The 86,232-nt window shown below is 67.9% G+C and carries 82 protein-coding genes, 2 tRNA genes, 1 other RNA gene and 1 pseudogene (1 of these 86 cut by a window edge); 40 read left to right on the forward strand and 46 right to left on the reverse strand.

What is annotated here, in order from left to right; all coding sequences use genetic code 11:
* Positions 1-452, reverse strand: partial view of a DUF305 domain-containing protein gene (locus tag ACIQ0W_RS06585; RefSeq protein ID WP_100813338.1) — the 5' portion only. 211 nt of this gene lie to the left of the window's left edge; only the first 452 of its 663 coding nucleotides appear in the window; it begins with the start codon at positions 450-452; the stop codon falls past the left edge of the window.
* 3 nt (positions 453-455) lie between these two features.
* The gene (locus ACIQ0W_RS06590; RefSeq protein WP_396641984.1) at positions 456-1,151 is read right to left on the reverse strand and encodes a DUF3105 domain-containing protein; all 696 of its coding nucleotides are present in this window, start codon (positions 1,149-1,151) and stop codon (positions 456-458) included.
* Positions 1,152-1,409: 258 nt separating this feature from the next.
* Here ACIQ0W_RS06590 and ACIQ0W_RS06595 point away from each other — a divergent pair, with 258 nt between their 5' ends.
* The 7 genes from ACIQ0W_RS06595 (at position 1,410) to ACIQ0W_RS06625 (ending at position 10,274) form a co-directional block, all read left to right on the forward strand.
* Positions 1,410-2,639, forward strand: coding sequence for a multidrug effflux MFS transporter (locus tag ACIQ0W_RS06595; RefSeq protein ID WP_100813388.1), 1,230 nt, complete (start codon positions 1,410-1,412; stop codon positions 2,637-2,639).
* Positions 2,640-2,651: 12 nt separating this feature from the next.
* Positions 2,652-3,341, forward strand: coding sequence for a phosphatase PAP2 family protein (locus ACIQ0W_RS06600; RefSeq protein ID WP_304687032.1), 690 nt, complete (start codon positions 2,652-2,654; stop codon positions 3,339-3,341).
* Positions 3,338-5,167 carry a helicase HerA-like domain-containing protein gene (locus ACIQ0W_RS06605; RefSeq protein ID WP_304687031.1) on the forward strand — a complete coding sequence of 610 codons (1,830 nt, stop codon included), beginning with the start codon at positions 3,338-3,340 and terminating at the stop codon, positions 5,165-5,167. Before ACIQ0W_RS06600 ends, ACIQ0W_RS06605 begins: the two co-directional genes overlap by 4 nt.
* 61 nt (positions 5,168-5,228) lie before the next feature.
* On the forward strand, positions 5,229-7,676 hold the full coding sequence (locus tag ACIQ0W_RS06610; RefSeq protein ID WP_396641985.1) for an FdhF/YdeP family oxidoreductase: 2,448 nt from the start codon (positions 5,229-5,231) through the stop codon (positions 7,674-7,676).
* A gap of 40 nt (positions 7,677-7,716) precedes the next feature.
* Positions 7,717-9,324, forward strand: a complete 1,608-nt coding sequence (locus ACIQ0W_RS06615; RefSeq protein WP_396641986.1) for an SDR family oxidoreductase — start codon at positions 7,717-7,719, stop codon at positions 9,322-9,324.
* A 9-nt stretch (positions 9,325-9,333) separates the two neighbouring features.
* Complete coding sequence (locus ACIQ0W_RS06620) at positions 9,334-9,834, forward strand: molybdenum cofactor biosynthesis protein B (RefSeq protein ID WP_396641987.1); 501 nt, start codon at positions 9,334-9,336, stop codon at positions 9,832-9,834.
* A gap of 11 nt (positions 9,835-9,845) precedes the next feature.
* Positions 9,846-10,274, forward strand: coding sequence for a molybdenum cofactor biosynthesis protein MoaE (locus ACIQ0W_RS06625; RefSeq protein ID WP_396642041.1), 429 nt, complete (start codon positions 9,846-9,848; stop codon positions 10,272-10,274).
* Between the two features lie 212 nt (positions 10,275-10,486).
* Here the strand turns inward: ACIQ0W_RS06625 and ACIQ0W_RS06630 are convergent, their stop codons facing one another.
* The 6 genes from ACIQ0W_RS06630 to ACIQ0W_RS06655 all read right to left on the reverse strand — a co-directional run bounded on the left by ACIQ0W_RS06630 (position 10,487) and on the right by ACIQ0W_RS06655 (position 15,956).
* Positions 10,487-11,755 (reverse strand): DUF222 domain-containing protein, encoded by a 1,269-nt coding sequence (locus ACIQ0W_RS06630; RefSeq protein WP_396641988.1) that lies wholly within the window; start codon positions 11,753-11,755, stop codon positions 10,487-10,489.
* A 215-nt stretch (positions 11,756-11,970) separates the two neighbouring features.
* The gene (locus tag ACIQ0W_RS06635; protein ID WP_396641990.1) at positions 11,971-12,204 is read right to left on the reverse strand and encodes a MoaD/ThiS family protein; all 234 of its coding nucleotides are present in this window, start codon (positions 12,202-12,204) and stop codon (positions 11,971-11,973) included.
* On the reverse strand, positions 12,204-13,115 hold the full coding sequence (locus ACIQ0W_RS06640) for an NTP transferase domain-containing protein (RefSeq protein WP_396641991.1): 912 nt from the start codon (positions 13,113-13,115) through the stop codon (positions 12,204-12,206). The genes ACIQ0W_RS06635 and ACIQ0W_RS06640 overlap by 1 nt, the downstream gene beginning before the upstream one ends.
* Positions 13,091-13,567, reverse strand: coding sequence for a cyclic pyranopterin monophosphate synthase MoaC (gene moaC, locus ACIQ0W_RS06645; RefSeq protein ID WP_396641992.1), 477 nt, complete (start codon positions 13,565-13,567; stop codon positions 13,091-13,093). Before moaC ends, ACIQ0W_RS06640 begins: the two co-directional genes overlap by 25 nt.
* Positions 13,564-14,799, reverse strand: coding sequence for a gephyrin-like molybdotransferase Glp (gene glp, locus ACIQ0W_RS06650; RefSeq protein ID WP_396641993.1), 1,236 nt, complete (start codon positions 14,797-14,799; stop codon positions 13,564-13,566). Before glp ends, moaC begins: the two co-directional genes overlap by 4 nt.
* A complete protein-coding gene (locus ACIQ0W_RS06655; protein WP_396641995.1) occupies positions 14,796-15,956 on the reverse strand; it encodes a ThiF family adenylyltransferase in 1,161 nt (386 codons plus the stop codon). The genes glp and ACIQ0W_RS06655 overlap by 4 nt, the downstream gene beginning before the upstream one ends.
* Before the next feature lie 234 nt (positions 15,957-16,190).
* Here ACIQ0W_RS06655 and ACIQ0W_RS06660 point away from each other — a divergent pair, with 234 nt between their 5' ends.
* Genes ACIQ0W_RS06660 through ACIQ0W_RS06680 form a run of 5 tightly spaced genes read left to right on the forward strand, consistent with a single transcriptional unit; the run spans position 16,191 to position 19,948 of the window.
* A complete protein-coding gene (locus ACIQ0W_RS06660; protein ID WP_396641996.1) occupies positions 16,191-16,583 on the forward strand; it encodes a molybdopterin-binding protein in 393 nt (130 codons plus the stop codon).
* On the forward strand, positions 16,580-17,383 hold the full coding sequence (gene modA, locus ACIQ0W_RS06665) for a molybdate ABC transporter substrate-binding protein (RefSeq protein WP_396641997.1): 804 nt from the start codon (positions 16,580-16,582) through the stop codon (positions 17,381-17,383). Before ACIQ0W_RS06660 ends, modA begins: the two co-directional genes overlap by 4 nt.
* A complete protein-coding gene (locus tag ACIQ0W_RS06670) occupies positions 17,380-18,204 on the forward strand; it encodes an ABC transporter permease (RefSeq protein ID WP_396641998.1) in 825 nt (274 codons plus the stop codon). Before modA ends, ACIQ0W_RS06670 begins: the two co-directional genes overlap by 4 nt.
* Entirely contained in the window at positions 18,201-19,343 is a 1,143-nt protein-coding gene (locus ACIQ0W_RS06675; RefSeq protein ID WP_396641999.1) for a sulfate/molybdate ABC transporter ATP-binding protein, read from the forward strand. The genes ACIQ0W_RS06670 and ACIQ0W_RS06675 overlap by 4 nt, the downstream gene beginning before the upstream one ends.
* Positions 19,340-19,948, forward strand: a complete 609-nt coding sequence (locus ACIQ0W_RS06680) for a GNAT family N-acetyltransferase (RefSeq protein ID WP_396642000.1) — start codon at positions 19,340-19,342, stop codon at positions 19,946-19,948. Before ACIQ0W_RS06675 ends, ACIQ0W_RS06680 begins: the two co-directional genes overlap by 4 nt.
* A gap of 3 nt (positions 19,949-19,951) precedes the next feature.
* On the opposite strand, the gene cydC is transcribed toward ACIQ0W_RS06680, so the two are convergent.
* The 4 genes from cydC to ACIQ0W_RS06700 are packed head-to-tail and all read right to left on the reverse strand — an operon-like array spanning position 19,952 to position 25,855.
* Positions 19,952-21,631, reverse strand: coding sequence for a thiol reductant ABC exporter subunit CydC (cydC, locus tag ACIQ0W_RS06685; RefSeq protein ID WP_396642001.1), 1,680 nt, complete (start codon positions 21,629-21,631; stop codon positions 19,952-19,954).
* Complete coding sequence (gene cydD / locus ACIQ0W_RS06690; RefSeq protein ID WP_396642003.1) at positions 21,628-23,397, reverse strand: thiol reductant ABC exporter subunit CydD; 1,770 nt, start codon at positions 23,395-23,397, stop codon at positions 21,628-21,630. The genes cydC and cydD overlap by 4 nt, the downstream gene beginning before the upstream one ends.
* Positions 23,398-23,400: 3 nt before the next feature.
* Positions 23,401-24,417, reverse strand: coding sequence for a cytochrome d ubiquinol oxidase subunit II (cydB, locus tag ACIQ0W_RS06695; protein WP_036298263.1), 1,017 nt, complete (start codon positions 24,415-24,417; stop codon positions 23,401-23,403).
* Between the two features lie 10 nt (positions 24,418-24,427).
* Entirely contained in the window at positions 24,428-25,855 is a 1,428-nt protein-coding gene (locus ACIQ0W_RS06700; protein WP_396642004.1) for a cytochrome ubiquinol oxidase subunit I, read from the reverse strand.
* A gap of 224 nt (positions 25,856-26,079) precedes the next feature.
* Between ACIQ0W_RS06700 and moaA the strand changes: the two genes are divergently transcribed.
* A complete protein-coding gene (gene moaA, locus ACIQ0W_RS06705) occupies positions 26,080-27,162 on the forward strand; it encodes a GTP 3',8-cyclase MoaA (RefSeq protein ID WP_036298267.1) in 1,083 nt (360 codons plus the stop codon).
* A 4-nt stretch (positions 27,163-27,166) separates the two neighbouring features.
* Positions 27,167-28,042, forward strand: a complete 876-nt coding sequence (gene fdhD, locus ACIQ0W_RS06710; RefSeq protein WP_100813357.1) for a formate dehydrogenase accessory sulfurtransferase FdhD — start codon at positions 27,167-27,169, stop codon at positions 28,040-28,042.
* 16 nt (positions 28,043-28,058) lie between these two features.
* Here the strand turns inward: fdhD and ACIQ0W_RS06715 are convergent, their stop codons facing one another.
* The 4 genes from ACIQ0W_RS06715 to ACIQ0W_RS06730 all read right to left on the reverse strand — a co-directional run bounded on the left by ACIQ0W_RS06715 (position 28,059) and on the right by ACIQ0W_RS06730 (position 31,063).
* Entirely contained in the window at positions 28,059-28,679 is a 621-nt protein-coding gene (locus ACIQ0W_RS06715) for a winged helix-turn-helix transcriptional regulator (protein ID WP_396642005.1), read from the reverse strand.
* A 61-nt stretch (positions 28,680-28,740) separates the two neighbouring features.
* Positions 28,741-29,157, reverse strand: a complete 417-nt coding sequence (locus tag ACIQ0W_RS06720; protein WP_304689894.1) for an arsenate reductase ArsC — start codon at positions 29,155-29,157, stop codon at positions 28,741-28,743.
* A 62-nt stretch (positions 29,158-29,219) separates the two neighbouring features.
* Positions 29,220-29,729: a GNAT family N-acetyltransferase gene (locus ACIQ0W_RS06725; protein WP_100813359.1), complete on the reverse strand. Its 510-nt coding sequence runs from the start codon at positions 29,727-29,729 to the stop codon at positions 29,220-29,222.
* Positions 29,726-31,063 carry an FAD-dependent oxidoreductase gene (locus tag ACIQ0W_RS06730; protein WP_100813360.1) on the reverse strand — a complete coding sequence of 446 codons (1,338 nt, stop codon included), beginning with the start codon at positions 31,061-31,063 and terminating at the stop codon, positions 29,726-29,728. The genes ACIQ0W_RS06725 and ACIQ0W_RS06730 overlap by 4 nt, the downstream gene beginning before the upstream one ends.
* Before the next feature lie 83 nt (positions 31,064-31,146).
* Between ACIQ0W_RS06730 and ACIQ0W_RS06735 the strand changes: the two genes are divergently transcribed.
* Both ACIQ0W_RS06735 and ACIQ0W_RS06740 read left to right on the forward strand, forming a co-directional pair.
* Positions 31,147-31,524, forward strand: a complete 378-nt coding sequence (locus tag ACIQ0W_RS06735) for a metalloregulator ArsR/SmtB family transcription factor (RefSeq protein ID WP_036298277.1) — start codon at positions 31,147-31,149, stop codon at positions 31,522-31,524.
* The gene (locus tag ACIQ0W_RS06740) at positions 31,521-32,243 is read left to right on the forward strand and encodes an aquaporin (RefSeq protein ID WP_100813361.1); all 723 of its coding nucleotides are present in this window, start codon (positions 31,521-31,523) and stop codon (positions 32,241-32,243) included. The genes ACIQ0W_RS06735 and ACIQ0W_RS06740 overlap by 4 nt, the downstream gene beginning before the upstream one ends.
* Before the next feature lie 15 nt (positions 32,244-32,258).
* On the opposite strand, the gene ACIQ0W_RS06745 is transcribed toward ACIQ0W_RS06740, so the two are convergent.
* Genes ACIQ0W_RS06745 through ACIQ0W_RS06755 form a run of 3 tightly spaced genes read right to left on the reverse strand, consistent with a single transcriptional unit; the run spans position 32,259 to position 34,540 of the window.
* On the reverse strand, positions 32,259-33,212 hold the full coding sequence (locus ACIQ0W_RS06745; protein WP_396642006.1) for an arsenic resistance protein: 954 nt from the start codon (positions 33,210-33,212) through the stop codon (positions 32,259-32,261).
* A gap of 12 nt (positions 33,213-33,224) precedes the next feature.
* Entirely contained in the window at positions 33,225-33,842 is a 618-nt protein-coding gene (locus ACIQ0W_RS06750) for a class F sortase (protein ID WP_036298279.1), read from the reverse strand.
* On the reverse strand, positions 33,839-34,540 hold the full coding sequence (locus tag ACIQ0W_RS06755) for a CHRD domain-containing protein (protein ID WP_100813363.1): 702 nt from the start codon (positions 34,538-34,540) through the stop codon (positions 33,839-33,841). Before ACIQ0W_RS06755 ends, ACIQ0W_RS06750 begins: the two co-directional genes overlap by 4 nt.
* Positions 34,541-34,739: 199 nt before the next feature.
* Here ACIQ0W_RS06755 and ACIQ0W_RS06760 point away from each other — a divergent pair, with 199 nt between their 5' ends.
* Genes ACIQ0W_RS06760 through ACIQ0W_RS06770 form a run of 3 tightly spaced genes read left to right on the forward strand, consistent with a single transcriptional unit; the run spans position 34,740 to position 36,101 of the window.
* Entirely contained in the window at positions 34,740-35,165 is a 426-nt protein-coding gene (locus ACIQ0W_RS06760; protein ID WP_396642007.1) for an RNA polymerase sigma factor, read from the forward strand.
* Positions 35,166-35,215: 50 nt separating this feature from the next.
* Positions 35,216-35,362 (forward strand): hypothetical protein, encoded by a 147-nt coding sequence (locus ACIQ0W_RS06765; RefSeq protein WP_369122047.1) that lies wholly within the window; start codon positions 35,216-35,218, stop codon positions 35,360-35,362.
* Positions 35,346-36,101 (forward strand): hypothetical protein, encoded by a 756-nt coding sequence (locus tag ACIQ0W_RS06770; protein ID WP_396642008.1) that lies wholly within the window; start codon positions 35,346-35,348, stop codon positions 36,099-36,101. Before ACIQ0W_RS06765 ends, ACIQ0W_RS06770 begins: the two co-directional genes overlap by 17 nt.
* Positions 36,102-36,121: 20 nt before the next feature.
* Here the strand turns inward: ACIQ0W_RS06770 and ACIQ0W_RS06775 are convergent, their stop codons facing one another.
* The gene (locus ACIQ0W_RS06775) at positions 36,122-37,645 is read right to left on the reverse strand and encodes a SulP family inorganic anion transporter (RefSeq protein WP_036298285.1); all 1,524 of its coding nucleotides are present in this window, start codon (positions 37,643-37,645) and stop codon (positions 36,122-36,124) included.
* A 172-nt stretch (positions 37,646-37,817) separates the two neighbouring features.
* Here ACIQ0W_RS06775 and ACIQ0W_RS06780 point away from each other — a divergent pair, with 172 nt between their 5' ends.
* The 5 genes from ACIQ0W_RS06780 (at position 37,818) to ACIQ0W_RS06800 (ending at position 41,990) form a co-directional block, all read left to right on the forward strand.
* Positions 37,818-38,204, forward strand: coding sequence for a MerR family transcriptional regulator (locus ACIQ0W_RS06780; protein WP_100813364.1), 387 nt, complete (start codon positions 37,818-37,820; stop codon positions 38,202-38,204).
* Between the two features lie 23 nt (positions 38,205-38,227).
* On the forward strand, positions 38,228-39,115 hold the full coding sequence (locus tag ACIQ0W_RS06785) for a metalloregulator ArsR/SmtB family transcription factor (RefSeq protein ID WP_157811221.1): 888 nt from the start codon (positions 38,228-38,230) through the stop codon (positions 39,113-39,115).
* 70 nt (positions 39,116-39,185) lie between these two features.
* On the forward strand, positions 39,186-40,157 hold the full coding sequence (locus ACIQ0W_RS06790) for a PstS family phosphate ABC transporter substrate-binding protein (RefSeq protein WP_100813366.1): 972 nt from the start codon (positions 39,186-39,188) through the stop codon (positions 40,155-40,157).
* Between the two features lie 31 nt (positions 40,158-40,188).
* Entirely contained in the window at positions 40,189-41,571 is a 1,383-nt protein-coding gene (locus tag ACIQ0W_RS06795; RefSeq protein WP_396642042.1) for an FAD-dependent oxidoreductase, read from the forward strand.
* The gene (locus ACIQ0W_RS06800) at positions 41,568-41,990 is read left to right on the forward strand and encodes a low molecular weight phosphatase family protein (RefSeq protein ID WP_396642009.1); all 423 of its coding nucleotides are present in this window, start codon (positions 41,568-41,570) and stop codon (positions 41,988-41,990) included. The genes ACIQ0W_RS06795 and ACIQ0W_RS06800 overlap by 4 nt, the downstream gene beginning before the upstream one ends.
* Before the next feature lie 106 nt (positions 41,991-42,096).
* Here the strand turns inward: ACIQ0W_RS06800 and ACIQ0W_RS06805 are convergent.
* The 4 genes from ACIQ0W_RS06805 to ACIQ0W_RS06820 all read right to left on the reverse strand — a co-directional run bounded on the left by ACIQ0W_RS06805 (position 42,097) and on the right by ACIQ0W_RS06820 (position 46,708).
* Positions 42,097-42,181, reverse strand: a tRNA-Ser gene (locus ACIQ0W_RS06805).
* Between the two features lie 27 nt (positions 42,182-42,208).
* Positions 42,209-44,506, reverse strand: coding sequence for a transglutaminaseTgpA domain-containing protein (locus ACIQ0W_RS06810; RefSeq protein WP_396642010.1), 2,298 nt, complete (start codon positions 44,504-44,506; stop codon positions 42,209-42,211).
* Positions 44,493-45,743 (reverse strand): DUF58 domain-containing protein, encoded by a 1,251-nt coding sequence (locus ACIQ0W_RS06815; RefSeq protein WP_396642011.1) that lies wholly within the window; start codon positions 45,741-45,743, stop codon positions 44,493-44,495. The genes ACIQ0W_RS06810 and ACIQ0W_RS06815 overlap by 14 nt, the downstream gene beginning before the upstream one ends.
* A complete protein-coding gene (locus ACIQ0W_RS06820; protein WP_036298315.1) occupies positions 45,740-46,708 on the reverse strand; it encodes a MoxR family ATPase in 969 nt (322 codons plus the stop codon). The genes ACIQ0W_RS06815 and ACIQ0W_RS06820 overlap by 4 nt, the downstream gene beginning before the upstream one ends.
* Before the next feature lie 251 nt (positions 46,709-46,959).
* Between ACIQ0W_RS06820 and ffs the strand changes: the two genes are divergently transcribed.
* The 7 genes from ffs to recR all read left to right on the forward strand — a co-directional run bounded on the left by ffs (position 46,960) and on the right by recR (position 56,779).
* Positions 46,960-47,056, forward strand: an RNA gene (gene ffs / locus ACIQ0W_RS06825) — signal recognition particle sRNA small type.
* A 63-nt stretch (positions 47,057-47,119) separates the two neighbouring features.
* Positions 47,120-49,249 carry a phosphate acetyltransferase gene (gene pta, locus ACIQ0W_RS06830; RefSeq protein WP_396642012.1) on the forward strand — a complete coding sequence of 710 codons (2,130 nt, stop codon included), beginning with the start codon at positions 47,120-47,122 and terminating at the stop codon, positions 49,247-49,249.
* The gene (locus ACIQ0W_RS06835) at positions 49,246-50,487 is read left to right on the forward strand and encodes an acetate/propionate family kinase (protein ID WP_396642013.1); all 1,242 of its coding nucleotides are present in this window, start codon (positions 49,246-49,248) and stop codon (positions 50,485-50,487) included. Before pta ends, ACIQ0W_RS06835 begins: the two co-directional genes overlap by 4 nt.
* Positions 50,488-50,536: 49 nt before the next feature.
* Positions 50,537-51,316, forward strand: a complete 780-nt coding sequence (locus ACIQ0W_RS06840) for an HAD family hydrolase (RefSeq protein WP_396642014.1) — start codon at positions 50,537-50,539, stop codon at positions 51,314-51,316.
* A gap of 55 nt (positions 51,317-51,371) precedes the next feature.
* Positions 51,372-53,927: a glycoside hydrolase family 65 protein gene (locus tag ACIQ0W_RS06845; protein WP_396642015.1), complete on the forward strand. Its 2,556-nt coding sequence runs from the start codon at positions 51,372-51,374 to the stop codon at positions 53,925-53,927.
* A gap of 39 nt (positions 53,928-53,966) precedes the next feature.
* Entirely contained in the window at positions 53,967-56,186 is a 2,220-nt protein-coding gene (locus tag ACIQ0W_RS06850) for a DNA polymerase III subunit gamma and tau (protein WP_396642016.1), read from the forward strand.
* Positions 56,186-56,779, forward strand: a complete 594-nt coding sequence (gene recR, locus ACIQ0W_RS06855; RefSeq protein ID WP_036297771.1) for a recombination mediator RecR — start codon at positions 56,186-56,188, stop codon at positions 56,777-56,779. The genes ACIQ0W_RS06850 and recR overlap by 1 nt, the downstream gene beginning before the upstream one ends.
* Before the next feature lie 39 nt (positions 56,780-56,818).
* Here the strand turns inward: recR and ACIQ0W_RS06860 are convergent, their stop codons facing one another.
* Entirely contained in the window at positions 56,819-57,310 is a 492-nt protein-coding gene (locus ACIQ0W_RS06860; RefSeq protein ID WP_396642017.1) for a hypothetical protein, read from the reverse strand.
* 22 nt (positions 57,311-57,332) lie between these two features.
* Positions 57,333-58,730 (reverse strand): threonine/serine exporter ThrE family protein, encoded by a 1,398-nt coding sequence (locus tag ACIQ0W_RS06865; protein WP_396642018.1) that lies wholly within the window; start codon positions 58,728-58,730, stop codon positions 57,333-57,335.
* A gap of 91 nt (positions 58,731-58,821) precedes the next feature.
* Here ACIQ0W_RS06865 and ACIQ0W_RS06870 point away from each other — a divergent pair, with 91 nt between their 5' ends.
* The 5 genes from ACIQ0W_RS06870 (at position 58,822) to galE (ending at position 64,617) form a co-directional block, all read left to right on the forward strand.
* A complete protein-coding gene (locus ACIQ0W_RS06870; protein WP_396642019.1) occupies positions 58,822-60,108 on the forward strand; it encodes an aspartate kinase in 1,287 nt (428 codons plus the stop codon).
* A 149-nt stretch (positions 60,109-60,257) separates the two neighbouring features.
* Positions 60,258-61,328 carry an aspartate-semialdehyde dehydrogenase gene (locus ACIQ0W_RS06875; protein WP_396642020.1) on the forward strand — a complete coding sequence of 357 codons (1,071 nt, stop codon included), beginning with the start codon at positions 60,258-60,260 and terminating at the stop codon, positions 61,326-61,328.
* 91 nt (positions 61,329-61,419) lie between these two features.
* Positions 61,420-62,898 carry a malate:quinone oxidoreductase gene (locus ACIQ0W_RS06880; RefSeq protein ID WP_396642021.1) on the forward strand — a complete coding sequence of 493 codons (1,479 nt, stop codon included), beginning with the start codon at positions 61,420-61,422 and terminating at the stop codon, positions 62,896-62,898.
* A 36-nt stretch (positions 62,899-62,934) separates the two neighbouring features.
* A complete protein-coding gene (locus ACIQ0W_RS06885) occupies positions 62,935-63,561 on the forward strand; it encodes a thymidine kinase (RefSeq protein WP_396642022.1) in 627 nt (208 codons plus the stop codon).
* A 39-nt stretch (positions 63,562-63,600) separates the two neighbouring features.
* Complete coding sequence (gene galE / locus ACIQ0W_RS06890; RefSeq protein WP_396642023.1) at positions 63,601-64,617, forward strand: UDP-glucose 4-epimerase GalE; 1,017 nt, start codon at positions 63,601-63,603, stop codon at positions 64,615-64,617.
* Between the two features lie 26 nt (positions 64,618-64,643).
* Here galE and ACIQ0W_RS06895 read toward each other — a convergent pair whose 3' ends face one another.
* From ACIQ0W_RS06895 to ACIQ0W_RS06915, 5 genes are all read right to left on the reverse strand, one after another.
* Complete coding sequence (locus tag ACIQ0W_RS06895; protein ID WP_396642024.1) at positions 64,644-65,489, reverse strand: DUF1295 domain-containing protein; 846 nt, start codon at positions 65,487-65,489, stop codon at positions 64,644-64,646.
* A gap of 55 nt (positions 65,490-65,544) precedes the next feature.
* Positions 65,545-66,327 carry an HAD-IIB family hydrolase gene (locus ACIQ0W_RS06900; protein ID WP_396642025.1) on the reverse strand — a complete coding sequence of 261 codons (783 nt, stop codon included), beginning with the start codon at positions 66,325-66,327 and terminating at the stop codon, positions 65,545-65,547.
* Between the two features lie 68 nt (positions 66,328-66,395).
* Positions 66,396-66,469, reverse strand: a tRNA-Pro gene (locus tag ACIQ0W_RS06905).
* Positions 66,470-66,517: 48 nt separating this feature from the next.
* Entirely contained in the window at positions 66,518-67,453 is a 936-nt protein-coding gene (locus ACIQ0W_RS06910; RefSeq protein ID WP_396642026.1) for a metallophosphoesterase, read from the reverse strand.
* Complete coding sequence (locus tag ACIQ0W_RS06915) at positions 67,450-70,023, reverse strand: transglycosylase domain-containing protein (protein WP_396642027.1); 2,574 nt, start codon at positions 70,021-70,023, stop codon at positions 67,450-67,452. Before ACIQ0W_RS06915 ends, ACIQ0W_RS06910 begins: the two co-directional genes overlap by 4 nt.
* 95 nt (positions 70,024-70,118) lie before the next feature.
* Between ACIQ0W_RS06915 and ACIQ0W_RS06920 the strand changes: the two genes are divergently transcribed.
* Together ACIQ0W_RS06920 and ACIQ0W_RS06925 are read left to right on the forward strand one after the other, a co-directional pair.
* Entirely contained in the window at positions 70,119-70,340 is a 222-nt protein-coding gene (locus ACIQ0W_RS06920) for a DUF4177 domain-containing protein (RefSeq protein WP_396642028.1), read from the forward strand.
* A 4-nt stretch (positions 70,341-70,344) separates the two neighbouring features.
* Positions 70,345-70,812, forward strand: a complete 468-nt coding sequence (locus ACIQ0W_RS06925; protein ID WP_396642029.1) for a RidA family protein — start codon at positions 70,345-70,347, stop codon at positions 70,810-70,812.
* A gap of 79 nt (positions 70,813-70,891) precedes the next feature.
* On the opposite strand, the gene ACIQ0W_RS06930 is transcribed toward ACIQ0W_RS06925, so the two are convergent.
* Genes ACIQ0W_RS06930 through ACIQ0W_RS06940 form a run of 3 tightly spaced genes read right to left on the reverse strand, consistent with a single transcriptional unit; the run spans position 70,892 to position 73,354 of the window.
* A complete protein-coding gene (locus ACIQ0W_RS06930) occupies positions 70,892-71,626 on the reverse strand; it encodes an amino acid ABC transporter ATP-binding protein (RefSeq protein ID WP_396642030.1) in 735 nt (244 codons plus the stop codon).
* Positions 71,623-72,468 carry an amino acid ABC transporter permease gene (locus ACIQ0W_RS06935; protein ID WP_396642031.1) on the reverse strand — a complete coding sequence of 282 codons (846 nt, stop codon included), beginning with the start codon at positions 72,466-72,468 and terminating at the stop codon, positions 71,623-71,625. The genes ACIQ0W_RS06930 and ACIQ0W_RS06935 overlap by 4 nt, the downstream gene beginning before the upstream one ends.
* A 43-nt stretch (positions 72,469-72,511) precedes the next feature.
* Entirely contained in the window at positions 72,512-73,354 is an 843-nt protein-coding gene (locus tag ACIQ0W_RS06940; RefSeq protein WP_396642032.1) for an ABC transporter substrate-binding protein, read from the reverse strand.
* A gap of 365 nt (positions 73,355-73,719) precedes the next feature.
* Between ACIQ0W_RS06940 and ACIQ0W_RS06945 the strand changes: the two genes are divergently transcribed.
* Positions 73,720-74,046 (forward strand): hypothetical protein, encoded by a 327-nt coding sequence (locus ACIQ0W_RS06945; RefSeq protein WP_245702830.1) that lies wholly within the window; start codon positions 73,720-73,722, stop codon positions 74,044-74,046.
* Positions 74,047-74,055: 9 nt separating this feature from the next.
* Here ACIQ0W_RS06945 and ACIQ0W_RS06950 read toward each other — a convergent pair whose 3' ends face one another.
* From ACIQ0W_RS06950 to ACIQ0W_RS07005, 12 genes and pseudogenes are all read right to left on the reverse strand, one after another.
* A complete protein-coding gene (locus ACIQ0W_RS06950) occupies positions 74,056-76,065 on the reverse strand; it encodes an AAA family ATPase (RefSeq protein ID WP_090586865.1) in 2,010 nt (669 codons plus the stop codon).
* A 145-nt stretch (positions 76,066-76,210) separates the two neighbouring features.
* A complete protein-coding gene (locus ACIQ0W_RS06955; protein WP_090586863.1) occupies positions 76,211-76,582 on the reverse strand; it encodes a sulfate permease in 372 nt (123 codons plus the stop codon).
* Between the two features lie 153 nt (positions 76,583-76,735).
* Positions 76,736-78,490: a ThiF family adenylyltransferase gene (locus ACIQ0W_RS06960; protein WP_090586862.1), complete on the reverse strand. Its 1,755-nt coding sequence runs from the start codon at positions 78,488-78,490 to the stop codon at positions 76,736-76,738.
* Positions 78,487-79,482 carry a cyclic GMP-AMP synthase DncV-like nucleotidyltransferase gene (locus ACIQ0W_RS06965; RefSeq protein ID WP_090586860.1) on the reverse strand — a complete coding sequence of 332 codons (996 nt, stop codon included), beginning with the start codon at positions 79,480-79,482 and terminating at the stop codon, positions 78,487-78,489. Before ACIQ0W_RS06965 ends, ACIQ0W_RS06960 begins: the two co-directional genes overlap by 4 nt.
* Positions 79,479-80,585 (reverse strand): CBASS cGAMP-activated phospholipase, encoded by a 1,107-nt coding sequence (locus ACIQ0W_RS06970; protein WP_090586858.1) that lies wholly within the window; start codon positions 80,583-80,585, stop codon positions 79,479-79,481. Before ACIQ0W_RS06970 ends, ACIQ0W_RS06965 begins: the two co-directional genes overlap by 4 nt.
* Positions 80,586-80,718: 133 nt before the next feature.
* Positions 80,719-80,991: a hypothetical protein gene (locus tag ACIQ0W_RS06975; protein ID WP_090586856.1), complete on the reverse strand. Its 273-nt coding sequence runs from the start codon at positions 80,989-80,991 to the stop codon at positions 80,719-80,721.
* A gap of 93 nt (positions 80,992-81,084) precedes the next feature.
* On the reverse strand, positions 81,085-81,240 hold the full coding sequence (locus ACIQ0W_RS06980; RefSeq protein ID WP_162841963.1) for a hypothetical protein: 156 nt from the start codon (positions 81,238-81,240) through the stop codon (positions 81,085-81,087).
* An 86-nt stretch (positions 81,241-81,326) separates the two neighbouring features.
* Positions 81,327-82,343, reverse strand: coding sequence for an FYVE zinc finger domain-containing protein (locus tag ACIQ0W_RS06985; protein ID WP_076700531.1), 1,017 nt, complete (start codon positions 82,341-82,343; stop codon positions 81,327-81,329).
* A 7-nt stretch (positions 82,344-82,350) separates the two neighbouring features.
* Entirely contained in the window at positions 82,351-83,016 is a 666-nt protein-coding gene (locus tag ACIQ0W_RS06990; RefSeq protein WP_090586855.1) for a helix-turn-helix domain-containing protein, read from the reverse strand.
* A complete protein-coding gene (locus ACIQ0W_RS06995; RefSeq protein WP_396642035.1) occupies positions 83,009-83,587 on the reverse strand; it encodes a sigma-70 family RNA polymerase sigma factor in 579 nt (192 codons plus the stop codon). Before ACIQ0W_RS06995 ends, ACIQ0W_RS06990 begins: the two co-directional genes overlap by 8 nt.
* Positions 83,588-83,764: 177 nt before the next feature.
* Positions 83,765-84,775 (reverse strand): annotated as a pseudogene (locus tag ACIQ0W_RS07000) (C-terminal helicase domain-containing protein); the annotation flags it as partial.
* A 47-nt stretch (positions 84,776-84,822) separates the two neighbouring features.
* Positions 84,823-85,830, reverse strand: a complete 1,008-nt coding sequence (locus ACIQ0W_RS07005) for a zinc-binding alcohol dehydrogenase family protein (protein WP_024476678.1) — start codon at positions 85,828-85,830, stop codon at positions 84,823-84,825.
* Between the two features lie 71 nt (positions 85,831-85,901).
* Between ACIQ0W_RS07005 and ACIQ0W_RS07010 the strand changes: the two genes are divergently transcribed.
* The coding region (locus tag ACIQ0W_RS07010) for a winged helix-turn-helix transcriptional regulator (RefSeq protein ID WP_396642036.1) at positions 85,902-86,232 on the forward strand (331 nt) is incomplete at its 3' end.

The following is an 86,232-nucleotide window of genomic DNA, read 5'->3' on the forward strand; positions in this document are numbered from 1 at the left end:
TCGAGTTCTTCCTCGGTCGCCATGCCCATATCGCGCAGCAGCTCGGCCTCGGTCGCGGGCGCGGCGGACGAACCGTGGTCCAAGTGGCCGGGATCGTCGGCCATCCATGCCATCAGCGTTCCACCGCGCTGAGGCAGACCCCACGAGACCAGCCACGAGTACATCTCGCCCGCTTGCGCCGACTGCGCCGTGGCGATGTCGTACGCGAGCGCCCGCAGGTCGGCATCGTCGGTCTCGCGGTAGAGCGTCATGGCCATGTCGACCGCCTGAGCGTGGTGCACCTGCATGTCACGCGCGAATCCAGCCTCTGCGGAGTCGGTCGTGGGCGCGGATGCCTCGGCCGCCACGCCGAACGTCGAGAAGCGGCCGATCGCAAACGCGAGTGCGGCGACGGCGACGGCCGCCAGGGTGATGAGCAGCCAGCGCGGGGGACCCGTCCGCTCCGCCGTCATCCGCTACTGCCTACCGGGGCCGTCGATCGCGCCCGTACACGCCGCGTTCGGCTCGGGAGCGTTCTGGTTGCGCCAGTACTCCTCGAAGAATTCGCTGACCCGCTCGTCGTCGGCCGAGTCGAGCTTCAGCTGCGCGTTCCAGGCGCTCAGAACGATCGGGCTGTCAAGACCCTCGTAGGGCGAGAGGATGACGTAGCTCGAGGGCAGCTGGCTTTCGAGCGCCGCGAGCTCGTCGCCCTGGACGAGCGCGGGGTCGTAGGTGACCCACACGGCGCCGTGCTCGAGGGAGTGCACCGCGTACTCGTTCTGCTGCGGCTCGGTGTAGATGCCGCAGTTGAGCCAGACCTGGTTGTGCGGGCCGCCGGCGGGCGGGGACTGCTCGTAATCGACGACGCCTTCGACGTGCGTGGTTTCGTTCGTGAACGTCTCGACACCCTCGATCTGAGCGCCCGTTCCCCCGGCCTCGAAGGTGGGTGCGGGCTCGGGTGCGAAGACGATGGATGCGACGACCACGCCGGCAATCGTGAGAGCGGCGACCCCGCCGACAATCCACCACATGAGACCGCGTCGGCGCCGCTTGGCGACCTGGCGCTGATACTCGGCGAGCTTCTCTTGCCGCCGCTTCTCACGCTGCTGCTTGATCGTGAGGTCGGCCTGGGCCTTGTTCGCGGGGTTACCGCTCGTGCTCTTCGGGGACATGCGGGGGCTCTCGGCTCGGGTTGCGTCGGGAGTCGCGCTCGCGCGCGGGTGTGCTGCAAGTGTATTCGCCCGCATCCGTGAGCGGGCTGGGCGTCGTCGCTGCAGCTGTAGGATAGGGTCACCGAATCGATTCGATGCCGCGACGTCGTTCTTCGGGTTCCGCGACCGCTCCGTCTCTTCCGAGGTTTCTTCGTGCCCGATCACTCCGCCACCGGCGCCATCCGTACCCTCGGGCCGAACCCCGCGACAGCGCCGATCATGCTGCACCCCGGCGATCGCATCTCGACCGGCCGTCGCATCGTCTACGTCATCCTGTTGGGGGCGTTGACGGCCCTCGGTCCGTTCACGATCGACCTCTATCTGCCCGCATTCCCGGTGCTCGAGGCCGACTTCGACACGACCGCCGCCGCGATCCAGCTGACCCTCACGGGCACGATGATCGGGTTCGGCGTCGGTCAACTCCTCGTCGGCCCGCTCAGCGACAAGGTCGGGCGACGCCTGCCCCTGATCGGCGTGACGGCGCTGCACGTGCTCGCGAGCGCGGCCGCCGCGATCGCCCCGACGCTGATGCTGCTCGGCGTCTCACGTGTCGTGATGGGTGCGGGTGCCGCCGCGGGAGGCGTCGTCGCGATGGCGATCGTCCGCGACCTCTTCGGCGGTCGACGTCTTGTCGTCATGCTCTCGCGCCTTGCGCTCGTCAGCGGTGCGGCGCCCGTTATCGCGCCCCTCATCGGCTCGGCGCTCCTGCTGGTGATGTCGTGGCGCGGCCTCTTCGTCGTGCTCGCGATCTACGGTGCGGTCATGCTCGTGGCGGCGATCGCGCTGGTGCCCGAGACGCTGCCGCGCGCGCGGCGCCACGAGTTGGGGTCCACCACCGTGGGCCAGCGGTATCGCAGCGTCCTGACCGACCGCGTGTTCCTCGGCGTGCTGATCATCGGAGGCATGACGTTCAGCGGCCTGTTCTCGTACCTCTCCGCATCGTCCTTCCTCTTCCAGCAGTCATTCGGGTTCGATGCGCAGCAGTACGGACTCCTCTTCGCCGCGAACTCGCTGGGACTCGTGGCCGGCGTGCAGATCGCCTCGCGCCTCGCCGCCCGGTATGGACCGCAGTGGGTGCTGGCCTGGTCCACGTCGACGCTGGTCGTCGCCGGCGTCGCGATCATCCTCGCCGATCAGATCGGCCTGGGCCTCTGGGGCATCCTCGTGCCCCTCTTCGTCTTCATGACGGCGTGCGGATTCACGTTCCCGTGTGTGCAGGTCCTGGCGCTCGACCGGCACGGCAAAGCCGCCGGTACCGCGGCATCCATCCTCGGGGCCGTCAACTTCGGAGTCGCCGGTTTTGTGTCGCCGCTTGTGGGCTGGATTGCCGGAGACACGGGTATCACGGCGACCACGATGGCCGTCGTGATGGTCGGATGCTCGGTGATCGGCGTACTCGGGTTGTGGCTGGTCGTGCGCCCACGCTCGGTGCAATCGCTCACTCCCTGACAGAATCGACGGATGCCGTCATCCGCCCCGTCGCCAACTGCACCGTCGTCATCCGCACCGTCCAGACGCACCACGACAACCCTGCTCATCACGGGTGTCGTGCTTCTCGCCCTGGCGGCCGGACTCGGCGCGTGGATCGCGGTCGGCCGGGGCAACGCCCCGTTCACGGTCGACGCCCTGTGGGCGAGTTGGCTGGCCGACGGTCGCACCCCTTTCCTTCTGTGGGTGTCGTTCGCGATGAACTGGCTGGGCGGCGGCTGGTTCGGCGTCCTGGTCGTCCCGCTCGTGGTTGTCGGCCTGTTCGCGCTCCGCAGGCGATGGTGGGCGGCCGCGTATTTCCTTGCGGCGTCGGCGGCGTCGGCGCTCGTCGTGCAAATCCTGAAACGCTTGTTCGGGCGCGCGCGTCCCGAAGAGATCATCGTGTTCTCGGACTTCGGATCGTTCCCCTCGGGGCATGTCGCGAACGCGGCGACGATCGCCGTGGCGTTTGCCGTGATCTTCCCGCGCCTGTGGGTCATCCTCACGGGAGTTGCGTGGGTCCTGCTGATGGCCTTCTCGCGCACCTACCTGGGCGCGCACTGGCTGAGCGACACGCTCGGTGGGGCGCTCGCCGGTGCGGGTGCCGCGCTCATCCTGGCGGCCGTATTCGCGCGAGTCATCCCTCTCACCGGACGGGAGCGCGTCGGTAAGCTCACCCCATGAGTGAGCCCTCGCCGGACGTTTCCCCCGTCGAACTCGCGAGACTCCGCGCCGAGGCCGAGTTGGCAGAGGCGCAGCTTGCGGCGGCACAGGCACGGGCGGCGCTCGCTAACGCCGAGGCAACGGCCGCTCGGCTGGGCGTGACGACGACGGGGACGGGATCGACTGCTGCGTCCGCTGCGCCCGCTGCGAGCGCCGGGCCGCTGAGTGCCGAGCAGGTCGAAACCATCACGCGGGGATACTCCTTCGCCGAGGCTGCGCTCGATCTCGGCGCACTGGTCAACGGTGAGGCGGTACCGGGCGCGCAGGTGCGCATCCCCCTCGCGATGACAAACCGGCATGGCCTCGTGGCCGGGGCGACGGGCACGGGCAAGACCCGAACGCTGCAAGGTCTCGCGGAGCAGCTGGCCGCGCACGGTGTGCCGGTCTTCGCGGCCGACATCAAGGGCGACCTGAGCGGGGTCGCCGTGGCGGGCGAGTCGAGCGAGAAGCTCTTGGCTCGCACGGCGGCGATCGGGCAGGACTGGAGGCCCGAGGCATCCGTGGCGGAGTTCTTTGCACTGGGCGGCGTCGGTTCGGGCGTACCCGTGCGAGCGACGGTCTCGGGGTTCGGTCCCCTCCTCCTGTCGAAGGTGCTCGGCCTCAATCAGACCCAGGAATCGAGCCTCGGACTGGTGTTCCATTACGCCGACCGGAACGGCCTGGCCCTGGTCGACCTGTCCGACCTGCGCTCGGTGCTCAGCTATCTGACGAGCGACGAGGGCAAGGCCGAGCTCGAGGGGCTGGGCGGTCTGTCCAAGGCCACGGCCGGTGTCATCCTGCGCGAGCTGATCACGTTCGCGGATGGCGGGGCCGACGTCTTCTTCGGTGAGCCCGAGTTCGATGTGACGGACTTCCTGCGAACGGCGCCCGACGGGCGCGGGGTGATCAGCCTGCTCGAGGTTCCGGGCGTGATCGAGCGCCCCGCGCTCTTCTCGACGTTCCTGATGTATCTGCTCGCGGAGCTGTTCGAGCTGCTGCCCGAGGTGGGCGATCTCGACAAGCCCAAGCTCGTCTTCTTCTTCGACGAGGCTCACTTGCTCTTCCGTGACGCGTCGAAGGACTTCTTGGCCGCGATCACCCAGACGGTGCGCCTCATCCGGTCGAAGGGGGTGGGGGTGTTCTTCGTCACCCAGACCCCGAAGGACGTGCCGAGCGACGTGCTCGCGCAGCTCGGCTCGCGGGTGCAGCACGCGCTGCGTGCCTTCACTCCGGACGATGCCAAGGCGCTGCGCGCCACGGTCGGCACGTATCCCACCTCGGGCTACGACCTCGAGCGCGTGCTGCAAGAGCTCGGCACCGGCGAGGCGATCGTGACCGTCATGAACGAGAAGGGTGCCCCGTCGCCGGTCGCCTGGACGCGGTTGCGCGCGCCACTGGGGTTGATGTCGCCCGCCCCTGGAGCCGTGATCGAGTCGACCATCGCGGCATCGGCGCTCCTGCCCCGATACCGGGATGCGATCGACCGCGAGTCCGCTCGCGAAATCCTGGCGACCCGGATGAACGCGGCGCACGCCGCACAGATGGCAGAAGACGCCGCCGAAGCCCAGGCGAAGATCGACGCCGAACTCGCCAAGCAGCGGGCCGCGATCGAGCGAGCGGATGCCGCGGCAACGAAGAAGGCGCGCGCGGAGGAGGAGCGACTGCTGAAGAGCATGCGGACGACTCCTTCGCGATCCTCGACCTCGCGATCGCAGAAGTCGACCATCGAGCAGGTGCTCGGATCGAAGGCGACGCAGACCATCCTGGGCGGAGTCATCCGGGGGATCTTTGGAACCGGTCGGCGTTAGTTCCCGACGCTAATACCTATCGACAGAGGTACACCGCCCTGAGTCGGCGTACGATGGCGCTATGGCGACGAAGCCCCCCGCATCAGATATCGACGAGTCCCGCGTGCATGTCACCCGCCCCAAGAAGGTCGCGGTCGGCATCCCGGCGGTGCTGCACGCCCTCCAGATCTCGGTCGATCAGATGGGTGTCGCGCGTACGGCGCAGACGCTTCTGAAGGTCAACCAGAAGGACGGTTTCGACTGTCCCGGATGCGCGTGGCCCGAAGAGGACAAGCGGCACATTGCGGAGTTCTGCGAGAACGGAGCGAAGGCCGTCGCCGAAGAGGCGACGATCCGCCGTGTTCCGCCGGCCTTCTTCGCCGAGCACTCGATCGCCGACCTGTACGGGCACGACGACTACTGGCTCGGGCAGCAGGGGCGGCTGACGCATCCGATGATCCTCGACGACGGCGCCACGCACTACCGACCGATCTCGTGGGACGACGCGCTCCGCACCATCGCCGATGAGCTCTCGAGCCTGGACGATCCCGACCAGGCCGTTTTCTACACCTCGGGGCGCACGTCGAACGAGGCGGCGTTCCTCTACCAGTTGCTCGTGCGCGGGCTGGGTACGAACAACCTGCCGGACTGCTCGAACATGTGCCACGAGTCGAGTGGCTCGGCGCTCACGCAGACGCTCGGAATCGGCAAGGGCACGGTGTCGATCACCGACATGCACGAGGCGGACCTGCTGATCGTGGCCGGGCAGAACCCGGGCACCAACCACCCGCGCATGCTGAGCGCGCTCGAGAAGGCCAAGGAGCGCGGCGCGAAGATCATCGCCGTCAACCCGTTGCCCGAGGCCGGGCTGATGCGTTTCGAGAATCCGCAGACGCCGAAGGGCATGGTTCTCGGCGGGACGAAGCTCGCCGATCAGTTCGTGCAGATCCGCCTGGGCGGCGACCAGGCGCTGTTCCAGGCCATCGCCAAGCACCTCATCGAGGCGGACGACGCATCCGATGAGGCCGAGGGCGTCATCGACCGAGCGTTCATCGCGGCGCACACGAGCGGCTTCGCCGAGTTCGACGCCTTCATCCGCCAGGTGCCGTGGAGCGAGCTGGTCACGGCGACCGGCGTCTCCGAAAAGGAACTCCGCGAAGTGGGCGAGAGCGTTCGCCTGTCGAAGGCGACGATCGTCTGCTGGGCGATGGGCCTGACCCAGCACAAGCACTCGGTCGCGACGCTGCGAGATGTCGTCAACGTTCTGCTGCTGCAGGGCAACATCGGGCGTCCCGGCGCCGGGGTCTGCCCCGTGCGCGGCCACTCGAACGTCCAGGGCGACCGCACGATGGGCATCTACGAGAAGCCGTCCACAGCGTTCCTCGACGCCCTCGACGCCGAGTTCGGCTTCAGCGCGCCGCGCGAGCACGGCTACGACACGGTCGAGGCGATCCGGGCCATGCGCGACGGCAGGGTTCGCGTGTTCATGGGCATGGGGGGCAACTTCGTCAGCGCGACGCCCGACACCGCAGTCACCGAGGCGGCTCTCCGCCGCACCGAGCTGACCGTGCAGGTCTCGACCAAGCTCAACCGCTCGCACCTCGTGACGGGACGCCGGGCGATCATTCTGCCGACGCTCGGACGCACGGACCGCGACGTCCGCGGCGGAGTCGAGCAGCGCGTGACCGTCGAGGACTCTATGGGAGCCGTGCACGGCTCGCGCGGACGCCTGGTTCCGCCGTCCGAGGACATGCTGAGCGAGGTCGCGATCCTCGCTCGCCTCTCCGCGCTGCTGTTCCCGACGGATGCCTCGGCGAGGCCGTTCGGGCAACCCCCCGTTCACAACGGGAACCACGATCGGGGTTATCCGGAGCGCTCGCCGAGGGAAGAGCGCGAGCCGAAGGTCGATCCGCCCGAGGCGGGGACACCGGCGAACTATCCGCGGGCCGATTGGGAGGCGCTCGAGCGGGACTACTCGCAGATCCGCCTGCACATCGAGCACGTCATCCCCGGGTTCGAGGAGTACGACCGCCGCATCGCGAAGGGTCGCACGTTCTACCTGCCCAACGGCCCGCGCGACGAGCTGTCGTTCGCGACCGAGACGGGCAAGGCGATGTTCACGGTCAACGAACTCGAGTACCCGGTGATCCCCGAGGGTCGCCTGCTGCTGCAGACCCTCCGCTCGCACGATCAGTACAACACCACGATCTACGGCAAGGACGACCGGTACCGCGGCATCCACGGCGGACGACGCGTGGTGATGGTCAACGCCGACGACATCGCCGAACTCGGTTTCCAGGCGGATGAGATCGTCGACATCGTGTCGGAGTGGCGCCGAGCCGACGGCACGATCGAGGAGCGCCGGGCCGAGGAGTTCCGCATCATCGCGTACAGCACCCCGCGTGCCAACGCGGCGGCGTACTATCCAGAGACCAACGTGCTTGTGCCCCTGGATTCGACGGCGGATGTCTCGGGCACCCCGACATCCAAGTCCGTCATCATCCGCCTCGAGCACCGGGATGTGCCGTGAACGATCTCTTCCTGAACAACGTGCTTCTGAACGACACCGCATGAGCGGGCTGGCGGCACCGACCGGGCGCGAGGAGGCACTGCAGGCTCAGCCACGCCCGGACGGGGAGCCGCCCCGCGCGCTCGTGATCGGATCGACGGGCTACATCGGCGCGCGCCTCGTGCCACGCCTGATCTCGGCGGGGTACCGCGTCCGGGTGCTGGCGCGGCAGGCCTCGCGCGTCGCTGCTTACGAGTGGGGTGCCGAGGTCGAGGTCGTCGTGGGTGACGCGGCGGATCCGGACGCGGTGGTCGAGGCCGTGCGGGATGTCGACGTGCTCTACTACCTCGTGCATTCGATGGCCGCGGGGAAGGACTTCGCGGACGTCGATCTGGCCGCCGCGCGGGCGGTGGCCGAGGCATCCGCTGGCGCCGGTGTCCGCCGGATCGTCTACCTCGGCGGTCTGCACCCGCAAGACGTCGAGCTGTCGCGTCACCTCCGCTCGCGCGTCGAGGTCGGCGAGGCGCTCCTGGGCAGCGGCGTCCCGACGCTCGTGCTGCAGGCGGGGGTCGTCATCGGCTCGGGTTCGGCGTCGTTCGAGATGGTGCGTCACCTGACCGAGGTGCTGCCGTATATGCCGGCCCCGAAATGGGTGCGCAACCACATTCAGCCGATCGCCGTGCGCGACGTCCTGCACTATCTTCTGGGCGCGGCACGAGTCGACCCCGACGTTTCGCGCACCGTCGACATCGGCGGACCCGACGTGCTGCGGTACGGCCAGATGATGAACGGATACGCCGTCGAGGCGGGTCTGCCGCAGCGCCCGATCGCGCCGCTGCCCGTGCTGACACCCCGCCTGGCCTCGCACTGGGTCGGTGTCGTCACGCCCATACCGGCGGCGCTCGCGCGGCCGCTCGTCGAGTCGCTGCAGAACGACTGCGTCATGGCCAACCACGACGTCGACGACCTGATTGCTCGGCCGGAGGGCGGGCTCACCCCGTATCGCCGCGCGGTGGCGCTGGCGCTCGGTCGCGTGCGGGAGGGCGTCATCGAGACGAGCTGGCAGGACGCCGCCGTGCACAACGCGCCGAGCGATCCGCTTCCCGCTGACCCGGACTGGTCGGGGCGCACGGTGTTCACCGACGCGCGCGTCACCCAGACCTCTGCCTCGGCCGAGTCGCTCTGGCGGGTCATCGAGGGGATCGGAGGCAGTCGCGGGTGGTACTCGTGGCCTCTCGCGTGGGCGGTCCGCGGCTGGATGGACCGCTTCGTCGGGGGAGTCGGCCTTCGCCGCGGACGTCGCAATGCCGACCGTCTCGCCGTGGGGGATGCGCTGGACTTCTGGCGGGTCGAGGATCTCGAGCGCGGCGGTGCGGACGAGCCATCCGTTCTGCGGCTCCGGGCCGAGATGAAGGTTCCTGGCCTTGCGTGGCTCGAGATGAAGGCCGTGCCCGTAGCATCCGGTTCACGCTATGAGCAGCGCGCCGTGTTCTTCCCCCGCGGGCTCTCGGGCCGGTTGTACTGGTTTGCCGTGCTGCCCTTCCACGGGTTCATCTTCGCGGGTATGGCCTCCCGTATCGTGGCGGCCGCCGAGCAGGCGACGGCCGGCGCCGCCCCCGCGAACGCCGAGCAGGCGACGGCCGGCGCCGCCCCCGCGAACGCCGAATAGGCTGGGCGGGTGAACGCCAACCCGTATCGTGCAGTCGTGATCACGGTCTCAGACCGTTCGGCTGCGGGCTTGCGCGAGGACCGGAGCGGCCCCGCGGCCGTCGCGGGTCTACGGGTGGGCGGTTTCGACTGTGCCGATCCTGTCGTCGTGCCGGATGGCGCGGACAGTGTCGAGGCCGCGTTGCGGGCGGCGCTCGCCGAGGGCGCGCGGCTGATCGTCACGACGGGGGGCACCGGTGTCAGCCCCCGCGACGTGACGCCCGAGGGAACCGTTCGCGTCCTCACCCGTGAGATTCCGGGAATCGCGGAGGAACTTCGGCGGATCGGCGCATCCGAGAAACCGGGCGGCATGCTCTCGCGCGGACGGGCCGGAGTGGTCGATGCGCCCGGCGGCGGCGCGCTCGTGGTGAACCTGCCCGGCTCGACCGCGGCGGTCGGCTCGGGCATCCCGGTCATCCTGTCGGTCGCGCGCCACGTCATCGACCAGCTCGCCGGAGGGGACCACACATGACGGAAACGACTCTGCCTGCCGTTCGCCTCGCTCTGATCAGCGCCGAGGCGCTCGATCTCGACGTGCATCTGCGAGCGGTCGACGACGCATCGGCCGGCGCGGTCACGACGTTCGTCGGTCGTGTTCGCGATCATGATCCGGATGCCTCGGGTGCCGTCGTCGCGCTGGAGTACACCGCGCATCCCGACGCCGAGACGACGCTGCACCGGATTGCCTCCGAGGCGATCGGATCGTCCGAGGCGATCGTCGCCGTCAGCCACCGCATCGGCCGACTCGGGGTGGGGGATGCCGCCGTCGTCATCGCCGTCGCGTCACCCCACCGCGCGGAGGCCTATGAGGTCAGCCGCACGGTGATCGAGGCCATCAAGTCGGAGTTGCCCGTCTGGAAGCGTCAGGTCGAGGCCGACGGCACCACCGCGTGGAAGGGCCTCGGCGGCTGAGTCGCTGATGAGCCGGGACCTGGTCACTTCGGCAGGATCAGTGACCGGGCGCGCGGGCAGCGCTCCCTGAGCTTGTCGAAGGGAGTACCGAGTCCCCGCGGGCAGGGCACAGCGGGTCACTTCGACAGGCTCAGTGACCGAGATGCCCCGCGGGCAGGGCACAGCGGGTCACTTCGACAGGCTCAGTGACCGAGATGAGGCAGCGGAGTGCTTCAGAACGGGGGTGGATCCGTGTTCGGGACGAAGTGGATCGCCGGGGGTGGTTTGTCGATATAGACGTGACCGCCGGGTGAGGTCCACTCCAGGACTCCGCCGCCGAGTTGTCGGACCGTCCAGGCTGTTTCGCCTTTCAGGGTGTGGTGTCGTGTGCAGAGGCACGCCAGGTTGCAGACATCCGTGGCGCCGCCGAGGGCGTAGTCGAGGGTGTGATCCCGGTCACACCGGTGTGCGGGTTGTCGGCATCCGGGGAATCGGCAGTGCTGATCCCGCGCGCGGAGGAACCTCTTCATATCCGCCGAGGGCGTGTACCGGTCGACCGCGAGCACGCACCCGGTGATGGGATCTGCGAGAACTCGGTCCCAACCGGTCGCGTGTCCCGCGAGCTGCCGGGCGGTGGCCGGGTCCATCGGGCACCGCCCGACTAGCTCGGCCGGCTCGTCGGTCACCCCAGCTAGTGCCAGCGCGGGAACGGTGACGTTCACGATCCCGCGAATCGCGCCCAATCCGCCGAAACCATCCGAGAACCCGGCACCCGTTTCCACGGAAGGCGTCGTGGTGAGCAGCATGTCCGCCACCAGGTCTGCGCGGATCTGATCCAGGGTGCGGGTGTCGGTCGGGTCGGCATTCCTGATCGCCCGAGCCTGTTGGGTGATGCGGTCGTGCATCGCGTGCGCGAGCACCGCGGGTTGGATGGTGCTGAACTCCGCCATCCCGTCGCCGACGTCCCGAACACACGCACCCCGCGACGCGCGTGCCTCCTTGTGGCGCTCCGCGAGCGGACGCGGTTGCAACGACTCCGCGAGACGCGCCAACGACGCCCCGAGCCGTCCGGGCGTTGTCCCCTCAGCCCGAATCAGAGCTTCAGCCTCGAACTCCGCCCGCGCGTCAGGATCGGTGAGGGGGAGCCCGTGTTCCATGATCACCGCGACATGGCCGCGAGCGATCCGTCCCTCTTCCCACGCGTTGAACGTCGCGGGGAAAGACTCCTCCAACACGGCGGCGTCGTTCATGCGGCGTTGGACGGTGCGGTCGGACATGTTCATCGCCGCACCGAGCTCCGCCGCCAGAGCACGGAACGGCAACTCTGCTTCGCGGGAGGAGGGGGAGGCGAGCTCCGCAACCCTGTGCATCCCTTCCGCGGCTGCTTCCGCGAAGATGCGGGCGAGCGCCGCCTGCCCCTGCTCGGCTACACGTGCCGCCTCAGCGCCCCGGTCTGCGAGGTCCCGATGTTTGGCATCAACACCGCGAGTCATCGAATACATGTTCGAAACTCTACGGGCGACCACCGACATCCGGAGTGCGAAAAGCGCCCATTTGAGCCCAAATTACGCCGAAAAAGATGAGAGTTCCCGCATCTTCGGGAAGGCGATGCTGCGGGTCACTTCGACAGGCTCAGTGACCGTGAGGCACAGGCTCAGTGACCGTGAGGCACAGGCTCAGTGACCGTGAGGCACAGGCTCAGTGACCTGTTCGAGACTCAGCCCCCGGCGAAGGGGGGCAGAACGTCGACGAGCACGTCGCTCGCGAGCGCGGCGTCGTCGCCCGCGCGGGACCCGCCGACCAGCACGGCGCAGCGCGGCAGGATGCGTCCCAGTTCCGGGTAGTCGTTCGTGAGCGCGGCACGGAGATCACCGAGCGTCGGCTCGGAACGTACCTCCTCTTCGCGGCCGGCGGCTTCTTCTGCCGCGGCGAAATAGCGGACCCGCGCCATCAGCGCTTCTCCGCCCATTTCTCCGCGAGTTCCGTGATCGCGCGGACGGCCTCGCGCACCGACTCGGGGGAACCACCCGCGCGGCCAGCGACGAGTCCGGCAACGAACGCGCTGACGGGGGCAGCGGGACGAGCCACACCGTTCGCGACATCACGCGCCAGATCGAGGATGAGCGAGACATGGACATCGTCGTTCGACATCTCGAAGCGCTCGCCGAGCGCGTTGGCCCACTCATCCAGCGCCTCAGGCGGAAGGGTGCGGTCCGACGCTTCAGACGGGGTCTGTGATTCAGACACGGTGGCGTCCTCTCCGGGCGCGTCCGAAAGACTGCGAGCCCACTCAAGATCCTCCCACGTGTCCACGTCGCGGCTCGCGGTCGGGGGTGCCTCGACCGATGTCAGACGCAGCCCAGCGACCAAGGCCCGGACGGGGGCGTCGCGGCCGCTATCGGGCACGGATGCGGCGGCCTCGCGCAGCGCGGCGGTCCGATACAGGGCGGTCAGCCACTGTGCCCGGCCCGAAGCATCCGTCACATGCGCTCCGTCCTGATCCGGTGCATCGAGCGGCAGCAGCGCGAGTGCCTGATCGACGCCGGGCAGATCGCAGGCGAGGATGAGTGCCCATTCCGCCTCGACGCGGGGAAGGGCGGTGATGATCGCCGCGACCGGGCCGCCGAAGGGCGGGTCCTCCCGGACCCACTCCACCAGGGGATCATCGAGCATCCGCTCTCCCGCGACGATGATCCGTTCCGCGCCCGCGGAACGCGCCGCGGCGATCGTTCGGGTCAGGAGAGCGGTGCCGCCGACCTCGAGCAGCGGTTTCTGCGCGCCGCCCAATCGGGACGCCCGTCCGCCCGCGAGGACGATCGCGTCGAACCCGCCGGGCGTCACGCCTCGCCGGGGCGCTTCCACGATCCCGATCGTCCGCCTTCTTTGGCCGTGATCCGGACGTTCTCGATCGAGCTCGACTTGTCGAGTCCCTTCACCATGTCGACGATCGCGAGCGCGGCGACCGAAACGGCCGTGAGGGCCTCCATCTCGACGCCCGTGCGGTCGGCGGTGCGGACGGTCGCTTCGATGGCGACGCCCCCGTCTTCGACGACGAGGTCGACGGATGCGCCGTGCACGCCGATGATGTGCGCGAGGGGGAGCAGCTCGGCGCAGCGCTTGGCGCCCTGGATGCCCGCGATGCGGGCGACGGCGAGCACATCGCCCTTTGGCACACTGCCGTCGCGGAGCGACGCGACGACCTCGGGGGCGCAGCGCACGAATCCGCGGGCTGTCGCTGATCGCACGGTGGGCTGCTTGTCGGTGACGTCGACCATGCGCGCATTACCGGAGGAATCCAGATGGGTGAAGCTCATGACACCAGCATGACATCGACCGCGTCGCCGGGTTCTACTCGCGAGAGCTCAGCCGCCACGATCGCGTAGGCCTCGGCGCGGGCAAGACCACCGGCCAGGTGCGAGCCCGAGCCACCCGCCGTTGCCGGACGGACGGTCCAGCGTGCGGGATCGGTGCGATCGATCGCCGCCGGCAGATACTGACGGCGGCCGGGCGGGGTCGACCAGCCTTCGGATGCGGGCAGTCGCAGGAGCGGACGATGCAGGTCCGTGCGGCCCTGCATCGCGAGGAGGGCGGGACGAACGAAGGTCTCGAACGACACCGCCGAGCTGACCGGGTTGCCGGGCAATCCGAAGAACAGTGCGCCCCCGGGCAGCACCCCGAAGCCCTGCGGCTTGCCGGGCTGCATCGCGACCTTCACGAACGAGATCGCAGCATCCGAACCGAGGGCGTTCTTGACGACCTCGTAAGCGCCGGCGCTCACTCCACCCGAGGTGATCACGACATCCGCGTCGACGGCGGAAGCCAGGACAGCGCGGAAGTCGTTTTCGTCATCCCCGACGCTTCCGACATGGATGACTTCGGCTCTGGCCTCACGCGCGAGTTCCGACAGCAGCACCGAGTTGGACTCGGGGATCTGACCTCGACGAAGGGTCGTGCCGGGCTCGGCGAGCTCGGTGCCCGTGGAGAGGACGACCACGCGCGGTGCGCGGCAGACCGATACGCGCGGCACGCCCGCCGCCGCGGCGGCAGCCAGCTGCAGGGCTCTGAGCGGAACGTTTGCGGGGATGATCTCGTCACCGGTGTGGGCGTCGCCGCCGCGCCGCCGCACGTGGGCGCCGTCCGCACGTGGCGCGACGAGCACGACCGCCTGATCCAGGGAATCGTCGAGGCCGCCGACCGTGTCCTCGAACGGCACGACCGTATCGGCGGCTGTAGGCAGGGGTGACCCCGTCATGATGCGGGCCGCTTCGCCGGGACCGAGCGGGGGATCAAGGTCCGTGCCCGCGGGCAGGTCGGCGACGACGCGGAGGGCCACGGGCGCCTCGGCCGAGGCGGACCGAACGTCGGCGAATCGCACGGCGAAGCCATCCATCGCCGAATTGTCGAAGACGGGAATGTCGACGCGCGCGAGGACGGGCGCGGCGAGGGTGCGACCGGATGCCGCGGCCAGCGGGAGGTCGACGGTGTCGGTCACGCTGACGGCGGCGAGGATCTCGGCGAGGTGCTCTTCGACCGTGCGGAGGCTCATGCGTCAGCCGTCGTGAGGGGGGTCGCGAGGTGGCGCGCGAGGTCCGACGCCGCCCAGGCATCCATCCCGCCCGTCAGAACGATCGCCTCGACCCCGACGGCGGCCAACGCTCGCGCCGCCCGGGTGGCCCGGATACCGGCCTGGCAGATCACGACGACGGGACCGCCGATCGTCTCCGCGAACGCGTTCGGGTCGGCGAGTACGGCGCCCAGGGGAAGATGATGCGAGCCCGGGACCGTGCCGCTCGCGAGTTCGTGATGTTCCCGTACGTCGATCATCGTCGGGGCTGTGCCTGCGGCGAGGGCTGCGCTCAGTTCGTGCGCCGAGATCTCGGGGATCGGAGATGTCGCGACGGGAGAGGACGGTGCCGGCGGCACGGATGCCTCGGCACCGGCGGGACGCAGCGGAACCTCGCGCTGCCGGGCGCGCAGGCTGTCGATCACGAGCACGCGGCCGAGCAGGGGTTCGCCGATACCGGCGATGAGCTTGATCGCCTCGATCGCCATCAGGCCACCCACCTGCAGGCAGAGCGCCCCCAGCACACCGACGTCTGCGCAGGTGGGCACGAAGCCGACGCTTCCCGAGGGGTAGAGGTCGCCGAGCCGAATGGGGTCCGTTCCCTCGGGAGGCGCGCTCCAGAAAACGGTCACCTGGGCGGCGAACTCCTGCACCGTGCCCCACACGAGCGGCGTGCCCAGCGCCTCGCAGGCTGCCGCGACGGCCTCGCGCGTGTCGAAGGTGTCGCTGCCGTCGATCACGAGGTCGGCCCCCTCGAGCAGGTCCTTCGCGTTGGCGGGGTCGATGCGGGTCTTCCGGCCGTCCACCTGGGTCTCGGGCGAGAGTCCCGCGATCCGGCGGGCGGCGCTGTCGACCTTCGGTTCGCCGACATCCGCGAGGGAGTGAATCACCTGACGTTGCAGATTGGATGCCTCGACCACATCGTCATCGATGACCGTGAGCGTGCCGACCCCGCCGGCCGCGAGGGCGAGCAGGACCGGCGAGCCGAGCCCCCCGGCGCCCACGACGGCGACGTGCGCGGCTCGCAGGCGACGCTGTCCGAGTTCACCGAGCCCGGCGAGGCTGGCGTGCCGGACGGTACGCGCTCGCTCGCTCTCGCTCAGGGCGGCGACGGGCTCGACGAGGGGTGGAAGGGGCATGAGCCCAGGGTAATCCGGTGGCTGAGCGGTCGGGGCGGCCGGGATCGCCGTGCCGTCCGCACGACCGGTCGCCGACACGCCGGTGCATCCGGGCCCGTCGCGGGGTGTCGCTGGATGGATCGTGCGGACGGCACCGGGTGCGCCGAGGGCGTCGCGCGGGCAGAGGGATGCTGCATCCGCACGAGCGGAGATAATGCCGAGACGCACACGCAAATGCGGAGATAGGATCGGGAGATGCGCAGTTACAAGATCGCCGAGGCGGCACGGCTGCTCGGGGTGAGCGATGACACCCTGCGCCGCTGGGTCGAGCAGGACCTGCTCCCCACCACGGGAGCCACGCCCGCCGAGATCCCCGGCCCGGAACTCGCCGCCCGCGCGGTCGAGCTCGCCCGCGCCGCCGCAGACCCGACCGACATCCTCTCCAGCGCCCGCAACCGTTTCGTGGGGCTCGTGACGCACGTGCAGATCGACGGCGTCATGGCCCAGCTCGACATTCAGGCGGGACCCCACCGCGTCGTGTCCCTGCTCTCGGCGGAGGCCGTTCGCGAGATGAACCTCGAGGTCGGATCCCTCGCCGTGGCCGTCGTCAAGGCGACCAACGTCATCGTCGAAGCGCCGCGCGAATGAGTGTACGCGGCGCTGTGCGGGGGCCGGCGCGGTTTGCCGCGCTGGCCGCAGCCGCCGCGATCGCGCTCGCCGGATGCGCGGCGACGCCCGGGTCGGAGCCCGAGGCATCCGATTCCGGGGAACTCTCGGGCACTCTGTCCGTTTTCGCGGCGGCCTCGCTCGCGACGGCATTCGATCGGATCGCCGAGGAGTTCGAGGCGGAGAACTCCGGCGTCGATATTCTTCCCCTCGTGTACGACGGATCGAGCACACTCGCGCGGCAAATCGTCGAGGGAGCGCCGGCGGACGTCTTCGCGGCGGCCGACGAGATGAACATGACGACCGTTCAAGACGCCGGGCTGGTCGCCGGTTCCGCCGAGTTGTTCGCCAGCAACACGCTCGTGATCGTCGTTCCCGCCGACAACCCGGGGGGAGTGACATCGCTCGGTGACCTGGCGGACCCCGATCTATCGATCGTCCTGTGCGCTCCCGAAGTGCCGTGCGGCGCCGCGTCCACGGCGCTGCTTGCCGGTGCCGGCGTCGAGGTCCAGCCCGTCAGCGTCGAACAGAACGTCACGGCGGTCCTGACCAAGGTCGCGACGGGCGAGGCGGACGCGGGGCTCGTCTACCGGACGGATGTCGTCGACCGCGACGACGTCGAGTCGATCGTGCCAGACGGGGCGGCGGAGGTCGTCAACAGGTATCCGATCGCCGCGCTCGCGGACGCCGCCAACCCCGAGGCAGCCGCAGCGTTCGCCGGCTTTGTGCTCGGTGCCCGGGGGCAGAAGATCCTCGCCGACGCAGGGTTCGGGACGCCGTGAGGCTCGCCCGCGGCACGGGAGGATTCGTCCCTCCGATCCTCGCTCTCCCTGCGGTTCTCGGCCTCGCGCTGCTGATCGTGCCCCTGGGGGCGCTCGTCGCCCGGGTCGAATGGTCGACGCTGTGGGCCGACATCACATCGCCCGTGGCGCTCGACGCGCTCTGGCTGTCGCTCCGCACCGGAATCATCGCCACCGGGATCTGCGTCATCCTCGGCGTTCCGCTCGCGCTCGTGATCGCCCGTTCGGGTCCGCGCATCTCGGCGCTGCTGCGCGTCATCGTGACGGTGCCCCTCGTGCTGCCGCCGATGGTGGGCGGGGTCGCGCTGCTCTTCCTGTTCGGACGCACCGGCCCTCTCGGACAGACGCTGGAGACCTGGGGCATTCAGATCCCCTTCTCGACGACCGCCGTCGTGCTCGCCCAGACGTTCGTCGCGCTGCCCTTCCTCGTGCTCGCCCTCGAGGGATCGATGCGCACAGCGGGTGTCGAATTCGAGCGCACCGCCTCGACGCTCGGGGCGGGTCGATGGCGGATCCTCTGGCGGGTCACGTTGCCCCTCGCCGCGCCCGGCCTGGTTGCCGGCGTGATCCTGGCGTTCGCTCGCGCGATCGGGGAGTTCGGGGCGACAGCGCTGTTCGCCGGCAATGCACCGGGCGTGACCCAGACGATGCCCCTCGCGATCTACACGGCCTTCAACGGTTCAGGGGTGGGGCAGGGGACCGCCGTCGCGCTCTCCCTCCTCTTGCTCGTGACCGCGATCCTGGTGCTGCTGCTCGTGCGCGCTTGGCGTCCGAGTCGCGGAACGACGGGGGTCGCGGGATGACCGGCGCAGCGCTCGCCGCCGACATCGTCGTGGCGCGCAAAGATTTCCGGCTCGAGGCGAAGATCGCGTGCGCGCCCGGTGAGGTCGTGGCCGTGATGGGCCCGAGCGGGGCGGGCAAGTCGACCCTGCTCGCGGCGATCGCGGGGTTGACCCGGTTGAGCGAGGGGAACATCCGGATCGGCGAACGGGATGTCGCATCCGTCGCGAGACCGCGTCGGCACATCCCGGCAGCGCAGCGCGGCGCGGTACTTCTGGGTCAAGACGCCCGTCTGTTCCCGCACCTGACGGCGCGTGAGAACATCGCGTTCGGTCCCCGTGCCCGCGGCATTGATCGCAAGGTGGCGCTCGGCGATGCGGACGACTGGCTGTGGCGCGTCGGCCTGCCGGGAATGGGCGACCGTCGGCCCGCTCAACTGTCGGGTGGTCAACAGCAGCGGGTCGCGATCGCACGTGCGCTCGCGACCTCGCCTCAGGTGCTGCTGCTCGACGAACCGCTCACCTCGCTCGATCCCGAGACGGCTGCCGATGTCCGCGCCATGCTGCACGATCAGCTCGCGGCGACACACGCGACCGCGGTCGTCGTGACGCACGACGCCGTTGATGCGGCGGCCCTCGCGACGCGCCTGATGGTTGTCGAGGGCGGGCGTGTCACCCAGCACGGGGCGGTCCGTGACGTGCTTCGGGCCCCGGCCACGCGCTTCGTGGCGACGGTGGCGGGAGTGAATCTGATCCACGGCGTCGCCCACGATGGGCGTTGGCGCGCGCGGTCCGCTTCCCCCGAGGTGCTCATCGGGGCCGCGGACGACGTGTCACTGGCAGCGTCCGCCGCGGAGGGCGCGCCCCTGGCCGCGGTGTTCCGGCCATCGGATGTGCGCCTGGAACGCGCCGTCGAGTCCACGTGGACGGGCGCGCTGCGGCTCGCGGCGGAGGAGCAATCGACGCCGGGAACGTGGCTCGCGCGGGTCGTCCGCGTCGAGCAGACTCCGGCGGGCGCACGCGTGCACACCGCCGAACCGGCCGTCGCTGCGGATGTCTCGGCCGACGACATCGTCGACGCGGGTTTCGCGCCCGGAGCCCCCGTCCGGGTCCGAGTCGATCCGTCCGCCGTGCGGTTGTTCGCGCCCCCGGTGGGCGTATGAACGAGACGACATATGCCATCCGCCCGTTTCTCGTCGGCGATGAGGGGCGGCTCGCGGAGATCTGCGTCCGGACCGGAGACGCGGGAGCGGACGCGTCCGGGCAGTACTCGTCGGACTCGCTCCTGCCGGATCTGTTCGTCCTGCCGTATGTGACGAGGCACCCGGATTTCGCCTTCGTGGTCGATGGCCCGAATGGCGTCGCGGGGTACATCGTCGCTGCACCCGACACGGATGCCTTCTACGAATGGTTCCGGCAGGAGTGGTGGCCTTCCCGGCGCACCCGCTACGCCGACGCCACGGGTGCGCTCGACCCGCGAGATGCGCACTTCGTGGCCCACGCCGATGGCCTCCGGGCGGGCGCCGAAGAGCACGCGGCTCGCTACCCGGCGCACCTGCACATCGACCTCCTTCCCGAAGCCCAGGGCAGCGGACTGGGGCGCTCGCTGATCCGGATCCTCGCCGAGAAGTCGCGGGCGTCAGGAGTGACGGGGCTGTACCTCATCGCGAGCTCCGCAAACACCGGGGCCGTCGCGTTCTACCCGCGCGTGGGGTTCGAAGCCCTGCCCTCGGACGAGGGCGTGCGGGCGTTCGGGATGATCCTGTAGCCCTCAGGCGCTTGTGCGGCCATGCTCCAGCCGCACGACCCGGTCGACGAGTCCGTCGGGCACCGTGACGTGCGATATCAACACGACCGCCCTGTCGGCGGGCACAGCCGTAAGCAGGTCCTCCAAGAGGGCATCGGATGCCTCGGCGTCGACCCCGGCGGTCGGCTCGTCCAGCACCAGCACCGGGAACTCGCGCAGCAGCGCGCGGGCGAGCGCGATCCGCTGCGCCTGACCGCCCGACACCAGGGCACCCCGTTCGCCGACGCGGGCATCCAGCCCGCCGCGCTCGCGCAGCCAGGTGCCGAGGCCGACACGATCGAGGGATGCTTCGAGCTCGGCATCCGTCGCCGTCTCGCGTGCGAACAAGAGGTTCTGTCGGATGCTCTCATCGAAGAGCATGGGCCGCTGCTCGCAGAGCCCGACCGTCAGGCGCAGGTCGTCGCCCGCGATCTGGCCGACGGGTGTGCCGCCGATCTCGTACTTTCCGCCGCAGTCGAGAAAGCGCACGAGCACGTGCGCGAGCGTGGTCTTGCCTGCACCGCTCGACCCCACCACCAGCAGGCGCTCGCCGGGGGCGACATCGAGGTCGACTCCGCGGAGTGCGGGGCCGTCGGCGTGTGGCCAGCGCGCCGAGACATCGCGCAGGATGAGGCCGGAGCCGAGCGGCGGAGCGCTGCCGGTAGGCGCGACGGATTCGGCGACCAGGCCCGAGGGGAGCGCCTCGGGCAGGGCCCCCGCGATCCGCGTGGCGCTGGCCCGCACCTGGCGCCAGGCCGCGGCGGCGAGCGGCACCGACGAGAAGACCTCGAAAACGGCCATCGGCACCAGCACGATGACCGCCAGCCAGGGGCCATCGAGCCCCGCCGGTGCTGCCACCGCGACCGCTGCAAGAGATGCCGCCCCCGCCAGAAGTGTGACGAGCGCCGTGGCTCCTGCCTGGGCGACCGAGCGACGGACGACCGCACGACGCACCGCGGCGTCCGCGGACCGGATCCGCTCACGGCTGGCCGACTCGGCGCCGTACGCCACCAGCACGTCGAGCGAACCGAAATGATCGAGCAGGGCATCGGTGAGCCGCGCGCGCAGGGGAGCGATGGATCGCTCGGCCCGGCCCCCGACCCCCCAGCCCCAGAGCGTGGCGACGAGCCCCGCGGCGACGAGGCAGGTCGCCAGTGTGAGCCCGGCGGGTGGATAGACGATCGTCACGAGCACGACGGAGCCGATGACGACGAGAGCGGACCCCGCGAGGGGTTCGACGACGCGCAGGGGCAGGTTCTGCAGGTCATCGACATCGTCGACGAGGGCGCCGAGAACCGAGCCGCGGCGTGTTCGTGCCAAGCCGTCGGGGGCGAGCGGGATCAACCGGCGGACCAGGCCGCTGCGGGTCGCCGCGAGCTGCCGGAGCGCCGCGTCGTGTCCCGTCAGTCGTTCCAGGTAGCGGAAACTCGCCCGGGTGAGCGCGAAGAGACGCACGCCCACGACGGCGACCGAGAGGTAGAGGACGGGCGGCTGTTCGCTGGCTCGGACAATCAGCCACGCGCTCACCGCGAGGAGCGCGACGGCGGAGGCCTCGGTGAGAAAGCCGGATGCGAGGGCGGGCCAGAAGCGGCGTGCGGGCGGCATGGCGCCACGCAGCACCTCGGCCGACGTGGTGCCCATGGTCGGGGCGGGCGGTGCCGTCATCGGGTCACCCCCGCGGGCTGCAGGGCGACGATGACATCGGCGATCTCGCGTGCGCTCCGGCGGTGCGAGACGAGCAGAATGGTGGCCCCGGCATCCGCCATGCCACGCAGGCTCCGCCAGAGGGCGGCCTCGGTCGCGGCATCGAGAGCCGAACTCGGTTCGTCGAGCGCGATCACCGGCGCACGTCCCGCGAGGTGCCGGTAGAGAGCGCGAGCCACCGCGACACGCTGTGCCTGACCCCCCGAGAGCCCTGCACCCCGCACACCGAGGGCGAGGGATGCGTCGATGCCGTCCGCCTGCGCGAGCGCGAGCGCTCGGTCGACACGGGCGGGGTCGGGCGTCGGGTCGCCGAGGGTGACGTTGTCGGCAACGGTCCCCGCGATGAGGCCGGGTTGTTGTCCGGCCCACGCGAGCCAGGTCGAAGGAGAAATGTCCCGCAGATCCGTGTCTCCGAGCGTCGCGCTGCCCTCCCACTCGGCCGCGCCGCGCAGGGCCGCGACCAGGCTTGTCTTGCCGGCTCCGCTCGGCCCCTCGATCAGCGCGATCTGCCCGGGCGCTGCGGTAAACGTCACCGCGGGGAGCATCCGATCCCCGCGTCGTACCCGCACGCCCTGCAGCGCGAGAGTGCCCGTTTCGCGGCCGAGGGTGCCCGTTTCGGCGTCGAGAGTGCCGGGAACGGGCACCCTCGCGGGCAAAACGGGCACTCTCGCGGGCAGAACGGGCACCTTCGCGCTGTCGAGGACCGCGAAGACGTCGTCGGTCGCCGCCACCCCCTCCGCGGCGGCGTGGAATTGCACGCCGACCTGACGCAGCGGCAGGTACGCCTCGGGTGCGAGAAGCAGCACGAACAGGCCGATCGAGAGCGGCAACGCCCCATCGACCAGGCGGAACCCGATCGACACGGCGATGATCGCGACCGAGATGCTCGCGAGGAACTCGAGGGCGAAGCCGGACAGGAACGACACCCGCAGCACGCGCATGGTCTCGACGCGGTACGTCTCTGTCACAGATGCGATGGATGCTGCGGCCCGGTGTTGACGTCCGAAAACCTTCAGCGTGCCGAGCCCCTCGACGGTGTCGGCGAAGCGCGCGGCGAGCTGTTGCAGCGTGGCCCACTGCCGCTTCTGCACGGCCCGCGTCGCGAGGCCGATGAGGATCATGAAGATCGGGATCAACGGGATCGTCAGCAGAACGGTCAGGCCGCTGATCCAGTCCTGCCACCACATCACGAGGATGATCACCGGGGTCGCGATCGCCGTCTGGACGAGCTGCGGCAGGTATCGTCCGAAGTAGGCCTCGAGTGCGTCGAGTCCATGACCCGCGGTCAGGGCGAGCTTCGCCGAATTACGACCGTCGAGCCATCCGGGTCCGAGCGCCCCGATCGCATCAAGCAACCCCGCGCGTAGCTGGGACTGCACACGTGCCGCGGCGCCCGCCGCACTCAGCTCCCGCACCCACGCGAGCAGGGCACGTAGCGCGACGACCCCCGCGAGCGCCCCGAGCGTCGCCGCGAGATCCGACGCGGGCATTCCCTCGATGACGCCGACGATCGCTCGCGTGAGAAGCCATGCGAAGGCGACGATCACGGCCGTCTGCAGCAGGGCGATCGCCGCGATGATCGCGAAGAATGCCCGGGACGCCGTCGCGTACTTCAGCAGTCGGGGGTCGACGGGTGGCGTCCGCGCCGACGGCGCATCCGAGACATCCTGATCCTGAGTCACAGCGCTGTCGAAGATACCGGGGTTTCCGATGATTCCGGTGTCCATGCGTCAGTGCGCTGCTGCCTCCGCGGCGCTCTCGATGTGTGAGCGCGAAACACGGCGGCGGAACACCCAGTACGTCCAGCCCTGGTACGCCAGCACCAGGGGGAGGAAGACCAGCGCGGCCCACGACATGATCGTCAGGGTGTAGTCCGTGCTCGAGGCGTTCTCGATCGTCAGGCTGAACGCGGGATCCGTCGTCGAGGGCATGACGTAGGGATAGAGGGCGAACCACAGCGTGCCGACGGCCGAAACGACTGTCGCGGCGGCGAAGCCAAAGGCCCACCCCTCGCGATCACGCAGATTCGCGCCGACCGAGAGGATGAGGAACACGGCCGCGGCGATCGCCAACACCATGACCGGAACCTCGGGGTGCGCGATGACCGTCCAGAGCAGGAACGCGGCCGCGACGATGATGGTGAGGAATCCCGAGCGGGCGGCGAGCTTGCGAGCATCGTCGTGTACCTGGCCGTCGGTCTTCAGCGCCACGAAGCTCACGCCGTATGTGAAGAACAGCAGCAGGGTCGTCACGCCACCGAGAAGCGCGTACGGGTTGAGCAGCGTCAGCAGCGTGCCGGTGAACTCGAAGTCCTGATCGATGGGCACACCCTGCACGATGTTCGCGAACGCGACGCCCCAGAGCAGGGCGGGCACGGCGGATCCGACGACGATCATCGTGTCGAATCCCTTCTTCCAGCGCAGGCTGTCGCGCTGGTGGCGGTACTCGAACGAGACGCCGCGCAGGATCAGCGCCAGCAGGATCAGCAGCAGCGCGAGATAAAACCCGCTGAAGAGCGTGGCGTACCACTCGGGGAACGCGGCGAACAGAGCCGCGCCCGCGACGATCAGCCATGTCTCGTTGAGGTCCCAGACAGGCCCGATCGTGTTGATGATCTGGCGGCGTCCGATGTCGTCCTTGCCGAGGAAGGGAAGGGACATCCCGACACCGAAGTCGAATCCGTCGAGCAGGAAGTACCCGATGAAGAAGAATCCGATGATCCAGAACCAGAGGTAGGCGAGGTCCATGTCGATGCTCCTAGTAGACCGTCGTCGTGAGTTGGGGGGATCGGTCGCCGTCGGCGTCCGGATCATTCGGGTCGGGCAGCGGATCCGGACCCTTCTGCGCCGCCTTGAGGATCAGCCCGAACTCGACGACAGCGAGAGAGGCGTATATCGCGGTGAAGGCGATGAGCGATATGAGGACCGTCCAGCCCGGAACGTTCGGCGAGACTCCGTCCTCGGTGAGCATCAGGCTGAAGACGATCCAGGGTTGACGTCCCATCTCAGTGAAGACCCAGCCGACCAGGCTGCCGAGCAGCGGCAGGGGGGCGGCCCAGATCGCGACCTTCCACATCCACTTCGCGACGGGGCGCTTGGCGTTCTTTCGTGTCACCCAGAGGCCCGCGACGGCGATCAGGGTGGCCGCACCGCCCAGACCGATCATCCAGCGGAACGACCAGTAGGTCACCCAGATGATCGGCATGTAGCTGACGCCCTCGCCGAATTGCGTCTCGTACTGGGCCTGCAGGTCGTTGAGGCCCTCGACGCATCCGTCGAGCGTGTGTGTCGACAGGAATGACAGCAGGTATGGCACTCGAAGCGACCAGATCTCTTCCGAGCCGTCCGGTGTGCCGAGCGAGAAGATCGAGAACGATGCATCCGCGCCGCACGCGCTATTCCACAGCGCCTCGGCCGCCGCCATCTTCATCGGCTGCGTCGAGACCATCACGAGGCCCAGCTGGTCGCCCGACAAAGCCGTGCCCGCGAACGAGATGATCATGAACCAGAGGCCGAACCGGAGCGACGAGCGCATCGTGACGAGGTGCTGACCGCGCGAGAGGTGCCAGGCAGAGACCGCGATCACAACGGCTGCCGCGAACATCCATGCGGCGAAGATCGTATGGGGGAAGGCCGCGAGCACGACGGGGTTGGTCAGGACGGCACCGAAGTCGATCAGCTCGGCGCGTCCGCCATCCGCCGCCATCTGGTACCCGACGGGGTTCTGCATGAAGGCGTTCGCGGCGAGGATGAAGTACGCCGAGAGGGTCGACCCGAGCACGACCATCCAGATGGACGCGAGATGCAGGGCGCGGGGGAGTCGGTCCCATCCGAAGATCCACAACCCGATGAATGTCGCCTCGAAGAAGAACGCCATGAGACCCTCGAAGGCGAGGGGCGCGCCGAAGACATCACCGACGAAGCGTGAATACGCCGACCAGTTCATGCCGAACTGGAACTCCTGCACGATGCCCGTGACGACGCCCATCGCGAAGTTGATCAGGAAGATCTTGCCGAACAGTCGCGTGAGGTGCAGCCACTTCACGTCGCCGTTCCGGTGCCAGGCCGTCTGGAAGATCGCCACGACGAGCGCCAGTCCCAGAGTGAGGGGGACGAATAGGTAGTGATAGAGAGTCGTCAGGCCGAACTGCCAACGGGCGAGCAGCAGCGGGTCGAGAAAATCCATGGGCGACGCTCCTTCGGTGCGCGTCGGGCCACGTTGCACCGGTCACACGAGCTCGGGCTCCGTCCGACGCGGTAGTTCAAGGATCTCAGACGGAGGGATGCCGGGGGTGCTTCGCGGGCCGTGTAAAAAGAACGTGGCTCCGGCATCTTTCCCGGCCCTCTTCCGGGGACCCGCGGATAGGCTCGACCCATGCGTGTGTGCGGAAGACGAGGGGGCGGCGGCCGATGACCGCCGTGCCCGTCACGATCGCCCGCCGCGTCGAGCGCCCGGCTGGGGCCGCCGGTGATCCGGTGTCGGTGGCCGGCGCATCCGGTCCGCTGGTCGACACCCACGGTCGGGTGCACCGCGACATGCGTATCTCGCTGACCGACCGCTGTTCCCTGCGCTGCACGTACTGCATGCCCGAGCAGGGCAATGAGTGGCTGGCGCGCACGAGCATCTTGACCCTGGACGAGATCGAACGGATCGCGCGGGTCGGCGCCGCGGCGGGCATCACGACCTTCCGCCTGACCGGGGGCGAACCCCTTCTTCGTGCCGACATCGTCGATGTCGTGCGGCGCCTCGCCGCGATTGACAGCCCGGACGGACCCGTGCAGATCGCGATGACGACCAACGGTATCCGCTTGCCCGAGTTCCTCCCTGACCTCATCGACGCGGGGCTGCAGCGGCTGAACATCAGCATCGACACCATCCGGCGCGATCGTTTCCACGAGCTGACCCGCCGCGATCGCCTCGACGACGTGCTCGAGGGCATCGCCGCGGCCCAGGCATCCGGCCTCCGTCCCCTCAAGCTCAACGCCGTCGCCATGCGCGGCGTGAACGACGATGAGATCGTCGAGCTGACCGAGTTCGCGATCGCGCACGATGCGCAGTTGCGTTTCATCGAGCAGATGCCTCTCGACGCCGGGCACACGTGGGATCGCACATCCATGGTGACGCGGGAAGAGATCCTCGACGCGCTCGCGACCCGCTGGACGCTCGTGCCGATCCCGGGCCGAGGTGGCGCGCCGGCGGAGCGCTGGGCGCTGGACGGCGGCCCGCACACGGTCGGGGTCATCGCCTCGGTGACCGCGCCGTTCTGCGGTGACTGCGACCGACTGCGGCTGACGGCGGACGGGCAGATCCGCAACTGCCTCTTCTCGACCACCGAGTACGACCTGCTGCCCATCCTGCGCGCCGAGGGATCGAGTGATGCCGCCCTCGACGAGATGCTGCGATCAAGCGTGCGCGGCAAGCTGCCGGGGCACGCGATCAATGACCCTTCTTTCCTCCAGCCGCTGCGCGGCATGAACGCGATCGGCGGTTGACAGCATGGGACGCATCACGACCCGTCGTCCGGTGACGAAGATCACCCTCGGGGGTGAGCCGGTGCGCCGCTCCGACACCCTCGCGGTCGAAGAGCCGCTCGAGATCCGCGTCGGCGGCACGTCCCTCGCCATCACGATGCGTACGCCCGGCCACGATGTCGAGCTCGCGGCAGGCTTTCTCGTCTCGGAGGGCGTGATCTCGGCGGGGGAGCACTTCCGCGGGGCGATCCACTGCGGAGGTCCCGGTACGGGCGGACCCCTGGCGGGCAACACCGAGAACACCTACAACGTTCTCGACGTCACCCTCGCCCCGGGCGTCGCGCCGCCCGACCCCGACCTGGCCCGCAACTTCTACACGACGAGCTCGTGCGGGCTCTGCGGCAAAGCCTCGATCGAGGCCGTCGAGACCGTCTCGGTCTACGACGTCGCTGCGGACGCTGCGGTTCTTTCGGCCGAGATGCTGGCGACCTTCCCCGACAAGCTGCGGGAACAGCAGGCGGTCTTCGACAAGACCGGCGGGCTGCACGCTGCGGCGCTGTTCGACGCGAAGACGGGCGAGCTGGTCGTGCTGCGCGAGGATGTCGGACGCCACAACGCCGTCGATAAGGTCGTCGGCTGGGCGATCCTGAACGACAGGTTGCCGCTGTCGGGTCACGTGCTCATGGTGTCCGGACGCGCCAGCTTCGAGCTCGTGCAGAAGGCGATCATGGCGGGGCTTCCGATCCTGTCGGCCGTGTCCGCTCCCTCATCGCTGGCGGTCGAGCTCGCCGACGCATCCGGTCTGACCCTCGTCGGCTTCCTCCGCGGGTCGTCGATGAACGTCTACGCACGAGCGGACCGCATCCGGGTCCCGGCGATGCAGGAACTCACCACCGCCTGATCCCGTGGGTGTGGGCCTACGCCGTCGCGAGTTGAACGACGCAGTGCGTCGGGTCGCACGACGGCCGCATGCCTTCGACCACGAGCGGACCGCGCGCCTCGGCGAGCACGCCCCGCATGATGCCGAGGTGCACCGAGCAGAGCGTCTCGCGGTGGGCGGATTGGGCGGTTGCGTGGGGGCACGGAGTGAGATCGATCGTGAGGTCACGTTCGTTGATCAGCGGGTCGAAGCCGGACTCGCTGAGGTGATCGGCGATGGCGTCGAGCTGGTGCGTGCTCTCGGTGCCGAGTTCGCGAACGGATGTCCCGGTCCACGGCATGACGCGCCGCATGATGTCGCCGCGCTCGGCGGCCGCGCGCGCCTTGCGTCGGGCAATGGGGCTGGATGCCTCGGCCTCGCCGGTCGCCGCGCTGTAGAGCACCCGCGGCCGACCGCGCGTCGTGCGGTGCTCGGTCTCGCGCACGATGTGTCCGGCCTCGAGCAGACGCTCGAGGTGCTCACGGACGGTGTTGGGATGTAGCGCCGTCGCGGCCGCGAGGCCCGCGACGGTCTGCCGTGCTTCCACCTGAATGAGGTGCAGGATCTCGACCCGACTGTAGCTGGAGATCGCGCTATATCCGACGCTCGGGGTGCCCATGGCCCTATTATCCACGGCCCCGCTCGGGGGGTTCTGTGACTAAAGTCCTACGAGCTGTGGGTCAGGCAGACGTGCCCGTCGGCAGCAACTCCGCGATCAGGGCTTCGACGCGCGCGCGGATGTCATCGCGGATCGGTCGCACGGATTCGATCCCCTGGCCGGCCGGATCGTCGAGCTCCCAGTCCTCGTAGCGCTTGCCGGGGAAGATCGGGCAGGCGTCGCCGCAGCCCATCGTGATGACGACATCCGATTCGCGCACGGCCTCGACCGTCAGCACCTTCGGGGTGTTGTTCGCGATATCGATGCCCTCTTCGGCCATGGCGTCGACGGCGACCGGGTTGATGCTGTCTTTCGGAGCGGACCCGGCAGAGAGGACCTCGATCGAGTCGCCCGCGAGTGCGCGCAGGTACCCGGCGGCCATCTGTGAGCGGCCCGCGTTGTGGACGCAGACGAACAGGACAGTGGGCTTGTCGGTCATCGGGACTCGCTTTCTCTCGTCAGTAGAAGCATAGGCGAATATCTATGGATTGCGAACCGGTGTCAGTCCCGGCCGTTGATCTGGCTGCGGCGCTCGATCAGCACCGTGTCGCGCCAGTGACCCGTGTGTGGCCCCCGTCCCGAGCGCGCGATACGTTCGCGGCGGCCGACCGTGCGGAACCCCGCGCGCTCGTGCAGCGCGAGGCTTGCCGTGTTCTCGGGGAAGATGCTGGACTGGATGCACCAGACCCCAGCGTCCTCGGCGGCGTCGATGAGCGCCGAGAGCAGCATCCGTCCGACGCCGCGTCCGCGCGCCTCTCGCGAAACATAGACGGAATGCTCGATCACGCCACGGTAGGCGGCGCGGGTCGAGACGGGGCTTGCCGCGGCCCAGCCCAGGATCGTTCCGCTGTCGTCCGCGACGAGACGAAGGTCCGGCAGGCGGGACCCATCGAAAGAAGCCCAGGTCGGCACTTCGACCTCGAAAGTCGCCTCACCGTCTTCGATGCCTTCGCCGTAGATCCGGGCGACCGCATCCCAGTCCGAGGCGTGCATCGGGCGAACGGTCGTCATGTGCAGCAGGCTCCTCCTCCGATGTCGGTCGAGCACACCCCCGTGGTCGGCAGGGTGAGCGCGACCTGCAGCGCGCTCTCGGTATCGCCCGCGAGGTGCGCCGCGACCGAACGGACCTGCTCGTACCCGGTCGCGAGCAAGAACGTGGGAGCGCGTCCGTAGGACTTCATGCCGACGATGAAGAAGTTCTGCTCGGGATGAGTGAGCTCACGGAACCCGTGGGGCTCGACGGTTCCGCAGGAGTGTACGTTCGGGTCGATCAGGGGCGCGAGCCGTCGCGGCGCCTCGACGATGTCGTCGAGTTCGAGGCGGAGTTCGCGCAGCATGCCGAGGTCGGGGCGGAAGCCTGTCGCGTTCACGACCTCGTCGGTGCGGTGGGTCACGCTCTCGCCGCGTCGCAGCCCGACGAGCTCGACCCCGTTCTCAGCCTCGCCATGGCTCTCGGCCGCAGCGCGACGAGCCCCGACGATCTCGAACCCGTCGACGAGGTCGATGGCGCCCGAGCGAACCAGCTCCTCGACCCGTCCGCCGAGCTCGGCGCGACCCGCGAGCTCGTCGTCGGGCGCCGTCGTGACCCGTGCGGCTCGCGCGTTGCGGATCAGCCACGTGACGCGTGTGCCGGGCGCCTCGGCCGCGAGCTTCACCAGCGCGAGCAGCGTGTTCGCGGCGGAGTGTCCGGCGCCGACGACGGTCGTGTGCCTGCCCGCGAATCGCGCACGATCCCGGCCCAGTACATCGGGCAGCGCGGGCGAGACGCGATCGGCGACGTCGCCGAGGCCCAGGGGATCCAGCCCGCTCGAGCCGAGGCTGTTGGGTGTGCGGTACGTGCCCGAGGCATCGATCACCGCGCGGGCCGGGACATCCTCGATCGAACCGTCGGTGTGCCGAATGCGCAGGGCGAACGGGGTGACGGCGCGTGCCCGCGTGCGCGTGCGGTCCATGCCCTCGCGCGTTACGGCCAGGACCTCGGTTCCTGTCTGGGTGCGGGACGCGATCGCGCCGAGCTGGGCCAACGGCATCAGGTACCGCGAGACAAGCTCGGCGCCGGTGGGGATGCGGGATGCCGCTGGCGCCTGCCATCCGGATGCCTCGAGAAGCCGCCCCGAGGCGGGGTCGATGAGGTGCTCCCACGGCGAGAAGAGGCGGGTGTGTCCCCAGGCTCGGACGCTTGCTCCGACCTCGTCGCCCGCCTCGAAGATCGTGAAGTCGATGCCCCGCTCGGTCAGATGCGCGGCGGCCGCAAGCCCGATCGGTCCCGCGCCGATGATCGCGACGGGCAGAGTATCGAGACGGCTGGCGCGCGAGGTTCGCGGCGTGAGGTCGAGCAGGGTCATGATTCCCCTTGAATATCGATGGTGTTCGATGTCCGAGTATCCGCCGTCTATCGATGGGTGTCAATATCGATTAGCATCGATGCGTGACTCTTCTTCCCCTCACCGATGTATCCGTGACGGATGTGTCGGCACCCGCGTGCGGCACGGCGCTCGTTCGCGAGCCTCTTGATGCCGACCAGGCCATTGCGCTCGCGCACACCATGAAGGCCCTCGCCGATCCGGCCCGCCTTCGGTTGCTGTCGATCGTTGCGGCGTCGGAGGGTGCGGAGGCCTGCGTTTGCGACCTGACCGAACCGGTCGGGCTGAGCCAGCCAACCGTGTCGCATCACCTGAAGGTTCTTACCGAGGCGGGGTTCCTGACCCGCAGCAAGCGTGGCACGTGGGCGTACTACGGTCTGGTCCCGGGTGCCCTGGACCGCGTCTCGCGTCTGCTGATCGGGTCGGGCGGAGCGAGCTCGTGAGGGCGACCGTCCGCGCCGTCGGCGCGGAATTCCTCGGCAGCGCCCTGCTCGCGGCCATCGTCATCGGATCCGGCATCATGGCTGCCCAACTCTCACCCAGCGATGTGGGACTGCAGCTCTTCGAGAACGCCTTCGCCACAGCCCTCGGCCTGGGCGTGCTGATCCTGATCCTGCAACCGGTGTCGGGCGCCCACTTCAACCCCGTCGTGACCCTCGCCGACATCGTGCTGCACCGTCGTCCCTGGTCGGTTGCGGGTGTCTACCTCCCCGCACAGATCGCCGGATGCATCGCGGGGGCCATGCTCGCCAACCTGATGTTCGGGCGCGCTGCGGTGTCGTGGAGCACGACCGATCGCGCCGACGGCCCCCGCCTGCTGTCCGAGGTCGTCGCGACCGCGGGGCTGGTGTTCCTGATCTTCGCGCTGGTCCGCACGGGGCGCGGCAGCCTCGCGGCGCCCGCCGTCGGCGCCTATATCGGCGCCGCCTACTTCTTCACCTCGTCGACCAGCTTCGCCAACCCCGCCATCACGATCGGTCGAGCATTCAGCGACACCTTCGCCGGAATCGCCCCGACATCCGTGCTGCCCTTCATCGGCGCTCAGATCGTCGGGGCGGCCGTCGGTGTTGCCCTCGCTCTCGTGCTGTTTCCGCTGGCGAAACGTGCCCCCGACGGCGTGGATGTCGTCGGTGTCGTCGCGGAAGCGGGCCCGCGCTCCTAACGGCGACGCGAGAACCTATCGGCGACGAGAGAACGCCGCGACGAGCACCACCATCACGACCAGTTCGACGAGGGTCTGAGTGACCACGACGAGCGGGGTCAGCGCGAAGGCCGGTGGCAGGGCGAGCGCGAGCGGAAGTACGACGAGCGAGTTGCGCGTGACGCCGCTGAACACCACCGCTCGCTGCGCCGGCCTGTCGAAACGCGCGACCCGCCCGGCCATGCCCCCCAGCACCAGCATGATCACGGCGAAAGCGACGAAGAGGGGCACGACGGCGAGCAGCGGGCCGAGCGATCCGGTCACCGCCGCGACCTGCGAACCGACGACCACCGTGAGCGTCAGCATCATCAACGGCACCATCGCTGCGAGACCGACCGTGGTCAGCGCGCGCCCGAATCGCGTCCGAACCGCGAGCGCCTGCGTGATCGCCGCGAGAGTGAGGGGCAACACGATCAGCAACACGAAAGCCTCGACGAACGGCCGCAAATCGACGGATGCCGCAAACTCGGGCCCGACCATCACCCACAGGTAGAGGGGCAGCAGCGCCATCTGCGCGAGCATCAACAGGGGCGTCGCCGCGAGCAGCCGCTCCCTCGACCCGCCCGCGAGTCCCGTGAAGACGATGACGTAGTCGACGCACGGGGTGAGCAGCACGAGCAGCACACCGACCACCAGGGACTGATCGAACGCGACGAAACGCGACAGCCCGAATGCGATCGGGGGCACGATCACGAAGTTGAGGATCAGTACGGTGGCGACGAACCGCCCGTCGCGGAAGGCGCCGGCGAGCCGCGCGAACGGTACGCCCAGGAAGGTCGCGTAGAGGAGAAGCCCGAGCACGGGCGTGATCGCGACCTCGAGCGCGGGCGCCGCAGCCGGGAGTCCCAGCCCGACGGCCACACCGATCGCGATCGCGGCGAGGTAGAGAACGACCTGGTGCCGCTCTCCCCATTCGATGACCCGCGACATCCGCCCAGTCTGTCAGTCGACCCGCTCCGCGAAGACGACCCGGTTCTGGACATATGTCCGCGCGCCACGGTCCCAGTCGATGCAGGTGATCAGACGCAGCTCGTCCCGCAGTGACGCCCCGAAAACCCTTGCCGTCGGAAACTGCGCCTTCGCGTAATCGGCGACCTCGGTCACGACATATCGGAACCTCGTGCCCGCGACATCCGTCACACTCACCTCGTCGCCGGGGGCGAGCTCGTCGAGCCGATGGAACACCGCCGGTCCGTACCCGTCGTCCACGTGACCCGCGATGACGGTCGGTCCGGTTCCGCCCGGGCGTCCGCCGCCGGTGAACCATCCCAGCGCGTTGTAGTCCTCGGGCACCTCCATCTCGCCGGAGGCCTGGATCCCGAGATCGATCAGCGATTCATCGATGCCGATCGAGGGGATCACGACGCCCGCCGGAGCGAGCCCGACCGGTGGTGCCGGCAGCGGCTCCGCCACGGGTGTCGGCGTCGGGGATTCGGATGCCGCGGGTCTCGGCGAGACGGTCGGCGCCGGCTGTGCGGCCGGGGCGGACGCGCACGACGTCACGGTGAGGGCGACGACCAGCGCAACTGCACCGATCGCCGCCCACCGGTATCCGCTCACTCGGTACGCGCACGGCGGCGCAGCACGAACGCGGCTCCGCCCGCGGCGGCGAGGACGCCCGCTGTCGCGAGTCCGAAGCCGAGCATGTCGTTGCTCTGCGCGGTGCCCGCACCCGTCTCGAGGCCGCCGACCGGGACCTGGGTGAGCTGGCCGCGGACGACACCCGCGGCGAAGTCGACCGTGTGCGAATCGCCCGTGAAGCCGGCGGGGTTCGCCTCGATCTGGGCGAGCGTGAAGCCCGTGCCGGTGTCCGCACCGTTCGCCATCACGCCCGTGGTGAAGGGCCCCTGCAAGCATCCGGAGCTCGTTCGCGGGCCGTCACCGACGGGTGCCGGGTTCGGGAACGAGATGCGCGGCGGCCCGGCCTGCCCGGCAGCCGCCTCGTGGATGTGTGTGGCTGTCTTGGCCGGGCTCTGGTAGTCGCCCGAGACACCCGTGAGGGTGATGTCGTAGCAGATGATCTCAAGCTCGGAATTGATGCGGAAGGTGAACTCGCCCGCCGCTCCCGGCTGACCCGGCGTCGCCACGCCGTCGTTGTTGATCACCTGGTCGGGCGTCGCCATGACCGTGAACGCGCTCGTGAACGAATCCGGTTCGGGCACTTCGGTCTCGGCCGAGGCGGGTGCCGCGACGGCTGTCAGAGCGAGGGCGGCGCCCGCGATCGTACCGATGGTGAACGTGCGGGTGGAGGTCTTCATCGTCGTATATCTCCCTGTCCGAAGACGGAGGCGGAGTGCGTCCGTCGGGAGGGCATACGGCGCGAGCGGGATATGCGTTCATCGGGTTTCGCATTTCTTTCGAATCGGATGAACGGAGCACAGCACGGTGACGTACACCCTGGTGCACGCCCGCCGATCCGACCGGATCAGACCTGCGCGTGCGCTTACAGTGAAGGGAATGGTCGCCGTGACGGTGACGAGTCCGGCGGTGCGGAGCGGGAGTGTGATGAGCGGTCCCGACGTGATGCCCGGTCCCGACCCGATGCCCGGTGCCGACGGAGAGCGCGCCCGCTTCGATCGTCCCGAGTTCGACGTGGCCGCCGCCTACGACGCCCAAGGTCGTGTCCTGCTGGGATTCGCCATCAACGCGGTCCGAGACCGGGGGTTGGGCGAGGACTGTGTGCAAGAGGTCTTCCTGCGCGCGTGGAAGGCGCGCGCTCGCTTCGATCCCGCGCGAGCCAGTGAGCGAACATGGCTGTTCGCGATCGCACGAAACGTGATCGCCGATGCTCTGGCGGCCCGCGGGCGACGCTCGGCGGCGGCGCGGACCCCCTCGACGATCTCCCCGCGGTTGATGATGATCCCCTCGAACGACTCCGCTTGATCGAGGGACTCTCGAAGATCTCGGACGAGCATCGCGAGGTCGTTCTGGCCGTGCACGTCGACGGCCTGAGCTATGCAGAGTTGTCGAAACGAACCGGCATTCCCGTGCCGACCTTGCGTACGCGCGCCTTCTACGGGCTCAGAGCGCTGAGAGCCCACCTCGATGGACCGGAGGATTCTGATGTCGCACAACGATGACGATCGACGCGCGGAGCTGATTGCGGCAGCGCTCGCCGATGAGCTCAGTGCCCCGGAGCGCGCCGAGTTCGATGCGCTTCGCGCCGAGGACCCCACGATCGACAGCGAGCTCGCCGAGCTGCGTGACATCGCGGGGACGTTGAGCCTCGGCGCACCTGCTCTGACACCCTGGCTGAAGACCGAGCCGAGCGCCGATCTTCGCGCTCGCATCGAGGGGATCGGCGCTGGGTCTCCCTCGGTCGAGGCGGGCGCTGGTCCCTCCGATCGGATCGCCCGGGGTGGGCGGCACCGCACTGGTCGTCGACGTTCGGGTTCCCGCTCCGTCGGCGCTCTCGTCGCGGTGGGCGCGGCGAGCCTTGCGGTCGGCTTGGCCCTCGGCATCGGGATTCCGGGTGTGATCTCGGCGCCGCAATCCGGTCCTCCCGGCACGCTCGGCGCGATCGAGAGCATCGATGTCACCGGCGAACCCGAGGGCATGCTGATCGACGCCGAGCTCGTCGCGCACACCTGGGGCACCGAGGCCGTCGTGGATGCGTCGGGATTGGACGTCGGCGAGGTCTACTCGATCGTGATGCTCGCGGAGGACGGCGCGGAGTTCTCGGCCGGAGCGATGCTCGGCTCGGAGATCGCGATTCACTGCCGCGTCAACGCCGCGGTGCTGCGCGAAAGCGTCGTCCGGCTCGAGATCCGTGACTCGGACGGTGCTGAGGTGGCTGCAGCCGAGTTGCCTCAGGTCTGAAGGCCCCGGGGCGCTCCTTGCTAGTGCCCCGCGCCGAGGCCGCCGCTCAGGCGTCCGTGCATCTTCGACGTGGCCTCGTTCATGCCCTCGATGATCACGCGCTTGCCGAGATGCTCGTACTTGGTCTGGATCGCATCGAGCGCAGCTACCGTCGAGGCATCCCAGATGTGCGAGTTCGTCATGTCGATGATCACGCGCTCGGGGTCGTGCGTGTACTCGAACTGCGTCGTCAGATCGTTGCTCGACGCGAAGAACAGTTCGCCGTTGACGGTATAGCGAACGGTCGGAACGGATGCCTCCCGGTCGGTCTTGCGCGTCACGGAGACGAAGTGCGCGACGCGACGTGCGAACAGCACCATCGCCGTCAGCACACCCGCTCCCACGCCAATTGCGAGATTGTGGGTCCAGACCGTGATTGCGACGGTGATGAGCATGACCGCGGTCTCGCTCTTCGGCATCCGCTTGAGGGTCGACAGGCGCACACTGTGCCAGTCGAAGGTCGCGACCGAGACGACGATCATCACGGCGACCAGGGCCGCCATCGGGATGACAGCGACGACGTCGCCGAGCGCCAGTACGAGCACGAGCAGGAAGACGCCGGCGAGAAAGGTCGAGATGCGCGTGCGAGCGCCGGATGCCTTGACGTTGATCATCGTCTGGCCGATCATCGCGCAACCGCCCATGCCGCCGAACGCGCCCGAGAGGATGTTCGCCGCGCCCTGGCCGAAGGCCTCACGGGTCTTGCGCGAGTGGGTGTCGGTGATCTCATCGACGAGCTTCGCCGTCATGAGCGACTCGAGCAAGCCGACGATCGCGACCGCGGCGGCGTAGGGCGCGATGATCGCGAGCGTCTCCATCGTCAGCGGCACGTTGGGGAAGAAGAGTTCCGGAAGGCTTTCGGGAAGGTCGCCCTCGCCGCCCACATTCGGCACGTTCAGCCCGAAAACGACGGCGGCAGCGGTGAGCAGGACGATCGCGATGAGGGGAGCCGGGATCGCCTTCGTGATCATCGGCATCAGGTACATGATCAACAGCCCGATGACGACGAGCGGGTACACAAGCCAGGGCACGTCGATCAGTTGCGGGAACTGCGACGTGAAGATGAGGATCGCGAGGGCGTTGACGAACCCGACCATCACCGAGCGCGGAATGAAGCGCATGAGCTTTGCCACGCCGAGCGCGGCCAGCACGATCTGGATCGCGCCACCGAGCAGCACGGTGGCGATCAGGTAGTCCATGCCGTACTCGCGGGCCACGGGGGCTACGACGAGCGCGATGGCACCGGTAGCGGCCGTGATCATGGCCGGACGGCCGCCGAGGAACGCGATGGCGACGGCCATCACGAACGACGAGAACAGGCCGACGCGCGGATCGACGCCCGCGATGAGCGAGAACGCGATCGCCTCGGGGATCAGCGCGATGGCCACGACGAGGCCGGCGAGAACTTCGCGGGTCAGCAGTCTGGGACTCCGCAGCGCCTGCATCACGGTCGGCTCGATGCGATAACGGGACTTCGGATCGTGCACGGGAATGACGTCGGTCATGGCGCTCCTGACGGGGGAGGGGTGGAAGTGCGCGACGGCACGCGGGGTCGAGGATGTCGACCTGAGAAGATGGGGGAGGCGCGGACGAGGCGCCGATTCCCAACCCTACCGTAACGTAAGGTTTGTCCGCGAACGAGTCCTCGGGAGTGACGTGAGTACCAGCCCAGCGCCCATGCATATCGGCGAGGTGGCCGAGCGCACATCGTTGTCGCTGCGGACGCTTCGTCACTACGACGAGATCGGTCTGATCGTGCCATCCGGCCGCACCGAGGGTGGCTTTCGTCTGTACACCGAAGAGGATGTCGCGCGCATCATGCTCGTTCGGCGGATGAAGCCGCTCGGTTACTCGCTCGACGAGATGCGGACCGTGCTCGACGCGTTCGGCGAACTCGCTCGGGACCCCGCATCCGTCGAGCATCTCGCCGCGATCCGAGAGATCCGCGATGCGGCGGAGGATCGGCGGCGGAAGCTCGTCGAGCAGGTCGCGATGGCCGAGGAGTTCCTGGACCAGTTGGCGTCGGTCGAGGCTCCCGGTGACCGCCGACCGTCGAGTGCCTGAGATCGGCGCATAGACTTCGATCTATGAGTATGGCGGATGGATCTGAGGAGTGGACGATTCTCGGCGACCCCACCCGCGCCCGGATCGTGAGGCTGATCCGCGATTCGCCGGATGGGCGAGCGCTCGTGGGGCGTCTTGCGGAAGCGCTCGGACTCCGTCAGCCGACCGTCAGTCATCACATGAAGGAGCTGACGGCCTGCGGCATCGTCGCGCGCCAGCCGGAGGGCCGACGGGTCTGGTATTCGCTCGACCCGCGCAATGCCGAACGTGTCGACGCTCTCCTCGGTGCCGATTCTCCGGGTCCACGCGTCGAGCTCGATCTGCCCCGCATCATCGACCGCCTCACCGAGCGGTACCGCGGAACCTTCAGCCGAGAGACGATCGAGCGATATGTGACCGAGAGTCACGACCTGATGTCGGCGAACAATCCGACGACGCTGATCGGGTCCCGCACCGCGGCGTTCGCGACCGGTCGTCTCGATGCCCTGGCTCGTTCGAACGCGCCCCGTGGAGCCGTGCCGGAGGTCCTCTTCGTCTGCGTCGAGAACGCGGGGCGGTCGCAGCTCGCCGCGGGGATCCTGCGACAACTCGCCGGCGACCGTGTGATGGTCCGGACCGCGGGGTCCGCGCCCGCCGGTGCCGTTCGCACGACCGTCGTCGCCGCGCTCGATGAGATCGGCGTCTCGCTCGGCGGAGAGTTTCCCAAGCCGCTCACCGACGAGGCCGTCCGTGCCGCCGACGTCGTCGTGACCATGGGGTGCGGGGACGCGTGCCCGGTCTACCCCGGTCGCCGATACCTCGACTGGGATCTCGAGGATCCGGTCGGCAAGTCCCTGGAGACGGTGCGGGGCATCCGTGACGACATCGAGTCGCGCGTGCGAGAACTCCTGGTCGAGCTCGCTCCGTCCTGATCGTTGGTTTCGCGTTCTATCTAATTGATAGATGTGGGTCTATGCTTTCGAGTGAGGAAAGCGAGCCACCATGAACGGCGTATCACCCCAGCACCTGTTCCCGACCCGACGCCTTCGGACCGTCGTTGCCGCCGCGGTCGTTGCGAGCGCGCTCGCGCTGAGCGCGTGCGCAGGCGAGCCGGGGGACGCCGAGTCGACGGGCAGCCTCGAAGGCGCTGTCGTCACCGATGGGTCATCGACCGTAGCGCCATTCATCAACGCCGCCTCGTACCTGTTCGAGGCCGTGGAGCCAGACGTCGATGTGGTCGAGACGATTTCGGGCACGTCGGCCGGGTTCCGGGCGTTCTGCGATGGCGAGACCGACATCTCGAACGCGTCTCGTGCGATCTCGGACGACGAGATAGCGACGTGCGAGGAGGCCGGCGTCGAGTTCACCGAGATCATCGTCGCCAACGATGGCCTGTCGGTCGTCATCAATCCCGAGAACGACTGGGCCACGGATCTCACCCTCGAGCAAATCGCCACCATTTGGGCGCCCGACTCAGACGGCGAGATCACGAACTGGAACCAGGTCGATCCCGATTTTCCGGATGAGCCGCTGGTTCTCTTCGGCGCTGGCGGCGACTCGGGCACATTCGACTACTTCAGCGAGGCCGTCAACGGTGAGGAAGGCGCGCTCCGAATGGACTACAGCGCCTCCGAAGACGACAACGCGACGGTCGAGGGCGTGGGGCGAGAGCTCGGCGGCATCGGCTTCCTCGGTCTGAGCTACGTCGAAGCGAACGAGGGAGCCATCGTCGCCGCATCCGTCGACGGCGTCTCGCCCGACACCGAGACCGTGCAGGACGGCAGCTACACGCCGCTCAGTCGCCCCCTGTTCATCTACGTCAACAATGCTTCCTACGCGGACAAGCCCGAGGTGCGGGCATTCGTCGACTTCTCCGTCGAGAACGCGGTGGACATAGCGGATCGGGCGCTTGTCGTGCCGCTCACAGACGAGCAGATCACCCTCGCTCAGGACGAACTCGCCTCACTCCGCTGAAACGCCTCACCCCGCTGATAAGGAACACATGATGCACATCGTCGCCATCGGCGGAAGCGACGCGGGAATCTCCGCCGCGCTCCGCGCCCGCGAGTTGGACCCCTCGGTCGACGTGACCGTCGTCGTCGCCGACGAGTATCCGAACTACTCGATCTGCGGTATCCCGTACTACTTCTCGGGTGACGTGCAGCCGTGGCAGTCCCTCGCCCACCGGACGCACGCCGACCTCGAGGCGACCGGCATGCGCCTGCGGCTGAACACGCTCGCGACCCGGATCGATGCGGGGGCGCAGCGGTTGACCGTCCGCGATCAGGGTGGAGAATCCGAGATCGCCTACGACGAGCTCATCGTCGGAGCGGGCGCGCTCCCGACCTACGCCGGCATCGCGGGACTCGGGACGCTCGGTCCCGAGGACGGCGTTCACGTCATTCACTCGATGGGCGACACGTTCGCGCTCGATGCTCATCTCGCCGAGCGCGAGCCGCAGACCGCAATCATCATCGGCGCCGGATACGTCGGCCTCGAGATGGCCGAGGGGTTTCGCGCTCGGGGCATGCGCGTGATCCAGCTGCAGCGCGGTCCGGAGGTGCTCTCAACGCTCGATCCGGAACTCGCGGCCACGGTCCACGCCGAGTTGCTCGAACACGGCGTCGAGGTGCACACGGACACGCTGGTGCAGGCCGTCGAGAAGACGGATGCGGGACTCGTCGTGCACGCCGAGCACCTCGGGCAGCGGGTCGCGCACACGGCCGACCTCGTGCTCGCCGTCGTCGGGGTCCGCCCCAACACGTCGCTCCTGGAAGACGCGGGAGCAACCGTCGGCGCCGGGCGCGCAGTTGTCGTGGACGAGCAGATGCGTACCGGTCTGCCGCACGTCTTCGCCGCGGGCGACGGCATCGTCACGCACCACCGACTGCTGGGCGTGACGTACCTCCCGCTCGGAACCACAGCCCACAAGCAGGGTCGCATCGCGGGCGAGAACGCCCTCGGCGGGCAGGCACGTTTCGCCGGATCGGTCGGAACACAGGTCGTGAAGGTGTTCGGCGTCGTCGCGGCGCGCACCGGGCTCCGCGAACACGAGGCCGTCGTGGCCGGCTTCGCGCCCGCGACGACGCAGACCGCGGCCGATGACCACAAGCGCTACTACCCGGGCGCCCAGCCGATCGACATCCGCATCACGGGCGACACCGAGTCCGGCCGCCTCCTCGGCGCCCAGCTGGTGGGCCGCCTCGGCACCGAAACCGCCAAGCGCGTCGACACCTACGCGACCGCCCTGTTCGCCGGACTCTCGGTCGAACAGATCAGCGACCTCGACCTCTCGTACACACCCCCGCTCGGCTCGCCCTGGGATGCGGTTCAGGTCGCAACGCAGGCCTGGTCTCGAGTTCACAACACCATCGGAGTAAACGCATGACCACGGCAGCCGCAATCACGAAGCCCACTGTCCTCTTCATCTGCCAGCACAACGCGGGCCGCTCGCAGCTCGGCGCTCACCTGCTCGATGTCGTCGCGCCCGGCGAGTTCGTCTCGACGAGCGCGGGACTGAAGCCCGCGGCCGAGATCAACCCCGTCGTCGCGGAGTCGCTGCACGAGCTGGGTGCCGATACATCCGCTGCTCGTCCGCGTCTCGTCACCGAGGATGACCTTGCGGACGCCGATGTCGTCGTGGTGATGAAGCCGGGGCTTGCACTGCCCGGACCGGTCGCCGGGCAGCTCGTCGAGTGGGAGTTCCCGAACCCCGAAGAGTGGGACCTCGACGGCGTGCGCGGAATGCGCGACGCAGTCGCTGCCCAGGTCCGCGAGCTCGCGGCGGACCTGACGGCTGCGCGATAAGCCTCGCCCGCCCCGCCCCCACGCAGACCGAAACACCCCTCGTGCAGCGAAACCCCCATTGTCACGGGGTGTTTCGACGGACGAGGGGTGTTTCGCTGATAATCGGCGGAGGATAGGGGATTCGAACCCCTGAGAGCTTTCACTCAACACGCTTTCCAAGCGTGCGCCATAGGCCACTAGGCGAATCCTCCTGGGGCCCTCGCGGGCCGCCGACCATCCTATCCTGCCGCTCGCATCTCTGCCGCCCTCCGGCCGAACAGCGACCTCGGCACCAGGGTCGCGGCAAAACGCGCCCTCCTCTCGGAGGCTGCGACCAGGCCGGCCCGAACGGTGCGCACGGCAGCGTCGAGGGGCTCATCCGAGCGGCGTTGCCCCGCCGATGCCGGAGGGGCATAACTCGCGTGCTCGATAGCTGCGACGAGCACGGCCATCGCCGCAGCATCCGCTCCCGCTTCGTCGACCAGTCTCCGCCCGAGCACCCGGGGCGATTCGCCGCGAGGTAGGGCGATGCCCAGGTCGAGAGCGGTATCGGATGCCTCGGCCCAGGCCGCTGCGGCATCTCCCGTGTGCGCGGCGATCAGCCGGTGCCGACGACGAATCGCGCGCCACACACCGGGCAGTGCGAACACCGCGATAACCGCGAGGACGAAGCCGACGGGCGGTCCCGCGCCGACGGTCGTGGTTCCGGCGGCAGAGTCGCTCTCATCGAGCGCGTCGGTCTGGTCCGGTCCCAGAGATGCCGAGGGTGCCTCGGGCGCAAGCGGCGCCGTCTCTTCGGTCGAACCGTCGGCCGTGCCCGGCGTCGTGGACGAGGCGAAAGCCGTCGGCACGCCCAGGCTGTTCGTCGGCTCGAACGGAATCCATCCGATGCCCTCGAAGTGGACCTCGGGCCACGCATGCAGCTGCGAGCTGTACACCTCGTGCACGGTCTGCTCGTCGATCGAATCCGTTGTCGCCGTGCCGGGCAGATACCCGACGACGATGCGCGCGGGCATGTCGAGGGTCCTCGCCATGATCGCGAACGCCGAGGCGAAGTGCACGCAGTAGCCGCTCTTCACATCGAGGAACTCCTGGACCGCCTCCAACCCCGTGCCGTCGAACCCGGCTCGGACGGGTGCATTGAGCGAGTACTCGAACTCGACACCGCGGAACCACCGTTGCAGCGCGACCAGGGCGTCGTAGTCACTGCTGGTCGAGGAGGTCACGGCCAGAGCCTGCTCGCGGATCGCGGCCACGGCGGGGTCGTCCTCGGGCAGATTGAGTGTCGCCGAATCCGGCCCGATCGCTGCCTCGGACGAGCGGATGCGTTCGGCGGAGGGTCGGGGCACGTCGTATGTGATCTCGTACTCCTGCCCCTGCGGCGAGGACGAGCGCGAGATGACGGTCCTGTTCTGCGGCAGCACCGACCAGTCGCCCTCGAGACCGTCGAGGTTCACCGCCGGGTAGGGCACCGGCAGCCAGGGGCTCACATAGTTCACGACCTGCACGGTCGCGGTGTACTCGGCAATGGGCACATCCGAGTCGACGACGAGCGGCTCGAACTCTTCATCGAGCGATGTGCCCACGCCCCGATCGGGCTGCCACTCCTCGCCGTCGAAGCGTGACAATGTCACGGCGCGCAGGTACGGCGGGGTCGGCGCGTCGCTGCGCACCTGCAGCACGGCCGTGTCTTCCGGGCGCCGCAGATCGCGACCGAGGTCGAGCGACGGGTCGATCGAATTGCCGCGGATGGCGACGATGCTCGTGCCGCCGGGTACCGGCGCGGGCAGAGCGGGTGTCGCGACGATGGCGACGACGAGGGCTGCGGCCCCCACACCAACGGCCGTGACAGCGGTGCCGCGTCGCGTTCCCGCGGTTCGTGCGCGATCGGCATCGCCCGCGCCGTCATCGCCGCCGCCGTTGCCACCGCGGTCTCGGGTTGCGGTTTCGACGCCCAGCAACAGCAGCAGGCCCGCAGCGAAGGCGATGAAGGTGCCGACGTCGACGCTCTGGGGCACCGCGATGGCGGGGATGAGGTAGACGGTGATCAACGCGACGGCTGCGAGAAGGGGCATCCGCGCCGAGACGACGACGTGATCGATCGCGATCGCGAGGAGTCCGGCCGCGGCCACGATCAGGAACGACAAGGCCATGCCGGCGTTCAAGGGCGCGGCGCCGTCGCGCACCTGCGTCATGGCCGCGTCGACGAGAAGCGGGACGTCGCGGAACGTCGCGGGCATGGGGATGACACCGAACAGGGCGGAATCGCGGAAGAACACGACGCTGACCGTGATGACCCAGACGCCGATGCCGATCAGGCTGACGGCGAGGGATGGCAGGCCGAAGCGGCGTGCGACGTACCCGGCGCCGAGCACCAACGCGATGATTGCGATCGATCCGGCGAGCCACGCGCCCGGTTGGACGACGCGAAGGAGGGGCAGGAGCGAGGTCGACACCCCGACCAGCACGGCCAGAGCGAGTCCGGCCGATGGTCGCGTCCGGCCCTTTGCGAGAGCCCGAACCCTACGCGAAGACATGATGCGCTCCTCGGTCGGCAACCTCGGACCACACGTCGCTCAGATCTGCGTCGGGGCTGATCGCGGCAGTCCGCCACCCGGCCTGTGTCGCGCGTTCGAGCGCATCCGCGGACGGGGTGGCGGCGAGCAGGATCGGAAGGCTCGAGTGGTGGGCCAGCGGCGCCAGGACATCGGCGTCCTGAAGACGGAAAATCCCCGTGATCAGTACGAGCGGACCGGCCTCTACGCCCGCGTACCGCTGCGCGAGACCCGGCAGTGTGTCGTCGCGTCGAGAGACGAGCGAGGCGAATCGCAACAACATCTGTTCGACGTCCTCGGGGGCATCGGCTCCGGGAAGGGGCTCGCAGAGAGGCGTGCCATCGGTGTCGGAGACGACGACCTGGTATCCGTCCCGGGCAAAACGCAGAACGATCGAGACGCAGGTCGAGAGCGCCGCTTCGAATGCGGGATCCACCCCGGTCTCGTGTCGCGCGGAGGAGTCCCACCGTGGCGCGCCGAGGTCGAGCAGGACGGTCGCAGCCGGCGTCGACTCCTGCTCTTCTTGCCGCACCATCAGGGTGTCGCGGTGAGCCGTTGCTCGCCAGTGGATGCGGCGCATCGAGTCCCCGGGAGCGTAGGGGCGCGCGATCAGGTTGTCGGCACCCTGCCCCAGCTGGTCGGACGACGCATGCAGGGCGCCGCCCGCCTCACCCGCCGAGATCGCCACGTGCGGAAGGGGGATGGTCGCGGGCACCGCCACGATTCGGGTGTCACCCGCGGGGGCGTGGGTCCGGCGCACGAGACCGAACGGGTCGATCGTGCGAAGCGTCAGAGGACCGATGCTCCAGACCCCGCGCCGCACCGCCCGCGCCGAATAGGCGATGTCGAGCGGTTGATCGATCCCGGCGGCGCGCGTGGCGAGGCCCGAGGCATCTCCTCGTGCGTCGCCTTCGAGCGCGTCGGGGAGGCCATCCGACCACTGGATCGTCCCGAACGGAGAAAAGCTCCGCATGGTCACGCGGGCATGCACCTGGGTTGACGACCCGACCGGCACGACATCCGGGCGGAGGGTGCGCTCGGCTCGGCCTACCCGCCGCCCCACGTGCAGGACGACGAAGCCGGCTGCGAGCAGCGCGACCAGCAGGCATCCGATGTACATCAACTCGATGATCCCGAGTTCGCCGGCCAGGATGAAGCTGACGATCGCGAGCACGAGCGCACCCGTGCCGCGCAGGGTCAACGGCCAGCCGCGCCTCATGAGCGCGCCGCGACCGGTACCCGAACCGTGGCGGCGATGCGGTCGATGATCGCGGCGACCGTGTCCGTGCCGCCCCGCGCGCGTGTACCCGTGACGCTGCGCGTGGGAATCAGGCGGTGCGCGAAGACCGGTTGCAGCAGGGCGATCAGGTCGTCGGGAATGACGAAGTTGCGGGCATCCAGCGCCGCCCAGACCTTCGCCGCACGCACGAGCTGAAGGGTTGCTCGCGGGCTCGCGCCGAGCCGCAACTCGGGGTGCGATCGTGTCGCCTGCGAGAGCGCGACCGCGTACTCCCCGACCGAGGGAGAGACGTGAACGCTGCGCGCGAACGCGATCATTCGCGACACCTCGGCGGTCGTCACGACGGGTTGGAGGGCGTCGAGGGGATTGACGGTATCGCGCTGGCGCAGCATGAGCGCCTCGGACGCCGCATCGGGGTATCCCATCGAGATGCGGATCATGAACCGGTCGCGCTGCGCCTCGGGCAGGGCGTACGTACCCTCCATCTCGAGCGGATTCTGTGTCGCCACGACGAGGAACGGATCGGGCAGCGGATGCGTCCGGCCATCCACGGTGACCTGACCCTCTTCCATCGCCTCGAGCAGTGCGGACTGGGTCTTGGGCGACGAGCGGTTGATCTCATCGGCGATGACGATGTGGGCGAAGATCGCGCCGGCCTTGAACTCGAACTCACGCTCCGCCGGGTCATAGACCGACACTCCTGTCACATCACCGGGGAGCAGGTCGGGCGTGAACTGAATTCGTCGCACGCTCGCGTCCACGGATGTCGCCAGGGCCTTCGCAAGCATCGTCTTACCGACACCCGGGACGTCCTCGATCAGCAGGTGCCCCTCGGCGAGCAGGGCCACGAGGGCTGAGCGGACCGCCGCGGGTTTGCCGTCGATGACGCTCGAAATAGAGGAACCGATCGCCCGGGTGAGTTCTGCAAACCTCTCCGCATCCATGGGGAGGGGAGGCGCGGGCGAAACCCGGCGCCGCACGTCGGCCCCGTCGAGCAGCTCGGCAGGTGCGGGTGAATCCGGCATGCGACCCCCTGGATCGTCGTCGGGTGGAGGGATCGGCATCGACCCCGCGTTACCCAATCGTAACCCGGGAACCGCGCGGGGAGGCCGGGAGTTGCCTGACTCCACGGGGATCCCCCGGGTCGAGGCATCCGCTCGTTTTCGGCGCCCGGGGGAGGGATGGTTAGACTGGTGTCAGCTCTCCGCGCGGCGGTATCCCGGCCAACTCCCCCAGGACGGAAACGTAGCAAGGGTAACCAGGCTCTGCCGGGTGCGCGGAGAGTCTTACTCTTTCCGGCGGCGATCTTCGCGGCCGATCCGTGTGTAGGCGGCACGACGCCTAGGCTGGACGACGTGGCGCAGAGCATCTTCATCACGTCCGCAGAGGGCCATTCCGGCAAGTCCTCCATCGCGCTCGGTGTGCTCGACACCCTGAGCCATGCGATGCCTCGCGTCGGCGTCTTCCGAGCCATCGCCCGCTCGACGATCGAGCGCGACTACGTGCTCGAGATGCTGCTGGAACACGACGGTGTCGAGCTTTCGTACGACGAATGCATCGGGGTCACCTACGACGACGTCCGGGCCGACCCCGAGGGTGCGCTGGGTGCGATCGTGGAGCGCTTCAAGGCGGTCGAGGCGCAGTGCGACGCCGTCGTGATCCTCGGCAGTGACTACACGGATGTCGGCAGCCCCGCCGAGCTCGCGTTCAACGCGCGCATTGCGGCGAACCTCGGGGCGCCGGTGTTGCTCGTGCTCGGCGGTCGCGCGGGGCAGGGGCAGGGTGAACAGCTCGGGACGTCCGTCGCCCGCACCCCCGACGAGGTGGGCCAGATCGCCGACCTCGCGCTCGTGGAACTGGCTCACGGCCGAGCCGAACTCTTCGCGGTGGTCGCGAACCGCGCCGATTCCCACCGTCTCGGCGAGACCGTGGCGACGCTCCGACGGACCGTTGCGGCGCATGGCAGTGCGGGTGTGCCGGTGTGGGCGATCCCCGAGGACAAGTTCCTCGTCGCTCCCTCCATCCGCGGCATCATGCGCTCGGTCGACGGCACGCTGCTGACGGGTGACCCCGATCTGCTGACGCGCGAGGCGCTCGGAGTCGTCGTCGCGGGCATGTCCATGGTCAACGTGCTGCCGCGCTTGTTCGAGGGTGCAGTCGTTGTGATCCCGGCTGATCGCTCCGAGGTTCTCCTCGCCGCGCTGCTCGCGAACGCCTCGGGAACGTTCCCCTCGATCTCGGGCATCGTCCTGAATGGCGGTTTCGACCTGCCGGACCCGATCATGCGTCTGATCGACGGCCTCGGCTCGACCCTTCCGATCATCACGACCGACCTCGGCACCTACGACACGGCCGTTCGCATCATGAACACGCGCGGTCGTCTGGCGGCCGACTCGCAGCGCCGCTACGACACCGCGCTCTCGCTGTTCGAGACGCACGTCGACACGACCGAGCTGCTCCGAGCGATCGGCGTCGCGCGCGCCACCGTCGTCACACCCCTGATGTTCGGCTATCAGCTCGTCGAGCGCGCCCGGTCCGACCGCCGACGCATCGTGCTGCCCGAGGGGAGCGACGACCGCGTGCTGCGGGCCGCCGCCCGGGCGATCGCTCGGGGGATCGCCGACCTGACGATCCTCGGCGAAGAGATCGAGGTGCGAAACCGGGCGATCGAGCTGGGAATCGACATCGCGTCCGCCGAGGTGCTGAGCCCGTTCGATGCCGTCCACGTGCACCGATTCGCCGAAGAATACGCCCGGCTGCGCGCCCACAAGGGGGTCACGTATGCGCAGGCGGCCGACACGGTGACGGATGTCTCGTACTTCGGCACGATGATGGTCCACCTAGGACTCGCCGACGGCATGGTGTCGGGCGCCGCGCACACGACGGCCCACACCATCCGTCCCGCCTTCGAGATCATCAAGACCAAGCCGGGCGTATCGGTCGTCTCGAGCGTGTTCCTGATGGCGCTCGCGGACCGCGTGCTGGTCTACGGCGACTGCGCCGTGATCCCCGACCCGACGAGCGAACAGCTCGCCGACATCGCGGTATCGTCCGCGGCGACCGCCGAGCAGTTCGGCATCGAGCCCCGCGTGGCGATGCTGTCGTACTCGACGGGCACGTCGGGCGTCGGAGCGGATGTCGAGAAGGTGCGAGTGGCGACGGACCTCGTGCGGGAGCGCGCCCCGCAGCTCGCCGTCGAGGGGCCGATCCAGTATGACGCGGCCGCCGACGCCGCGGTGGCCGCCGCCAAGATGCCGGGATCGGATGTCGCGGGCCGCGCCACGGTCTTCATCTTCCCCGACCTCAACACCGGCAACAACACCTACAAGGCCGTGCAGCGCTCCGCTGGCGCGATCGCCATCGGGCCCGTGCTGCAGGGCCTGAACAAGCCCATCAACGACCTCTCCCGCGGAGCCCTGGTCGAAGACATCGTGAACACGATCGCGATCACCGCCATTCAGGCGCAGGGAGAGGCCGACGCGTGAGCGCCATCCTGGTCGTCAACAGCGGATCGTCGTCGTTCAAGTACCAGCTGATCGATGTCGCGACCGAAGACGTGCTGGCGTCCGGCCTCGTCGAGCGCATCGGCGAAGACGTGGGCAGTGCGACCCACACTGTCTCGGCCGCGGGCTTCGGCCACGCGCGTGCGGGCGAGCCGGCGCCGACGGTGCTCGAGGCCACCTACGATCGCGAGCTGCCAATCCCCGATCACACGGCCGGCTTCGCCGTGATGCTCGAGGCGTTCGCCCAGAACGGTCCGTCGCTCAGCGACAATCCGCCTGTCGCCGTCGGGCACCGCGTCGTGCACGGCGGGGCGCGCTTTTACGAGCCGACCCTGATCACCCCGCTGGTCGAAATCAACATCGACGAGTTATCGGTGCTCGCGCCGCTGCACAATCCCGCCAACCTGGAGGACATCCGCGCCGCGAAGCAGGCGTTTCCGGACATCCCGCACGTCGCCGTGTTCGACACCGCTTTCCACCAGACCCTCGCGCCGGCGGCGTACACGTATGCGATCGACCGAGAGTTGGCCGAGGCGCATCGCGTCCGCCGCTACGGATTCCACGGCACATCGCACAAGTTCGTCAGCGAGGCAGCGGCGAACTTCGTCGGACGAGATCTGACGGAATTGCGCCAGATCGTCTTCCACCTCGGCAATGGTGCTTCGGCAACCGCGATCCGCGGGAGGCGTTCGGTCGACACCTCGATGGGGCTGACCCCGCTCGAGGGACTCGTGATGGGCACCCGCTCGGGCGACCTCGACCCCGCCGTGCTGATCCACCTGGCTCGGCGGGCCGGACAGAGCATCGACGACCTCGACGATCTGCTCAACCGCCGCAGCGGCCTTCGGGGGCTCGCGGGAGTCAGCGACATGCGCGACCTCGTCGCGCGGCGCGACGCCGGGGACCCGGCCGCCGCGCTCGCGTTCGACGTGTACATCCATCGGCTCCGCGCCTACGCGGGCGCATACCTCGCGCAGCTCGGCGGCGTCGACGTCATCTCGTTCACCGCCGGGGTGGGCGAGAACTCGGCCGAGGTACGTGCCGCGGCTCTCGAGACGCTCGGCTTCGCGGGCGTGCAGATCGACCCCGAGCGGAACGCTGCCCGCGGCCGAGGCATCCGCGTCATTTCAACGGATTCCTCGCCCGTGACGATTCTCGTCGTGCCGACGAACGAAGAGCTCGAGATCGCGCGACAGACGCTCCGCGCGACGCAGGGGTGAGACGGTTCCGACGCGGCTCTCGGCACCACTACGCTGGCCTCAAGGCGCGATGGCGAGCCGCCGATTCCCGACCTCGGCCCACCGCGATCCTGGAGGCTCCGTGACCGCCGCTCTGCCCGATCTGTCCACGTACGATGCCGTGCTCTTCGATCTCGACGGCGTCCTCACGCCGACGGCCGAGGTGCACATGCACGCGTGGCAGACGATGTTCGAAGAGCTCTTCGCCGCGTGGGACATCACCCCGCCGTATACCGAGCGGGACTACTTCGAATACCTCGACGGCAAGAAGCGCTACGACGGAGTCGCGAGCCTTCTCCGCAGCCGCGATGTCGAGGTGCCGTGGGGCGATCCGTCCGACCCGCCGACCGCCGACACGGTGTGCGGCATCGGTAACCGCAAAAACGTCGTGTTCTCGGGGGTGCTCCGCTCCGAAGGAATCTCGGCGTACCCCGGTTCGGTGCGCCTTCTCGATGCGTTGCAGGCCGCGGGCACACCGATCGCTGTCGTCTCGAGCTCGAAGAACGCCACCGAGGTGCTGCAGGTCGCGGGTCTCACGGACCGCTTCCCCGTCGTCATGGACGGCGTCATCGCCGAGCGCGACAACCTCTCGTCCAAGCCCGCCCCCGATGTCTTCGTCGAGGCGGCTCGGCTGGTCGGCGTCGAACCGGCACGCGCCGCAGCCGTCGAGGACGCCATCTCGGGCGTCATGTCGGCAGCCGCTGGCGGCTTCGGACTCGTCATCGGTGTCGACCGCGGCGTCGGTGCCGACGAGTTGCTGAAGGCCGGTGCCCACCTCGTGGTCGCCGACCTCGGCGTACTCGTGCCCTGATCTTCTCGCTCACTCCCTTTCCCTGCTGGACCCGCGCTAAGGAGCACTCTCCGTCATGATCGATCGCGATCGGTTCCCCGTCGACCCGTGGCGCCTCATCGAGACCTCGTACTCGGAAGAGGACACGGGGGTCACCGAGACCCTCTTCGCGGTCGGGAACGGATATCTGGGGTTACGCGGCAACCAGCCCGAGGGTCGTCGCGCCCACGAGCACGGCACCTTCATCAACGGACTGCACGAGACCTGGCCGATCCGACACGCTGAGCAGGCGTACGGGTTCGCCGAGGTCGGGCAGACGATCGTCAACGCCCCCGACGCCAAGGTGATGCGCGTCTACATCGACGACGAGCCGCTCTCGCTCGACGTCGCCGACGTCCGTGAATACGAGCGGGTCCTCGACTTCCAAGAGGGACTCCTGAAGCGGCACGTCGTCTGGTGCACCCCCTCGGGCAAGCAGGTGCAGGTCGACTTCGACCGCATCGTCTCCTTCGACGAGAAGCACCTGGCGGTCATGCGGCTGAGCGTCACCGTGCTGAACGCCGACGCGCCCGTGACGATCTCGTGCCAGCTGATCAACCGCCAGGACGGCGAGGACGTCTACGGCGGTTCGGCCAAACGCGCGAAGGCCGCGGGGTTCGACCCGCGCAAGGCCGAGCGGATCGCCGCTGATCGCGTCCTGTTGCCGCAGGAGTACTGGCAGGACGGCGTCCGCTCGACCCTCAGCTACCAGGTGAACGAATCGGGCATGACGGTCGCGGTCGCGGCGGACCACCTGATCGAGACCGAGAATGACTACGAGGCGCGCACGCTCATCGAGCCCGACATCGCCAAGAACGTCTTCCGCGTCCAGGCGAAGCAGGGTGTACCGATCACGGTGACCAAGCTCGTGTCGTACCACTCCTCCCGCGGGGTTCCCGCGCGCGAGCTCGTCGACCGCTGCCGGCGCACACTCGACCGGGCCGAGTTCGAGGGCGTCGAGTCGATCTACGCGCGCCAGCGCGAATGGATGGATGCGTTCTGGAAGCGCTCCGACGTGCGGATCGGTGGGCACGACGACCTGCAGCAGGCCACCCGCTGGTGTCTGTTCCAGCTCGCGCAGGCCGCGTCCCGCGCGGACGGCCAGGGTGTGCCGGCCAAGGGCGTCACGGGATCCGGATACAGCGGGCACTACTTCTGGGACACCGAGATCTATGTCCTGCCCTTCCTCACCTACACCTCACCGCTCTGGGCGCGCAACGCCCTCCGGATGCGGGCGCTGATGCTGCCCGCCGCGCGTCGTCGCGCCTTCCAGCTCAACGAGGCCGGTGCGCTCTTCCCGTGGCGGACGATCAACGGGGAAGAAGCATCCGCGTACTATGCCGCCGGAACGGCGCAGTACCACATCAACGCCGACGTGACGTATGCGCTCGCGAAGTACGTGCGCGGCACGGGCGACGTCGAGTTTCTCTACCGCGAGGGCATCGACATCGCGGTAGAGACCGCGCGGCTCTGGACCACGCTCGGCTTCTGGCGCGAGGGCGAGGGCGACCCGACTTTCCACATCCACGGTGTCACCGGGCCCGACGAATACACCACTGTCGTCAATGACAACCTCTTCACCAACGTGATGGCGCGGTTCAACCTGCGCTTCGCTGCCCGCACCGTGCGCGAGATGGAACATGACGCTCCCGACGCCTACCGCCTGATGGTCGACCGCCTCGGTCTCGACCCGCTCGAGGCGGAGGGCTGGGACCTCGCGGCCGAGGCGATGCACATCCCGTTCAGCCCGGCCCTCGGCATCCATCCGCAGGACTCTCTGTTCCTCGAACGTGAGGTCTGGGATCTCGAGAACACGCCCGCAGATCGTCGCCCGCTGCTGCTGCACTTCCACCCGCTGGTGATCTACCGGTTCCAGGTGCTCAAGCAGGCCGATGTCGTGCTCGCGCTGTTCCTGCAGGGGAATCACTTCTCGGCCGAAGAGAAGTTGGCCGACTTCCAGTACTACGACCCGCTGACCACCGGCGACTCCACGCTGTCCGCGGTCGTCCAGGCGATCCTCGCCGCGGAGGTCGGCTACCAGGACCTGGCGCTGGAGTACTTCGAGCAGTCGATCTTCGTCGATCTGGGCGACCTGCATCACAACGCCGCGGACGGCGTGCACGTGGCCTCGGCCGGCGGCGTCTGGACCGCGCTCGTGTGCGGATTCGGCGGCATGCGCGACCACTACGGCGAGCTCTCGTTCGATCCCCGGCTGCCCGAATCGTGGCCCGAGCTGTCGTACACGCTGCGCTGGCACGACGCCCACCTGAATGTCACACTCACGCGCGAGGCTCTGACGCTGAGTCTGGACGAGGGCGAGGCCGAGCCGGTGGCGTTCTCGGTGCGCGGCCGTGAGTACGTCATCGCACCGGGGGAGGAGCTCTCGGTGGAGCTCGCCGACCAGGGTCCCGTGCGTTCGGGGCGTCCGACGATCGAGCAGTTCGAGGACATCCGGCGCGAAGACGGCACGCTGCTCTCGGCGTCGGTGCCCACGGTGAGCACGAGCATCCCGACACTGACGGGCCCGATACCCGTAGGCGACGCGGGCGGGCTCGGCGCGGGCGACGATTCGGACCTCGGCGCCGACTCCTGAGGCGGTCTGGATGTCCGTGCCACGCCGTAGGCTGGGGACGTGACCGCCGCCCTGTACCGCCGCTATCGACCCGAGACGTTCGGGCAGATGATCGGTCAGTCACAGGTCACCGACCCGCTGATGACGGCGCTGCGCAACGACCGGGTCGGCCACGCCTACCTGTTCTCGGGGCCGCGCGGCTGCGGCAAGACGACATCGGCCCGTGTTCTCGCGCGCTGCCTCAACTGCGCCGAGGGCCCGACCGATACGCCGTGCGGTGTGTGCCCGAGCTGTGTCGAGCTCTCCCGCGCAGGCGGGGGCTCGCTCGATGTCGTCGAGATCGACGCGGCATCCCACAACGGGGTCGACGATGCCCGCGATCTGCGCGAGCGGGCGATCTTCGCCCCCGCGCGCGACCGCTTCAAGATCTTCATCCTCGATGAGGCGCACATGGTCACCCAGCAGGGCTTCAACGCGCTGCTGAAGCTGGTCGAAGAGCCGCCCGATCACGTCAAGTTCATCTTCGCCACGACCGAGCCCGACAAGGTGCTCGGCACCATCCGCTCGCGCACTCATCACTATCCGTTCCGGCTCGTGCCCCCCGGACCCATGCTGGAGTACGTTCAAGAGCTTTCGGCGCAAGAGGGTGTGCAGGTCGAACCGGGCGTGCTTCCGCTGGTCGTTCGCGCGGGGGGCGGGTCGCCCCGTGACACCCTGTCGCTGCTCGACCAGCTCATCGCGGGATCGGACATCTCGGCAGATTCCGGCTCCGCAACCGTCCGGTACGAACGTGCCGTTTCACTGCTCGGCTACACCCACGCGGAGTTGCTGGATGAGGTCGTCGAGGCGCTCGCCGACCCCGACCCCGCGGCGGCGTTCGGTGCCGTCGACCGCGTCGTGCAGACCGGACAGGATCCGCGGCGCTTCGTCGATGATCTGCTCGAGCGTCTGCGTGACCTGATCGTGGTCGAGGCAACGGGCCCGGCAGCCTCGGCCGTGCTGCGGGGTGTGCCTGTGGACGAACTCGAGCGGATGGGTCGACAGGCCCGTATCTTCGGCGGCGAGCGTCTGTCCCGCGTCGCCGACCTGGTCAGCCGCACGCTCGACGACATGACCGGCGCGACGTCCCCGCGGCTGCAGCTCGAGCTCATGGTCGCGCGCGTGCTCGCATCCGAAGCGACGCCCGTGGCCAGTGCGCCGCCCGTCACCCGTGCAGCTCCGGGCGAGGCGTCGGTCGTGAAGGCGCCGACCGCACCGCTTGCGCCGGCTTCTGTCGCGATGACGCCTCCTGCGCCGGCACCGGCCGCATCGGCAACCCCCGCGACGGCGACCACCGCCGCACCGCCGGCAGACCCCGTGCTGGCCGCATCTTCGGCGTCGACCGCCACCGCCGCAGCTCCCGCGCCAACCTCACCCGAGCCGCCTGTCGGGGATCCGGCTCGCCCTCGACCGACGGGGCCCGTGACGGTCGCGATGCTCCGCGACTCGTGGCCCGAGGTTCTTTCGACGCTCGAAGACATCAGCCGCACCTCATGGCTCGTGGCAAGCAATGCCCGAGTGAACGCGTACGAGGGTGATGTGCTCACGGTCACTTTCCAGAGCCAGAGCGATGTCCAGAAGTTCCGTCAACGCGGCGTCGCGGCCAACGCCAGCGAAGACCTGCGAACCGCGATCGAGCGGGTCCTGGGTGTGCGTGTCAAGTTCCTCGCCCGCCTCGATGGCCCCGACCCTGCCCCGCCCGCGGACGAACCGCCGCCCCCGGACGACGGCCCGCCCGATGACTCGCCGCCGGAGGATCAGCCGCCGTCAGGATGGGTCACCCGCGCCCCTGGGTCGGGCGCCTCGCGTCCCGAAGCGGCAGCTTCGACGCCCGTTTCGACGTCTCGCTTGGCTCCGGCACCGGTGACGGAGTGGGCGGTCGCGGCGATCCCGCGAACAGCGGATGAGCCGCCCGTCGCGCTCGGCACGCTGCGCGCCCCCGCGCAGCTCGCCGTCGATGACGAGCCCGATGAGGTGGCTGCGTCTCCGGCGCTCGCTCGCCCGACCGTGCCCGAGCGCGAGGGTCAGGTCTTGAGCGTCGACGAAGCGCCGATCCCCGACGAACCCGATGTCGATGTGCTCGGTCCGGGCTCCATTCCGTCTGCGCCCGCTCGCGCGCGCACCCCAGCCGCACCCGCATCCCGCGCCACCGCCCGTTACGGTGAGGCGGTCGTGCGTCAGGTGCTCGGCGCCACCTTCGTGCGCGAGGAACGCTTCGAACAGCCCACGAGGTTCACCTGATGTACGACGGAATTGTGCAAGACCTGATCGACGAGTTCGGTCGGTTGCCGGGCATCGGGCCGAAGTCGGCACAGCGCATCGCCTTCCACATCCTGCAGACACCGTCGTTCGATGTGAAGCGACTCGCGACCCTGTTGGCCGATGTGCGCGAGCGCGTCCGGTTCTGCGAGGTCTGCGGCAACGTGTCCGAGCAGGATCGCTGCAGCATCTGTCGGGACCCACGCCGTAATCCCCAGGTCATCTGCGTCGTCGAGGACGCGAAGGATGTCGCGGCCATCGAGCGTACGCGGGAGTTCCGCGGGCTGTACCACGTCCTCGGCGGGGCGATCAGCCCGATCGATGGTGTCGGTCCCGACGATCTGCGTGTGACCGAGTTGATGACACGACTCGCCGACGGAACCGTGCAGGAAGTCATCCTCGCGACGAACCCGAACCTCGAGGGCGAAGCGACGGCGACCTACCTCAGCCGACTCCTGCTGACCCTGCAGCTGCGCGTCTCGCGCCTCGCCTCGGGCTTGCCGGTCGGTGGGGATCTCGAGTACGCCGACGAGGTCACACTCGGTCGCGCGTTCGAGGGGCGACGGACCCTCTGACGGGAACAGCTCGCGGGACGACTCTCCCGTGCATCCGCCTCAGCGGAGCACTTCGACGAGCACGATCCACGAGATCATGAGCGCGACCGGGATCGCGACGATGGCTCCGACGGCTACCACGACGAGGCCCGCCGGCTCGCCCGCGATCAGCATCGCCGAACCTACGGCGTAGATCGCCGCGGGCACGAAACTGACGGTGGCACGCGGCACCTTGTAGCGGTTCTGCGGGTCGGTGTTCTGGGCGATCGCATGCGCCGCGTGTCCGTTGAACACCATCGTGATCAGCGCCGAGGCGAGCACCGCGGCGCCATAGGCGACAAACGTGATCCCGGGGAACAGGGCCAGGGCGGAAGCCGTGATCGCGAGCACGAGCGTCGCGATTCCGGCGCCCAGGCGCGCGGTCAGGGAGCGCGACTTCACGATCTCGGCGATGTTGACGCTCGCCGCCACGATCACGAGGCCGGCGAGGGCCGCGGTCGCTCCGAGGATGCCGAGATTGAACTCGTTCCAGCCCAGGTCGTCCAGAGTCATGACCGCACTTTAGCGCGCTGGCCTAACGTCGCAGCCGGGCGCGGGCGCGAACGACGCCGCCGAGCGAGGCACGCACCGGCTGTCCGAGGTATATCCCCAGAGAGGCGCCGACGGCGAGACTCACGCCGATCACTGCGGCCGCGGCAAGAGTGCCGAACCCCTCGAGCATGATCTGCGGGTTGTCGCCGGACTCCACGATGCCGAGTAGGCCGCGGAAGACCGCCGCCCCGGGCACCATCGGCAGGATCGCCGCAGTCGTGATGGCGACCGCTGGCACGTGCAGTCGATATGCGGCGAGTACGCCGATGAAGCTGCCCGCGAACGCTCCGATACCGCTCGCCGCCGCGATCTCGAGGCCGATTCCGGATGCCGCGAGGAACCCGAGCCAGGCCACCACGCTCAGAATGGCGCTGACCACGACGATCCGCAGTCCCGCTCCGTTGAAGACGGCGACCGCGATCGCGATGAGTGCTGCTCCCGCGAACTGAAGCGGCACGGATCCCAGGGGCAGCGCTGCGCTCGGCGGTTCCATGGTGAGACCGAGCACCCGCGCGGTCTGCAGCCCGGCGAGGATGCCGAGCACGACGCCGAGAGTCTGGGTCATGAGCTCGAGGATGCGTCCGGTCGCGGTGAGTGCGAAGCCGTCGATCGCGTCCTGCGCGGCGCCGACGACGGTGAGCCCCGCCAGCATCAGCACGACCCCCGAGGCGACGATCACCGAGGGTCGCACGCTGTCCCCGCCGGGTATCGAAGTCATCGCCAGGAGGGGGGTGAGTGCGGCGACGAGGGTCAGCACCAGAGCGGCGGCGATCTGACTGAAGAAGTAGGGAACCTGCGCGCGCGAGAGCAGGGCTTGCGTGACCGCGGCGGCGCCCGCTGCGAAGAACGCGACGGCGACGGTGAGGGGACCCGCTCCGAACATCACCGCGACACCCACCGCCAGGGTGGCCTGGGCGACGATGACGATCCCGGGACCGTAGCGGAAGGGCGAGCGCCGAACCTCGCGCAGCAGGGTGCGAGCGTGCCCGAGGTCGAGTCCGTCTCCGATGTCGGCGACCAGGGACTGCAGGCGCCGGAGCTTGTCGTGGTCGGGTGCCGTCTGACGGACGACGCGCAGCAGCGTGAAGGGAAGGGGCGCTCCGCTGCGGTGATGCGACGCGGTGATGGAGTTGTAGGTCACGTCGACGTGTACCGGGCCGAGGCCATATGCGGCGCTCACCCGGACGATCGTCGCGGTGACCTCGCTCGCCGATGCGCCCGTCGCCAGCATGGTCTGCCCGATGCGCACGGCGAGGTCGAGGATCCCGACGGCCATCGCCTCGTCGATGACCGGGATCGCCTCGGTCGCGGTGTCGGCGGGAACTTCGCCTCGGATGAGCCCGCCGAGCGAGGGCAAGAATCGGCGGAGGTTATGGCGCATGACCTCTCGATCGTAGTAGCGGTCGGAGCTTCCGTAAGATGGTTCGTCGGGCGCGGCATCCGAGCGCTCCTCATACCCGGGAGTTTTCATCGTGGCGCTGATCGTGCAGAAGTACGGTGGCTCATCCGTCGCAGATGCCGAGAGCATCAAGCGCGTCGCCAAACGGATCGTCGATGCCCGCCGGGCGGGCGACGACGTCGTCGTCGCCGTCAGCGCGATGGGCGACACGACTGACGAGCTCTTGGACCTCGCATCGCAGGTGGCTCCCATCCCCGCGCCGCGCGAGCTCGACATGCTGCTCTCGAGCGGTGAGCGCATCTCGATGGCCCTGCTCGCAATGGCCATCCATTCGATGGGGTTCGAGGCGCGATCCTTCACCGGCAGTCAGGCGGGAATGATCACGGATGCCACCCACGGCGCCGCCCGCATCGTCGACGTGACTCCGGTGCGGCTGCGCGAAGCCCTCGACGAAGGCGCGATCGTCATCGTCGCCGGTTTCCAGGGCTTCAACCGCGATACCCGGGACATCACGACCCTCGGTCGCGGGGGATCCGACACGACCGCGGTCGCTCTCGCTGCGGCGCTGAAGGCCGACGTCTGCGAGATCTACAGCGACGTCGACGGCATCTTCACCGCGGATCCGCGCATCGTTCCCCGCGCCCGCAAGCTCAACACCGTCACGACGGAAGAGATGCTCGAGCTCGCGGCGAATGGCGCGAAGGTTCTCTACATCCGCGCGGTCGAGTACGCCCGTCGGCACGGCGTGCTCATCCACGCGCGATCCACGTTCTCATCGTCCGAGGGCACGTACGTGCTCGACGAGAAGCGCCACGCGGCGCTGCAGCAGCAAGGAGATGGCATGGAAGAACCCATCGTCGCGGGTGTCGCGACCGACCTCGGCCAGGCCAAGATCACGGTCATCGGGGTTCCCGACGTGCCCGGCAAAGCGGCGGAGATCTTCAAGATCGTCGCCAAGTCCGGGGCGAACGTCGACATGATCGTGCAGAACGTTTCCGCTGCGGCGACGGGTCGCGCCGACATCTCGTTCACGCTGCCCAAGGCGGATGCCTCGCTGGCCCTCAAGGCGCTGTCGGGCGAGCAGGGCTCGGTCGGCTTCGAGAGCCTCGTGCACGACGACCAGATCGGCAAGCTCTCTGTCGTCGGGGCCGGCATGCGCACCCACTCGGGCGTCTCGGCGACGCTGTTCGAGGCGCTGAGCGTGCTCGGGGTCAACATCGAGATGATCTCGACTTCCGAAATCCGCATTTCGGTCGTGGTCCGGGCCGACGACCTCGCCGAGGCGGCGCGTGTCGTGCACAGCGCGTACGGCCTCGACGGCGAGATCGAGGCCACGGTTCACGCGGGCTCGGGTCGCTGACCCGAAGCATCCGTCCCGTCCCGCGCCCGACAGCAGGAGATTGGCCGGAAACAGGACGTATTCGGCCGGATCGTCCTGTTCTCGGGGATTCTCCTGCACTCGGGCAGCCGTAGAATCGTCGGAATCCACGCAATGAAGGAAGCATCGTCATGACCCGCATCTCAGATTCCGGACTCTCCGTCGCCGTCGTCGGCGCCACGGGCCAGGTGGGCACGGTGATGCTCGAGATCTTGACCGAGCGTTCTTTCCCGATCCGCGAGCTTCGTCTGTTCGCGACGGCGCGCTCGGCCGGCACGTCGCTCGAGTTCGGCGGACACAGCGTCGTCGTCGAGGATGTCGCGACCGCCGATCCCGCGGGCATCGACATCGCACTGTTCTCGGCCGGTGCTACCGGCAGCCGGGCGCACGCGCCCCGCTTCGCCGAGGCCGGCGCCGTCGTGATCGACAACTCCAGCGCCTGGCGCATGGACCCCGAGGTGCCCCTGGTCGTCAGCGAGGTCAACCCGCACGCGATCGCCCAGGCGCACAAGGGCATCATCGCGAACCCGAACTGCACCACGATGGCGGCGATGCCGGTCCTGAAGGCGCTCCACGCCGTCGCCGGACTCGAACGCCTCATCGTGAGCACCTACCAGGCCGTCAGCGGCTCGGGCATTGCGGGCGCGGAGGAGCTGCTCGGGCAGGTCGAGGGTGTCCTCGCCCAGGGCGACACCCTGCGACTCGTGCGCGACGGATCCGCCGTGGACTTCCCCCAGCCCGAGAAGTACATCGCACCCATCGCCTTCGACGTGATCCCGTTCGCCGGCAACCTGGTCGACGACGGCGACAACGAGACGGACGAGGAGAAGAAGCTCCGCAACGAGAGCCGCAAGATCCTCGAGCTGCCTGGCCTGCGGGTTTCGGGCACGTGCGTTCGCGTCCCGGTCTTCACGGGTCACTCGCTCAGCATCAACGCCGAGTTCGCGAACGAGATCACACCGGCTCGCGCGCGTGAGGTGCTCTCGGATGCACCCGGTGTGCAGCTCGAAGAGGTTCCCACGCCCCTCCAGGCCGCGGGCAAGGACCCGAGCTTCGTCGGTCGTATCCGCGCCGATCAGTCGGCCCCCGAGGGTCGCGGGCTCGCGCTGTTCATCAGCAACGACAACCTGCGCAAGGGTGCCGCGCTGAACGCCGTGCAGATCGCAGAACTCGTCGCCGCCGATCTCAGCGTCGACGCCTGACGTTTGCCGGGCGCGTAAGAATCCGGGAGTTTTCGCTCTCCGCGGGGCCCGCACGTCCGACCACCCCGGACGGCAGAACTAGACTTGTCCGGTGAGTGAAACCGTCGACGTCGTGCTCATCGGTGGCGGCATCATGAGCGCCACCCTGGGCACCCTGCTGCATCAACTCGAACCCGACTGGAAGATCGTCCTCGTCGAGCGACTCTCGGATGTTGCGCTGGAGAGTTCGAACGCCTGGAACAACGCGGGCACCGGCCATGCAGCCCTCTGCGAGCTCAACTACATGCCGCAGGCACCCGACGGATCCGTCGACCCGGCCAAGGCCGTCTCGATCAACGAACAGTTTCAGCAGAGCCGCCAGTTCTGGGCGAACCTCGTCAAGCGGGGCCTGCTGAACGAGCCGAAGACGTTCATCAACGCCACGCCCCACATGACTTTCGTGCGCGGCGAGAAGGATGTCGAGTACCTGCGTCGCCGCTACGAGGCGCTGAAGACGCAGCCCCTGTTCGCGGGCATCGAGTACAGCGAAGACTCCCGCGTCATCAACACCTGGGCGCCGCTGTTGATGCAGAAGCGCCGGAAGAGCGACGAGCCCTTCGCCGCGACGCGCGTTCCGGCCGGCACCGACGTCGATTTCGGTGCGCTCACCCATCAGCTGATCGATCACCTGCGTGACGATGGCGTGGAGGTCATCACCGACCGCGAGGTCCGCAATCTCAAGCGCCAGAAGGACGGGACGTGGCTCGTCAAGACCCGTAACCGGCTGGGACGAACGCCCGGCGAGATCAACGCGAAGTTCGTGTTCGTGGGAGCCGGCGGGTGGGCACTGAAGCTGCTGCAGCGTTCCGGCATCCCCGAGATCTCGGGCTACGGCGTCTTCCCGATCGGTGGGCAGTGGCTCAAGACCTCCAACCCCGATCTCATCGCTCAGCACCGTGCCAAGGTGTACTCCCAGGCATCCGTCGGCGCACCGCCCATGTCGGTGCCGCACCTCGACACCCGGGTGGTGGATGGTGAGGCATCGCTGATGTTCGGCCCGTTCGCGACGTTCAGCCCGAAGTTCCTCAAGAACGGGTCCGTGTTCGATCTCGTGACGCAGATCCGGCCGGGGAACCTGCTGCCGATGCTGAAGGTCGCCGTCGACAACCCGGGCCTGCTCAAGTACCTGATCGCCGAGCTGCTGAAGAACCACGGCAAGAAGATGGATTCGTTGCGGGAGTTCGTGCCGACGGCGAAGGACGTGGACTGGCAATTGCTGAACGCCGGCCAGCGCGCTCAGGTCATGAAGAAAGACCCGAAGAAGATCGGCGTGCTGCAGTTCGGCACCGAGGTCGTCGCGGCGAAGGATGGTTCGATCGCCGGGCTCCTCGGCGCATCGCCGGGTGCATCCACGGCCGTCTCGATCATGCTCGGCCTGTTGCAGACGTGCTTCCCCGATCGGATCGAGGGGTGGACGCCCGAGCTGCGCGAACTGATCCCGAGCTACGGCGAGACGCTCAACACCCAGCCGGATGTCGCGCGGGCGACGATAGATGAGACCGCGGCGGCGCTGGCCATCACGGCCGTCTGACCCGGTTCACCCCTCCGTCTTCCGTAGACTCTGCGCGTGGCAAAACTGTACTTCCGCTATGGCGCGATGAACTCCGGCAAGTCGACCGCGCTTCTGCAGGCCGCGTACAACTACGAGGAGCGCGGCCAGCGAGTGCTGCTTGCGAAGCCGGCGATCGACACGAAGGCCGATGACCAGATCGCGTCCCGGCTCGGGGTCTCGCGGACCGTCGATTTTCTCATCGAGCCCGAAGCCGATGCGGACGCGCTGTTCCGCGAGCAGCGCGAGCGTTCCCGCGCGGCGACCGGCGTGGACATCTCGTGCCTCCTCGTCGACGAGGCCCAGTTTCTGACGCCCCACCAGGTCGATGACCTGTTCCGCATCGCCATCCACGACAACATCCCCGTTCTCGCCTACGGCATCCGATCCGACTTCCTGACGGCCGCCTTTCCCGGCTCGCGACGACTTCTCGAGATCGCGCACACCCTGGAAGAGTTGAAGACGATCTGCCGGTGCGGTCGGAAGGCCGTGTTCAACGGGCGCGTCATCGACGGCCGGTTCGTGTTCGATGGCGACCAGGTCGCGATCGACGAGACCGGCGAACGAACGGAGCATGTCGTGACGTATGAATCGCTCTGCGGCACCTGCTACCTGCAGGAGTCGGGCGACCGCCTCAGCAGATAGCGGGAACGCACGGCGCACGGTCCGGTTTAGGCTGAGATCATGCGTGTTCTTCTCGCCGGCGGTGCCGGATACATCGGTGCTCACACGGCTGTCGCTCTGGTGGACGGTGGCCACGAGGTCGTGCTGCTGGACGATCTTTCGGGAACCCACGCCGAGGCGGCCGTGCGGGTCGAGAAGATCACTGGCCGCCCCGCACCGCTCGTGATCGGTGACGCCGCGGACGACGCGGTGGTCGAGCGCACCTTCGACGAGTTCGGGCCGTTCGATGCGATCCTGCAGTTCGCGGCGCACAAGGCGGTCGGTGAGTCGACGCAGAAGCCGCTGCAGTATTACGCCAACAACCTGGGCACGACGTTCGCCCTGCTGCGGGTGGGGCTTGCCCGAGGCATTCGCTCCTTCGTCTTCTCGAGCACCGGAACGGTGTACTCCGACCCGGAAGACCTGCCGTTTCGCGAGACGTCTCGCACGAGCGTCGACCTGTCGAACCCGTACTCGAAGTCGAAGCGGATGAACGAGGTCATCCTCGAGGACGTGGCCCGGGTCAACCCCGAACTCGATGTCACGGTGCTGCGGTACTTCAATCCGGTCGGGGCGCACGAGAGCGGGTTGATCGGGGAGGACCCTGCGGGTATCCCGAACAACCTCATGCCGTACGTCTCGCGGGTCGCGATCGGGTCGCTCGAACGCGTCGGGGTGTTCGGCGACGACTACGACACCCCCGACGGAACGGGCCTGCGCGACTACATCCACGTCGTCGACCTGGCCGAGGGGCACGTCGCGGCGCTGGAGAAGGCTCAGCCCGGGTACGCGGTGTACAACCTCGGGACGGGTTCGCCCGTGAGCGTGCTGGGACTCATCGCGGCCTTCGAGAAGGCCGTCGGGCATGAACTGCCCAAGCAGATCCTCGACCGGCGCCCCGGCGATGTCGCCGCGACCTATTGCGACCCCGCCAAGGCGGCCGAGGAGCTCGGTTGGACCACGCGGCTGACGATCGACGATGCCTGCCGTGACTACTGGCGCTGGCAGCAGCAGAACCCCGACGGCTACGCCTCCTAGGTTCGCCTCGTTTCTCGTTCCTCTCGTTACGTTTGCTCGACGACCGCGGTACGGCTCCGCGGGGGCAATGGCACGAGCATCGACGTCGTCTTCTGATACTCCGCGTACGCCGGGTACTTGCCTGAGGTGATTGCCTCGGTGAAGATCGTCGAGCCGATGAACAACACCGTGAGAAGGACGGCTCCGATGATCGACCAATTGATCGCGCCGCCCCAGAAACCGAGTCCCGCTGTTACGGCCGCGGTCGCGCCGATCGCATAGAACGCCCACCACTGGGCCTGCTCGAAGAAGAAGTTCGGGTGCCGGCTGAAGCGGAACAGCCCGGTGGTGAGGAATCCCTCGCCGAGCTGACCGCCCGCCCGCGCCTTGGCGCGATGAAAGTCACACTGCTGCTGGTCGGCCGCCGTCTCACCGAGCAGCAGGGCGAGGAACAGGATGGCGAAGACCGCGTCCCCCACCCCGAGAGGCGCGTCGTGCCGCCACGCGACCTGTGCGGGCAGCGTGATCAGCACGAGAAGGGCGTTCTGATAGAGCACGATGAAGAACAGATTAAACAGCTGGAACTGCCAGGGCTTCATGCGACCGCGCAGGATCGCCCAGCGGTAGTCCTCCATGCCGCTGTACCCGCCCTTGCGGGCGAAGTTGAACGTCAACCGGGCACCCCATGCTGTGACGAGCACAGCCATGATGACGAGGCGCGCGGCATCCTGTCCGGCAGCCAACGCGGCACCCGCGAAGATCCACACGTACGCGATCGGCACGATCGACCAGATGCGGTCGACCCACGAGGTGTCTTTCGTGATCAGCGACAGGACCCAGCAGGCGGCGCTGACGGCCGCGGCCACGATGACGACGAGAGTGAGCGGTTCCACGCCGTCAGCATAGACCCGCCGAGCGTCTGCCCTCGGAATCCCGGGGCACCGGTGATCAGGCTCGTGGGGACAGCATCGGGAGGAGCGCGTCGAGGTACTCGACGGTCTCTTCCCAGCCGTCCACCGCGTGGCACGGCACGCCGAGCACGAGGACCGGGTAGTCATTGCCGTCGGGGTCGAGTCGATCCCCGACGAACAGCATCTCATCCAGAGGGATACCGGTGTGCTCGGCGAGTCGCGTCATCCCGTAGGCCTTGTCGATGCCGCGATGGGTGATGTCGACCGAGGTCGAACCGCCCGATCGAACCTCGAGGTCGGGGATGCGGGCCGCCACAGCGTCACGCAGTGCGGATTTGCGGGAGCCCGTCGGGTCCCAGGCGATCTTCGCCTCGAGCGGCGCGCGCTGGCCGAGAGCGGAGAAAGTGATCTGCGAGCCGCGATCCTCGAGGATGTCTCCCCAGGGCTCCGATTCCCACAGCCCGAGCCGTCGGGCTTCTTCTTCGACCGCGGTGAGTGCCCGTGTCTTCTCATCATCGGTGAGGGAGTGCGCGTAGATGGTGTCGATCTGGCCGCTCGCGTCGAACCGGTAGTACTGAGTGCCACACGTGGGCATGAGGTGCAGATGTGCGAGCGCCTCGGGAGAGGCATCCGGCAGCCGTTCAACGACCTGACTGCGGAACTGACCCAGTTGCCCGCCGGAGATGATCGCGACTTCGACGCGCTCGGCGAGAGCGAGCAGGTGCGCGCCGATCGCGTCCGGGATCGGGCTCTTCGAGGGAGCGAGCGTGTCATCCAGGTCGAAAGCGACGAGTCGGATGTTCGCGATTGCGTCGGTCATCGTGCTCCAGGTTCGGCTCGAGTGAGGAACGAAAAGGAGGGCCGCCGTTTGGCGACCCTCCTTATCTGTCGGGGTGACAGGATTTGAACCTGCGGCCTCGTCGTCCCGAACGACGCGCGCTACCAAGCTGCGCCACACCCCGTGGCAACCCCCCGAGTCTACCCGAACTCGCCCGTCCGCCCGAACCGCGTCACGCGCGAGCGATCAACGTCACGAGGGTGGCCTCGGGCCGGCACGCGAAGCGGACCGGCGCGTAGATCGAATGGCCGAGTCCAGCGCTCACATTCAGCGGCACCTCGGTGCCGCTTCGCGCCCAGGTCGAAAGACCCCGCGCCTGCTTCAGCGGGATGTCGCAGTTGGCGACCAGCGCTCCGAAGCCCGGCAGGCGCACTTGGCCACCGTGGGTGTGGCCCGCGAAGATCGCCTCGGCTCCGGCATCCGTGAAGGTATCCAGGACTCGTCGGTACGGCGCGTGCGCGACACCGATCGTGAGGCTACTCGGCGGAGTTTTGTCCTCGCGCAGGCTCGCGACCAGCCCCGGCACGAGATCGAGGCGGTCCTCGTCGTGGTGCGCGTCTCCGACTCCGAATCCGTCGATTCGGAGTCCTCGTACATCGACCGAGCCGGAGGCGTTATTGAGGTTCGTCCAGCCGAGGTTCTCCGCGAAGTACTTCTCCATGGCCGTGACATCAAGTCGGGGCGGGTTCCTCTTGCGACGTGAGGGGCCCAGGAAGTACCGCAGGGGGTTGCGGGGCATCGGGCCGAAACTGTCATTCGATCCGTGCACGAAAAAGCCGGGCGTGCCACGGAAACCGGCGAACGCCGCGCGCACGCCGCGCAACCCATCGCCGTGGCCCATGTTGTCGCCCGTGTTGATGATTAGGTCGGGTCGCAGGGACGCGAGAGAGGCTATCCACGCCTGCTTGCGCCGTTGCCACGGCGCCATATGGACATCCGAGATGTGCAGCACCCGGACGGGTGTCGAGCCCGGAGGCAGGATGGCCATCTCGACCCGCCGGAGCGTGAACAGGTACCGCTCGATGCCGATGCCCCAAACCGCCGCCGCGGCGCCGAGCGCACCCGCGGCCGCCAGGGCGCGGAGGCCCTGACGGGAACGCGGGGTCACGAGCAGGTGTCGCGCTCGTAGGTGATTGCCAACTGGGCGTTGCGGTTCACGATCGAGCCCGCGCCTGGCTCGACGGAGGTCACGACGCCCGGGCCGGTGGCACCTTCTTTCACAACACACGTCTCCGCGGGGTTGCGTCCGAATGTTCCGCGGATGCTGTCGACCGCTTGCTGGCGGTTCATGCCGACCACGTCGGGCACAGCCACGCCTTCGCCGTTGCTGGGCGAAATCGTCACGGTCGTGCCGCCGCTCACGCGTCCGGCGCCGGGATCCTGGCGTTCCACGATCCCCGCGGCCTGTGTGCTGTCGACCGCGTCGCCGACGATGACCGAGAACCCGGCTGCCTCGAGCGTTGCGACCGCCCGATCGACAGGCTGGCCGACGACGTTCGGTAGATCGATCTGGACCGCCCGCGTGAGGTTCGAGTCGGGTGTCGCGAAGCGTTCGCCGCCGTATTTGGCGTTCGCGGCGCCTTGCATGTCGGGCCAGATCGAGTGGCGTAGGCGCCACAGCGAGTAGCCGTTGGCAGAGTTGCGGTCCAGCCGCTGCTGGCCCTTGACGTTGCCGACCCAGACAACCGTCGTGACCTTGGAGCTGCTGCCGTCCATCCACGTCTGGTACTGCTCGTGGATGCCTGTTTTTCCGAACACGGGGACGCCGTCGCCGATTCGCGACGATGCGGCGGAACCACCGTTGATGACACCTGCGAGTGCGAATGCCGCTGTCGAGGCGACGGATTCGTCGAGGACGCGGTTGCACGTGGTGTCGGGGAGCGGGAGCGCTTCGCCCTCGGTGTTGTACACGGCATCGATGGCCTTCGGCGGGCAGTAGACGCCGTTGCTCGCGATGGTCGCGTACGAGGCCGCCATGTCGATGGGGGCGATGTTCTTCGAGCCCAGGATGTCGTACGGCACGTTGACGTTTTCGCCGATGCTCTCGTTGCCGATGTAGGTCTTGTAACCGTTGGCGTACTCGACGCCGAGGCGATCCGCGATCTTGTTCGTGTCGCAGACGCTGACCTTTTCACTCATCGCGAGGAAGCCCGTGTTGAGCGAGTCGGCCGTGAACTTCATCGGGGTGCCGTTGTAACCGCCCACGCCCTCGAAGTTCTTGACCTCACCCGACGAAACGCGCTGCGTGCCGCCGTCGCAGTCGGTCAACACGGTGAAGTTCCGCTGGCGGCCGTTGATGACCTCGTTGACGGAGTGCCCGTGTTCGAGCCAATTGAGCAGAGTGAAGAGCTTGTAGGTCGAGCCCGGGTTGAAGCCGTTCGATCCACCGTTGACGTAACGGGTGTTGTAGTTGATCGACGTGTAGGAAGGGTCGGCAGCCGACTGGTCGGCGTCTTGCGTGTACTTGCGGTTCTGCACCATCGAGAGCACACGGCCCGTGCCCACCTCCAGCTGCACGCCGGTTGCGCCCAGGTCGAGGTTGGGGTGGGTCGCCGGCACGATCGAGATAGCCGCTTCGGCCGCGAGCTGCAGGTCTAGGTCGAGAGTCGTGTAGATCTTGAGACCCCCGCGGCGGAGCGCTGCGCTTCGCTCTTCGGGTGTTTCCCCGAACGCGACATCGTTGAGCACGATCGTTCGGACATAGTCGCAGAAGTACGCGGACCCGCCCGCCTGCTGGCAGCCCTGCTCGGTCGGGTTGATCGCGGGGGTGATGACCTCGGCCTTGGCCGCGTCGTACTGCTCCTGGGTGATCTTGCCCTCGGTGAGCATCTGACGGAGCACGTAGTTGCGGCGGTCGGTCGTCAACGCGTACCCATCGGCAGCGCCGTTGGTCTCGCGCTCGGGCTTGTCGATGCGGTAGGTGTTCGGGTTCTGCACCATGCCGGCGAGCGTCGCGGCCTGCGCGATCGTCAGGTCGGATGCATTGACGCTGAAGTAGTACTGCGCCGCGGCACCGATGCCATAGGTCGTGCCGCCGAAGTTGGCGATGTTGAGGTATCCGAGCAGGACATCGTTCTTCGAGTAGCGCTGCTCGAGGGCGATCGCGTAGCGCATCTCCTGCAGCTTGCGCTGGTAGCCCTCGACGCCGGAAGCGGTGGTGGCGTCGGTCCAGCAGGCGGCCAGCTCCTCCTGTGTCGGGGCTTCCTTCTCGCACTTCTGCACAAGGACGTTCTTGACGTACTGCTGGCTGATCGAGGACCCGCCCTGCGTCTGACCGCCCTGCACGTTGCTCAGGAGAGCTCGCGTCGTTCCGATGAGGTCGACACCGCCGTGTTCGTAGTAGCGGGGGTCTTCGCTCGAGAGAATCGCGTCGTACATGACCGGCGCGATCTGTTCGTACGTGACCGGGAGGCGGTTCTGGTCGTAGAAACGGGCGAGCAAGACATCACTGCCATCGCCCTGCTTGGCGTAGATCTCGCTCTGCTGCATCAGATCATCGATCTCGAGGTAGCTCGGCATGTTGTCGAACATCGTGATCGCGCTCGACGCGGCGGCGCCGGAAACGGCGATGGCCGGAGTGACGGTGGCGGTCACAAGAAGACCGGCGACTGCGCTCAGGCCTACGACGCCGGCGATCCCGCCGAGCACGCCCGTAGCCGTCCGATTCTTATCAGGCATAGGGTTGATCGTAAGGGAGATACCTGAGCGATGACCGAAACGGTCGCGCGCGCCTCCCGGCGAGCACGATCCGGCCCCTCGATCTCGGGAGAGCGATGACCACCTGGGAGTACCTCACTACTCCGCTGCTGATTCACAACACGGCGGCGATTCTGAACAACTGGGGCAAGCAGGGCTGGGAACTCGTCCAGATCGTGACCGGACCTGAGGGTGGCCTCGTCGCCTACCTCAAGCGTCCCGTCGGGGGATCGGATGCCTCGGGCAACGCCGGTCTCGCCGCCGCGGCCGAAGCATCCCGTCAATTCGAAGGACAGTGACTCCGTGAGCGTTTCCGCGAAACTCGCCGAACTCGGCATCGACCTTCCCGACGTCGTCCCCCCGCTCGCGGCGTATGTGCCCGCCAAGGTGCACGGCGATCTCGTCTTCACCGCGGGTCAGCTGCCGCTCGTCTCGGGCCAGCTCCCCGCCGCGGGCAAGGTCGGCGACGGGCACGGGCTCGTTCCGGCCGATGACGCCAAGTCGTACGCGCGCCAGTGCGCGCTCAACGCCATCGCGGCCGCCGCGGCGGCCGTCGGGGGCGTGGACAAGCTCGCCGGCGTTGTGAAGGTGACGGGGTTCGTCGCATCCGTTCCCGACTTCGTCGGTCAGCCCGGCGTGATCAACGGTGCGAGCGAAATCCTCGGCGAGATCTTCGGCGATGCCGGTCGGCACGCGCGTTCCGCCGTGGGGGTACCCGTGTTGCCGCTAGACAGCCCCGTCGAGGTCGAGGTCATCTTCTCGCTCGCCTGAGCCGCGCGTCGCGTCGCGCTCGGTCGATCCGGGTCGACTCGGTGGAGCGGATCCACCGACGCGGCCGGAATCGACCGACTCAGCCCGTGAAACGGGCGAGGAACGCGCGGGTGCGCGCCTCACGGGGGGCGCCGAGGACCTCAGCGGGCGTGCCCTGTTCCAGCACGCGACCCTCGTCGAGGAACAGCACACGGTGCGCGACGTCCCGCGCGAATGCCATCTCGTGGGTCGCCATGAGGATCGTCGTGCCCTCTTCGGCCAGCGCACGCACCAATTCGAGAACCTCGCCGACCAACTCGGGATCGAGCGCCGAGGTGATCTCGTCGAGCAGCAGGACCTCGGGATCGGTCGCGATTGCGCGGGCGATCGCGACGCGCTGCTGCTGACCCCCGGACAGTCGGTCGGGGTGCTCGCCGGCCTTGTCGGCGAGCCCGACGCGTTCGAGGATCGCCCGACCCCGAGCCTCGGCATCCGCTCGTCTCTCTCGTCGGGTGACGCGCGAGGCCAGCGTGACGTTGTCGAGCACGGAGAGGTGAGGGAACAGGTTGAACCCCTGGAAGACGAATCCGAGGCGCGACCGCACCGCGTTCGCATCCACCCGCGGGTCCGACACGTCTTCGCCCGCCAGCAGAATCCGGCCGTCGTCGATCGGTTCGAGCAGATCCAGGCAACGCAGCAGGGTCGACTTGCCGGAACCACTTGCCCCGATGACCGCGACCACTTCGTGTTTCGCCAGGTCGAGAGAGACCCCGCGCAGGACGTCTCGGGCGCCGAACGACTTCCAGAGGTTCGCGGCGGACAGCAGGGCGGTCACAGGAGCGCACCCGTCTGCTCGCGGCGCCGTAGCCGGGCCGCGTACCAGTCGGTCAGTCGGATGGTCGGGATGGCCAACAGGATGAACAGGATGCCGGCGACGATGTACGGCGTGAAGTTGTAGGTCTGAGACCCCTCGATCCTGGCCGCGAGCACGGCGTCGGTGGCGCCGAGGATCGAGATCAGTCCGACGTCCTTCTGCATCGCGACGAAGTCGTTCATGAGCGGCGGGGTGATGCGCCGGAACGCCTGGGGGAGGACGACGCGGCGCAGCGTCTGCGCGTAGCCGAGCCCGAGAGCCCGGGCAGCCAGACGCTGCGACGGATGCACGGCCTCGATTCCGGCACGGATGACCTCGGAAACGTAAGCCGAGTACGTCAACGTGACGGCGATGGTGCCGAGCAGGATCACCGGGATCCGGACGCCGGTGATCGTCGGCAAACCGAATCCGACGAGGTACAGCACGATGATGAACGGCAGGCCGCGGAAGATGTCGGTGTACGCCGCGGCGAGGGCCCGCAGGGGCAGGAAAACGGGTCCCTGCAAGGTGCGCAGCAGGGCGATCGCGAGCGCGACGATCGCCACGGTGATGACAGACAGGCCGAGCACCTGCAGATTCAGGAGGAAGCCCTCCCACACGGCAGGAAGTGCGTCCCACGCGATCGCGGGATTGAAGAACGACTGCTGCACCCCGGCCCAGCCCGGCGTATTGATGACCGTCGCCCAGACGATGATCGCGAACGCGATCGACGAAGCGATCGCGACGAGCACCGAGCGGCGCGACTGGCGCGCGCGATAGGCGCGGCGCTCGAGCTCGAGCTCGCTGGGGGTGTGTACGCTCACGACTCGACGGTAGCTGAGGGCGGGCGGCTGATGCCGCGCGAACTCACTGCAGCAGCGTCACTCCCTGGCCCGCCCCGAGCCATTCGTCGGTGATCTCGGCCAGCGTGCCGTCGTCGCGCAGCTCGTCGAGTGCGGCCGACACGCGGTCGGTGAGGGGGGAGTCCTTGCTCAGGACGACGCCCCACTCGTCGGGTATGCCGCCGGCGGGGAGTTCCCCGACGATGAAGGAGTCCTCGATGTACATCGCGGTGGCGAGGTAGGCCGTCGGCAGGTCGATCACGAACGCATCGATCTGGCCCGCGCCCAGCGCGGCCACGACATCCTCGTTCGAACCGAACAACTGCGGCGGGGTCGTCGGCTCCACGACCTCGTCGAGTGTCTGCGCGCTGGTCGATCCCGCCATCGCCCCGATGACGAGGTCCTTGAGACCGTCGATCGAGTCCACCCCGTCGGCCGCGCCGCCCTCGACCGCGACGATCGCCTGGCTCGCGGAGTAGTAGGGCGACGAGAAGTCCACGGCCTGCTTGCGCTCGTCCGTGATCGTGTACTGCTGGATGTTGAAGTCGAAATTCTTGGGGCCCGGCGCGATCGCGGCCTCGAAGCTCGTGCGCTCCCACTCGACATCCTCGGGCTCGAAGCCGAGCTTGTCCGCGATGGCGTAGGCGACGGCCGCCTCGAAGCCCTCGCCCGACGACGGGTCGTCGTCGATCACGTAGGGGTAGTAGGCGATGTCGCCGGTCGCGATGGTCAGCTTGCCGGGCGTGACGTATCCGGCATCCGGGTCGGACGAAGCGTCGGCGTCTCCCGATCCGCTCGCACAGCCCGCGAGGGCGAGCGCGGCGACGGTGAATCCGGCAGCCAGAGTGAGCAGGCGGGAGCGCGACATGTGATGCCTCCAAGGCGAGGGATGTGCCCGGATGCTGTGGGCAGGTGCGCTTCTATTCTCGTCGTAGCTCAGGCGACAGGGCGCACGCAGCGACGAATTGTTACACCGAGTCTGGAATTGGCCCTGACCCGGCTTACGCCGTCGAGTTGTCACAAAACGCTGGGTCTTCCCTGCCGATAGAGCGGTTTGTGACAGTTCGACGGGCGTCAGAAGAAACGGTGGACCTCCGTAGAGAGTTCGAGAACCCCTGCCCGGCCTTGAAAACGGTGGCTTCTCGCAGGTCGCGCGGGGTCTACCGACGGGATCGGAGGCCGTTGGAGCCGTCTGTGGTGGACTCGCGGGGCCGGATGGTGCGAGCGGTTGGGATGACTCAAACCTTTCTGAGCCCAGCGCAGGTGGACAAGCTGGTGGCCCTGTACGAGGCGGGCGCAACACTCGTGGAGTTGGGCGAGCGGTTCAGCATTCATCGCCGCACCGCGGCGGCGCACCTGCTCCGCCGGTCGGTCCCGATCCGCCGGCGCGGCCTTGATGAGTGTCACCTCGCCGAAGCGGTCGAGCTATACGACGGAGGCCTGACGCTGTTGGAGGTGGGGTTGCGGTTCGGGGTCAGCCAGCAGGCGGTGCGTCGTGCGCTTGAGGCCCAGGGAGTCGCGATCCGTCCGAGCGGCCGTCGTGTTCGAGCGACGGTGTGATGCGCCTCTTCAGTCGTTCTCCTGCGTGAGCACGTACGCCTGCTTAAAGGCGTCTTCGAGTTTCGGTCTCAGGTCGGAGAGGAATCGTCGACCGACCGCGTTGAGGGGTAAATGTTCACCGAGAAGCGCAAGGCGGGTGGCGATGATCTTGTGGCTGACGCCGCCCGGCATGGAGAGGTGAGTCTTCGCGTAGTCATCCACGGCCTTTGCGATTGTCGTGTTGTTCGCCAGTGCACCCGAGGGGATGCTCTTGTCCTGCTCGGCCAGGAACTCGTTGACTGTGTGCAGATACGTCGCACGATCCACGAGGTCTTCGATCGCTTTTCCTTTCGGCAGTTGGAAGACGTGACCCTTGGGCACTCCGGCTGCGACGAGCTGCTTCTTCTTGTCGTTGCCCGACTTATCTCCGTCCACGAGGAACGTGGTGATGAGCGCTACGGAGCTGATTGCCCGTGGGGCTGAGAGATTCGAGAGCCCGAACGCTACCTGGAAGTCCAGTTGCGATCCGTCTGTGGCGTTCCTGAGCAGTGTAGGGAGCAGGATCATCTCGCTTACTCCCTCCGCCAGCACGGCTCGCCGGAACGCCGAGAACGCAGCGGCTTCGGCGCCCATCGCGAACAGCAGGTGGGAGAAGCCGGGCTCCTCTTTCGTCCAGAAGTTGTTCTCAAGAGTGCTGATGGCTAGGTCGTCGGGCCGGCGCGCCACCACCCTGATGCCGGTTCCGAGGTCGAGTGGCAGGCAGCCGGGAGAATGCGTCGTGTAGATGACCTTGTGGACTTGCAGTTCTCGCGTCAGCACGCGCACGAGGTCGGCCTGGGCATCGTAGTGGAGGTTGCGTTCGGCCTCATCGATCATGAGGACGGGAGGGATCTCCAGGTCGGCGGCGATCAGGAAGCACACAAGGCCAAGGAACGTGCGCAACCCGTCACTTCGTTCGGCGATCGGAGTCACGGTGAAGTCCGGGCTGTCCAGCTCGTGGATGTTGACTTCGAGAATCCCACCTTGGTTCAGTGCGAGTTCAATCGTCAGCTTCGACTGAGTCCACATCGGTTCGAGACGTGAACTCAGTATCTCGTTCATGCGGCGTCCCAGCGTCCGCATCGTCGCAGGATCGCCGCTGGCTATGGCGCTCCATACTTCCTCGGCGGTAGTGCCTGCGACGGTCAGAAGGTTCCGAAGCGGGGCTGGTGGTTGTGAACGCACCGCTTCGTCACTCAGGTTGTATGACTCAGCCAGGTCACGGTCGTCGTCACTGAACAGAACGAACTTCGGGACCCTCGTGGCGAGTAGACCTCGCATGCTGTCGACCGGATCGGCAAGTTCACCTGCCTCAGCGGCCGCTTGGAGGAGCGGGATGGCCTTCTCCGCGTTCCGGCGAATCTTTGTGAGCTTTGCCGAACGCACATCGATCTGGCTGATCTGGTCGATCACCGCCTGAAGGCGGGTGAGCGCCTCTTGGCCGCGAGCAACCCGTTCCATATTCCAGTCCGAGTCATCCGGATCGACAGCCGCTTGGGCTTCACGGACGACAGCTTCGAGGTCGTCTACATCGTGTTCGTCAAGCAGGGCAACGGAGTCAGCGCGCGCGAGCTCGACCTTTGACAAGGCGTCGAAGGCGTTCGCGAACGGGAGGCGGTTCCGGCCAACTGTCGTGGAGAGTCCAGTGACGTGCCCGCCATCCTTGCGTCGGGAGAACCGGAACTGGGTTACCGTCTTGGCATCTATCGGTCCACTGGGGTCGATGTTGAGGCTGCGTAGAGCTTCGAGGTCGTCAGGGTCGAGCCTGTAGAGTGCGCGCACGACGAGGGCGCCCGAGTCTGGCCGCGTCCGGCGATTCTGCTCACGCAGAGACAGCGCAGGATCATCGCGATCGTCGTCCGTCAGCCACGCCAATCCTTGGAGGACGCTGCTCTTGCCGGACTCATTGGGGCCGATGAACGCGATCGTGTGACCGTCGACGTTGCACGAGGCCTGATCGAGGCGCTTGTAGCCGTTGAACTCGATGGTCGACAACCGCATCGGTGTCGCTCCTCTCGTTCACCTCGACACAAACTCATCGTGTCACGCGGCGAGCAGGGAGAGACGTCTGCCACGCCGCGGGCAAGCGTCGGCCCGAGGGAGGTGACCGCCCGAGGGTTACTCGTCGTGCCCCGTGAGGCGACTGTCACCGTCGGAGGACGGAGGTTCCCTGAAACGGCTTGACCGCCGGACGAGCAGGAATGCGGTGTCGGGCGATGGCTTCCTGGGTCCGGGCACGGATCAGGAGGATGAGGCTGACCGGTCCCATGATGATGAACTTCATCGCGTTCCACACCGCCCACAACACGACCAGATGCAGCCAGCCTGGGGCGCCGGCGGCGAGGGCGTTGGTGCAGATGCTCGCGATCAGCAGGTAGGGAACGGCGAGGAGCATCGTGGGGATGCCCCACTTCAAGTTGCGTCGGCGGCGGATCGCGTCGAGCAGCCGATTGGTCGGCATGTAGCGGCGCAGGTAGTAGCGGGTGTGGGCGCTGAGCGTCCAGATCATGCGGATCATGGCGGGCCTCTCGTCACACGTGTCTCTCCGTCGAGGAGGCAGTACGTGTATGAGCGCCCAAGCTGGGCCGTCCCGAAGGACCTGCAATCGAGGAGGACCTGCCTCGGCCTCCACTGTACGCCCGCGCGCCGACAGACGTAACCCCGCGCTATCTCATCCGCGGGGGTCCGACGCCGCGGGAAGGAAGCGATGCCGTGGGCCTGCTGGTGCGTGTGGCAGGGCGATGAGGTGGGTTCCTGAAACAGGTGCCTCTGCCTGTTGGAGGTGCAGGCCGATCATGTTGACGAGTGTCGCGGCGACGGCAGCGAGGTCCGCGGCCGAGCCGTGGAACGTGGGTACTGAGCATCCTCTGGTGGGGATCAGTTCGTCGCCTTCGGCTGCGTCCTCCCAGAGCGGGTGGTACAGCTCCAACTCACCATCGGCCACTACCGAGCGGCCTGCCTGGTCGTCAAGCTCAGACGGCGTACAGGCGGCACCGGGCGCGCAGATGTTGGCGATACCGAGCGATCCCGTCCTGGCGTCGGTGGCGATCTGGGCGATGAGGGCCTTGCGGGCTTCGCCGGCGAGGGTGTCAAGGTAGGTAGCGATGCTGTGACTGACGGTGGCGTCGATGATGAGGTCCGCGGCGAGAGAAACGGCTGGATCGGGGACGCTTCCTTCTGCGACGGTGACGGTCAGGTCGTCGCGGATCGCGCGGAGGCGTATGGCGAGGGCATCGGCCTTCGTCTGGCCGATGTCGGCTTCGGTGTAATTCTGTCGCACAAGCAGTCCGCCGGTGACGGTGCCGGGGTCGCAGACGGTGATGGCGCTGGCTCCGGCGCGTGCGATGAACTCGGCGAGCCATGAGCCCAGGCCACCGCAGCCCCAGATGTGAACAGTCTTTCCTTGAAAGCCGTTGACGGGACGGTTGTCGTCGCGCCGGGTCGTGACCTCTTGCCGTTCGTCGGACATGTTGCACCATTCGATCGGGATGTCGGCGTTGATGATCGCGGGATCGAGGTTGACCGCGGTGCCGTGCTTCTTGGCGAGGCGTCGCAAGGCGTCGGCGGTAGTTGCGGGAAGGCGTCCGCCGAGAAGATGGTGCGCTCCCCCTGCGGGGTGCGGCACAGCAAGCACGAAGTACTGCTCCGTACCGTCAGGGTTTCGTAGAGCACTGGCGAGCAGCGAGGTAAGGAACGCAGGCGACTGCGGCGAGACCTCTGGTGGTCGCCCTTCGGCGCGGTCAAGGTGCGGGTCGTCCAGGAGCGTCAGGAACAGCGCGAAGGTGGATGCCGCGCCGAATGGAAGGTCGCTCGCGAGGACAAAGACGGGTGTGCGGTGTCCGTCGCGGTCGGTCGAGTAGGTGAGGTCGTAGCGGTGCGGTGAGCGGGCGACGAGCCGAGCGATCTGCTGCCGCTTCGGCGGACCAGGTTCGCGGACGACGATGGTGGGTGTGTCGTCAGCGTGGTGGAGCACTCCTCCGACAGCGTGGTACATCGCGGTCGAGGGATCGAATGCTCCGCCGGCGGCATCGGTGAGCCAGTCCCACAGTCGGCTGAGAAATCCGGCCATCCCGGCGGACGGCCGCCACTCGCGGGAAGGGTCGAGATAGATGCAGAGCCGCTGCCCTTGGAGGACGTGCGGGAAACCGAGGAAGCGTGTGTGGTCAACCTCGGCGCTCGGGGGCGCAAACAGCGAGGGGCGAATCTTGACGATGAACTCCTCGTCTTCTCCAAGTTCCAGCCCGCCGGGGCGGTGAGGGATATCTGCGGTGTGGAGCCGGAGTCGGAGGATGGCGTCGCCGTCAGAGTCGAGCCGAGGCTGCTGGACTATCCGCACGTCGTGGGGGCGCTCCCTGGCGAGTGACCTCAACTCGTCAACGAGATGCTTCTGCCAGGCCGAAAGCGTGGCCCGGTTGCGTCGGCTCATCCCGCGCGGCCCGACCGCCCCACCGTGGAAGCGGCCGCGGGAGCTGCTGCCGGGAACTTCGCGCTGTTGGACGAGGTGGCCGGGGCCTTGAATCCGTCACCGAAAATGCCCTGCCAAAGCTCGATGCTGCGCTCCTTGTTCTCCTCTTCGTACGCTTCCTCGATTTCGGCGGCGTGGACATGGATGCGGTCTCGGAAGTAGCTGTAGGTCGACTGCTCCCACCGATGGTCGAAGGTGACCCCGGACCCGGACGGGTCTGGAATGGAGGGCTTGATCGGGCGCGCCTGGAGCCAGGCGTCGAGGTCCTTCACGAGGTGCAGGAGGGTGGTCGGGACGTCGCTGTAGTAGCCGGGGTCGAGCAGCGTGCGCAGCTCGGTGACCTGCTCGCCGAGCAGTGTCGTCAGGAGGATCGACCGTGTGCCGGTGAAGGAGTTCTTGTGGTCGCGCAGGTACTTCATCAGCCGGATGACCTTGCGGAGGTTGCCCTTCGCGAGCGTGTCCTTGTCCTTCATCCAGTCCGTGAAGCCCTGGGGGTCGGTCTGCTCCCAGTCGTTGTCGTCGCGGTTGACGATGACTTCGCGACCATCGGCGAGGTTGAGGTGCGGCACGATGTCGAGGTGCATGGAGTTCGCGTAGACGAGTCGGACGCAACGGCACTTGCGTGAGTGCGGCATGTTGCCGTAGGTGCTGTGACGGTGCAGGGCCGCGTAGACCTCCTCGATGTACTTCTTGGGATCGTCGGACCAGTCCGCGTTCTCGCTCATGTCGAGCATGAAGTCCGCGTCGAACTCGTTGCTGCCCACCGGGTTGATGATGGTCTTGTGCGCCCACGAGCCCTGGGGCGTCTTGCCGAGGATCAGGCGCCCGATCTGTTCGTCGGCCTTCAACGCCTGGTAGACCGCCTCGACGCGAGAGTCGAGCGAGTCGAGCTTCACCTGGCTGAGGTTGACGGTGTCCTTGAGCAGGACGTTGAAGTAGTCAGTGAGTTTCATCGGGAGACCTCCGTGGTCGACGTGCTGGTCGGGTCGCCGCGGTGTCGGTCTCCGATCAACGGTGTGTAGTCGGCCGCGCGATGATCTGCGAACCGCGCGGTGTAGACGGGGCTGAGCTCGCGGCTCACGGACGCGGCGAGGCCGACGACATCGCTCGGGTCTGCCGAGTCGAGTGCGTACAGTCCGCCCGGCACGAGAGCATCGAACCTCGTGAAAGCGGACTCGCCGATCAGATGCTCAGCGATGCCCTGTCCGCCACGGCTGCCGGCGGTGAGGATCAGTGGCGCGATCGGCTTCGCCCAGTTGAACAGCCCGCCGCGGTCGAGGCGCTTGGGGTGGTTTGTGAGCTGGTCGATGGTGCCGACGTTGAGCACCCTGATCGAGGCGAGCGGTACGTCGAGCATGCTCACGGCCTCGGCGATCGCGACGACAGAGGGGTTGTTCGCCCACACGCCGCCGTCGATGAGGCGGTGCCCATCGACACGCGCGGCAGGGAAGTAGAGCGGTGCCGCCGAGGTTGCCATCGCGATGTCCACCATCGGGATGCGCCAGTCTCGGACGAGCCGTGTGTGGTGCGGCGTCTTGAAGATGTGCACGGAGCCTCGTTGCACGTCCCAGGCCGGGATGATTAACCGCTTCGCGCTGTCTCCCAGCAGCCCTTCGCCAAGCACCTTCGTCAAGGCGGTACGCAGCGCATCGCCGTCGTAGATGGGTGCAGTGAGTTGCCGAGGTCGCCGCCACAGTCGCCGGCGCACGGCCGGGAAGACCGCCTCGACCAGTTCTTCGTAGTGCGCCACGATCTCGCTCGGGGTGAGACCGGCACCCAACCCGAGCGCGACGATCCCACCCGCCGACGTGCCGGCGATCAAGTCGAACGAGTCCCTGATGCTGACGCCGAGGTCCTGTTCCAGCCGCGCGAGCACGTGAGCGGTGAACAGTGCCTTGGCTCCCCCGCCATCAAGGGCGAGAATCTGGAAACGATCGGACGGCGGCCTGGTCGGCTCGTCTGTCGCCGACAAGTGGTCCTGGTGGCCGAGCACCTCGAGCGGCCCGGACGGCGTTTCGCCGCCGGTGCCCGTCGAATTTGCGCGAACTACACCCATGTAAGTATCCTACGCTGGGGCACCGACACTCCTTCGGGCTCGAAGATCGGGCTGCTTCGACGGAAACGGCATCGAACCGCAGAGGACGTTGTCATCCGCCCTTGGCGCGCTGAACCGTGTGCCCAGTCGGACACTAGAGATTCTTCTTCAGCCACTCGTTCACGTCCGAGGGAATACTGTGGGTGGCCCAGGATTGGCCGGTGACCGTCACGACGACGATGTCGTCGTTCGCGTCGACGTGCTTCTTGGCTCCGTCTCGAAGCTGCGCCGCTGTCAGGGATGTCTTCACGAAGAAGCTGCTCTTGAGGGGTTTCGCCCAGCTCTGGTGCGACTTCAAGTAGTCGATGAGCTTGGTGTAGTCCTGTCCCGCCTTGTTGAGGTCGTAGTTGACCCAGTGAACTGCCATGCCGTCCTCCTGCTGTACTCGAATCGGTTCTGTACGGCACGCCCGCTGCCGCAGTGTTGGGCCAGCGACACCACGGCGCCGCCGGCCACGAAGTCACTTCTCGTTGCGGACGCCCTTGTGCTGCTTGGGGCTGCCGTTGAGGATGCGACCGGTACCGGCGTCGCGCTTGAACCACGTCGTGCCACGCTTGAACTCGCTGCGACTCTTCACGGCACCGACGCGGTGTCCTCGTCCGGTGTTCTTAGCCATCTCCTTCACCTCCATTCCGACAGCCCAGGTCCGAGTCAGCGGGGGCTCTCACTGGGTAGTCGAGATAGGGCCGTGCGGAGTTAGCGTCAGGAGCGACAGTCCACGCAGAGGCCGTCGACGACGAGATGTGGTTGGAACTGGAGAAAGCACTCAGTGCAGACCACTTCACGCTTGGCGTCTCGCTCGCAGCGGCAATCGCCGCAACGAGGGCAGAACGGCTGGCCACAGTTCGAGCACGGGTACCCTCGCCGCTCGAACGTCGTCCCACAACATGAGCCAGTGAGCAGCGGACGGCTGTCGAAGTCGCGCTGGATGGGCGCATGGAACTGCTCAACATTCCAGAGGTCTAGGTCGCAGAACACGACGATGGCGCGCTTGTCGTCGCTGACGGCGTCGACGTAGAAGTCTGCTTGGGTACCCCAAGGGGTCCGCCAGGCTAGGCGTCGAGCAGTCGATGCTCCTGGTGTCAGGTTGAGCAGCGGGTGGCCTTCGGTGAGCTTCTGGTCTCGCCAAGGGAAGACGGTGGGCCAGCCTTGCTCGGGGTCGGGCTTGACGCTGGCGTGCGTGACGGTGCCGGTGTAGCGGTCGATGATGGCGATCGCCCCCAGGCCGGGCAGGTGCTTGGCGAGAGCGATCGCGCACACTGGTCGGCTTGCCTGAGTAGCGTTATAGAGGTCGATCAGGTGCTGTGCTCTGATCGGGCCGCTAGCAATGACCGCTGTTGCCGCGGACTCGGGTAGAAGCAAGCGTTGAGCGATCTGGTCGCAGACCGTTTCGAGAAGGCGACCAGGCTCGTCCTGGTCGGCGATCCAGTCATAGATGTCTGGAGCCCTCTCGGCGAGCCAGTGCCCGAGTTCGTGGGCGAGTGTGAAGTTCTCGCGCCGACTCCACGGCGTGGGTGCGTAAAGGATCACCCCGTCTTGGAGGAACGACACGCCATCACATGCGCCACCGTCGTCACGGGAACTGGCAAGGTGTTCGACAGCGCTGACGGTCAGGTCGAGGTCGGTGCGGAGGACGCTAGTCGGGTTCCCTGCGAAGCGGGCTCGCACATCATCCGTCAGCAGGGACAGTGCCTGATCAACACAACCTTCCAGGTTCATACGCCTCTTACCCTCGGTCGGCTTGTTCGACAGAGGCAACAAGGGCGTCGAGCGAACGCAACAGTTGCTCTGTGTCGGGGTGCTCCCCGCGGTGCACGGTCGCAAGCATCCGGCTTTCGAGCGTCGCCGTAGCCACGGCGCGTGACACTCGGCGGGCCTGCGACCAGCGGTCAACGAGTTGTGCGAACAGAGGATGCGCGCGTACCGCGCCTACATGATCGGGCAGAGAAGACACCGATGGGGCCGAGATCAGGTCGTCTACCGGTGCTCCGAAGATTTCAGCGATTGCCTGAACCACGGCGGGAGATACATCCGTCGCTGTACGAGTCTCCCACCTGAACACGTCGCTCTTGTCGAACTCCCACCCCCGCTCACGCAGGCGTGCGGCAACGTCGCTCACGCTCAGTCGCGCACGCTTTCTTACGCGAGACAATGCAGCGGAGTCGAGACGACATTCGCTGTCAGGGAGCAGGCCGAGCATTGCTGCCACGGGGTCGTCTTCGAGCGCGGGCGCACCTTGGGCCGCAAGCCAGAGTGCGTCCGCAGTCTCAACGATGCCAGCGAGTTCTGTGCGCTCTCGATCGGTCAACTCAGCGTCACGCAGGATCAGTTCGCGCTCTTGCGGTCGTTCGAGCAGCTCGGCGACAAGCCTGTCGCGTTCATCGTTATTCATTGATCCCTTCCTCCCTTCTGCGCATTTCCTCTCGAAGGAGTGCTAGTGATCGTGTCGTCATCTGGCTCACACGTGCCGGAGTCACGCTCAGTTCCATAGCCACTTCGGATCGCGGCCGTCCCAACGCCGTGGTCTCCCACACCGCCTTTCGATGGCGTTCGTCCAGTACCGAGAGACAGTCCCACGCGTGGCCAGCCCTTTCCTGTTGGTCAATGGCGTCAGCTACGTCTTCCCCGAGGTCGGAATCGTCGGCGCGATCATGGCTGGCCTCGACGAACTCGGGTCCGGCGTGCCGTACCTCGGCTGATCGGATTCGATCCAGTGCCTTTCGCTTCGCCGCGGTGACTAGGAATGCTTCCCAGTTCCGCACATTCTCCGGTGGCGAAGCCATGATTGAGACGATCGCGTCGTGCACCGCGTCGTCCGCCTCAGACGCACGACCGGCCTCGCGCAGCACTGAGGCCGCAACCTTGTGCATAGCGTCTCGATGACGGAGGTAGAGAGCACCGAGATCTGGCGGCATGTAGCTCATCGCTGCCGCCTCGGCCACTCGTCCCAGCGCCGGCACCATCGAGGCTGTCTCATCATCGGCCCCGTCCTCCTCACCTCGTAGTCGAGATAGCACCTGGCGCAGTTAGGCCACTCTGATGGGGACCGGGCTGCCCACTGACGATTGTCTCGCTTGGAGTCGAGTATGTGGCGTATCCACACGTGTCGGAGCGTGCCTGCGGCTCGGGTAGGGGTCGCATTACAGGCTCCGGGTGGGGGCAGCTTGCTCGACCGGTCGTCGCTCTGCGTCTCTCGGGCGCTGCCGAGCGATGTCACGTGCCCGTATGAGCGCACTTCTGGCGCGGGCGGCGTCGATCTTCTGCGCCGCGTTCTCCGGTGCCGAGCCGAGGGGTGTGTCGTCGGTTATGCCGTACCGGTCGCGGTAGGCGGCGACGGTGCGGGCGTGGCGTCGCCACGCCGCCGTCTTGCGCGGGTCGCGCGGCGGGTCACCGAGTGGCCGCGTCCAGGCTTCTCCGGCGTCGCGTGCGGTGTCGAGCACAGCGTCGGCGCGGGTCTCGATCAGCTCCCGCCGTTCATCGAGGGCCTGCCGCATATCGTCGGTCATCGGGCCGTCCGCGGACGGGATCAGTCCGGCGATCAGCCGTGGCGCCTTGCGGGTGCGACCCGAGCCCGCTGGGCGTGCGGTGGCACGAGCCACCCGGTAGTGCAGGACGAAGGCGATGTCGTCGGCATCGGTGAACCCGCGTGCGGCCACCAATCGCGGGAACAAGGTGTCGAGGTCGTGGTGGTTGGCCTCGGCGCGGCGCAGCTCGGCGGTGAGTGCTCCGAACGCCTCGGACTCGATCGCGGTGTCGGCTTGCTCGGCGGTGAGGCCGGAAGCACGGATGAGAGTGGCCCAGCGGTCGTGTTGGGCTGCGGCAGCGATGGTCTCGTACTCGGCGGCAAGCTGAGCGATCGACCCCCACTGCTCGTGTTCGGCGGTGATGGTCTCGTGCGCGGACAGCTCGGCACCGACGTGCTGGAGCACACCGAACAGCACCGACAGGCCGGTGGCGTCGGGGGTGTCGCCGGGATGCGGGTGGGCGTGCTCGTCGGGCCGGTCGAGGATCACGTAGGCGCGGTTGGAGTGCTTGCCGCGGGTCATCGCGACGTAGAAGTTCTCCCGCGTGGTCGTCGGCTCCACCAGCACATGCGCGGTGTCAACGGTGACGCCTTGCGCCCTGTGCGCCGTGACCGCGTAGCCGAGGTTCTGCAAACGCACTCGCCTGTGAACATGCGCGTGCGCGCGGTTTCAGTCTACTCCCATCTGTGGACGGTGACCTTGCCGACTGTGCGGCCGTTCTCGACCAACTCGTGCGCCTCGCGGAGTGTGGTCGGTGAGATCGGCGCGAGTGTCGTTGTGGCCGTGGTGCGGATGCGGCCCTGATCTACAAGGTCAGCGACAGTGTTCAGGAGCTGGTGCTGTTCAATCATGTCCGGGGTCTGCCTGAGCGGGCGGGTGAACATCAGTTCCCAGTGCCAAGCGATGCTCTTGCCCTTGAGCGGGAACACGTCGCGCGGACCGTCGTCAATGGCGACAATATGCCCGAACGCTCGAACGATCCGCGCATAGGTTTCGATCTGCCCCGCGGAATGCGCGGTGAACAGCCAGTCCACGCCATCCTGCGCGACGGCGAGCACCTGCTCAGCCAGGTCGTCGCGGTGGTTCACCACATGCTCCGCGCCCAGGTTGCGCACCCAGGCGGAGCGTTCATCGTCGGAGGCGGTGGCGATCACGGTGACGTTCGGCAGGAGCGCGTCGGCCAGTGCCAGCATGATCGATCCGACTCCGCCGGTCGCGCCGATCACCAGCAGGGTGCCGGTCGAGTCCTCGGTAAGGGCGAGCCGCTCGAACAGGGTCTCCCAGGCGGTGATCGCCGTCAGCGGCAGCGCAGCAGCGTCGGCAAACGACAGCACCTGCGGCTTGCGCCCCGTAATCCGCTCATCCACAACATGCAGGCGCTGGTTCGTACCTGGCCGGTCGATGCTGCCCGCGTAGTACACCTCGTCACCCGGAGCGAACAGCGTCACCGCTGAGCCGACCTCGCGCACCGTACCGGCGGCGTCGAAGCCGAGCACCTTGAACCCGTTCGCAGGAGCGCCTTCCCGCAGTTTCACATCGACCGGGTTCACCGAGACCGCCTCGACCTCGACCAACAAGTCATGCGGTCCAAGTTCGGGCACCTCGACCTCGCGGGCGGTCAGCGCCTCGGGGTCGGTGGCGGGGAGGTTCTTCTCGTATCCGATCGCAGTCGTAGCCGTCATGCCAATTATGGTTCCCCAGACCTACTGGTTACCGTCAAGGCAACCTAGTACCCATCGGATACCATGAACGTATGAGTCAGACCGTGGATGAGTGCGACCGGAACGACGTGTACGCGGCCATGTGTCCGTGCCGCGACATGCTCGACCTGCTCGCCAACAAGTGGAGCGCCCTGGCCATCGGTGCGCTCGAAGACGGGCCGCAACGCAACGGGCAACTCAAACGACGCTTGGAAGGCGTCAGCCCCAAGGTGCTGTCCCAGACCCTCAAGCGTCTCGAAGACCACGGCCTGCTCACTCGCACCGTCTACCCCGAGGTTCCCGCTCGCGTGGAGTACGAACTTACTGACCTCGGACACAGCGCAGCCGCCCCGTTGAAGCATCTGCGCGACTGGGTTGAACACA

Origin of the sequence: Microbacterium sp. (genome assembly GCF_044340635.1) — a bacterium.
Lineage (GTDB): Bacteria > Actinomycetota > Actinomycetes > Actinomycetales > Microbacteriaceae > Microbacterium.

Bases quoted from the DNA above. Each gene is read 5' to 3' on its own strand.
- cydD (WP_396642003.1), bottom strand. From the start codon at position 23,397: ATGGACACCGGAATCATCGGAAACCCCGGTATCTTCGACAGCGCTGTG.
- ACIQ0W_RS06995 (WP_396642035.1), bottom strand. From the start codon at position 83,587: ATGGTGCCGGCGCTGGGACGAGTGGCCGAGGCGGCAGCGATGAGCTAC.
- ACIQ0W_RS06920 (WP_396642028.1), top strand. From the start codon at position 70,119: ATGACCACCTGGGAGTACCTCACTACTCCGCTGCTGATTCACAACACG.
- ACIQ0W_RS06590 (WP_396641984.1), bottom strand. From the start codon at position 1,151: ATGTCCCCGAAGAGCACGAGCGGTAACCCCGCGAACAAGGCCCAGGCC.
- cydC (WP_396642001.1), bottom strand. From the start codon at position 21,631: ATGACGGCACCGCCCGCCCCGACCATGGGCACCACGTCGGCCGAGGTG.
- ACIQ0W_RS06615 (WP_396641986.1), top strand. From the start codon at position 7,717: ATGAGCGGGCTGGCGGCACCGACCGGGCGCGAGGAGGCACTGCAGGCT.
- ACIQ0W_RS06635 (WP_396641990.1), bottom strand. From the start codon at position 12,204: ATGGCGCGGGTCCGCTATTTCGCCGCGGCAGAAGAAGCCGCCGGCCGC.
- ACIQ0W_RS06795 (WP_396642042.1), top strand. From the start codon at position 40,189: ATGCACATCGTCGCCATCGGCGGAAGCGACGCGGGAATCTCCGCCGCG.
- ACIQ0W_RS06960 (WP_090586862.1), bottom strand. From the start codon at position 78,490: ATGAGCCGACGCAACCGGGCCACGCTTTCGGCCTGGCAGAAGCATCTC.
- ACIQ0W_RS06815 (WP_396642011.1), bottom strand. From the start codon at position 45,743: ATGAGGCGCGGCTGGCCGTTGACCCTGCGCGGCACGGGTGCGCTCGTG.
- ACIQ0W_RS06785 (WP_157811221.1), top strand. From the start codon at position 38,228: ATGAGTATGGCGGATGGATCTGAGGAGTGGACGATTCTCGGCGACCCC.
- cydB (WP_036298263.1), bottom strand. From the start codon at position 24,417: ATGGACCTCGCCTACCTCTGGTTCTGGATCATCGGATTCTTCTTCATC.
- ACIQ0W_RS06875 (WP_396642020.1), top strand. From the start codon at position 60,258: ATGACCCGCATCTCAGATTCCGGACTCTCCGTCGCCGTCGTCGGCGCC.
- ACIQ0W_RS06700 (WP_396642004.1), bottom strand. From the start codon at position 25,855: ATGGATTTTCTCGACCCGCTGCTGCTCGCCCGTTGGCAGTTCGGCCTG.
- ACIQ0W_RS07005 (WP_024476678.1), bottom strand. From the start codon at position 85,830: ATGACGGCTACGACTGCGATCGGATACGAGAAGAACCTCCCCGCCACC.
- ACIQ0W_RS06970 (WP_090586858.1), bottom strand. From the start codon at position 80,585: ATGGGTGTAGTTCGCGCAAATTCGACGGGCACCGGCGGCGAAACGCCG.
- ACIQ0W_RS06745 (WP_396642006.1), bottom strand. From the start codon at position 33,212: ATGTCGCGGGTCATCGAATGGGGAGAGCGGCACCAGGTCGTTCTCTAC.
- ACIQ0W_RS06845 (WP_396642015.1), top strand. From the start codon at position 51,372: ATGATCGATCGCGATCGGTTCCCCGTCGACCCGTGGCGCCTCATCGAG.
- moaA (WP_036298267.1), top strand. From the start codon at position 26,080: ATGACCGCCGTGCCCGTCACGATCGCCCGCCGCGTCGAGCGCCCGGCT.
- ACIQ0W_RS06865 (WP_396642018.1), bottom strand. From the start codon at position 58,730: ATGCGCCATAACCTCCGCCGATTCTTGCCCTCGCTCGGCGGGCTCATC.
- ACIQ0W_RS06715 (WP_396642005.1), bottom strand. From the start codon at position 28,679: ATGGGCACCCCGAGCGTCGGATATAGCGCGATCTCCAGCTACAGTCGG.
- ACIQ0W_RS06755 (WP_100813363.1), bottom strand. From the start codon at position 34,540: ATGAAGACCTCCACCCGCACGTTCACCATCGGTACGATCGCGGGCGCC.
- modA (WP_396641997.1), top strand. From the start codon at position 16,580: ATGAGTGTACGCGGCGCTGTGCGGGGGCCGGCGCGGTTTGCCGCGCTG.
- ACIQ0W_RS06980 (WP_162841963.1), bottom strand. From the start codon at position 81,240: ATGGCTAAGAACACCGGACGAGGACACCGCGTCGGTGCCGTGAAGAGT.
- ACIQ0W_RS06820 (WP_036298315.1), bottom strand. From the start codon at position 46,708: ATGGATGCGGAGAGGTTTGCAGAACTCACCCGGGCGATCGGTTCCTCT.
- ACIQ0W_RS06965 (WP_090586860.1), bottom strand. From the start codon at position 79,482: ATGAAACTCACTGACTACTTCAACGTCCTGCTCAAGGACACCGTCAAC.
- ACIQ0W_RS06790 (WP_100813366.1), top strand. From the start codon at position 39,186: ATGAACGGCGTATCACCCCAGCACCTGTTCCCGACCCGACGCCTTCGG.
- ACIQ0W_RS06595 (WP_100813388.1), top strand. From the start codon at position 1,410: ATGCTGCACCCCGGCGATCGCATCTCGACCGGCCGTCGCATCGTCTAC.
- ACIQ0W_RS06675 (WP_396641999.1), top strand. From the start codon at position 18,201: ATGACCGGCGCAGCGCTCGCCGCCGACATCGTCGTGGCGCGCAAAGAT.
- ACIQ0W_RS06610 (WP_396641985.1), top strand. From the start codon at position 5,229: ATGGCGACGAAGCCCCCCGCATCAGATATCGACGAGTCCCGCGTGCAT.
- ACIQ0W_RS06945 (WP_245702830.1), top strand. From the start codon at position 73,720: ATGACTCAAACCTTTCTGAGCCCAGCGCAGGTGGACAAGCTGGTGGCC.
- ACIQ0W_RS06780 (WP_100813364.1), top strand. From the start codon at position 37,818: ATGCATATCGGCGAGGTGGCCGAGCGCACATCGTTGTCGCTGCGGACG.
- ACIQ0W_RS06680 (WP_396642000.1), top strand. From the start codon at position 19,340: ATGAACGAGACGACATATGCCATCCGCCCGTTTCTCGTCGGCGATGAG.
- ACIQ0W_RS06605 (WP_304687031.1), top strand. From the start codon at position 3,338: ATGAGTGAGCCCTCGCCGGACGTTTCCCCCGTCGAACTCGCGAGACTC.
- ACIQ0W_RS06810 (WP_396642010.1), bottom strand. From the start codon at position 44,506: ATGTCTTCGCGTAGGGTTCGGGCTCTCGCAAAGGGCCGGACGCGACCA.
- ACIQ0W_RS06600 (WP_304687032.1), top strand. From the start codon at position 2,652: ATGCCGTCATCCGCCCCGTCGCCAACTGCACCGTCGTCATCCGCACCG.
- ACIQ0W_RS06760 (WP_396642007.1), top strand. From the start codon at position 34,740: ATGGTCGCCGTGACGGTGACGAGTCCGGCGGTGCGGAGCGGGAGTGTG.
- ACIQ0W_RS06940 (WP_396642032.1), bottom strand. From the start codon at position 73,354: ATGTCGCGCTCCCGCCTGCTCACTCTGGCTGCCGGATTCACCGTCGCC.
- ACIQ0W_RS06725 (WP_100813359.1), bottom strand. From the start codon at position 29,729: ATGACGACCGTTCGCCCGATGCACGCCTCGGACTGGGATGCGGTCGCC.
- ACIQ0W_RS06985 (WP_076700531.1), bottom strand. From the start codon at position 82,343: ATGAACCTGGAAGGTTGTGTTGATCAGGCACTGTCCCTGCTGACGGAT.
- ACIQ0W_RS06840 (WP_396642014.1), top strand. From the start codon at position 50,537: ATGGCGAGCCGCCGATTCCCGACCTCGGCCCACCGCGATCCTGGAGGC.
- ACIQ0W_RS06720 (WP_304689894.1), bottom strand. From the start codon at position 29,157: ATGACCGACAAGCCCACTGTCCTGTTCGTCTGCGTCCACAACGCGGGC.
- ACIQ0W_RS06655 (WP_396641995.1), bottom strand. From the start codon at position 15,956: ATGCCCCTTCCACCCCTCGTCGAGCCCGTCGCCGCCCTGAGCGAGAGC.
- ACIQ0W_RS06955 (WP_090586863.1), bottom strand. From the start codon at position 76,582: ATGATCCGCATGATCTGGACGCTCAGCGCCCACACCCGCTACTACCTG.
- moaC (WP_396641992.1), bottom strand. From the start codon at position 13,567: ATGAGCTTCACCCATCTGGATTCCTCCGGTAATGCGCGCATGGTCGAC.
- ACIQ0W_RS06950 (WP_090586865.1), bottom strand. From the start codon at position 76,065: ATGCGGTTGTCGACCATCGAGTTCAACGGCTACAAGCGCCTCGATCAG.
- ACIQ0W_RS06800 (WP_396642009.1), top strand. From the start codon at position 41,568: ATGACCACGGCAGCCGCAATCACGAAGCCCACTGTCCTCTTCATCTGC.
- ACIQ0W_RS06630 (WP_396641988.1), bottom strand. From the start codon at position 11,755: ATGTATTCGATGACTCGCGGTGTTGATGCCAAACATCGGGACCTCGCA.
- galE (WP_396642023.1), top strand. From the start codon at position 63,601: ATGCGTGTTCTTCTCGCCGGCGGTGCCGGATACATCGGTGCTCACACG.
- ACIQ0W_RS06900 (WP_396642025.1), bottom strand. From the start codon at position 66,327: ATGACCGACGCAATCGCGAACATCCGACTCGTCGCTTTCGACCTGGAT.
- glp (WP_396641993.1), bottom strand. From the start codon at position 14,799: ATGAGCCTCCGCACGGTCGAAGAGCACCTCGCCGAGATCCTCGCCGCC.
- ACIQ0W_RS06915 (WP_396642027.1), bottom strand. From the start codon at position 70,023: ATGCCTGATAAGAATCGGACGGCTACGGGCGTGCTCGGCGGGATCGCC.
- ACIQ0W_RS06770 (WP_396642008.1), top strand. From the start codon at position 35,346: ATGTCGCACAACGATGACGATCGACGCGCGGAGCTGATTGCGGCAGCG.
- fdhD (WP_100813357.1), top strand. From the start codon at position 27,167: ATGGGACGCATCACGACCCGTCGTCCGGTGACGAAGATCACCCTCGGG.
- ACIQ0W_RS06990 (WP_090586855.1), bottom strand. From the start codon at position 83,016: ATGAATAACGATGAACGCGACAGGCTTGTCGCCGAGCTGCTCGAACGA.
- ACIQ0W_RS06975 (WP_090586856.1), bottom strand. From the start codon at position 80,991: ATGGCAGTTCACTGGGTCAACTACGACCTCAACAAGGCGGGACAGGAC.
- ACIQ0W_RS06860 (WP_396642017.1), bottom strand. From the start codon at position 57,310: ATGACTCTGGACGACCTGGGCTGGAACGAGTTCAATCTCGGCATCCTC.
- ACIQ0W_RS06775 (WP_036298285.1), bottom strand. From the start codon at position 37,645: ATGACCGACGTCATTCCCGTGCACGATCCGAAGTCCCGTTATCGCATC.
- ACIQ0W_RS06730 (WP_100813360.1), bottom strand. From the start codon at position 31,063: ATGACCCTGCTCGACCTCACGCCGCGAACCTCGCGCGCCAGCCGTCTC.
- recR (WP_036297771.1), top strand. From the start codon at position 56,186: ATGTACGACGGAATTGTGCAAGACCTGATCGACGAGTTCGGTCGGTTG.
- ACIQ0W_RS06660 (WP_396641996.1), top strand. From the start codon at position 16,191: ATGCGCAGTTACAAGATCGCCGAGGCGGCACGGCTGCTCGGGGTGAGC.